This window comes from Streptomyces sp. NPDC051180, assembly GCF_040689545.1.
Classification (GTDB): Bacteria; Actinomycetota; Actinomycetes; order Streptomycetales; family Streptomycetaceae; genus Streptomyces.
The window spans coordinates 1-113,740 of the sequence record NZ_JBFBBC010000004.1; the positions used below are offsets into that span (position 1 = coordinate 1).

Annotated in this window: 97 protein-coding genes and 1 riboswitch (1 of these 98 cut by a window edge); of the genes, 30 read left to right on the forward strand and 67 right to left on the reverse strand. The window is 73.7% G+C overall.

Annotated features, from left to right (window positions below; translation table 11 throughout):
• The first annotated feature begins 572 nt into the window (after window positions 1–572).
• On the forward strand, window positions 573–1,022 hold the full coding sequence (locus AB0424_RS09075; protein WP_366303403.1) for a PTS glucose transporter subunit IIA: 450 nt from the start codon (window positions 573–575) through the stop codon (window positions 1,020–1,022).
• A gap of 80 nt (window positions 1,023–1,102) precedes the next feature.
• A complete protein-coding gene (gene ptsP, locus AB0424_RS09080) occupies window positions 1,103–2,773 on the forward strand; it encodes a phosphoenolpyruvate--protein phosphotransferase (RefSeq protein ID WP_366303405.1) in 1,671 nt (556 codons plus the stop codon).
• A gap of 78 nt (window positions 2,774–2,851) precedes the next feature.
• Here ptsP and AB0424_RS09085 read toward each other — a convergent pair whose 3' ends face one another.
• Together AB0424_RS09085 and AB0424_RS09090 are read right to left on the reverse strand one after the other, a co-directional pair.
• Window positions 2,852–3,745 carry a hypothetical protein gene (locus AB0424_RS09085; protein WP_366303407.1) on the reverse strand — a complete coding sequence of 298 codons (894 nt, stop codon included), beginning with the start codon at window positions 3,743–3,745 and terminating at the stop codon, window positions 2,852–2,854.
• A gap of 23 nt (window positions 3,746–3,768) precedes the next feature.
• Complete coding sequence (locus AB0424_RS09090; RefSeq protein WP_366303409.1) at window positions 3,769–5,046, reverse strand: MFS transporter; 1,278 nt, start codon at window positions 5,044–5,046, stop codon at window positions 3,769–3,771.
• 45 nt (window positions 5,047–5,091) lie between these two features.
• Here AB0424_RS09090 and AB0424_RS09095 point away from each other — a divergent pair, with 45 nt between their 5' ends.
• Window positions 5,092–6,411, forward strand: a complete 1,320-nt coding sequence (locus AB0424_RS09095; protein ID WP_366303410.1) for an aminotransferase class I/II-fold pyridoxal phosphate-dependent enzyme — start codon at window positions 5,092–5,094, stop codon at window positions 6,409–6,411.
• A gap of 84 nt (window positions 6,412–6,495) precedes the next feature.
• Here the strand turns inward: AB0424_RS09095 and AB0424_RS09100 are convergent, their stop codons facing one another.
• Complete coding sequence (locus tag AB0424_RS09100; RefSeq protein ID WP_366303411.1) at window positions 6,496–8,124, reverse strand: serine protease; 1,629 nt, start codon at window positions 8,122–8,124, stop codon at window positions 6,496–6,498.
• Window positions 8,125–8,245: 121 nt separating this feature from the next.
• Here AB0424_RS09100 and AB0424_RS09105 point away from each other — a divergent pair, with 121 nt between their 5' ends.
• Both AB0424_RS09105 and AB0424_RS09110 read left to right on the forward strand, forming a co-directional pair.
• Window positions 8,246–9,031: an RNA polymerase sigma factor gene (locus tag AB0424_RS09105; RefSeq protein ID WP_366303413.1), complete on the forward strand. Its 786-nt coding sequence runs from the start codon at window positions 8,246–8,248 to the stop codon at window positions 9,029–9,031.
• Window positions 9,028–10,122, forward strand: coding sequence for a CU044_5270 family protein (locus AB0424_RS09110; RefSeq protein WP_366303414.1), 1,095 nt, complete (start codon window positions 9,028–9,030; stop codon window positions 10,120–10,122). Before AB0424_RS09105 ends, AB0424_RS09110 begins: the two co-directional genes overlap by 4 nt.
• A 144-nt stretch (window positions 10,123–10,266) precedes the next feature.
• On the opposite strand, the gene AB0424_RS09115 is transcribed toward AB0424_RS09110, so the two are convergent.
• Window positions 10,267–12,237 carry an acetoacetate--CoA ligase gene (locus tag AB0424_RS09115; RefSeq protein WP_366303416.1) on the reverse strand — a complete coding sequence of 657 codons (1,971 nt, stop codon included), beginning with the start codon at window positions 12,235–12,237 and terminating at the stop codon, window positions 10,267–10,269.
• A 215-nt stretch (window positions 12,238–12,452) separates the two neighbouring features.
• Between AB0424_RS09115 and AB0424_RS09120 the strand changes: the two genes are divergently transcribed.
• A complete protein-coding gene (locus AB0424_RS09120; protein ID WP_366303417.1) occupies window positions 12,453–14,852 on the forward strand; it encodes a glycoside hydrolase family 31 protein in 2,400 nt (799 codons plus the stop codon).
• 68 nt (window positions 14,853–14,920) lie between these two features.
• Here AB0424_RS09120 and AB0424_RS09125 read toward each other — a convergent pair whose 3' ends face one another.
• Entirely contained in the window at window positions 14,921–15,481 is a 561-nt protein-coding gene (locus AB0424_RS09125) for an NUDIX domain-containing protein (RefSeq protein ID WP_366303419.1), read from the reverse strand.
• On the opposite strand from AB0424_RS09125, the gene AB0424_RS09130 reads away from it, so the two are divergent.
• The 3 genes from AB0424_RS09130 to AB0424_RS09140 all read left to right on the forward strand — a co-directional run bounded on the left by AB0424_RS09130 (window position 15,480) and on the right by AB0424_RS09140 (window position 18,093).
• On the forward strand, window positions 15,480–16,301 hold the full coding sequence (locus AB0424_RS09130) for a M15 family metallopeptidase (RefSeq protein ID WP_366303421.1): 822 nt from the start codon (window positions 15,480–15,482) through the stop codon (window positions 16,299–16,301). The two genes, AB0424_RS09125 and AB0424_RS09130, sit on opposite strands and share 2 nt — an antisense overlap.
• A gap of 80 nt (window positions 16,302–16,381) precedes the next feature.
• Window positions 16,382–16,909, forward strand: a complete 528-nt coding sequence (locus AB0424_RS09135; protein WP_366303422.1) for a zinc ribbon domain-containing protein — start codon at window positions 16,382–16,384, stop codon at window positions 16,907–16,909.
• A gap of 26 nt (window positions 16,910–16,935) precedes the next feature.
• The gene (locus AB0424_RS09140; protein WP_366304128.1) at window positions 16,936–18,093 is read left to right on the forward strand and encodes a lipid-transfer protein; all 1,158 of its coding nucleotides are present in this window, start codon (window positions 16,936–16,938) and stop codon (window positions 18,091–18,093) included.
• A gap of 63 nt (window positions 18,094–18,156) precedes the next feature.
• Here AB0424_RS09140 and AB0424_RS09145 read toward each other — a convergent pair whose 3' ends face one another.
• The 4 genes from AB0424_RS09145 to AB0424_RS09160 are packed head-to-tail and all read right to left on the reverse strand — an operon-like array spanning window position 18,157 to window position 22,465.
• Complete coding sequence (locus tag AB0424_RS09145; protein ID WP_366303423.1) at window positions 18,157–18,762, reverse strand: ATP/GTP-binding protein; 606 nt, start codon at window positions 18,760–18,762, stop codon at window positions 18,157–18,159.
• On the reverse strand, window positions 18,743–19,168 hold the full coding sequence (locus tag AB0424_RS09150; RefSeq protein WP_366303424.1) for a DUF742 domain-containing protein: 426 nt from the start codon (window positions 19,166–19,168) through the stop codon (window positions 18,743–18,745). Before AB0424_RS09150 ends, AB0424_RS09145 begins: the two co-directional genes overlap by 20 nt.
• Before the next feature lie 10 nt (window positions 19,169–19,178).
• Window positions 19,179–19,616, reverse strand: a complete 438-nt coding sequence (locus AB0424_RS09155; protein ID WP_366303426.1) for a roadblock/LC7 domain-containing protein — start codon at window positions 19,614–19,616, stop codon at window positions 19,179–19,181.
• Window positions 19,613–22,465 carry a nitrate- and nitrite sensing domain-containing protein gene (locus tag AB0424_RS09160; RefSeq protein WP_366303427.1) on the reverse strand — a complete coding sequence of 951 codons (2,853 nt, stop codon included), beginning with the start codon at window positions 22,463–22,465 and terminating at the stop codon, window positions 19,613–19,615. The genes AB0424_RS09155 and AB0424_RS09160 overlap by 4 nt, the downstream gene beginning before the upstream one ends.
• Window positions 22,466–22,902: 437 nt before the next feature.
• Between AB0424_RS09160 and AB0424_RS09165 the strand changes: the two genes are divergently transcribed.
• Window positions 22,903–23,271, forward strand: coding sequence for a hypothetical protein (locus AB0424_RS09165; RefSeq protein WP_366303429.1), 369 nt, complete (start codon window positions 22,903–22,905; stop codon window positions 23,269–23,271).
• Between the two features lie 96 nt (window positions 23,272–23,367).
• Here AB0424_RS09165 and AB0424_RS09170 read toward each other — a convergent pair whose 3' ends face one another.
• The 5 genes from AB0424_RS09170 to AB0424_RS09190 form a co-directional block, all read right to left on the reverse strand.
• Window positions 23,368–28,053, reverse strand: a complete 4,686-nt coding sequence (locus tag AB0424_RS09170) for a hypothetical protein (RefSeq protein ID WP_366303430.1) — start codon at window positions 28,051–28,053, stop codon at window positions 23,368–23,370.
• Between the two features lie 53 nt (window positions 28,054–28,106).
• Window positions 28,107–29,015 (reverse strand): hypothetical protein, encoded by a 909-nt coding sequence (locus AB0424_RS09175; RefSeq protein ID WP_366303431.1) that lies wholly within the window; start codon window positions 29,013–29,015, stop codon window positions 28,107–28,109.
• Window positions 29,012–29,800: a hypothetical protein gene (locus AB0424_RS09180; RefSeq protein ID WP_366303432.1), complete on the reverse strand. Its 789-nt coding sequence runs from the start codon at window positions 29,798–29,800 to the stop codon at window positions 29,012–29,014. The genes AB0424_RS09175 and AB0424_RS09180 overlap by 4 nt, the downstream gene beginning before the upstream one ends.
• Window positions 29,797–31,341 carry a hypothetical protein gene (locus tag AB0424_RS09185; protein WP_366303434.1) on the reverse strand — a complete coding sequence of 515 codons (1,545 nt, stop codon included), beginning with the start codon at window positions 31,339–31,341 and terminating at the stop codon, window positions 29,797–29,799. Before AB0424_RS09185 ends, AB0424_RS09180 begins: the two co-directional genes overlap by 4 nt.
• 100 nt (window positions 31,342–31,441) lie before the next feature.
• The gene (locus tag AB0424_RS09190) at window positions 31,442–32,161 is read right to left on the reverse strand and encodes a GntR family transcriptional regulator (RefSeq protein ID WP_366303436.1); all 720 of its coding nucleotides are present in this window, start codon (window positions 32,159–32,161) and stop codon (window positions 31,442–31,444) included.
• A gap of 136 nt (window positions 32,162–32,297) precedes the next feature.
• On the opposite strand from AB0424_RS09190, the gene AB0424_RS09195 reads away from it, so the two are divergent.
• From AB0424_RS09195 to AB0424_RS09205, 3 genes are read left to right on the forward strand one after another with little or no spacing between them, the layout of a single operon-like run.
• The gene (locus AB0424_RS09195; protein WP_366303438.1) at window positions 32,298–33,062 is read left to right on the forward strand and encodes a 5-oxoprolinase subunit PxpA; all 765 of its coding nucleotides are present in this window, start codon (window positions 32,298–32,300) and stop codon (window positions 33,060–33,062) included.
• Window positions 33,059–33,733, forward strand: a complete 675-nt coding sequence (locus tag AB0424_RS09200) for an allophanate hydrolase subunit 1 (RefSeq protein ID WP_366303440.1) — start codon at window positions 33,059–33,061, stop codon at window positions 33,731–33,733. The genes AB0424_RS09195 and AB0424_RS09200 overlap by 4 nt, the downstream gene beginning before the upstream one ends.
• Window positions 33,730–34,593 carry a biotin-dependent carboxyltransferase family protein gene (locus tag AB0424_RS09205; protein WP_366303441.1) on the forward strand — a complete coding sequence of 288 codons (864 nt, stop codon included), beginning with the start codon at window positions 33,730–33,732 and terminating at the stop codon, window positions 34,591–34,593. Before AB0424_RS09200 ends, AB0424_RS09205 begins: the two co-directional genes overlap by 4 nt.
• 97 nt (window positions 34,594–34,690) lie before the next feature.
• Here the strand turns inward: AB0424_RS09205 and AB0424_RS09210 are convergent, their stop codons facing one another.
• From AB0424_RS09210 to AB0424_RS09235, 6 genes are all read right to left on the reverse strand, one after another.
• Complete coding sequence (locus AB0424_RS09210) at window positions 34,691–38,302, reverse strand: hydantoinase B/oxoprolinase family protein (protein WP_366303442.1); 3,612 nt, start codon at window positions 38,300–38,302, stop codon at window positions 34,691–34,693.
• Window positions 38,299–39,153: an SGNH/GDSL hydrolase family protein gene (locus AB0424_RS09215; RefSeq protein WP_366304130.1), complete on the reverse strand. Its 855-nt coding sequence runs from the start codon at window positions 39,151–39,153 to the stop codon at window positions 38,299–38,301. Before AB0424_RS09215 ends, AB0424_RS09210 begins: the two co-directional genes overlap by 4 nt.
• A 251-nt stretch (window positions 39,154–39,404) precedes the next feature.
• Complete coding sequence (locus tag AB0424_RS09220) at window positions 39,405–40,652, reverse strand: glycosyltransferase (protein WP_366303444.1); 1,248 nt, start codon at window positions 40,650–40,652, stop codon at window positions 39,405–39,407.
• Entirely contained in the window at window positions 40,649–41,770 is a 1,122-nt protein-coding gene (locus tag AB0424_RS09225; protein WP_366303446.1) for a glycosyltransferase family 1 protein, read from the reverse strand. The genes AB0424_RS09220 and AB0424_RS09225 overlap by 4 nt, the downstream gene beginning before the upstream one ends.
• A gap of 395 nt (window positions 41,771–42,165) precedes the next feature.
• Window positions 42,166–43,581, reverse strand: coding sequence for a HEAT repeat domain-containing protein (locus tag AB0424_RS09230; protein ID WP_366303447.1), 1,416 nt, complete (start codon window positions 43,579–43,581; stop codon window positions 42,166–42,168).
• A gap of 255 nt (window positions 43,582–43,836) precedes the next feature.
• Complete coding sequence (locus AB0424_RS09235; protein ID WP_366303449.1) at window positions 43,837–44,229, reverse strand: ankyrin repeat domain-containing protein; 393 nt, start codon at window positions 44,227–44,229, stop codon at window positions 43,837–43,839.
• Between the two features lie 341 nt (window positions 44,230–44,570).
• Between AB0424_RS09235 and AB0424_RS09240 the strand changes: the two genes are divergently transcribed.
• Both AB0424_RS09240 and AB0424_RS09245 read left to right on the forward strand, forming a co-directional pair.
• A complete protein-coding gene (locus AB0424_RS09240) occupies window positions 44,571–44,765 on the forward strand; it encodes a hypothetical protein (RefSeq protein ID WP_015032212.1) in 195 nt (64 codons plus the stop codon).
• A gap of 36 nt (window positions 44,766–44,801) precedes the next feature.
• On the forward strand, window positions 44,802–46,451 hold the full coding sequence (locus AB0424_RS09245) for a hypothetical protein (protein ID WP_366303451.1): 1,650 nt from the start codon (window positions 44,802–44,804) through the stop codon (window positions 46,449–46,451).
• Between the two features lie 74 nt (window positions 46,452–46,525).
• Here the strand turns inward: AB0424_RS09245 and AB0424_RS09250 are convergent, their stop codons facing one another.
• Window positions 46,526–48,025, reverse strand: coding sequence for a PLP-dependent aminotransferase family protein (locus AB0424_RS09250; protein WP_366303453.1), 1,500 nt, complete (start codon window positions 48,023–48,025; stop codon window positions 46,526–46,528).
• A gap of 102 nt (window positions 48,026–48,127) precedes the next feature.
• Here AB0424_RS09250 and AB0424_RS09255 point away from each other — a divergent pair, with 102 nt between their 5' ends.
• From AB0424_RS09255 to AB0424_RS09270, 4 genes are all read left to right on the forward strand, one after another.
• Window positions 48,128–48,862, forward strand: a complete 735-nt coding sequence (locus AB0424_RS09255; RefSeq protein WP_366303455.1) for a hypothetical protein — start codon at window positions 48,128–48,130, stop codon at window positions 48,860–48,862.
• Entirely contained in the window at window positions 48,859–49,623 is a 765-nt protein-coding gene (locus AB0424_RS09260; protein ID WP_366303457.1) for a glycerophosphodiester phosphodiesterase, read from the forward strand. The genes AB0424_RS09255 and AB0424_RS09260 overlap by 4 nt, the downstream gene beginning before the upstream one ends.
• Before the next feature lie 56 nt (window positions 49,624–49,679).
• Window positions 49,680–51,050 carry an MFS transporter gene (locus AB0424_RS09265; RefSeq protein ID WP_366303459.1) on the forward strand — a complete coding sequence of 457 codons (1,371 nt, stop codon included), beginning with the start codon at window positions 49,680–49,682 and terminating at the stop codon, window positions 51,048–51,050.
• 255 nt (window positions 51,051–51,305) lie between these two features.
• Window positions 51,306–51,680, forward strand: a complete 375-nt coding sequence (locus tag AB0424_RS09270; RefSeq protein ID WP_015032218.1) for an RNA polymerase-binding protein RbpA — start codon at window positions 51,306–51,308, stop codon at window positions 51,678–51,680.
• 186 nt (window positions 51,681–51,866) lie between these two features.
• On the opposite strand, the gene fxsA is transcribed toward AB0424_RS09270, so the two are convergent.
• From fxsA to AB0424_RS09290, 4 genes are all read right to left on the reverse strand, one after another.
• Window positions 51,867–52,460, reverse strand: a complete 594-nt coding sequence (gene fxsA / locus AB0424_RS09275; RefSeq protein WP_366303461.1) for an FxsA family membrane protein — start codon at window positions 52,458–52,460, stop codon at window positions 51,867–51,869.
• 85 nt (window positions 52,461–52,545) lie between these two features.
• Complete coding sequence (locus tag AB0424_RS09280) at window positions 52,546–53,322, reverse strand: polyprenol monophosphomannose synthase (protein WP_366303463.1); 777 nt, start codon at window positions 53,320–53,322, stop codon at window positions 52,546–52,548.
• Window positions 53,323–53,756: 434 nt separating this feature from the next.
• The gene (locus tag AB0424_RS09285) at window positions 53,757–55,391 is read right to left on the reverse strand and encodes an amidohydrolase (protein WP_366303465.1); all 1,635 of its coding nucleotides are present in this window, start codon (window positions 55,389–55,391) and stop codon (window positions 53,757–53,759) included.
• Between the two features lie 68 nt (window positions 55,392–55,459).
• Entirely contained in the window at window positions 55,460–55,900 is a 441-nt protein-coding gene (locus AB0424_RS09290; RefSeq protein ID WP_017242178.1) for an Lrp/AsnC family transcriptional regulator, read from the reverse strand.
• Window positions 55,901–56,122: 222 nt separating this feature from the next.
• Between AB0424_RS09290 and AB0424_RS09295 the strand changes: the two genes are divergently transcribed.
• The gene (locus tag AB0424_RS09295) at window positions 56,123–56,491 is read left to right on the forward strand and encodes a hypothetical protein (protein WP_366303467.1); all 369 of its coding nucleotides are present in this window, start codon (window positions 56,123–56,125) and stop codon (window positions 56,489–56,491) included.
• 9 nt (window positions 56,492–56,500) lie between these two features.
• Here AB0424_RS09295 and AB0424_RS09300 read toward each other — a convergent pair whose 3' ends face one another.
• Window positions 56,501–57,592, reverse strand: a complete 1,092-nt coding sequence (locus AB0424_RS09300; protein ID WP_366303469.1) for a phosphotransferase family protein — start codon at window positions 57,590–57,592, stop codon at window positions 56,501–56,503.
• 10 nt (window positions 57,593–57,602) lie between these two features.
• On the reverse strand, window positions 57,603–58,739 hold the full coding sequence (locus tag AB0424_RS09305) for a hypothetical protein (RefSeq protein WP_366303471.1): 1,137 nt from the start codon (window positions 58,737–58,739) through the stop codon (window positions 57,603–57,605).
• Between the two features lie 455 nt (window positions 58,740–59,194).
• On the opposite strand from AB0424_RS09305, the gene AB0424_RS09310 reads away from it, so the two are divergent.
• Window positions 59,195–59,467 (forward strand): hypothetical protein, encoded by a 273-nt coding sequence (locus AB0424_RS09310; RefSeq protein WP_366303473.1) that lies wholly within the window; start codon window positions 59,195–59,197, stop codon window positions 59,465–59,467.
• Here AB0424_RS09310 and AB0424_RS09315 read toward each other — a convergent pair.
• From AB0424_RS09315 to AB0424_RS09325, 3 genes are all read right to left on the reverse strand, one after another.
• Window positions 59,430–60,602 carry an acyl-CoA dehydrogenase family protein gene (locus AB0424_RS09315; protein ID WP_366303475.1) on the reverse strand — a complete coding sequence of 391 codons (1,173 nt, stop codon included), beginning with the start codon at window positions 60,600–60,602 and terminating at the stop codon, window positions 59,430–59,432. The genes AB0424_RS09310 and AB0424_RS09315 overlap by 38 nt on opposite strands.
• Before the next feature lie 135 nt (window positions 60,603–60,737).
• A complete protein-coding gene (locus tag AB0424_RS09320) occupies window positions 60,738–60,884 on the reverse strand; it encodes an SCO1431 family membrane protein (protein ID WP_366303477.1) in 147 nt (48 codons plus the stop codon).
• 74 nt (window positions 60,885–60,958) lie between these two features.
• A complete protein-coding gene (locus tag AB0424_RS09325; RefSeq protein ID WP_366303479.1) occupies window positions 60,959–62,338 on the reverse strand; it encodes a peptidase C39 family protein in 1,380 nt (459 codons plus the stop codon).
• 182 nt (window positions 62,339–62,520) lie between these two features.
• On the opposite strand from AB0424_RS09325, the gene AB0424_RS09330 reads away from it, so the two are divergent.
• Window positions 62,521–63,150 carry a hypothetical protein gene (locus tag AB0424_RS09330; RefSeq protein ID WP_366303481.1) on the forward strand — a complete coding sequence of 210 codons (630 nt, stop codon included), beginning with the start codon at window positions 62,521–62,523 and terminating at the stop codon, window positions 63,148–63,150.
• A 329-nt stretch (window positions 63,151–63,479) separates the two neighbouring features.
• A complete protein-coding gene (locus AB0424_RS09335; protein WP_366304132.1) occupies window positions 63,480–65,393 on the forward strand; it encodes an AAA family ATPase in 1,914 nt (637 codons plus the stop codon).
• Window positions 65,394–65,466: 73 nt separating this feature from the next.
• On the opposite strand, the gene AB0424_RS09340 is transcribed toward AB0424_RS09335, so the two are convergent.
• The 10 genes from AB0424_RS09340 to ribD form a co-directional block, all read right to left on the reverse strand.
• Window positions 65,467–66,531 carry a hemolysin family protein gene (locus tag AB0424_RS09340; RefSeq protein ID WP_366303483.1) on the reverse strand — a complete coding sequence of 355 codons (1,065 nt, stop codon included), beginning with the start codon at window positions 66,529–66,531 and terminating at the stop codon, window positions 65,467–65,469.
• Window positions 66,528–67,919, reverse strand: a complete 1,392-nt coding sequence (locus tag AB0424_RS09345; protein ID WP_366303485.1) for a hemolysin family protein — start codon at window positions 67,917–67,919, stop codon at window positions 66,528–66,530. Before AB0424_RS09345 ends, AB0424_RS09340 begins: the two co-directional genes overlap by 4 nt.
• Before the next feature lie 241 nt (window positions 67,920–68,160).
• Entirely contained in the window at window positions 68,161–68,613 is a 453-nt protein-coding gene (locus AB0424_RS09350; RefSeq protein ID WP_366303487.1) for a PH domain-containing protein, read from the reverse strand.
• Between the two features lie 40 nt (window positions 68,614–68,653).
• Complete coding sequence (hisG, locus tag AB0424_RS09355; protein ID WP_017242191.1) at window positions 68,654–69,502, reverse strand: ATP phosphoribosyltransferase; 849 nt, start codon at window positions 69,500–69,502, stop codon at window positions 68,654–68,656.
• Between the two features lie 51 nt (window positions 69,503–69,553).
• On the reverse strand, window positions 69,554–69,826 hold the full coding sequence (locus AB0424_RS09360) for a phosphoribosyl-ATP diphosphatase (RefSeq protein WP_366303489.1): 273 nt from the start codon (window positions 69,824–69,826) through the stop codon (window positions 69,554–69,556).
• Between the two features lie 80 nt (window positions 69,827–69,906).
• On the reverse strand, window positions 69,907–70,392 hold the full coding sequence (gene ribH, locus AB0424_RS09365) for a 6,7-dimethyl-8-ribityllumazine synthase (RefSeq protein ID WP_366303491.1): 486 nt from the start codon (window positions 70,390–70,392) through the stop codon (window positions 69,907–69,909).
• A 29-nt stretch (window positions 70,393–70,421) separates the two neighbouring features.
• Window positions 70,422–71,699 (reverse strand): bifunctional 3,4-dihydroxy-2-butanone-4-phosphate synthase/GTP cyclohydrolase II, encoded by a 1,278-nt coding sequence (locus AB0424_RS09370; protein ID WP_366303494.1) that lies wholly within the window; start codon window positions 71,697–71,699, stop codon window positions 70,422–70,424.
• Entirely contained in the window at window positions 71,696–72,286 is a 591-nt protein-coding gene (locus AB0424_RS09375; RefSeq protein WP_366304134.1) for a nicotinamide mononucleotide transporter family protein, read from the reverse strand. The genes AB0424_RS09370 and AB0424_RS09375 overlap by 4 nt, the downstream gene beginning before the upstream one ends.
• Window positions 72,287–72,330: 44 nt before the next feature.
• Window positions 72,331–72,939 (reverse strand): riboflavin synthase, encoded by a 609-nt coding sequence (locus AB0424_RS09380; RefSeq protein WP_366303495.1) that lies wholly within the window; start codon window positions 72,937–72,939, stop codon window positions 72,331–72,333.
• 2 nt (window positions 72,940–72,941) lie between these two features.
• Complete coding sequence (gene ribD, locus AB0424_RS09385; RefSeq protein WP_366303497.1) at window positions 72,942–74,015, reverse strand: bifunctional diaminohydroxyphosphoribosylaminopyrimidine deaminase/5-amino-6-(5-phosphoribosylamino)uracil reductase RibD; 1,074 nt, start codon at window positions 74,013–74,015, stop codon at window positions 72,942–72,944.
• Between the two features lie 173 nt (window positions 74,016–74,188).
• A riboswitch (FMN riboswitch) is annotated at window positions 74,189–74,318 on the reverse strand.
• A gap of 242 nt (window positions 74,319–74,560) precedes the next feature.
• On the opposite strand from ribD, the gene AB0424_RS09390 reads away from it, so the two are divergent.
• Window positions 74,561–76,942 carry a chitinase C-terminal domain-containing protein gene (locus tag AB0424_RS09390; protein ID WP_366303499.1) on the forward strand — a complete coding sequence of 794 codons (2,382 nt, stop codon included), beginning with the start codon at window positions 74,561–74,563 and terminating at the stop codon, window positions 76,940–76,942.
• 171 nt (window positions 76,943–77,113) lie between these two features.
• On the opposite strand, the gene AB0424_RS09395 is transcribed toward AB0424_RS09390, so the two are convergent.
• A complete protein-coding gene (locus tag AB0424_RS09395; RefSeq protein WP_366303501.1) occupies window positions 77,114–78,241 on the reverse strand; it encodes an ROK family transcriptional regulator in 1,128 nt (375 codons plus the stop codon).
• Window positions 78,242–78,361: 120 nt separating this feature from the next.
• Here AB0424_RS09395 and AB0424_RS09400 point away from each other — a divergent pair, with 120 nt between their 5' ends.
• From AB0424_RS09400 to AB0424_RS09410, 3 genes are all read left to right on the forward strand, one after another.
• The gene (locus AB0424_RS09400; protein ID WP_366303503.1) at window positions 78,362–79,576 is read left to right on the forward strand and encodes an MFS transporter; all 1,215 of its coding nucleotides are present in this window, start codon (window positions 78,362–78,364) and stop codon (window positions 79,574–79,576) included.
• A 144-nt stretch (window positions 79,577–79,720) separates the two neighbouring features.
• Window positions 79,721–81,115, forward strand: coding sequence for a solute carrier family 23 protein (locus tag AB0424_RS09405; RefSeq protein WP_366303505.1), 1,395 nt, complete (start codon window positions 79,721–79,723; stop codon window positions 81,113–81,115).
• Between the two features lie 73 nt (window positions 81,116–81,188).
• A complete protein-coding gene (locus AB0424_RS09410) occupies window positions 81,189–81,905 on the forward strand; it encodes a DUF5995 family protein (RefSeq protein WP_366303506.1) in 717 nt (238 codons plus the stop codon).
• Between the two features lie 18 nt (window positions 81,906–81,923).
• On the opposite strand, the gene AB0424_RS09415 is transcribed toward AB0424_RS09410, so the two are convergent.
• Entirely contained in the window at window positions 81,924–83,621 is a 1,698-nt protein-coding gene (locus AB0424_RS09415) for an NAD(P)/FAD-dependent oxidoreductase (protein WP_366303508.1), read from the reverse strand.
• Between the two features lie 64 nt (window positions 83,622–83,685).
• Complete coding sequence (locus AB0424_RS09420) at window positions 83,686–84,492, reverse strand: carbon-nitrogen hydrolase family protein (protein WP_366303510.1); 807 nt, start codon at window positions 84,490–84,492, stop codon at window positions 83,686–83,688.
• A 291-nt stretch (window positions 84,493–84,783) separates the two neighbouring features.
• On the opposite strand from AB0424_RS09420, the gene AB0424_RS09425 reads away from it, so the two are divergent.
• Entirely contained in the window at window positions 84,784–85,368 is a 585-nt protein-coding gene (locus tag AB0424_RS09425) for a Repetin (RefSeq protein ID WP_366303511.1), read from the forward strand.
• A 75-nt stretch (window positions 85,369–85,443) separates the two neighbouring features.
• Here AB0424_RS09425 and AB0424_RS09430 read toward each other — a convergent pair whose 3' ends face one another.
• Window positions 85,444–85,899 carry an Lrp/AsnC family transcriptional regulator gene (locus AB0424_RS09430; protein WP_015032260.1) on the reverse strand — a complete coding sequence of 152 codons (456 nt, stop codon included), beginning with the start codon at window positions 85,897–85,899 and terminating at the stop codon, window positions 85,444–85,446.
• A gap of 10 nt (window positions 85,900–85,909) precedes the next feature.
• Complete coding sequence (locus AB0424_RS09435; RefSeq protein ID WP_366303514.1) at window positions 85,910–87,391, reverse strand: amino acid permease; 1,482 nt, start codon at window positions 87,389–87,391, stop codon at window positions 85,910–85,912.
• Window positions 87,392–87,745: 354 nt separating this feature from the next.
• Here AB0424_RS09435 and AB0424_RS09440 point away from each other — a divergent pair, with 354 nt between their 5' ends.
• Entirely contained in the window at window positions 87,746–88,762 is a 1,017-nt protein-coding gene (locus tag AB0424_RS09440) for a GDSL-type esterase/lipase family protein (protein WP_366304136.1), read from the forward strand.
• Here AB0424_RS09440 and AB0424_RS09445 read toward each other — a convergent pair.
• From AB0424_RS09445 to fmt, 8 genes are all read right to left on the reverse strand, one after another.
• Window positions 88,734–89,249 (reverse strand): GNAT family N-acetyltransferase, encoded by a 516-nt coding sequence (locus AB0424_RS09445; protein ID WP_366303516.1) that lies wholly within the window; start codon window positions 89,247–89,249, stop codon window positions 88,734–88,736. The genes AB0424_RS09440 and AB0424_RS09445 overlap by 29 nt on opposite strands.
• Window positions 89,250–89,352: 103 nt before the next feature.
• The gene (locus AB0424_RS09450; protein WP_366303518.1) at window positions 89,353–90,795 is read right to left on the reverse strand and encodes a GuaB1 family IMP dehydrogenase-related protein; all 1,443 of its coding nucleotides are present in this window, start codon (window positions 90,793–90,795) and stop codon (window positions 89,353–89,355) included.
• 65 nt (window positions 90,796–90,860) lie between these two features.
• Complete coding sequence (locus AB0424_RS09455) at window positions 90,861–91,262, reverse strand: barstar family protein (protein WP_366303520.1); 402 nt, start codon at window positions 91,260–91,262, stop codon at window positions 90,861–90,863.
• On the reverse strand, window positions 91,259–91,699 hold the full coding sequence (locus tag AB0424_RS09460) for a ribonuclease domain-containing protein (RefSeq protein WP_366303522.1): 441 nt from the start codon (window positions 91,697–91,699) through the stop codon (window positions 91,259–91,261). Before AB0424_RS09460 ends, AB0424_RS09455 begins: the two co-directional genes overlap by 4 nt.
• A 192-nt stretch (window positions 91,700–91,891) precedes the next feature.
• Window positions 91,892–92,941 carry a sugar-binding domain-containing protein gene (locus tag AB0424_RS09465; protein WP_366303524.1) on the reverse strand — a complete coding sequence of 350 codons (1,050 nt, stop codon included), beginning with the start codon at window positions 92,939–92,941 and terminating at the stop codon, window positions 91,892–91,894.
• A gap of 120 nt (window positions 92,942–93,061) precedes the next feature.
• Complete coding sequence (rpe, locus tag AB0424_RS09470; protein ID WP_366303526.1) at window positions 93,062–93,745, reverse strand: ribulose-phosphate 3-epimerase; 684 nt, start codon at window positions 93,743–93,745, stop codon at window positions 93,062–93,064.
• A gap of 118 nt (window positions 93,746–93,863) precedes the next feature.
• Window positions 93,864–95,276 (reverse strand): transcription antitermination factor NusB, encoded by a 1,413-nt coding sequence (locus AB0424_RS09475; RefSeq protein WP_366303528.1) that lies wholly within the window; start codon window positions 95,274–95,276, stop codon window positions 93,864–93,866.
• Window positions 95,277–95,385: 109 nt separating this feature from the next.
• Window positions 95,386–96,318, reverse strand: a complete 933-nt coding sequence (fmt, locus tag AB0424_RS09480) for a methionyl-tRNA formyltransferase (protein WP_366303530.1) — start codon at window positions 96,316–96,318, stop codon at window positions 95,386–95,388.
• Between the two features lie 226 nt (window positions 96,319–96,544).
• Here fmt and AB0424_RS09485 point away from each other — a divergent pair, with 226 nt between their 5' ends.
• Window positions 96,545–97,066: a hypothetical protein gene (locus AB0424_RS09485; protein ID WP_366303532.1), complete on the forward strand. Its 522-nt coding sequence runs from the start codon at window positions 96,545–96,547 to the stop codon at window positions 97,064–97,066.
• A 74-nt stretch (window positions 97,067–97,140) separates the two neighbouring features.
• Here AB0424_RS09485 and AB0424_RS09490 read toward each other — a convergent pair whose 3' ends face one another.
• The 14 genes from AB0424_RS09490 to pyrR all read right to left on the reverse strand — a co-directional run.
• A complete protein-coding gene (locus AB0424_RS09490) occupies window positions 97,141–99,270 on the reverse strand; it encodes a primosomal protein N' (protein ID WP_366303534.1) in 2,130 nt (709 codons plus the stop codon).
• A gap of 106 nt (window positions 99,271–99,376) precedes the next feature.
• A complete protein-coding gene (gene metK, locus AB0424_RS09495; RefSeq protein WP_366303536.1) occupies window positions 99,377–100,585 on the reverse strand; it encodes a methionine adenosyltransferase in 1,209 nt (402 codons plus the stop codon).
• Window positions 100,586–100,841: 256 nt separating this feature from the next.
• The gene (gene coaBC, locus AB0424_RS09500; RefSeq protein ID WP_366303538.1) at window positions 100,842–102,053 is read right to left on the reverse strand and encodes a bifunctional phosphopantothenoylcysteine decarboxylase/phosphopantothenate--cysteine ligase CoaBC; all 1,212 of its coding nucleotides are present in this window, start codon (window positions 102,051–102,053) and stop codon (window positions 100,842–100,844) included.
• 120 nt (window positions 102,054–102,173) lie between these two features.
• Window positions 102,174–102,446 carry a DNA-directed RNA polymerase subunit omega gene (gene rpoZ / locus AB0424_RS09505; RefSeq protein ID WP_017242218.1) on the reverse strand — a complete coding sequence of 91 codons (273 nt, stop codon included), beginning with the start codon at window positions 102,444–102,446 and terminating at the stop codon, window positions 102,174–102,176.
• Between the two features lie 62 nt (window positions 102,447–102,508).
• Window positions 102,509–103,096, reverse strand: coding sequence for a guanylate kinase (gene gmk, locus AB0424_RS09510; protein ID WP_366303541.1), 588 nt, complete (start codon window positions 103,094–103,096; stop codon window positions 102,509–102,511).
• 49 nt (window positions 103,097–103,145) lie between these two features.
• Window positions 103,146–103,469, reverse strand: coding sequence for an integration host factor (locus tag AB0424_RS09515; protein ID WP_030008746.1), 324 nt, complete (start codon window positions 103,467–103,469; stop codon window positions 103,146–103,148).
• A gap of 329 nt (window positions 103,470–103,798) precedes the next feature.
• Window positions 103,799–104,611, reverse strand: coding sequence for an orotidine-5'-phosphate decarboxylase (gene pyrF / locus AB0424_RS09520; protein ID WP_366304138.1), 813 nt, complete (start codon window positions 104,609–104,611; stop codon window positions 103,799–103,801).
• 71 nt (window positions 104,612–104,682) lie between these two features.
• The gene (locus AB0424_RS09525; RefSeq protein ID WP_366304140.1) at window positions 104,683–105,792 is read right to left on the reverse strand and encodes a quinone-dependent dihydroorotate dehydrogenase; all 1,110 of its coding nucleotides are present in this window, start codon (window positions 105,790–105,792) and stop codon (window positions 104,683–104,685) included.
• A gap of 76 nt (window positions 105,793–105,868) precedes the next feature.
• Window positions 105,869–109,177 carry a carbamoyl-phosphate synthase large subunit gene (carB, locus tag AB0424_RS09530; protein WP_366303543.1) on the reverse strand — a complete coding sequence of 1,103 codons (3,309 nt, stop codon included), beginning with the start codon at window positions 109,175–109,177 and terminating at the stop codon, window positions 105,869–105,871.
• Window positions 109,170–110,333 (reverse strand): glutamine-hydrolyzing carbamoyl-phosphate synthase small subunit, encoded by a 1,164-nt coding sequence (carA, locus tag AB0424_RS09535; RefSeq protein WP_366303545.1) that lies wholly within the window; start codon window positions 110,331–110,333, stop codon window positions 109,170–109,172. The genes carB and carA overlap by 8 nt, the downstream gene beginning before the upstream one ends.
• A complete protein-coding gene (locus tag AB0424_RS09540; RefSeq protein ID WP_366303547.1) occupies window positions 110,330–110,902 on the reverse strand; it encodes a hypothetical protein in 573 nt (190 codons plus the stop codon). Before AB0424_RS09540 ends, carA begins: the two co-directional genes overlap by 4 nt.
• Window positions 110,899–112,185, reverse strand: coding sequence for a dihydroorotase (locus tag AB0424_RS09545; protein ID WP_366303549.1), 1,287 nt, complete (start codon window positions 112,183–112,185; stop codon window positions 110,899–110,901). Before AB0424_RS09545 ends, AB0424_RS09540 begins: the two co-directional genes overlap by 4 nt.
• 2 nt (window positions 112,186–112,187) lie before the next feature.
• Window positions 112,188–113,177 (reverse strand): aspartate carbamoyltransferase catalytic subunit, encoded by a 990-nt coding sequence (locus AB0424_RS09550; protein WP_366303551.1) that lies wholly within the window; start codon window positions 113,175–113,177, stop codon window positions 112,188–112,190.
• Between the two features lie 84 nt (window positions 113,178–113,261).
• A protein-coding gene (gene pyrR / locus AB0424_RS09555) for a bifunctional pyr operon transcriptional regulator/uracil phosphoribosyltransferase PyrR (RefSeq protein ID WP_366303553.1) crosses the window boundary here: on the reverse strand, window positions 113,262–113,740 show its 3' portion. Its footprint extends 88 nt past the window's final position; the window shows 479 of its 567 coding nt (coding positions 89–567); its start codon lies off the right edge, out of view — the gene reads right to left on this strand; it ends in the stop codon at window positions 113,262–113,264.

Sequence of the window (113,740 nt, forward strand, 5' to 3'; positions counted from 1 at the left end):
CCGGCAGGACTTTCAAAGGAACCTCGCCATCCGAAGATGGACGGGGTATCAACTAATCTGGCGTTGATTTTTGGCACGCTGTTGAGTTCTCAAGGAACGGACGCTTCCTTCGTACTCACCCTCTCGGGCTTTCCTCCGGGCTTTCCCTTCGGTATTTTGTGTTTCCAGCTTAGCAGATCCGTTTTTGCGTTTCTGCCACCCGCTGGAGCGGGTTACCGGGGCAGGAATTCACTTTCGTGTTTCCGTTCCCGGCGGGGTCAAACATTACCAGGCTTTCTCGGTCCCCCTGACCACTCCTCCGCGAGCATGCAGAGGTGTAGACCACTGGGGTTAGGATCTGGCTTGATAGGTGCTGCCGACCCGCGACTCAAGGCCGCGTTGGGGTCAGGCAGGAGTACGACAGTACATCCCACCGTCAGTAGAGGCAAATCGTCGCTGGTGGTCCCTAGCTCCGCCCAACTGGTACGTCTCGTGCGGAACTGGGACTTCCTATGACATACGCTTCTGAACAGTACGCCGTCCAGGACAGGTAGTGACGGCGCCACACAATCTCCGCCCCTGGGAGGCTTCCCATGACAACCGTGACGTCGCCGCTTGTTGGACGCGCCATCGGTCTCGCCGCAGTTCCCGACCCGGTCTTCTCCGGTGCGATGGTCGGGCCCGGTACCGCCATCGACCCCGTACGTGAGCCCTCGGAGGCGGTGTCCCCCATCGACGGGGTCGTCGTCTCCATGCACCCGCACGCCTTCGTCGTCGTGGACGGCGAGGGACACGGTGTGCTCACGCACCTGGGCATCGACACCGTCCAGCTCAACGGGCAGGGCTTCGAGCTGCTCGTGAACAAGGGTGACACCGTGACGCGCGGACAGGCCGTCGTGCGCTGGAACCCCGCCGAGGTCGAGGCCGCCGGCAAGTCCCCCATCTGTCCCATCGTGGCCCTGGAGGCCACCGCGGACTCGCTCCACGACGTCGTCGAGGACGGCGACGTGAAGGCCGGCGACCGGCTCTTCGGCTGGAACTGAGCCGGACCGTCCTGGTGACGACCGCGAGTTCGACATTCAACGCGGCGGCCGGGGCCGTCGCTCAATCGGAGACGGGTGAGATGGAGACAACGCTGCGAGGCGTCGGCGTCAGCCACGGAGTGGCGATCGGCGAGGTCCGGCACATGGGCACGGCGGTCCTGGAACCGCCGGCCAAGCAGATTCCGGCCGAGGACGCGGAGCGCGAACAGGGGCGCGCCCGCCAGGCCGTGGAGGCTGTGGCCGCGGACCTCAACGCCCGGGGCAACCTCGCCGGTGGCGAGGCCCAGGCGGTGCTGGAGGCCCAGGCGATGATCGCCCAGGACCCGGAGCTCATCGCCGACGTGGACCGCCGGATCGCCGTCGGCAGCACGGCCGAGCGGGGTATCTACGACGCCTTCTCGCACTATCGCGAGCTGCTGGCCGGTGCCGGCGAGTACATGGCCGGGCGGGTCGCGGACCTCGACGACGTGCGGAACCGGATCGTGGCGCGGCTGCTCGGTGTGCCGATGCCGGGCGTTCCGGACAGCGACGAGCCGTACGTGCTGATCGCGCGGGACCTGGCGCCGGCCGACACGGCGCTGCTGGACCCGACGCTGGTGCTGGGCTTCGTGACCGAGGAGGGCGGGCCGACCAGCCACAGCGCCATCCTGGCGCGGGCGCTCGGTGTGCCGGCCATCGTGGCGCTGCCGGGTGCGGGTGAGCTGGCCGAGGGCACGCTCATCGCGGTCGACGGGTCCACGGGCGAGCTCTTCGTGGAGCCGAGCGAGGAGAAGAAGGCGGAGCTGACCGAGGCCGCCGCCGCGCGGAAGGCCGCGCTGGCCACCTCCAGCGGCCCGGGCGCGACGTCCGACGGGCACAAGGTGCCGCTGCTCGCCAACGTCGGCGGTCCCGCCGACGTGCCGGCGGCGGTGGAGGCCGGAGCCGAGGGTGTCGGCCTGTTCCGTACGGAGTTCCTCTTCCTGGACGACAGCAAGAAGGCGCCGTCCGAGGAGAAGCAGGTCGATGCCTACCGCAAGGTGCTGGAGGCGTTTCCCGAGGGCCGTGTGGTCGTGCGGGTGCTCGACGCCGGCGCGGACAAGCCGCTGGACTTCCTGACCCCGGTGGACGAGCCGAACCCGGCGCTCGGCGTGCGGGGTCTGCGGTCGCTGCTGGACCACCCGGAGGTGCTGCGGACGCAGCTGACCGCGCTGGCGAAGGCGGTCGAGGGTCTGCCGGTCTACCTCGAGGTCATGGCGCCGATGGTGGCCGACCGTACGGACGCGAAGGCGTTCGCCGACGCGTGCCGCGAGGCGGGGCTGCGGGCTAAGTTCGGTGCGATGGTCGAGATCCCCTCGGCCGCGCTGCGGGCGCGCTCGATCCTGCAGGAGGTCGAGTTCCTGTCGCTGGGCACCAACGACCTGGCGCAGTACACCTTCGCGGCCGACCGTCAGGTCGGTGCGGTGTCCCGGCTCCAGGACCCGTGGCAGCCTGCGCTGCTCGACCTGGTGGCGCTGTCCGCCGAGGCGGCCAAGGCCGAGGGCAAGAGCTGTGGTGTCTGTGGCGAGGCGGCCTCGGATCCGCTGCTCGCCTGTGTGCTGACGGGTCTGGGGGTCACCTCGCTCTCCATGGGTGCGGCGTCCATTCCCTATGTGCGGGCGACGCTGGCCAAGTACACGCTGGCCCAGTGCGAGCGGGCCGCGGCCGCGGCGCGTGCGGCGGACACGGCGCACGACGCGCGGATCGCCGCGCAGGCGGTGCTGTCCGGGGAGTGATCCCGCGGGTACGTCGTTGATCGAAGGGGCTTTCCGTCACGTGGGTGGCGGGAGGCCCCTTCGGCGTGCCGGGACCGGTCAGGGGTGGAGCGGATGGTCGTCGTCGGGGTCGGGGGCGAGGGTGAGTCCGGCGCGGTAGTCGACGCCGGGTTCCGGGGAGAGGGGTTCTCCGGTGCGGGCGTCGGTGCAGTAGGCGGCGAAGACCTCGGCCTCGGTGAGCGGGGTGAGGGTGCCGCCGACGAGGCGCCAGCCGTGGAGGCGGTCGCGCGCGCCGGGGAGGGTGGTGCGCAGGACGAGTCCGGCGGGGACGCCGAGGGCGATGCCCGCGGCGAGGACGGCGGTGAACTCGGTGGCGGCGGGGTCCTCGGGGCGGGTTCCGGCGTGGGCGTGGAGGACGGCGAGGAGCTGTTCGCCGGCCGCGGGGACGCTGCAGACGAGGTGGTGGGTGCCGGGTCCGGCGGCTTCGATGAGTCGTCGGAGCATGCGCTCGGCACGGTCGAAGGAGACGGGGCCGATGTCCTCGCCGCAGGTGGCGCAGGTGCCGGCGGTGGCGAGGACGGTGGTGGCGAACTCCCAGGTGGCGTGGCGGACGGCGGTGTCGACCAGTTCGGGGAGGAGGGTGGTGAGGGGTTGCCCGGTATAGGTGACACGGGCGCCGGTGGCGGCGAGGTGGGCGGTGAAGCGGCCGCGGCTGGCGGGGTCGTCGGGGTCGAGGGCCGTCTCGGTGCACCAGGCCGCGTACTCCTCGGGGTCGAAGAGGGTGACGGTGGTGTGGCCGCCCTGGCGGGCGAGGGTCTTGAGGAGGGCCTCGGCGTGCTGGAGGTAGAGGGTGTGGTCGTCGAAGGCGAAGGTGCGGTAGCGGCGCATGGTGCCGAAGTCGTGCTCGTCGGCGAGGAGGCCGAGGGTGGTGGGCATCTCGCGGCGCAGGGCGCGGCGGAGGCGTGTCGTGGTGGTGGTCGCGGTGCGGGTCATGTCTCCCCCTGGTGACGCGTCGATCAGTGCTCACTCACCGTAACCTTGGCCACTGACAGTGACGATTCGGTGAGGCGTCGGCGGACCAGTCGGTTCTGCGCGGCGCAGGTGGCGACGAGGGCGGCGCCGAGGACGGGCCAGGCGAGGGGGCCGGCGGAGACGAGGCCGGTCATGACGAGGGGGCCGGCGAAACGCTGGGTGGACTGGGCGAGGCCGTGCACTCCGAGGTAGGCGCCCTGGGCGTCGTCGGGCGCGAGGGCGACGGAGATCTCCCAGGAGGCGATGGTGTGGATCATCTCCGCGAAGGTCAGGGCGACGGCCGCGGTGACCAGCGCGGTGACGGCGAGGGTCCGGCCGCCGAGGGGGGAGACGGCGAGGCCGAGCGTGCCGAGGGCGAAGAGGGCGGCGAGGGGGACGAAGAGGCGGCGGGCGGCGTCGGTGGTGCCGCCGAAGCGGGAGAGGGGGACCTGGAAGGCCACGACGAGGGCGCTGTTGATGACCATCAGGAGGGGTGCGAGGCCGACGGGGGCGTCGGTGGCGTGGACGATCCAGAGCGGCAGGGCGACCTGGAGGACGGAGTCGTGGAGGAAGAAGACGGACTCCCCCGCCGTGAAGGCGAGGAACCCGCGGTCGCGCCAGGGGCTGGAGGGCCGGCCCGTGGGCGGCGCGTCGGTGGAGGCGGCGGCGACGCGGGACGCGGCGGGGGCGGGGGGTTCGGCGCAGCGGAGGGTGAGGGCGGCCATCACGAGGTAGGAGAGGGCGTCGCCGACGAGCAGGAGCTGGAAGGCGGTGGTGGAGCCGACGGCGAGGGCGGCCGCGGCGCCGAGGCCGCCGAGGGTCCAGCCGAGGTTGGAGGTGGTGCGGTTGATGGCCTGGTACCGGACGCGGTCGGGGCCTGCGACGCGGGCGGCGTACAGCTTGGTGAGGACGTTGGTCGCGCGGTCGGGGAGGGCGCCCGCGGCGGAGAAGAGGACGAGGAGCGCGTAGTCGTCGGTGGTGAGGAGGGCGAGGAGGGCGGCGGCGCGCAGCAGTTGGGTGCAGATGATGACGCGGACCAGGGGGAAGCGGTCGGCGAGCCGGCCGCCGAGGGGGGCTCCGGCGATGCCCGCCGCGCCGGAGAGGGCGATGAGGAGGCCGACCTGTCCGAGGCCGAGGCCGGTGACGTAGGTGAAGTAGAGGGCCATGGCCGTGGACCAGAGTCCGGTGCCGCACTTGTCGATGAAGCCGATGAGGAGCATGCGGCGGCCGTCGCGGCCTCCGGGGATGCGGTCCCTGAAGGGCGGGCGGGTGGTGCGGCTCATGGGTCCCCCTTGCGCATTCTTTTGTATTGATACATAATCTTTTACGTGGCAGCACAATATTCGATCGAGGGCATGACAGCCAAGGGGATTGCCGCGTCCGTCGAACGCGGCGTGACCGAAGGGGGGCTCGCGCCGGGGGACGCCCTGCCTCCCGTGCGCCGGCTCGCCGACACCCTGGGCGTGAGTCCGGGCACGGTGGCGACGGCGTACAAGGAGCTGCGGCAGCGGGGACTGATCGTCACCCGCGGCCGGGGCGGCACCGTCGTGGCCGAGACGCCGTCGGTGGCGTCCCGTCGGCCGCCGCGCGTTCCGGCCGGGCTCGTGGACCTGGCCGGCGGTCATCCGGACCCGGCGTTCCTGCCCGTACTGCGGCCGCCGTCGGCCGTCAGCCCGGTGTACGGGTCCCATCGAGCGGCCCCGCGCCTGCCGGTCCTGGAGGAGCTGACCAGGGAGTGGTTCTCCCGGGACGGTGTACCGGCGGACCACGTGACGTTCGCGCACGGGGCGCTCGACTGCATCGCGCGGCTCCTGTCGACGGAGCTGCGGCCCGGCGACGCGGTGGCCGTGGAGGATCCCGGCTTCCACCACCTGCTCGACCTGGTGCCGGCTCTCGGGCTGCGGATGGTCCCGGTGGCGGTGGACAGCGAGGGGCTGGTCCCGGACGCCCTGCGGACGGCGCTGCGGGCCGGGGCCCGCGCGGTGGTGTGCAGTCCGCGCGGCCAGTGCCCGACCGGAGCCTTCTTCACCCGGTCACGCCGGGACGAACTCGTGGCGGTGCTGAGGGAGTTTCCCGAGGTCCTCGTCGTCGAGGACGACCACAACGCGGAGGTGGGCGGGGCCGCGGCGCACACGCTCGCGGCGGCCGGGCTGGACCGGTGGGCCCAGGTGCGGACCGTGTCGAAGCACCTCGGGATCGACCTGCGGTGGGCCGGGGTCGCGTGCGACGCCGTCACGACGGCGCGGCACGACGGGCGGATGCTGATGACCTCGGGCTGGGTCAGCCATGTGCTCCAGGAGACCGTCGCCGGACTGTTCACCGACCCGGAGGTGGGTCGGCTGGTGGCGGCGGGCGAGGCGGCGTACGCGGAGCGGCGTACGGCGCTGATCGACGCGCTCGGCGCGCGCGGGATCCGTGCCGTCGGGGCGAGCGGGCTGAACGTGTGGGCGCCCGTGCGCGACGAGTCGGCGGTGGTGAACGGGCTGCGGACGCAGGGCTGGTGGGTCGCCGCGGGAGCCCGCTTCAGGATCGCGGCTCCCCCGGCGGTCCGGATCACGACGGCGACGCTGGCCCCGGAGGACGCGGTGCGGCTCGCGGCCGACTTCGCCGAGGTGCTGGGCGACACGCAGGCCACGTACGGGGGTTGACGCGCGGACGCTCCGGGGAAGGCGGTGGCCTTCCCCGGAGCGTCCGTATGTGTCGGCGCCATCCGTGGGTGTCGGGGCGTGGGCTCAGCGGGTCCGGTAGGCGTTCCGCTGGGTCTGGGTGAGGGTGTTGCCGTCCGCGTCGGTGAGTTCGGCGCGCAGGGAGACGGTGCGGCCGGGCGCCGGGGCGCGGAAGCCGACCGCGCCGTCGAGGACGGGGACGCGGGTCCAGGTCACGCCGTCGTCGGTGGACACCGAGACGGTGAGGGAGCGGACGCCTGTCCCTGCGGCGGCGCCCTGCACCGTGACCGGCACGCGGACCGGGGTGCCGGCGGGCGCGGTGCCGTCGAGGTCGAGGGCCGGGGTGAAGCGGACGGTGCTCAGCGGGAGCCCGGTGGGACCGGACGTACGGGCGGAGACGAAGGTCCACGAGGCGGTGACGCGTCCGCCGGCCGCCGGGCCGTCACCGTGGGTCGCCGTGGCCGTGAGCCGGTACGCGGCCCGGCCGGGCGGGGCGGTGAACCGGGCACGGCCCGGGTCGCCGTGGCGGGTGCCGATCAGGACCCCGTCGCGGTGGAGGGTGGTGGTGGCGCCGTGGAAGCGGGGCGCGCTCGGGGCGTGGCCCTCTCCGTCCGCCAGCAGCGGGACGTCGAGGGCGAGGGCGTCGCCGTCGCGGGTGCCCGCCGGACGGGCGCCGGGCGTGTTGTCGAGGGCGGGGCCGAAGACGGCGTTGCCGAAGGTGTGGGTGGTGGTGGCGCCGGCACGCACCGCGAATCCGCCGGCCGTGTAGCGGTTGGGCGGGGACTCGGGTGCGGCCGGTCCGGAGTATTCGGCGTCCCACCGGCCGCGCTCGGGGGTGACGAGGACGGTCGCGGTACCGGGCTGCCGCAGCGGCCGGACGAGGCCGATCGTGGGACCGGCGCTGGGCTGGACGGAGACGAAGCCGGTGGCGGGCGCTCCGTCGGGGGCGGCCGCGCGGATCCTGACGGTGGCCAGGTCCTCGGGGGCGGGGTGCCGGACGAGACCGGTCAGGGCGCGGTCGGAGGTGAAGGTGTAGCCGAGGGCGTAGTCGGTGCTCTCGCCGGACCAGTAGGTGTCGAACCACTCCCTGACGGAGCCGGGTTCGGCGGCGGGGCCGAGGTGGGCCACGCGCAGCGCCTCGCGCGCCGTGACGACGTTCGCGGACCGGGTCCGGCCCTCGTGGGTGACCTCCACGAACCCGAGGCCGTTCAGGGGGCGCGCGCCCGGGTCCGCGGGCCGGACGTCGACCGGGGCGGTCGTCCGGGCGTCGACGGTGACGGTCGTGTCGCCGTTCAGGTCCAGGCGGGGCTGGACGATCCAGTCGGTGCCGGCGGCCGGATCGGCGCCGGACAGCGTGGAGTCGAGCAGGTAGCGGCCCTGCGGAAGACGGACGGTGACCGTTCCGGTCGCGTCGTAGGGCGCGACCTCCTCGGCAGCGCCGGGGCCGGAGATCCCGGTGACGTGGGTGAGGTAGCCGCCGGTGGCGGCCCCCGTGCGGTCCACGTGCCGGATCGTCAGGGTGTACGTCTCGGGGGTGTGTTCCGCGGCGGTGGCCGGGGGGAGGGCCGGGAGGGTCGTGCCGGCGAGGACTGCGGCCAGGGCGAGGCTCCGCAGCACCGTGCGGCGGCCGGCGCGGCCCGCCGTGGCGGGGGTCTTGCCGGTGGTCGGTTCGTGGGGTGTCGAGGAAACGTTCATGTCCAGCACTGCCCATGACGGCCGCGGCGTTCCCGTGACCTGGGACACACCCGCCGCCGGTGTGCTCCAGGTCACGGGAACCCGGACGAACCGGCGACCAGTGCCAGATGTGGAATCACCTATGAGAGATCGTTTCCGTGCCGGGGACCCCTCGGCGCTCGGTGAGGCGTACGACGAGCACGCACGCGTGCTGTACCACTACGCCTACCGGGTGTGCGGCGACCGGACGGCGGCCGAGGACGTCGTCTCCGCCGCTTTCCTGGAGGCGTGGCGGTGTCGCGGGAGGGTGCACGCCGACGGCGGGAGTCTCCGTCCGTGGCTGCTCGGCATCGCGACCAACATCATGCGCAGCGCGGCCCGGGAGGCGCGGCGGCGTGACGCGGCGCTGGCCAGGCTCCCCGAGCGGGGTGTGCTGCCCGACTTCGCCGACGACGTCCTCGACCGGATACGGGACGGGGAGCAGCTGCGCGCCGCGCGGGCCGCCCTCGGACGGCTCCGGCGGCGCGAGCGCGAGGTCTTCACCCTCGTCGTCTGGGCGGGCCTCGACTACGCCGCCGCGGGCGAGGCGCTCGGCGTCCCCGTCGGGACCGTGCGGTCCCGGCTGTCCCGCGCCCGTGAGCGGCTCCGGAAGCTGGCGGACGCCGAACTGCGCGCCGCTCGGCGGCAGGAGCGGTCCGCGGCCGTCGCGCGGGCGGGCGGCCGGGCAGTGAGCAGGAGGCACCACGCCGGGCCGGGCGTCGCGCCCGTGCCCCTCCCCGGGCCGGGCGTCGCGCCCGTGCCCCTCCCCGGGCCGGGCGCTGTGCCCGTGCTTCTCCCCGGGCCGGGATCCGCGCCCGTTCCTTTCGTCGGCTCGGATGCCGGCGCCGTCCGCTCGACCGTCCGAGAGACCACGGAGAACCCGTCGTGAACGCCTTCGCCCCTCGCACACCGCAGGTCGGTGCCGACGACCCGCTGCGCACCGAACTCGCCGAGCTGCTGCCGCCGCCGCCCGTGCCCGAGCCGACCCCGGAGCGGAGCCGGCAGCTGAGGTACGACGTCCTGCGCAGCGCACTCGTCGCCGAGAACGGCGCGAAGGCCCGCACGGCCGGCGGCACGCGCGCGCCGCGCCGGAGGCCGCGTGCCGGGTGGATCGCCGCGCCCGCGGTCGCCTGCGCGGTCGTCGCGGGTGTCGTCGTCCTGGCTCCCGGGGAGCCGCCGGCCGGGACGCCCGGGCGGGTCTCGGTGGACCGTTCGGCGTCGCCCGACGCCGTGCGGGTGCTGTCCGGAGCGGCGCTGGCCGCGGCCTCCGCTCCCGTGCCGGACGTCGGGGCCGGCGGATTCGTGTACGTGCGGAGCCTCGTCGCGTTCGCGGGGCGCTCCGCCGACGGAGGGCCGGCCACCCTGCCTCCCGCGCACCGGCGCGAGGTGTGGCTCTCCGCCGACGGCAGCCGACCGGGTCTGCTGCGGGAGGCGGGGGCCGCCGACGCGCCCCTGGGCGCGGCCGAGCCCCCCGTGTACGAGCTGGACCGCCGCGGGGCGGAGCCGCGCAGGAGCGGCCCGCCGACGCGGGTTCCCTCCGTGACCGAGCCGACCCACGCGTACGTGGCGGCGCTTCCCACCGATCCGGACGCGCTGCTGCGCCTGGTCAGGGACGGCACGCGCGCGGGCGGGGGCGACGCCGACCAGCGGGCCTTCACGGCGATCGGGACCCTGCTCGCGGAGACCTGGGCCCCGCCGAAGGTGACTGCCGCGCTGTACCGGGCGGCGGCGCGGATCCCCGGGGTGACCGTCCTGCCGTCCGCGACCGACGCGGCAGGGCGCGAGGGCGTCGCCGTGGCCCGTACCTCCCACGGCGAGCAGACCCAGTGGATCTTCGACCGGACGACGTCGGCGTTCCTCGGTCAGCGCACGGTGCTCACGGAGACGACGTCGGCGGGCGCCGCCGGAACGGTCCTCGGGGTGTCCGCGGTACTCGCCAAGGCGGCCGCCCCGGCGGCCGGGGTGCTCCCGAAGGGCTGACCGGAACGGACGGGGCCCGCCGATCGCGTCGGATCGGCGGGCCCCGTCACCTTCTGCGTGGCTCCCGCGGGGTGTCCTGCGGACACACCGGCCGGTTCGTGCGGTGGGCCAGGGGGACACTCCCCTGGTTCCTGCGATTGGCCGCTAGTTCCTGCGGTTGGCCGCGAGGGACTCGTAGAAGTGGAGGAGACCGAGGTCGTCGACCGAGCCGGCGTTGACGGCCTTGGCCAGGGGGGTGCCCTGGAGGAGGCGCTTGACCGGGACCTCGATGCGCTTGCCCGTGAGGGTGTGCGGGACGCCGGGGACCTCGATGATCTCGTCGGGGACGTGGCGCGGGGAGAGCTCGCTGCGGATCGTGCGCTTGATGCGGTCGACCAGCTCGTCGTCGAGGGTGGCGCCGTCCACGAGGTGCACGAAGAGCGGCATCCAGTAGCCGCCGTCCGGCTCCTCCAGACCGATGACGAGGGACTCGCGGATCTCCGGAAGCCGTTCGACGGCCTCGTAGATATCGGCGCTCCCCATCCGGACGCCCTGCCGGTTGAGGGTGGAGTCGGAGCGGCCGTGGATGACGACGGAGCCGTGGTCCGTGATCGTGATCCAGTCCCCGTGGCGCCAGGCGCCCGGGAACATCTCGAAGTAGCTGTCGCGGTAGCGGCTGCCGTCGGGGTCGTTCCAGAAGTGGATCGGCATGGACGGCATGGGGTTGGTGACGACGAGTTCGCCGACCTCGCCGATGAGGGGCTTGCCGGAGGGGTCCCAGGACTGCAGGTCGGTGCCGAGGCCCGCGGCCTGGAGCTCGCCGATGTGGACCGGCAGGGTGGGGACGGCGCCCGCGAAGCAGGAGCAGACGTCGGTGCCGCCGCTGACGGAGGCGATCCAGAGGTTCTCGCGGACCTCGTCGTGGAGCCAGCGGAAGCCGTCGGGGGGCAGCGGCGAACCGGTGGTGGCGACGCACTGCACGGCCGAGAGGTCGAAGTCGCGGCCCGGGTGGACGTCCGCCTTGGCGCAGGCCATGACGTACGCGGCGGAGGTGCCGTACAGGGTGGCCCGGGTGCGCTCGGCGACGCGCCACTGGGCGGCGGTGTCGGGGTAGCCGGGGCTGCCGTCGTACAGGACGACGGTCGTTCCGGTGAGGAGGCCGGAGACGAGGAAGTTCCACATCATCCAGCCGGTGGAGGTGTACCAGAAGAACACGTCCTCGGGGCCGAGGTCGCAGTGCAGGCCCAGCTGCTTGACGTGCTCGACGAGGATGCCGCCCTGGGACTGGACGATCGCCTTCGGCAGACCGGTCGTGCCGGAGGAGTACAGGACCCACAGCGGGTGCGCGAACGGCACCTGCTCGTAGACCGGCTCGGCGTCGCCGGCGACGAGGTCGTCCCAGGCCAGGGTCCCTTCGGGTGCCGGGGTGCCGAGGAGCGGGATGTGGACGACGGCGCGGAGGGTGGGGAGCTCGGCCCGCAGTTCGGCGACGGTGTCCCGGCGGTCGTGCTCCTTGCCGCCGTAGCGGTAGCCGTCGACGGTGAAGAGGATGACCGGTTCGACCTGCTGGAAGCGGTCGAGGACGCTGCGGGCGCCGAAGTCCGGGGCGCAGGAGGTCCACACGCCGCCGACGGCGGCGGTGGCGAGGAGGGCGACGACGGACTGCGGCACGTTGGGCAGGTAGCCGCTGACGCGGTCGCCGGGGCGGACGCCGAGGGCGCGCAGTTCGGCGGCGAGGGAGCCGACCTGGCGGCGGAGCTCCGCCCAGGTGGTCGGCACGGGGTCGTGTGTCTCGTCCACATGGAGGAGCGCGGTGTCGTGGGGGCGCTCGTCGGCGGCGCGCAGGGCGTGCTCGGCGTAGTTGAGGGTGGCTCCGGGGAACCAGTCGGCGCCGGGCATCGCGCGGTTCCCGAGGACCCGCTCGTACGGGGTGGTGAAGCGGATGTCGAACCACTCGACGATCGCCTGCCAGAAGGCTTCGAGCTCCTCGACCGACCATCGGTGGAGCGCCGGGTAGCCGCCGTCCGCGGGCGCGCCGTGGTGTTCGGCGGCCCATGCCTGGAAGCGGGTGACGGCGGCGGAGGCGATGCGTTCGTCGTCCGGCTGCCAGAGCGGTTCGGTCTGCGCTGATGTCATTGGGGCGGCTCCCTGGCTGTACGCGGGGTCGGCGTGTGTCCCGCGCACGTGCTGGGATGTGCGCGTAACGCGGCTGACAGGACGATGCCATGTGATCGTCTTTCGCACCAGGGCTGCCTGCCCATGGTCGGGCAGTTGAATATGTGCCCCCACCATGGGTGAACGGAAGTTGAACGAAGCCGGTATCGCCCCAGGTGGGTGGCAGGGTGATCGTCATGGACGGTCGTGGACTGGTGCGTTCGATCAAGGTGTTCGGTTCGGTGCAGGGGTGGCGGACGGTACGGGCGGGGTGGCGGCGGCGGCGCACGGACGCGTGGGGGCTTCCGGCGCGCGGAACGGAGCGGGCCCGGGTGCCGGGGCTCGCCCTGGAGGCGGAGCCGGGGCCCGGCGGGGGGACCGTCCGGTTCGCCCGGTCCTCGTTGCGGATCTGCGTCTCGGCGGGCGGCACCGTGTTCTGGGGCTGGGACGGGGCCGGGCCGCTGCCCTCGTACGCCGTCGCGGGCGAGCCGCCCGAGGCGGACCCGCGGGCCTCCCTCGAGCCCGACACGGACGGCGGGTGGCGGATCGTGTCGGAGCGGGTGACGGTCGCGGTCTCGCGGCACGGGGCGGTGGAGGTCCGTACGCCCGGCGGGGTGATGCTGCGGCGGGACCTGCCGCCGCGCTGGTGGGAGACGGAGGCGGACTCCGCGGAGCGTGAGGGCGGCGCGGGAGGGGCGGCCGGCGCCGGTGCGGGGGCGCGCTGGGTGCAGCGCAGCGAGGTGCCGGCGGACGCGCGGTTCTTCGGGCTCGGCGGCCGGGCCGCGGGGCCCCGGCTGCGGGACGGCGCGTACCGGCTGTGGAACACCGATCCCCAGGGGCACTTCGCTCCGGGGGACGATCCGCTCTACCTGACCATGCCGGTGCAGTTCGTCGTCTCGGACGCCGGGACGCACCTGGTGTTCCACGACAACTCGTGGGAGGGCCTGGTCACCCTGGCCGAGGGCGAGGAGGGCGCCGGGTCGGGGCACGACCGGCCGGGGACGAGCGAGGTGCGGATGGGCGGCGGTCCGCTGCGCTGCTGGGTGGTGGTCGGCACCCCCGCGCGCGTGCTGCACGGGTGGGCGGCGCTGACCGGGGCGCCCGCGCTGCCGCCGTCCTGGGCGCTCGGTCCGCAGCACGCCCGCTGGGGCTTCGGGAGCGCGCGCGAGGTGCGGCGGGTGGTGGCCGGGTACCGGGAGCGGGGGCTGCCGCTGTCCGCCGTGCACCTCGACATCGACCACTACGACGGGCACCGGGTGTTCACGGTGGACCGGGAGCGGTTCCCCGACCTGCCGGGGCTGGCTGCGGAGCTGTCGGAGCAGGGCGTGCGGCTGGTGTCGATCGTGGACCCGGCGGTGAAGGTCGAGCCGGGTGACCCGCTGTACGACGAGGGGCGGGCGGCCGGGGCGTTCGTCCGGGACGCGCGCGGCCGGGAGGTCCACGGGGAGGTGTGGCCGGGGACGTGCGCGTATCCGGACTTCACCGATCCCGCGGTACGGGAGTGGTGGGGCGGGCTGTACGAGGAGCGGCTCCGGCAGGGGTTCTCCGGGGTGTGGCACGACATGAACGAGCCGGTGGCTTTCGCTCCCTTCGGCGAACCGACGCTGCCCCGTTCGGCGCGGCACGCGCTGGACGGGCGGGGCGGTGACCACCGGGAGGCGCACAACGTGTACGGGCTGACGATGGCACGCGCCGGGTACGAGGGGCTGCGCCGGCTGCGGCCTGAGGAGCGGCCGTTCCTCTTCACCCGCTCGGGCTGGGCGGGCATGCAGCGGTACGGGGGCACCTGGTCCGGTGACGTGTCGACGGGGTGGCCGGGGCTGCGGGCCTCGCTCGCCCTGGTGCTGGGGCTCGGGCTGTGCGGGGTCCCGTACTCGGGTCCCGACGTGGGCGGGTTCGACGGCAGCCCGTCGCCGGAGCTGTTCCTGCGGTGGTACCAGCTGGGGGCGTGGCTTCCGCTGTTCCGCACGCACGCGGCGATCGACGCGGGGCGGCGCGAGCCGTGGGAGTTCGGTCCCGAGGTCCTGGAGCACGCGCGCGGGGTGCTGGCCGAACGCGAGCGGCTGCGGCCGTACTTCGAGACGCTGGCCAGGCTCGCCCGGATGACGGGCGCGCCGTACGTCCGGCCGGTGTGGTGGGGGACGCCGGAGGACCGGTTGCTGCGGGACTGCGAGGACGCGTTCCTGCTCGGCGACGCGCTGCTGGTGGCTCCGGTGCTGACGCGGGGCGCCGACCGGCGGGCGGTGCGGTTGCCGCGCGGGCGGTGGTACGACACGGCGACGGGGCAGGCGTACGAGGGCCCCGGCCAGGTGCTGCTGGACGCGCCGCTCTCGCGGGTGCCGGTCCTCGCGCGTGCGGGGTCGGTGCTGGCGGTGCGCGGTGACGACGGGGAGCTCGCCCTCGAGGTGTGGGCGCCCGCCGCGGGGCGGACCGGCGGCGGCCTCGTCGTACGGGACACGGGGGACGGCTGGGAGCCTGCCGAGATCGAGCGGTACCAGTCGCGTCTGCTCGGGGGGCGGGTGGTGGTGGAGCGGGTCACGGACGACGGGGTGACGGAGGCGGGACTTCCGGTGCGGGTCCGGGGTGTCGCCGGCTGAGGTGTGCGGGATGCGCGCTCCGGGGGCGTCCGCGGCGTGCGGCCCGGGACGGGCCGCACGCCGCCGGCTCAGCCGTACTGCCCCTCGAACCACTTCCGTACCGCCTCCGTGTGGAGGGGGAAGGCGAGTGCGGCGGGTGCGCGGAGGATGTGGTGTCCGCTGGTCTCGTCCGTGGGGGCCGAGGGCGGGAGGGTGTCGGCGGGACGGGTGGGCAGCAGGCCGAAGAGGAGGAGGTGGCCGCCCGGGGAGCTGAGGGCGTCGGCGAGGCGGACGTCGGCGGCGGCCGCCTGGATGCCGGTCTCCTCGCGGAGTTCGCGGGCGACGGCGGCGCGCCAGTCCTCGGTGTGGTCGATGAAGCCGCCGGGCAGGGCGATGCCGCCCCGCTGCGGTTCGATGGTGCGGGTGATGACGACGAGGCCGGTGCCCTCGGCGTCGGTGACGGGGAGGAGGGCGACGGCGACGGGCAGCGGGTTGCGGTAGGCGGTGTCGCCGCAGGCGGGGCAGGTGCGGGGCCAGCCGGCGTCGGGCGGCTGGGCCGCGCCGCAGGAGGAGCAGTGGGAGTCCTTCACGGGCCGACCGTATGCGATGTCCCTTTCCCGGCGCTGCCGGAACTGGTAGACGGGGCGCATGAGTCGACTCGCTTCCGCTGTCCGCGCCCTCGCCGTCATCGCCTCCGCCGGTCTGTTCGCCGTCTCCGGCGCGGTCGTCGCGCCCGCTCCCCCGGCGTCGGCGGCGCCGGAGCCGAAGGCACCGGCGGGGTTCGTGGCACTGAGCGAGGTGGACTGGTCCATCGTCCAGGAGATGCGCTACACGACGGAGCACAACTTCGTGGGCGAGCCGGTCGACGGCTACCGGCAGCCGTTGTGCATCCTGACCCGTCCGGCGGCCGAGGCGCTGCACCGCGCCCAGGTGCGGCTGCTGGCCCGGGGGTACACGCTGAAGGTCTACGACTGCTACCGGCCGCAGCGTGCCGTCGACCACTTCGTGCGCTGGGCCGAGGACCTGGCGGACGCGCGCATGAAGGGCGAGTTCTATCCGCTGGTCGACAAGTCGCGGCTGTTCGCGGACGGTTACATCGCCGAGAAGTCCGGGCACAGCCGGGGCTCGACGGTGGACCTGACGATCGTGCGGCTGCCGGCGGTGCCCACGCGCGCGTACGTGCCGGGTGAGCGGCTGGTGGAGTGCTACGGGCCGCAGGAGGAGCGGTTTCCGGACAACTCGGTCGACATGGGGACCGGGTACGACTGCTTCGACACGCGCTCGCACACCGACGACCCTCGGATCCAGGGGGTCCAGCGGGCGAACCGGCAGCTGCTCAAGGGGGTGCTGACCGGCGAGGGGTTCGTGAACCTGCCCGAGGAGTGGTGGCACTTCACCTTCAAGCCGGAGCCGTTCCCGTCGACCTACTTCGACTTCCCGGTCGCGCGGCGGTCCGTGGCCGGCCGCTGAGTCTTCCCCGTCGGAGACGCCCGTGGCACACTTCTGACGCTTCGTCAGATCAGTGGTGGCCGGTGGTACGGGAGGTCTCGATGGCACGGACGCGCAGACCGGTGGTGGACGGCTGGTTCACCGACGACACCGTGCCGGAGGCGGAGTTCCGCCTGCTCGGCACCTGCTGCACGGCCTGCGCGTCGGTCTTCTTCCCGCGCGAGGACGGCTGGTGCCGCAACCCCGGCTGCCCCGGGGGCGGCGAGCTGACCGAGGTCCCGCTCTCCCCGCGCGGCCGGGTCTGGTCGTACACCGACGGCCGGTACCGCCCGCCCGCCCCCTACGTCTCCGACCCCGAGGCGCCCTGGGAGCCGTACACCCTGGTGGCCGTCGAGCTGGCGGCCGAGGCGATGGTGGTGCTCGGCCAGGCGGCGCCCGGCGTCTCCCCGGCCGACCTGGCCGTCGGCACCGAGGTCGAGGTGGTGCCCGGTGTCCTGAACGAGGACGGGCAGCACGTCTGGACCACCTGGAACTGGCGGCCGGTCCGGGACGGGAGACAGGAGCGGCCCCCGGGCACCGAGCGGTCCTCGGAGCTCAGGCACCGGGCCGAAGGGGAGGAGCGGTCGTGAACGACATCGCCGTACTCGGTGCCGGAATGCACCCGTGGGGCAAGTGGGGGCGCAGCTTCGTCTCCTACGGCACGGCCGCCGCCCGCGCCGCGCTCGCCGACGCCGGACTGGACTGGCGCGACGTGGGCTCCGTCGTGGGCGCGGACACGATGCGGTGCGGCTATCCCGGGTACGTGGCCGGGGCGACCTTCGCCCAGGCACTCGGGTGGCAGGGGGCGCGGGTCGCCAGCGTGTACGCCGCGTGCGCCTCGGGCGCACAGGCCATCGGGACCGCACGGGCCCAGATCCTGGCGGGCCTGGCGGACGTGGTCCTGGTCGTGGGCGCGGACTCGACACCCAAGGGGTTCTTCGCCCCGGCCGGCGGCGACCGCCCCGATGACCCGGACTGGCTGCGCTTCCGCGTCCTGGGGGCGACCAACCCCGCGTACTTCGGGCTCTACGCGCGCCGCCGGATGGCCCTGTACGGCGACACCGCCGAGGACTTCGCCCAGGTGAAGGTGAAGAACGCGGCGGCGGGCGCGCTCAACCCGCTCGCCCGCTACCGGAAACCGGTCACCGCCGAGGAGGTCGCGGCCTCCGCCGTCGTCGCCGATCCGCTGCGGCTCCTGGACATCTGCGCCACCTCGGACGGCGGCGCCGCGCTCGTGCTGTCCAGCATGGACTTCGCCCGGCGGCACGGGCATGCCGACCCGGTGCGGGTGCGGGCGGTCTCCACGGTCTCCCCCACCTACCCCAAGGCGGTGCTCGACCTCCCCGACATCGCGACCGACTCGGCCGCCGCCGTCTCCCCCTCGGCGCACTCCTTCCGCGCCTCGATCGCCCGCGCCGCCTACGAGGAGGCGGGGATCGGCCCGGAGGACCTGTCCCTCGCCGAGGTCTACGACCTGTCCACCGCCCTGGAGCTGGAGTGGTACGAGGACATCGGGCTCTGCGCGGCGGGCGAGGGCGCCAAGCTGCTCCGGGAGGGCGCGACCGCGCTCGGCGGACGGCTGCCCGTGAACACCAGCGGGGGTCTCGCCTCGTTCGGGGAGGCCGTGCCGGCGCAGGCCATCGCCCAGGTCTGCGAACTGACCTGGCAGCTGCGGGGCACGGCCGGCGACCGTCAGGTGCCCGGGGCGCGGGTCGGCATCACCGCCAACCAGGGCCTGTTCGGACACGGGTCGGCCGTGGTGGCGGTGCGCTGACGGCCCCCGGGCGCCCGGCCCGCCGTGCGCGGGGCCGCGAGACGCCCCGGGGACGGCGTCCGGTCAGGTCGAGACGGCCGCGTGGCTGCGGTCGGCCAGCACGAGGGCGTGCTCGACGACCGCCACCAGGACGTTCTTGACCGACTCTCGGTCGCGGGCGTCGCACATCAGGAGTTCGACCTCGGGGTCGAGGTCGAGCGCCCCGCGCACGCTCTCGGCGGGGAACCGCCGCGCGCCCTCGAAGCAGTTGACCGCCACCGTGAACGGGATACCGCGCCGCTCGAAGTAGTCGATGGCCGCGAAGCTGTCCTCCAGGCGCCGGGTGTCCGCGAGGACGACCGCGCCCAGGGCCCCCTGCGCCAGCTCGTCCCACAGGAACCAGAAGCGGTCCTGGCCCGGCGTACCGAAGAGGTACAGGACGAGGTCCTCGCGCAGCGTGATCCGGCCGAAGTCCATGGCGACCGTGGTGGTCGTCTTGGCCTCGACGCCGTGCAGGTCGTCCACCGGACGCCCCGCCTCGCTGAGGATCTCCTCGGTCCGCAGGGGCCGGATCTCGCTGACGGCGCCGACGAGCGTCGTCTTGCCGACCCCGAACCCGCCCGCGACGAGGATCTTCAGGGTCACCGGCTCGACGAACGGCTTCTTGCGGCTAGAGCGCCCGAAGGCCATTGATCACCTCGCGAAGAATGCTCACGTCCGGCAGCTCGGCCGGCGGAACGGGGCGGGTCACATGGACGAGTTCGTCCTCGACGAGATCGCCGACCAGGACCCGGACCACCCCGACGGGGAGGTCGAGGCCGGCGGCGAGCTCGGCGATCGACTGGGGCTGCTCGGAGCAGCGTTCGACGATCTCCACGTGTTCCGGGGAGAGCGTCTGGTCCCGGCCGGGGTCGTCCGCGGCGGGTTCGGGGACGACCACGGCGATCAGGTCGAGGCGGTGACGGGTGGCGGCGCTCGTCCGGCCGCGGGTCATCGCGTACGGACGGACGACGGGCCCCGCCTCGTCGTCGAACCAGTGGTGGGGGGCGGGCGTCCGGCTCTGCTCCGGCAGGCCGGCCTCGGGTGCGTCACTCATGCCGTCCCACTCACCCTCCCGAGGGCAGTCCGGTCCGGGGGGCCGTGGTGAGGTGGGCCCCGACCCGCTTCACCATCAGCGTCATCTCGTAGGCGACCTGGCCGACGTCGGAGTCGGCGTCCGCCAGCACGGCCAGGCAGCTGCCGTCACCGGCGGCCGTGACGAAGAGGAAGGCGTCCTCCAGCTCGACGACCGTCTGGCGGACCTTGCCCGCCTCGAAGTGGCGGCCGACGCCCTTGGCGAGGCTGTGGAAGCCCGAGGCGACGGCGGCGAGGTGCTCGCCGTCCTCCCGGGTCAGCTCCTGGGAGGCGCCGGTGGGGAGACCGTCGCTGGAGAGCACCAGGGCCTTCCGGATCGACCCGACGCGCTGGACCAGCTCGTCGAGGAGCCAGTTCAGCTCGCCGTTTCCGGAAGCGGTGCTGGGTGCTGCGGCGTTCGGTGCGGTCATCGACCGTCCCCCTCGGGTGTCGTTCCTTGTGCTGTCGGGTCGTCCTGGTCGGCGCCGTGGCGTCGGCCGCGCTGCCAGCCCCGCTGCATGGCGGCCATGCGCGCGCGTACCTCCTCGGCGTCGCGCTCGAAGGAATCGGGCTTGTCGTCCGCGGCGGCCGGACGCGCCGCCGCCCCGCGGGCGGCCTGACGCTCGCCCTCGCGCAGCTGGGGCGCGAGGCTGGCCTGGCGCACGCGGCGGGGCAGACCGCCGAACGGGTCGGCGTCCTCGGGCGGCACGGGGCCTCCCGGGGGTACGGGGACGAGGGTCGGACCGGTGCTCCGGGGCGGGCCGGCCGGGTCGTCGTGTCCGACGCCCCGGGCGTGCTGCCCCGTGCCGTGGGTGTGGCCGCCGGAGGCGCCGGCGCCCTCGGAGGCCCGTCCCGGGGCGGGGAACGCGCGGCCCGGCAGCGGGTGGGCGCGCTCGGGCAGCGGGCGGGCCCGTTCCGTGTCGTCGCCGTGGCGGGCGCGGTCCGGCTCGTCGACGCGGCGGCCGTGGTCCACGACCAGGGTCGGGGTGCGTCGGCGCGGCAGCGGGACGGGGGCTCCGGAGTCGGCGGGCGTCTCCTGCTCGCCGCGGGCGGTCGTCTGGTCGGGGGTCTGCTGGTGCTGCTCGTTCGCCGGCGCGAGTCCGCCGCGGCGCCGGTCCCTGGGGCGGAAGAGGCCGCCGCGCTCGCTCTCGGTGTCCAGCAGGTCCGCGGAGCGGTCGAGGAGGACATCGAAGTCGTCGCTGCCGAGCGGGGCCTCCAGCTCGACGGGGCCGTCCAGCGGTCCGGGGGCCTCGGCCACGTCGGGAACGCGGGCGAGGGCCGGGCGGCGGGTGGGCAGCGTGCCGGTGTCGGCGGCGCCGTCCTCGGGCCGGTCGGTGCGCTCCAGCGACTTGCGGTCGAGGCGGAATCCGGCGCCCTGGGTCTCGGGGGCGTCCGTGAGCAGCGCGGCCGGGATGAAGACGACGGCGGTGGTGCCCCCGTACGGCGAGGTCTGCAGGGAGACGCGGACGTTCTGGCGCTGGGCGAGCCGGCTGACCACGAAGAGGCCGAGGCGGTCGGTGTCGGAGAGCTCGAACTCGGGGGTCTCCGCGAGCCGCAGGTTGGCGTCGAGGAGGGCGTCGGGGTTCATGCCGAGGCCGCGGTCGTGGATCTCCAGGGTGAAGCCGTTCGCGACCCGCTCGCCGAGCACCTGCACGGCGGTGTGCGGGGGCGAGAACACCGTGGCGTTCTCCAGGAGTTCGGCGATGAGGTGGGTGAGGTCGGCGACGGCGGGGCCGCCCACGCCCAGGCGCGGCAGGCGGCGCACCTCGATCCGCTCGTAGTCCTCGACCTCGGCGACGGCCGCGCGGACGACGTCCATGAGCTGGACGGGCTTGCGCCACTGCCGGGAGGGGGCGGCGCCGGAGAGGATGACGAGGCCCTCGGCGTGCCGGCGCATGCGGGTGGTGAGGTGGTCGAGCCGGAAGAGGTCGGCCAGTTCGTCGGTGTCCTCGGTGCGCCGCTCCATCGTGTCGAGGAGGGTGAGCTGTCGGTGCAGCAGGACCTGGTTGCGGCGGGCGAGGTTGACGAAGACCTCGGAGACGCCGCGGCGCATGTCGGCCTGCTTGACGGCGGCCTCGACCGCGGCGCGCTGGAGGGTGTTGAGGGCCTGGCCGACCTGGCCGACCTCGTCCTCGCCGTACCGCAGGTGGGGCACCTCGGTTCCGACGTCGACCTGTTCGCCGGCGGCGAGGCGCCGCATCACGCTGGGCAGGCGCACGCCGGAGACCTCCTGGGCCTCCTTCTGGAGGCGCCGCAGGTCGCGGACGAGTTCGCGGCCGATGCGGACGGAGATGACGATGGAGGCGAGCAGGGCGAGGAAGCCGAGGACGCCGGCGACGCCGACCTTGAGGAGGACGCTGTACGCGGCGGGCTGGACGCGGTCCTGGTAGCGGTCGCCCGCGGCGGTGTTCTCGCGGGCGAGGTCGTCGAGGACGGGGCTCGCCTGGTCCTGCCAGTGCGCGGCGGTGACGGCGCGCGGGCTGTCGGTGGGGCCCTGCTCGATGATGGCGGCCTCGGCGGTGCGCAGCGGCTGCGTGTCGGGGCTGCGCCAGAACTTCTCGAAGTGCTCGCGCTCGGCGGAGGGCAGGAGTTCGAGGTTGACCTCGTAGAACTGCTCGCGGTTGGCGACGAGGTCGGATATCGCGCGGATCTCCTGCGCGGTGACGCGGTCGGCGACGAGTGCGGAGAGGACGAGGGCGTCCTCGCGCGAGAGCAGTTCGCGGGCGCGGGTCACGCCGACGAGGGCGCGGCCCTGCTTGTCCATCTCGACGTTCTCGAGGGCGTGCAGGGTGATGAGGAAGCTGTAGCAGGGGTCGACGAGCCGGTTGTAGAACTCGAGGGCCTGCATGCGGCCGATGTTGCGCTTCTCGACGGAGCGGCGCAGCGAGGCGAGGCCGTCGAGGGCTTCGAGGAGGGAGTTGAGCCGCTGGGCCGTGACGGGCCGCATCTCCTCCCGTACGCCGGGGTCGGCGGCGTTGGCCCGGATGCGGGCGATCTGCCGGTCGGTGGCGCGGCGGGTGTCGGTCAGCGCGGGGAGCGCCTCGGAACCGCGGGGGTCGGCGAGGTAGATGAGCGACTGCCGGCGTTCGAGCTGGATGACCCGGGCGGTGTCCTCCAGGGGGTAGCCGACCTTGTCGACGATGTAGCCGACGTCGAGCAGTTGGTCGGCCTCGCGCCCGGTGAGGACGGTGGCGAAACCCCACAGTCCGGTGAGGGAGACGAGCGGTACGAGGAGCAACGCCACGATCTTCCGGCGGATGGACTTCCCGCGAAAGCGCATGGCCTCCCCCTGCTCGGCCCCCGCGCGCCACGGAGGTCCTTCACGTTCGTGACGTCCGGCGTCAACACGCGGCGTCAACCTTCGGATTCAAACAAACGGCGGCGCGAGCCTACTACTGCATCACAGCCATCTCGAAGGCACGTCCGTGCGATTTTCAGCCTGTCGAGTGAGCGTCGATCATGACTTGTCCTGGTATTCGGCGAGTTGGGTTCGGTCACTGTGGCGTAGGACACCTGATGGGGTGCCATTTCTCCTGCCTGCGCAGATGGCTGGAAGTGTTCGTTCCGTTCGCGTTCGACTCGCGTTGCACCCGGGGCGGGCGAAACCTTTTCCCTCTCTCGTGCGTCAATGAGTACGGGGAGGGTTCTGTCCGCGTAAAGGCGCTCACAACGGGCAGACGACCCAGAGGTCTTTCAGCGGTGGGGAGTGACGGAACAATGGAACACGAGGCGCGGTCGGCGCGTCAGCTGTGGGTCGAGGACGCGAAGGGCCGCCAGCGCATGCCCGATCCGGTGCGGAACGCCGCCGTACGGGCGGTGATGATCACCTCGGTGACGCTCGTCCAGGCGGTGGTGGCCTTCCTGTGCACGGTCTCCGGCGCGTGGCTGGCGTTTCCGATGACCATCGGAGCGGTCGCCTCCACGGTCGTCGCCACCTGGAGTGTCCTCGACGTGTGGATCACCCGTCAGGTGTGGCGACAGCGCAACGGAGTGGTCTCCGAGCCCAGCAGCACGGCGCGTTCGCTGCGCCGTGAGCGGCACGAGGACAACCGGTCGGATGCGACGACGATGCCCGAGGCCGCCTGAGGCTTCGGCGCAGGACGGCGAGCGGCCCGGTCCCCCTGAGGGGGACCGGGCCGCTCTGTCTTCGGCGTCCGGTCCCCCGGGGGCCCGGACCGTCCGTCAGGCCGACGTCGCGGGTGCCGGGTCGTCGGACTGGTGGCGGCGGAACATCCGCGTGGCGGTGATCTCGCCGTGGGTCGTCTCCCCCTCGGCGGCGGCCTGCGGAAGGCCCGGACGCAGGTGCTCCTCCACGCTGATGTACTTCAGGCCGGCCCTCAGGTCGGCGTCGTTGCGCAGCCGGATCACCAGCGGGAACTCGGCCAGCGCCGTCGTGTCGAACAGACCCGTCGTGTAGAGGAGCTGGACGCCGAGCGCGTCGGACACGGCCCGCTGGAGTTCGAGCAGGTACGTGGCGTTGGCGCGGCCGATCGGGTTGTCGAGGAACAGCGTGCCCGCGTGGCGGTGCTTGTCGCGGCCCCGGTCGTTGGAGCGGAGCGCGGCCATCGTGCAGTACAGGGCGATGGCCGCGGTGAGCAGCTGACCGCCGGAGAAGACGTCGCCCATCTGCCCGACGGGCACCCGCTCGGCACGCAGCACGGCGTCCGGCTTGAGGATCTCGACGGAGACGCCCTTGGGCTCCAGGGCTGCCTGGACGCCCCTGAGCAGCAGGGACATGCCGTCGCGGCGCAGGTCGGAGTTCTTCCTGACGGCGGCGCGGGTGGCCTCGTCGACCACCTCGCCGAGCCGTTCCGCGAGGGTGGCCTGGTCGGGCTCCTCGAAGCGGATCCGGAGGAACTCCTGGCCGGACCACTCGCCGAGGCCCTCGGGGAGCCGGGAGAGCCGCTGGGCGGAGCGGAGGGTCGCGAGTGAGGACTCCACGAGGCCGCGCAGCCGGTCCACGATCGAGTCGCGGTTGCGCTCCAGCTGCTCCAGCTCGTCGGTGAGGACCCGCAGCCGGGGCGCGAACGCCTCGGCCCACTTGGCGGCGTGCTCGGGCAGCGCGGACGCCGGGAGTTCGCGGATCTGCTGGCGGGCCGGGGTGCGGACCTGCTCGTAGCGGGTGGAGTTGGCGTGCCGGACGAGGATGTCGCTCGCCTCGCGCACGGAGGCGTCGGCGGCGGACAGCTCGGCCGTGCAGCCGCGCAGCGAGCGCCGCGCCTCGGCCGCCACCGTACGGGCCTCCTCCAGGGTGCCGCGGTACGCCTCGGGCTCTTCCCGCTCCTCCTCCGCGTGGTCCCGCAGGAGGTCCCGCAGGAGGGCGGCCGTCTCGTCGAAGCCGCCCGCGGCGTCCTCGGCGGCCCGGTGGTCGCGCAGCAGACCGGAGTGGGCGGCGCGGGCCGACTCCAGGGCGTCGGTGCGGGAGGCCAGTTCGGTGGTGGCGGTACGGAGCAGGGCCTGCGCCCGCTCGGCGTCGGCCGGGACGAGGTCCTCGGGCAGCTCGGTGTGGGCCTCGCCGTCCTCGGGGGCCAGGCGCTCGGCCTCACCGCGGAGCCGGCCGAGCTTCTCGCTCGCCTCCGAGGCGCGGGTCTCCAGCATCTGGACCAGCGACTCGGCGCGCGCGGCCGCGGCCTGGCGGGACGGGCCGTCGGCGCCGTCCGTGGACTCGATGAGCTGCTCGGCGCGGGTGCGGACCTTGTTGGTGAGGCGGTCGAGCTCGGCGACGGCCGCGGACTCGTCGCTCTCGGCGCGGGCCTGCTCGGCGCGCAGGTCGGCGCCGACGCCGACCTTCTCGTACAGCTGGGACGCGGCCCGGTACGCCTCGCGCAGGGTGGGGAGGGCCGTGCGGGGCGCCGCCGGGTCCTCCTCGGGCAGGGTGTCGAAGGCGCCGGCGATCTCGGCCCGCTCGGCGCGCAGGGCGCGGGCGGTCCGGTGGGCGTCGTCGGCGGTGCGCTGGGTCGCGCGGCGGTCCTCGTCGGCGGCGCGGGCGCGCTCCAGGCAGGTCTGGGCGCGGGCCTCGGACTCGGTGGCGTCGTCGGCGAGTTCACGGAGCTTGGCCTGCCAGGCGGACCGCTCGCGCAGACGGAAGGCCAGGCCGGCGAGGGCGTCGGCGGCCCGGCGGGCGCGCTGGGCGGCCTCCTGGCGCTCGTCCCTGACCTGGGTCGCCTCGGCGGCGGTCTCGTCGGCCTCGGCACGGACCGTGCGGGCCTCGTCGAGCGTCGCGGCGGCGGCCTCGGCGGTCTCGCGGGCGGTGGTGGCCACGGCGGCGAGCTCGGCGAGCATCCCGGGCGGGCAGTCGGCGCGCCAGGCGCCGATGCGCGCGGCGAGGGACCGGTCGCCGGCGAGCCGGGCCGCCAGGGTCCGGATCTCCTCGTCACGGGCGGCGGCGCGGGCGCGCAGGGCGTGCCGTTCCTCGTCGGCCGCGTGCTCGTCGTGCATGGCCGGGTTCGGCGGGACGAGGAAGACGCCGGTGTCCTCGGCCGACTCCTGAGCCGGTACGGGGGCCAGCAGCGCGGCGGCGGTGCCGACGGCCACGGCGGAGCGGGGCAGCAGGGCGGCGGAGCCGAGGACCTCGCGGGCGCGGCCGTAGGAGACGGGGTCGGTGATGACGACGCCGTCGACCAGCTCGGGGCGGGCGGCCAGCACGCGGGCGTGGTCGGCGGGGTCCACGGCCTGCGCGAGGTAGCGCCAGCCGGGGAGTGCGGGGATGCCGTGCTCGCCGAGGTACTCGACGGTGGCGAGGACGTCGGGGCCGGGCGGCAGCAGGCCGCCGTCGCCGAGGGCGCCGAGGATCCGGGAGTCGTCGGCGGCGGCGGTGCGGAGGTCGAACAGCTGCCGCTCGGCGGAGCCCACGGCCTGGTCGAGCATGGTGCGCAGCTCGTCGGCGTACCGGTCGAACTCGGTGACGGTGAGCGGGCCCTGCGGGGAGCCCTGCGGTGCGGGGGCCTCGTCCCGGTCGGCCGGTGCGGCGGCCCGCTGGCCCGGGAGCGGCGATCCGCCCGTCGGCAGGCCGGGGAGGTCCCCGGCCGGAAGGCTCAGCAGCTCGGCGAGGCGCTCCTCGGAGGCGAGGGACTCGGCGGCGCGGCGCTCGGCGTCGTAGGCGTTCCCCGCGGCCTCGGCCGCGTCGGCGGCGCGGGCGGCGGCGAGTTCGGCGCGGGATTCGGCGCCGGCGGCCTCACGCGCGCGCTCGGTCGCCGCGCGGGCGGCCTCGCGGGCCGTGTCCCATGCGGCGACCGTGGTCTTCTCCGCGTCGCTGGCGGCGAGGGCGGCGCGGGCCGGGTCGGCGTCGGGTGCCGTGTCGTCGAGCCAGCCGGCCCGTACGGCCTCGGCGGTCTCCTGCTCGACCTCGGCGAGGCGCTGGCGCAGGTGGCCGGCCTCGCTGCGGGCCCGCTGGGCCTCGGTGGCGGCGGCGGTGGCGTCGCGGTGGGCGGTCTCGCCGACCTCCTGGAGGGCGGTGGAGCGTTCCTCCTCCTCCGCGGCCCGGCGCTCGCCCTCCTCGGCGGCGGACGCGAGGGCCCGGACGAGGTCGGCGGCGGCCTTGGCGCGGGCGGCGAGGGCCGGGGCGGCGTCCCGCTCGGCCTCGCGGATGGCGGCGGCCACGCGCGCGGAGCGGTCGCCGGCGGCGCGGTGGCGGAGCACCGCCTCAGCGGCCTGCCAGGCGGAGTGCAGGGTGCGGGCGTCGGTGAGTTCGCGGCGCTGGGCGGCGGCGCCCTTCTCGGCGGCGGTCAGGGCCAGCGAGGCGTGCCGGTAGGCGAGCTCGGCGGCGATGAGGGAGCTGCGGCCGCGGACGGATCCGGCCTCGTCGACGGCGTGGGCGGCGGAGGTGACCTGCTGGGCCAGCTCGGCCGCGCGGCCCCGCTCCTCGGCGGCGCGGCCGGAGAGCCGGCGGGCGAGGGTACGGGTGCGGCGCTCGGCGCCGGCGTGGACCTCGCGCGCGTGGGCGCGGGTGCCGGCGGCCTCGACGATCCGGCCGAGCAGGTCCACGGAGCCCGCGGTGAAGTCGCGCTCGGCGGTCAGCTCGGCACGGCGGCCCAGCTTGTTGCCGAAGCCCCCGACGAGGTCCGCGAGACCGTCGGTGTCGCGGGTGTCGGTGACGGCGCGCAGCAGCAGGTCGGTGAAGTCCGAGTCCTTCTTGACCGCGAAGAGGCCGGCGGCCTCGCCCTCGTCGGCGTTCATCTCGCGCTGGTAGCGGAAGAGTTCGGGGTCGAGGCCGAGCTCGCCGAGGTGCTCGTTCCAGCGGTCGTGGATCTCCTCCCAGACCACTTCCAGGTGCGGGTACGCCTTCCCGGCCTCGGTCAGCGCGTCGCGGAAGCCCTTCATGGTGCGCCGGCGGCCGCTCGCGCCGGAGGCGCCCTCGACGGGCGGTCGCACCGAGGTCGCCTCGGCGACGGGGAGGTTGTCCAGGCTGAGTCCGGGGCCGGGACGGAAGGAGTACCAGGCTTCGGCGAACTTCCGGGGGTCGTTGGAGACCTGGCGGCCGCGCCACTCGCTGGCCTTGCCAACGACGACGAGCTCGCCCGTGAGGGTGTGCTGCCACTCCAGGGCGACGTGGCCGCAGTCGTCGGCGAGGAGGAACTTGCGCAGCACGCCGGAGCTGGCGCCGCCCAGGGTGTTGCGGTGGCCCGGGAGCATGACCGAGAAGATCAGCTTCAGGAGGACGGACTTGCCGCCGCCGTTCTCCAGGAACAGCACGCCCGCGGGGGCCGGGCGGCGCGGCGGGCCGACCGGTTCCTCCTCGAAGAACTCCGCCTGGGTGGGGGCGGGGTGGGGCACGGGCGCGCCGACCCCGCGCAGGTCCAGGACGGTGTCGGCGTAGCGCGCACCGGCAGGGCCGATCGAGTAGAGGCGGACCCGGGACAGCTCGTACATGGCGAGGGACTCTCGTGCTGGGGAAGGTCGGTTACGCGGCGGGGCGGGCGGTGCTAGGAGTGGAACGGGAGGCCCGCGTCGGCGGCGAGCTCCAGGTCGTCGCCCACGGGCGGCGGGACGAGCGTCGCGGAGCCGTCGCTGACGGGGACGACGCCGAGTTCCAGGAGCTCGGCCATGGCGGCGGAGCCTGCCATGTCGCGGACTTGGAGCTGGTAGCGGGCGGTGGTCCGGTAGGAGCCGCCGCCCTCGTCGCCGGTGCGCTGGAGGAAGCCGGAGTCGGTGAGGAACGCGGCGGCCTTGCCGACGATGCCCGTGGTGGAACCGGCGAGCCTGCGGGCGTCCTTGGTGGCGCCGGTGGCGCTGCGGCGGGCGTAGATGCGCCAGGCGGCCTCCAGGCCGGGCGCGTCGGACGCCGGGTCGGTGTTCTCGCCCTGCTCCTCGGCGCGCTGCTCCAGGCGCAGGCACGCCTGGCGGACGAACGCGTCGACGCCGTTGACGGTGAGGCGGCCGATGTACGCGTCGTCGGCGAGGTCCTCGGGGCGGGGGAAGGCCATCGCGGCCACGGCGAGGTGGGCCAGGCCGTGCAGGAAGCGGTCGGCGGAGTCCGTGGAGGCGCGGCGGGCGTAGTCGCCCATCCGGACGGCGAACACGGAGTCCTCGCCGGCGGTGACGGCCATCCCCGCGCGCGGGGAGACCTCCAGGACGATCAGGCCGAGGCCGGTGGCGACGGCGTCGGCGAGCCGGGCGAAGGCGGGGTCCTCGCGGTAGCGGCGGAGCAGCTCCGTGTACTCGGCGTCACGGGCCGGCAGCAGCTTCGGCTGGAGTCCGAAGGAGACGAGCCGGGCCGCGTCCGCGGCGTCCGCGGGAGTGACGGCGGTCGCGGCGGGCGTGGAGGGTGCCGGGGGCTGCGGGGGCTCCTGCTCGCTCCACGCGTCGGCGTACTCGGCGTGGGTTTCGCTCACGGCTGGGGCTCCTCGGTGACGCTCTCGGTGGGGACGGCGCCGGTGCCGGGTCGGGGCACGGGCAGCGGGACGGGGGTGACGGCCGCGGGCGGCGCGGGGCGGTCGGCGGGCGCCGACGGCTCGTCCGTCAGCCGCACGGCCCGCACGGACGGCAGGTCCCGGTGCCGTGCGGGGGTGCCGCGCGACGGCATCGCCACGGTCCCGAACCGCGGCCGCGTCGCGGCGGCCGCACCGGGCTCCTCCTCCGCGCCGGACTCCCGCCGCGGTCCGCCCTCGGCCTCGCCGCGGCCGGTGGCCGGTGGCTCGACCAGCACGGGGCGCAGCCGCGGTCCCGCCGGCGCCGGGGCGTCGTCCCGCACGGCCTCGCGGGACGGCCGGGGCACGGCCACGACGGGCTGCTCGATCGCCTGCTCGGGAGCGGGGCCCACGGGGGCGGGCCGCTCGGGAGCGGGGCCCGTGGGGGCGGACCGCTCGGGAGCGGGCTTCGGAGGCGTGGCGGGCGCGGGCACGGCGGCGAGCCCGGGCGGGAGTTCCGGCGCCGTGGCGGGCGCGGAGACGGCTTCGGGCACGGTCGCGGGGACGACCACCACGACGGCCGCGGGCGCGGTCGTCGGCTGCGGTTCGTCCTCGGGTACGGCGGCGGGCGGGGGTACGACCACGGCCTCGGGTACGACCGCCGCCTCGGGCGCGTCGGCGGGTGCGGCGAGGTCGGCCGGCTCCGTGCGGGCCGGGGGGACGGCCGCCGGACCGGTGGTGGAGGCGGGGGCCTGCGGGGCGAGGGTCACGAGACCTCCGTGCGGTCGGCGGCCATGCCCACGGCGTCGAGCAGGGCCGTACCGACGATGAGGTCGGCGCCGCCGAACTCGGGGTCGTCGAGGGGGGTGCCGTCGTCGACGGCGAAGAGGAGCCGCTGCTCGCCCTGCCGGTAGGCGGTGCCGACCGGGGGGCTCGCCGCGTGCACGGCGAGGAGGGCGACGAGGTAGGGCAGGTCCGGGTCGAGGCGGCGGGCGTCGGCGAGCAGGCCGGACAGCCTGCGCGGGGCGTCGTGCTCCAGGTCGAGCAGACGCTGGGCGCTCGCGAGCTGCTCCTCGCTGAAGCGGGAGTCGTCGGGGGTGGCGATGAGGTCGGGCTCGGGCATCTCCGCGCCGAGGTGCTCGCGCTCCACCGGCGGGGTCAGCAGGAGGTCGACGAGATCGCCGAGGCGGACGGAGGCGGGGGTCCGCAGACCCGTGCCGCGGGCGAAGAAGGCGTCGGTGACCCGGGTGGCCTGCTCGACGGGGAGCGGCAGGACGGGCGCGACGAGCTGGCCGTACAGGTCCAGGCCGGTGTACATCGCGGGGGCGGCGAACGCCTGCCTGTCCTGCTCGGCGCGGAAGAGGGGCCCGGCTTCCAGGAGGCGCGACTGGAGCTGGGTGTGGCGCCGGATGCAGTCCTTCACTATGTCGACGAGCTCGGCGGCGCGCCGCTTGTGCTCCGCGGTCTTGGCGTCGGTGGCGGCCTCGGCCTCGTCGCGGGCCTTGCGGATGTTGGTGAGGATCGCGTTCTCGTGGCGGTAGCGGTCGGCGACGTGGTCGAGCGCCTCGGCGATCATGTCGGGGACCGTGTTGAGCCAGTCCACCGCGCGGACGTTGCGCCGGGTGGCCTCCAGGGTCTTGCGGAGGAGCTCGGCGTACTGCACGGTCCGGTAGCGCGCCTGCTCGGCCGCGAGCTGGGCGTCGGCCAGGCGGCCCCGGTTGATCAGGACCTCCAGCTTCACCTCGGCGGCGATCTGGGCGCTGGTGACGTCGGTGTCGAGGGCGCCGACGAGCACGTTCACCGCTTCGTCGGTGGTGCGGAGGTACACCCCGCCGCCGTAGCCCGGGACCTCTTCGATGAGCTTGAAGTCGTAGTCCCTGCGGACGTAGACCCCGTCGGTACCGAAGGTGCCGTAGACCGCGCGGAAGCCGCGGTCGACGCTGCCGACGTTGATGAGGTTCTCCAGGACCCAGCGGGCCACGCGCTCGTGCTCGGCGGCGGGGCGCGCGGGGGCCTGGGCGGCGACGCGGGGCAGCAGCCGGGCGACGATCTGCTCGTGGTCGGCGCCGGTGTCGAAGTCCATGTTGAGCGTGATGAGGTCGATCGCCGCGAGGGCGACCTCGGCCATCGCGTACACCGTGTACTCGCCGGCCAGGTTGGCCTTGCGCGCGTCGAGGTCGTGCAGCGGGGCGGTGCACGCGAGCGCGCGGAGGCGCCGCGCGAGCCCTTCGTCGGCGGCCGGGCCCTGCGCGGGCCGCGGCCCCGCGCTGAGCTGGGGCGGAGCGAGGTCCGTCGAGGCAGGCGAAGTCACGGTGGACAGATTAGGTCCTCGAACTGACAACGGTCGAAACGGCGCAGATGCGACCGGGGCCCCGGAGGGGTGCCGACGGGCCCTCCGGAGGGCCCGCCGGTCAGGCCGCGGGGCCCGCCGGGGCGTCGACGGCGCGGGCGTACGCGTCCGTGACGCGGGTGCGTGAGTCGTCGAGGTAGCGGGCGAGGAGGCGTTCGGCCGTGCCCCGCTCGCCGGCCCGCAGGGCGTCGAGGATCTCCCGGTTCCGCACGAGGTAGGGCTCGTGCAGGGCGCGCGGGTCGTCGACGACGTGGAAGGCGAGGCGGAGCTCGGCCAGGACGCCGCGCATGAGTTCGTCGGTGCGGGGGCTGCCCGCGAGGGCGACGAGCTCGCGGTGGAAGTGGATGTTGGCCGTGGAGACGGCGTTCCAGTCGGCCCCGCGGGCCGCGGACTCGCCGTCGGCGACGGCGACGGCGAGTCCGTCGACGGGGAAGGGCGGCTGCCCGAGGCCCCGGACGACGGCGCACTCGACGAGCCTGCGGGTGCGGTAGATGTCGTCCACGTCGCCGACGGCGAGGACCCGGACGAAGACGCCCCGGTTGAGCTCGTGGACGAGCAGGCGTTCGTGGGTGAGGAGCCGGAACGCCTCGCGGAGTGTGTTGCGGGACACACCGAGGGCGCCGCCGATGCCGTCCTCCGAGAGCCGCGTGCCGGGCGGGAAGTAACCCTCCGCGATCCGGGTCCGCAGGATGTCGGCGACCCGCTCCGCCGTGCTCGTGCGCCCGAGCAGCGCCCGGTCGTCCGCCAGACCCCCGGCTTCGACGGCGTCCCTCACGTCCACGGCGCCCCTTCCCTTCCTCGCGTCCGCGGCCGAGTCAACCCCAGAAACGGGGAGGCGACAACATGCCTCTTGTCGGATCGTTCAACGATCCTCTACTTTGACCGCGACCGGACCTCCTCGGGAAAGGGACACGGACATGGCCTCGGCCTCGATCGACCTCAACGCGGACCTCGGCGAGGGCTTCGGCCGCTGGACGCTGACCGACGACGAACAGTTGCTGTCCGTCGTGACGAGCGCGAACGTGGCCTGCGGCTTCCACGCCGGGGACGCGGCCACCATGCGGCGGGTGTGCGAGCTCGCGGCCGCGCGCGGGGTCCGGATCGGGGCCCAGGTGTCCTACCGGGACCTCGCCGGCTTCGGTCGGCGCTCGATGGACGTCCCGGCGGCGGAGCTCTCGGCCGAGGTGGCGTACCAGATCGGCGCCCTGGAGGTGTTCGCCCGGGCGGCGGGCTCGCGCGTCGCGTACGTGAAGCCGCACGGGGCCCTGTACAACCGGGTGGTCCACGACGGGGAGCAGGCCGCGGCGGTCGTCGAGGGCGTCCTGCTCGCCGACCGGACCCTGCCGGTCCTCGGCCTTCCCGGGTCACGGCTGCACGACGCCGCGGCCGAGGCCGGGCTGCCGGTGGTGCCGGAGGCGTTCGGCGACCGGGCCTACCGGGCGGACGGCTCCCTGCTGCCACGGGGGCAGGAGGGAGCCGTCGTCACCGACCCGTCCGAGGTCGTGGAACGGTCGGTCGCCATGGCCCGGTTCGGGGTCGTCACCGCGCACTGCGGCAGCTCGGTGGCCGTCCGGGCCCGGTCGCTGTGCCTGCACGGGGACACCCCGGGCGCGGTCGGCCTCGCCCGGCGGGTCCGGGAGCACCTGGAGGGCTCCGGCGTGCGGGTGGAGGCGTTCGCGTGAGCCCCGCGGGCCCCCGGGTGCTCCGGGTCGGCGCACGGGCGCTCCTGGTCGAGCTGGGCGGCGGCGAGGAGACGGAGGCGTTCCACGCCGAGCTGCTGCGCCGTCGGGCGGCCGGCGTCCTGCCCGACGTGGGCGAGGTCGTGCCGGCCGCCAGGACCGTACTGCTCGACGGGGTGGCCGACCCGGACCGGCTCGCCGCCGAGCTGCCGGGCTGGGAGGTGGGACCGCTGCACGCGCGCGTGGGCGGGACGGTGGAGGTGCCGGTCCGCTACGACGGCCCCGATCTGGCGGAGGTCGCCGCGCTGTGGGGGGTGTCCGTCGAGGCGGCGGTGCGGATCCACACGGCGACCGAGTTCCGCGTCGCGTTCTGCGGGTTCGCTCCGGGCTTCGGCTATCTCACCGGGCTCGACGAGCGGTACGGCGTGCGGCGGCGGGCCACTCCTCGGACCGCCGTCCCGGCCGGCTCGGTCGCCCTCGCGGGGCCGTACACGGGCGTCTACCCCCGCTCCTCCCCCGGTGGCTGGCAGCTGATCGGCACCACGGACGTGGTGCTCTGGGACACCGCCCGCGTACCGGCGGCGCTCCTCTCCCCCGGCACGCGGGTCCGGTTCACGGCCGTGGACGACGCGGCCCGGTCCGCGGCGGACGCGGCGGCGGAGGGCGGGCGATGACCGACCGCGCCGTCGCCGTGGTCCGCGCGGGCGCTCTGACCACGGTGCAGGACCTGGGGCGGGCGGGATACGCGCACCTCGGCGTGCCCCGTTCGGGCGCGCTCGACCCGGCCGCCGTGCGGCTCGTCAACCGGCTCGTCGGCAACGCCGGGACCGCGGCGGTCCTGGAGACCACCGTCACCGGGTGCGCGCTGCGGCCCCGTTGCGCGGTGACGGTCGCGGTGGGCGGTGCGCCGTGCCCGGTCCGCGTGGACGGGCGCCCGGCCGCCTGGGGTACCGCGGTCCGGGTGGCGGCCGGGGCCGTCCTGGAGATCGGCGCGGCCGTGCGCGGGCTGCGCTCCTACGTGGCACTGGGCGGCGGCATCGAGGTCGCCCCCGTGCTCGGCAGCCGCTCCACGGACCTGCTGTCCGGCCTCGGACCGGAGCCGCTGGCCGACGGGACGGTGCTGCCCCTGGGAGCGGACACGGCCGTACGGGGGCCGGTCGACGCACCTCCGTGGCCGGGCCCGCCGGACACGCTCGTCCTGCGGCTGCGGCTCGGTCCCCGCGACGACTGGTTCACGCCCGCCGCGCTCCGCACCCTCGCCACGCGCGCGTACCGGGTCTCCGGCGCCTCCAACCGGATCGGGCTGAGGCTCGAAGGACCGCCCCTGGAGCGGGCGGAGCCGGGCGAACTGGCCAGCGAGGGCATGGTCCTCGGCGCGGTCCAGGTGCCGCCGGACGGGCTCCCGGTGGTGTTTCTCGCCGACCATCCGACGACCGGCGGCTACCCGGTGGTCGGGGTGGTCGCGGAGGCCGATCTGGGCGCGGCGGCGCAGGCGGTGCCGGGGGCGGCGGTGAGGTTCGTGCCGACGCGGTGAGGGCCGGCGGTCGGGGACGGCGCCCTCGTGCGGCGGGGAGGGGACGTAGGGGCGCCGGCCCCTTGAACGGCCCTTCACGGGGCCTGCGCCGGGGCCTTCACGCGGGCTCCGGCCCGTCCGGCGCGGGACGGCCGTAGCCTCCGCCACCCGGAGTGCGCAGGACCAGGACGTCGTCGGGGCCGACCTCGGTGGTGGCGGCTCCGCCCAGGTGCTCGACCGTGCCGTCGGCGCGTTCCACGAGGTTCTCGCCCAGGGCGCCGGGCTCGCCGCCGGCCATGCCGTACGGCGGGATCCTGCGGTGGCCCGTGAGCAGGGCGACCGTCATCGGCTCCAGGAAGCGGAGGCGCCGCTCGACGCCGTGGCCGCCGTGCCACCTGCCGCGCCCGCCGCCGTCCTCCCGTACCGCGAAGGAGTCGACCCGGACGGGGTGGCGCCACTCCAGGATCTCGGGGTCGGTGAGCCGGGAGTTGGTCATGTGGGTCTGGACGGCGTCGGCGCCGTCGAAGCCGTCGCCCGCGCCGGAGCCGCTGGCGACGGTCTCGTAGTACTGCACGCGCGCGTTGCCGAAGGTGACGTTGTTCATGGTGCCGGAGCCCTCCGCCTGGACGCCGAGGGCCGCGTACAGCGCGCCGGTGACCGCCTGGGACGTCTCGACGTTCCCGGCGACGGTGGCGGCCGGGTGGGAGGGGGCGAGCATCGAACCGGGCGGGACGAGGATCTCCAGGGGCTCCAGGCAGCCGCTGTTGAGCGGGATGTCCTCGTCCACGAGGGTGCGGAAGACGTACAGGACGGCGGCCGTGACGACGGCCGTGGGGGCGTTGGCGTTGCCGGGCAGCTGGGCGGAGGTGCCGGAGAAGTCGAGGACGGCGGAGCGGCGTTCGCGGTCGACCCGGACGGCGACCTGGATGAACGCGCCGCCGTCGGTCTCGTAGCGGTACGTGCCGTCGGCGAGGCGGGCGACGAGGCGGCGGACGGACTCCTCGGCGTTGGCGCGGACGTGCCGCATGTAGGCCCGGACGACGTCGAGGCCGAACTCGTCGACGGTCCGGTGCAGTTCCTCGACGCCCTTCTCGTTGGCGGCGATCTGGGCGCGGAGGTCGGCGAGGTTGGTGTCGGGATCGCGGGAGGGGTGGCGGGCGCCGGTGAGCAGGTCCCTGGTCTCGGCCTCGCGCAGCCGGCCGTCCCGGACGAGCAGCCACCCGTCGAAGAGGACGCCTTCCTCCTCGACGGTCGTGCTGAAGGCCGGCATGGAGCCGGGGGTGATGCCGCCGATCTCCGCATGGTGGCCCCGGGAGGCGACGAGGAAGCGGAGTTCGTCGCCGGTGTCGTCGAAGACCGGTGTCACGACGGTGACGTCGGGGAGGTGGGTGCCGCCGTGGTACGGGTCGTTGACCGCGTACACATCACCGGGGCGCAGGTCGTCCCCGCGCCTGCGGAGGAGTTCCTTGATGGACTCGCCCATGGAGCCGAGGTGGACGGGGATGTGGGGGGCGTTGGCGATGAGGTTGCCCTCGGCGTCGAAGAGCGCGCAGGAGAAGTCGAGGCGCTCCTTGATGTTGACCGACTGGGCGGTGTTCTCCAGGCGGACGCCCATCTGCTCGGCGATGGCCATGAAGAGGTTGTTGAAGACCTCCAGGAGGACGGGGTCGACGTCCGTTCCGGCGGCCACGCGCGTGGGGCGCGGGGTGACCCGGCGCAGCAGCAGGTGGCCGTCGTCGGTGGCGGTGGCGCGCCAGCCGGTGTCGACGACCGTCGTGGCGTCGGCCTCCGCGAGAAGTGCGGGGCCGTCGACGCCGTCGCCGGGCCGGAGCTCCTCGCGGCGGTGGAGCGGGGCGTCGTGGGGTGTGCCTCCGCTGTGCATCCGCACGGTGGCGCGGGGGGTGAGGGGCCCGGTCCGGGCGGTCGTGCCGAGGACGACCGGGCCGTGCGGGCCGGCGGTGCCGACGGCCTCCACGGAGACGGCCTCCACGACGAGGGGCCGGTCCAGGATGAAGGCGTACCGCGCCCGGTGGGTCGCCGTGAACGCGGCTCTCATCGCGTCGGAGTCCGCGAGGTCGACCTGGAGGCTCGCGTCCGTCCCGGCGTACCGCAGGAGCACGCGCGCGTGCGTGGTGATCGCCTCGTCGGGCACTCCGTCGGTCCGCAGCTCCTGCCGGGTCCGGTCGGCGAGTTCGGCGCAGAGCCCGGCCACGCGCGCGGGGGTGCCCGCCCCGTCGAGGGGCGCCTCGACCGACTGTTCCCGCATGGCGGTGGCGTCGGCGAGCCCGATGCCGTAGGCGGAGAGCACCCCGGCGAGCGGGGGGACCAGGACGGTGTCGATGCCCAGGGCGTCGGCGACGGCGCAGGCGTGCTGGCCGCCGGCGCCGCCGAAGCTGGTGAGGGCGTAGCGGGTCACGTCGTGGCCGCGCTGGACGGAGATCTTCTTGACGGCGTTGGCCATGTTCAGGACGGCGATCTCCAGGAAACCGGCGGCGACCTCCTCGGGGGTGCGCCCGTCGCCGACGTCCTCGGCGAGGGCCGTGAACCGCCGTCGTACGACGTCGGCGTCCAGGGGCCGGTCCCCGGTGTCGCCGAACACGGCCGGGAAGTGGGCGGGCTGGACCCGGCCGAGCATGACGTTGGCGTCGGTGACGGTGAGAGGGCCGCCGCGGCGGTAGCAGGCGGGCCCGGGATCGGCGCCGGCCGAGTCGGGGCCGACCCGGTAGCGGCGGCCGTCGTAGTGGAGGACGGAGCCACCGCCGGCCGCGACGGTGTGGATGCTCATCATGGGGGCCCGCATGCGCACCCCCGCGACCTGGGTGCCGAGTTCGCGCTCGAAGGCGCCGGCGTAGTGCGAGACGTCGGTGGAGGTGCCGCCCATGTCGAACCCGATGACCCGGTCGTACCCCGCGGCGGCGGACGTACGGACCATGCCGACCACGCCGGCCGCCGGTCCGGACAGGACGGCGTCCTTGCCGCGGAAGTGGGCCGCTTCGCGCAGGCCGCCGTTGGACTGCATGAACATGAGCCGGATCCCGGCGAGTTCGCGGGCGACGCCGTCGACGTACCGGCGCAGCACCGGCGAGAGATAGGCGTCGACGACGGTGGTGTCCCCGCGCGGGATCAGTTTGATGAGCGGGCTGACCTCGTGCGAGCAGCTGACCTGGGTGAAGCCGGAGGCGCGGGCGGCGGCCGCGACGCGGGTCTCGTGGTCGGGGTGGCGGTAGCCGTGCAGGAGGACGACGGCGGCGGAGCGGAAGCCGTCGCGGTGCGCGGCGGCGAGGGCCTCGGCGACGGCCGGCTCGTCCAGCGGGCGGACGAGCCGGCCGTGGGCGTCGACCCGTTCGGGAACCTCGATCACGCGCGCGTACACCGGCTCGGGGAGCACGATGCGGCGGTCGAACAGCCGGGGCCTGTTCTGGTAGGCGATGCGCAGGGCGTCGCGGAAGCCCTCGGTGACGAGGAGGACCGTCGGTTCGCCGCGCCGCTCCAGGAGGGCGTTGGTGGCGACGGTGGTGCCCATCTTCACGACCGCGATCCGGTCGGCGGGGACGGGCTCGCCGGGCTCCAGGCCGAGGAGGAGGCGGATCCCGGCGACGGCGGCGTCCTCGGGCCGCGCCGGATCGTGGGAGAGCAGCTTGCGGGTGACGAGCCGGCCGTCGGGCCGCCGCCCGACGATGTCCGTGAAGGTGCCGCCCCGGTCGATCCAGAACTCCCAGCGCCCGTTCATCTCCCCATTGTGGCCGCGAGCGCGGCCGTGAGGGCGGCGTCCGCGCGCGCGTCGAGCGGTCCGGTGCCGGTCCCGTCGGCCCAGTGGCGCAGCTCGGCGCCCGCGAGCAGCAGGAGCTGCGGCAGCAGGTCGCGGCTGCGCCGCAGCACCCAGCCGGTGCCGGCGGTGGCGAGCCGGAACAGCACGTCGGCGCGGGTCGGCGGCGGTTCGACCGGGTCCCGCGCGGGAGGCGCGCCGTGGGCGAGGCCCCGGTCGGCCAGGAGCCGGTGGAACCCCCCGGCGACGGCCCGGTGACCGCGCTCGCCGGGGTGGAGCCGGTCGGCGCTCCACAGGGCCCGGTCCTCGGTCCACGCGGGACCGGCGAGGTGCAGGTGGACCGCCCCGTAGCGGTCGGAGAGGGCGTGCACGACGGCGTTCACGGAGCGCTGGCGGCGAGCCAGCGGGCGGGCCAGCGGCGGGGGCAGGCCGAGCATCCGGCCCGGGTCCGGGAGGCAGGCCGTCAGGAGTACGGCCCCGCAGGCGTCGAGGTCGGCGCAGACCCGGTCGAGCCGACGGGCCAGCAGGGCGATGTCGAAGGTGTGGCGCAGGGTGTCGTTGACTCCGACGACGACGGAGGCGAGGTGCGGCCGGAAGGCGAGGGCCCGGGGAGCCTGCGCACCCTCCACGTCGGAGCTGAGGGCGCCGCTGACGGCGAGGTTCAGGAACTCCGTCTCCCGTCCGCCGGCCGTGAGCCCGTCGGCCAGCAGCGCCGCCCAACCCCGCCACGCGCCGCCCACCCGGTCGCCGACGCCCTCGCTCAGCGAGTCGCCCAGGACGGCGAACCTGAGGGGCTCACCGGGACCGGGGGCCAGACCGGGACCGGGGCCGGGGCCGGGGCCGGGGCCGGGGCCGGGGCCGGGGCGTCGACCGGGAGCGGCGGACGCGGCGGACACCGGCCCCAAGCACCCGGCCGAGCCCGCTCCGGTCGGCACCGCCTGTGCCTCCCGCGCGGCAGGCACCGTCAGGCCCCCGACGCCCGCACCCGGCCCGATGCCCACTTCTGTCCCGACGCCCGCGCCCGACACGACGCCCGCGCCCGGCCCTTTGCCCGCGCGCAGCCCCGTCATCGGCGGGGCTCCGCGGAGCGGAGTGGGGCCGGCGCCCCGGCGGCGCCGTGGGCGTGGAGGAAGGCCGCGACGGAGCGGTCCCAGGAGAAGTGCTCGGCACGCGCGCGTGCCGAGCGGCGACGGACGGACTCGGGCTGCGCGAGGAGCCCCCGGACGGCGGCGGCGAAGGCGGCCGGGGTGTCGGCGGCCGAGGCCCCGGCGGTGCCGACGACCTCGGGCAGGGCGGAGGAGGCGCTGACCACGACCGGGGTCCCGCAGGCGAGGGCTTCGAGGGCGGAGAGGCCGAACGTCTCGGCGGGCCCGGGGGCCAGGCACACGTCGGCGGCCGCCTGGAGGTCCGCGAGGGCCTCGCGGTCGGCGACGTGGCCGAGGAACCGCACCGGGAGGCGCCGCTCGCGCGCCCGCCGCTCCAGGGCACCGCGCAGGGGCCCGTCGCCCGCCACGACGAGCGCCGCCGCGACCCCCGCGGCCCGCAGCTCCTCCAGGGCGTCCAGGGCCGTGCCGGGCCGCTTCTCGACGGAGAGGCGCGAGCAGAGCAGGAGGAGCACGCGCTCCCCTTCCGCGTACCGGGCGCGGAGCACGGTGCTGCGGCGGCCGGGGCGGCAGAGTTCCAGGTCCACGCCGAGCGGGGCGCGGACGACGTTGCGGGCGCCGATCCGCACGAACTCCCGTTCCGCCCACTCCGTGGTGCAGACGATCCTCGCGAAGGCCCAGGCCGTGCGGCGGTTGAGGCGGTCCGCCGCGCGGGCGGCGAGCGCGGGCGGCACGCCCCAGGTGCGGAGCACCCCGTCCGCCGTCTCGTGGGAGACCATCACCGCCGGTACGCGGGCGCGTCGCGCCCATTCGCCCGTCCATCGCAGGGTCGTGCGGTCCGAGACCTCGATCCGGTCGGGGGCGAGCTCGTCGAGGAGCCGGCTCACCCGGCGCCGGTCGGCGAGCACCCGGTAGCCGCCGGTGCCGGGCAGGACGGGTCCGGGGAGCGTGACGACCCGGCCCTGCGCGGTGTTCCGGTCGCTCGCGACGTCTCCGGGGACGACGAGGACCGGCTCGTGGCCGGCCGCCAGATACCCGCGGCCGAGTCGGTCGAGTGCGGTGCGCAGCCCCCCGGAGGTGGGCGTGACGAAGTTGGCGAGGCGCACGATCCGCAGCCCCTCCTGGGCCCGCCCGGCGCCCGCGGCGGCACCCGTCCCGTCCGCCGCCGGCGCCGTCGTCCGCACACCGTGTTCCGTGCCGGCGCCGCTCATGCCGCCACCGCCGTCCGCTCGCGCAGGACCTCCCGGTAGTGACCGATCAGCTCGTCGCCGAGAACCTCCCAGGTGCGGCCCTCGACGGCGGTCCGGCCGCTGAGGGCGAAGGCGGCGCGGGTCCCGGGTGCGCAGGCGAGGCCGGCGACGGCGTCGGTGAGGGCGTCCGGGTCGCCCGGCGGCACGAGCAGTCCGGTCCGTCCGTGGTCGACCAGGTCCAGGGGGCCTCCTGCGGCCGGCGCGATCACCGGTACCCCGCTCGCCATGGCCTCCTGGACGGTCTGGCAGAACGTCTCGTACGGGCCGGTGTGGGCGAAGACGTCCAGCGAGGCGAAGATCCGGGCGAGGTCGTCGCCGGTGCGGCGGCCGAGGAAGCGGGCACCGGGGAGGGCGGAGCGCAGCGCCGGGGCGCTCGGCCCGTCGCCGACCACCACGACCCGCACGCCGGGGAGTGCGCACGCTCCGGCGAGCAGGTCCACGCGCTTCTCGGGGGCGAGGCGGCCGACGTAGCCGACGAGCAGTTCGCCGCCGGGGGCCAGTTCGCGGCGGAGGGCGGCGTCGCGCAGCCCGGGGCGGAAGCGGTCGGTGTCCACCCCGCGCCCCCAGAGCCTGATGCGTCCGATGCCGTGGTCCGCCAGGTCGCGCACGGCGGCGGAGGAGGGGGCGAGCGTGCGGTCGGCGGCGCCGTGCACGGCGCGGAGGCGGCGCCAGGCGGTGCCCTCACCCGTCCCCACGTACGTGCGCGCGTAGCCGGCGAGGTCGGTCTGGTAGACGGCCACGGCGGGGATGCCGAGCCGGGCGGCGGCCGTCATCCCGCGCACGCCGAGGACGAACGGCCCGGCGAGGTGGACGATGTCGGCACGGTGCGCCGCGATGGCGGCGGCGACCCTGCGGCTGGGCAGGGCGACCCGGACCTGCGGGTAGCCGGGCAGGGGCAGTGAGGGCACCCGTACGACGGCGCAGGGGGCGTCGGCGTCCGCGGCCGGATCGGCGACGGCGGGGGCGATGACGAGCGGGGAGTGTCCCCGCCGGACGAGGTGGCGCGCGGTCTGCAGGGCGCAGTGCGCCACTCCGTTGACGTCGGGAGGGAAGGATTCGGTGACGATGACGACACGCATACGGGTGTTGTCGTCGCGCTCGGCGTGTACCCGCCGACGTCGATCTGGACGGCGGGGGAACGGCCCGTGAGCGTTTCGCCGCGCGGGCACCGGCGGACGCGTCACGCCCTTCCGGACACCCTCGGGCCCCGAACATCGGACGACGGATCGACGGGTTCCGGGCGAACGGAGAGCCCACGGGACCGCAGCGGTCGCCGGGCTCCGGGAGGCCCGGGCGCCGGGCGCGCACGAGCCGGAGCGGCGTCCCGGCGACGGGCGCGCGGGACGTCGGGCGCCCGGACACCCGGGGCGGGGCCACGGTCGGCGGGGTCTCCGCCGCAGGCCGCGCCGCGCCGGGGTCCGGGCTGCGGGACGGGTGGGTCCCAGACCTGGGGAGGGGTCAGGTCTGGAGCGGGTCAGACCTGGAGGTCGGGCCCTATCCGGTTGCGTACCGCGGTCTGCACCTCGGCCTCCTCGGCCGGGTCCGCGGCGAGGCGGCGGAGGCGCTCGGCGACGCGCACGTCACCGGTCTCGGCGTGCTGGGCCGCGACCTCGCGCGTGGTCTCCTCGCAGTCCCAGAGGCACTCGACGGCGAAGCCGGTCGCGAAGGTGGGGTCGGTGGCCGCGAGTGCCCGGGCCGTGCGGCCGCGCAGCTGGGAGGAGGCCGTCTCCCGGTAGACGTGGCGCAGCACGGGGGCCGCGCAGGCGATTCCGAGGCGTCCGGCCCCGTCGACGAGGACGGCGAGCTCGGGGGCGTCGGGGCCGGCGGTGCGGATGGTCTCGCGCAGGGCGCCGAGGACGAGGGGGGCGTCCTGGGCGGTGCCGCGGCAGGCGAGGGTCTCGGCGGCGGCGACGCCCAGGGCGTCGGTGCGCCGGACCCAGGCGCGGGCGCGGGCGACCGCGTCCTCGCCGCACATCCGCCGGTAGGCGGCGACGGCGGTGTCGGCGACCGCGGCGGAGTCGCCGTCGACGGCGGCCTCGACGAGGTCGAGCACGGCGGGGTCCCTCGTCGCGGCGAGGTGGTGCAGGGCGGCGCCCCGCGCCCCGTCGGCGCCACTGCGGGCGGCGGCGAGGATCTCGGGCCGGTCCTCGGGGCCGGCTACGGCGGCGAGGCAGCGGGCGGCGGGGCCGGAGAGCTCGGCACCGCGCTCGTGGCCTTCCTGGGCCCAGTCCAGGACGGCCCGGACGCTCCAGCCGGGTCGGGGCCCGGCGGGACTCATCTGGCGCTGCCAGCGGTCGAAGGAGCCCTGTTCGCGGGCGGCCCTGACCCGGGCGGCGACGGCCTCGCGCCGGTCCTCGGCCCAGAGTCGCCAGGGGCGGGGCTCGAAGGCGTCCCGCACGGTGGCGGCCAGCTCGGCGTCGCCCTCCGGGTCGGCCGGGAAGCGGGCCAGGACGGGCAGGGCGAGCGCGCGCAGTCCAGCGTCGTCGTCGCGGAGCGCCAGCTCGTCCAGGGCCCAGGCCCAGTTCGTGCCGGTCGCGGCGTAGCGGCGGAGCAGCAGCAGGGCGTCCTGGCGTCCGTAGGAGGCGAGGTGCCCGAGGACGGCGAGCGCGAGCCCGGTCCTGGAATCGTCGGTGTCGAGGTGGTCCTCGGCGCCGAAGAGGTGCGCCTCGATCTCCTCGAGACCTCCGTGGAGGTCGAGGTAGAGCCGGGCGTAGTAGAGGGAGCGGTTCTCGACCTGCCAGTCGTGGCGGGGGTCGTCGAGAACGCAGTGGTTGAGGGCCGCGACGGCCTCGGCACGTGGCGCGGCGAGCGCGTGCAGGGTGCCGTCGCCGCGGCCCCGCTGCAGCAGGCCGAGCAGGGTGCCGCTCGGCGCTATGACTGGATCGAACATGGGAGGACGCCTCACATCAAGCTGTCGACACGACCGGGGGATACCGGGATGACCCGGGTCAGGCTGTACATCTGTGTACGCCTAGGCCGTGCGGCAACATGTCGGGCCGCTCGTCGTCCTGCGCTTGCCAGTGATCATCTTCCTCTGCCTCTCGTCGGTGGCCCGATTTGCCGGGCCCGACGTCATGATGACCCACCCATTTCGCAGCCGCGACCACATTTACGATGCCGCTCTCACCTGGGGTTCAGCGCCCGTTCACCGGGATCCGAAGAGCTCCAGGAGATCTGCCTTGCCGAACATGCGGGCCGTGTCGGCGGCGGACGGAGTCCCCGCCTCCGGATTTGCGCCGCCGTCGAGCAGCGCGCGGACGACGGCGTCCTCGCCCTTGAAGACGGCACCGGCCAGCGGGGTCTGGCCGCGGTCGTTCGCGCGGTCGGCGTCGGCGCCGCGCTCCAGGAGGGCGGAGACCGCGGCGGCGTGGCCGTGGTAGGCGGCGAGCATGACGAGGGAGTCGCCCTTGTCGTTCGTGAGGTTCGCGGGCACGCCCGCGTCCACGTAGGCGGCGAGGGCGTCGGCGTCACCGGTGCGGGCGAGGTCGAAGACCTTGGTCGCCAGCTCGATGACCTCGGGGTCCGGAGTCTCGCTCATCGGTGGGTGCCGCCTCTCGTGCCGTGCCGTCGCCCGCCGCCGAGGCGGGAGCGCCGGAGATCGCCGTCGCACGGCAAGCGCCGCCGTACGAGTGAATCGACAGGGTACTGCCCGTCCGCCGACATGACCTCGCCCGCCCACGGCAAAGATCACCGCAGTCCACGCCCGGGGGCCCGCCTCTAGCGCACCGCACGCATTTCGCCACCCGGCAGGGCGCCCGACGTCCGCCGGTGAAGTGAAAACACCAGTTTTTCACCCATATGCACCTTTAGTCACATAGATACTTGCCGTGAACCTGGAAGGACTCATGGTGACTGTCCCCTCAACCAGGAGAACACCCAATGATCCTGTCCATCTCAGGCGTGGTCCTGCTCGGCATCATCTGCTTCCTGTTCTTCAAGAAGGACGGGATGAAGGCATCGCACGCCCTCGTCAGCGCGCTGTTCGGCTTCTACCTCGCAGGCACCGCCATCGCCCCGAGCATCACGGCGGGCGGGCAGAGCCTCGCCGGCCTCCTGGGCGGGATCAAGTTCTGACGCCCTTCCGTCCCTTCCACCCTTCAGGAGTACTTCGTGGCCCGGCGACCACTCCCCCGCATTCTGAGCAGCGGCAGCGCACAGATCGCTCGTAGTCGAGAGATCGCGCGCACGGCCGCCGACAGCGCCACCGACGTGCTCCATCCACTGATCACGGTCACCCGTGGTCTGCGGAAGCTGGCCGCGACAGCGCGCGCCAAGTGGGCCGCGACCCCCAAGGAACGGCGTGGTCCCACGCTGCTCCTGGTCGCGGCCTGCGTCCTGGTCGTCGCCCTGATGCCGTACGGGCCGCTCCTCGCCCTCGTCACGCTCATGGGCGCGGCGGCGTGGAAGGGGCGCGAACGGCCGGTCGTCAAGACCGGCCCCGACGACGCCGAGATCGCCCGTCTCAAGGGCCTGTACGAGGCCCTGGTGCCGTACTTCTCCGTCCCCGAGGACCCCTCCCCGCTCTTCTCCCACGGCGGCGACTGGAGCGGCGCCTTCGGGGAGTTCTCCTTCGACGACGACGGGCGGCTCACCCGCCTGCGGATCGCCTACCCCCCTTACTTCACCGACGGCGAGCCGGCCGCACGCGCCCGCATCGAGCAGCTGCTGCACGCCAAGTCGGGACGCGGCCGCGAGTACCGCTTCGACTGGGACGAGGAGGGCAACCGGCTCGTCATGAGTGTGCTGCCCGCCCTGCCCACCACCATCGCCGCCCAGCGGTTCGTCACCGTGCCGGGCGAGACGGTCCTCGGCTTCACCGACGCCGACGCCGTGCAGCGGACCGTGCCCGTGGTCGCCGCGGACGGCACCGAGGACGCGCCCGCCGTGGTCTGGCGCACGGGCCCCCGGTCCACCGAGCCGCACCTGCTGGTCGTGGGCCAGCCCGGCAGCGGCACCACCTCCCTGCTCCGCTCGATCGCCCTCCAGGCCCTGCCCCACGGGGACGTGCTGATCGTCGAGGGCGCGGGCACCGGCGAGTACGCCTGCCTGACCGGCCGCGACGGAGTCCTCGCCGTCGAGTGCGGTCTCGCCGGCTCCCTGGCCAGCCTGGAGTGGGCGGCGCACGAGACGGAGCGGCGGCTCATCGCCGCGAACCGGGCCCGGCAGGCCGGCCACCCCGCGCCGGAGGACACCCGGCGTCCGCTGTGGATCCTGCTGGACCGGCCCAGCGTCCTCGGTCACCTGGCCGCCGCCGACGGCCGCCCCGACCCCCAGGAGCTGCTCCAGGTGCCCCTGCGGCACGGGCGCGCGGCGCACGTCACCGTCGTGGTGGCCGAGCAGTCGGACAGCACCGACTCCCTCGGCGAGGCCGTACGGACCCACACCAGGGCCCGGATCGTCCTGGGTCCCACGGGCCCCGAGCAGATCGCCGCCGTCCTGGGCGCCGCGCCGCACACCACGCCCACGCCCGACGTCCCGCCCGGCCGGGGCTACGCGCGCCTCGGCTCGGGTCCGGTGCTGCGGATCCAGGTGCCGGCGACGCCCGACCCGTACGACGACGGGACCAGCGAGGCCCAGCGCAAGGCGGTCCTCGACCTCCTCCCCGAGCGCAGCACGGCCGCCGTCACCCAGACGCTCCCGGCCGGAGCGCCCGAGCCGGCTCCGGCGCCCCGCACCGAGGCCGAGCCCGCCACCGCGCCGCTCGTCCGGCACGACCCCGGCCCGGCGCCCCTGCACGCGCCCGTCCCCGCGGAGGGCTGAGCACCCCGCTCGCGGACGCACGAGAGGCCGGTGAGGACCCCAGGGTCCTCACCGGCCTCTTCCGTGATCGTCGGTCACGCCACGAAGGACCGCGGCGACTCGGCGCCGCCGCCCGCGCCCGACTCGACCAGCCGGGCCGCGGCGGCCAGCCGGGCGGCGGCCTCGTCGGCGACCGGGCCGCCGACGGTGAAGGGCAGCCGGATGAACCCCTCGAAGGCGCCGTCGACACCGAAGCGGGGCCCGGACGGCACGCGCACGCCGACCCGCTCCCCCACCTCGGCGAGCCGGGAGCCGGAGAGCCCGCCGGTGCGGACCCAGAGGGTCAGACCTCCGCGCGGCACGGCGAACCGCCACTCGGGGAGCTCCCTGCGGATCGCGGCGACGAGCGCGTCGCGGTTCTCCCTGGCCTGCTCGCGGCGGAGGGTCACGGCCTGCTCCCAGCCGCCGGTCCGCATGAGCCAGTTCACGCCCAGCTGCTCCAGCACGGGGGTGCCGAGGTCGGCGTACGCGCGCGCGGCGACCAGCGAGCGGATGACGTCGGGCGCGGCCCTGACCCACCCGATCCGCATGCCCGCCCAGAACGCCTTGCTGGCGGAGCCGACGGTGAGGACCGTCGAACCGGCCGGGTCGAAGGCGCAGACCGGCCGGGGCATCTCCAGGTCGTCGTCCAGGTGGAGCTCGGTCATCGTCTCGTCCACGACGAGGACGGTGCCGGCCGAGCGGGCCGCCTCCACCAGCTGTCGCCGCTGGTCCTCGTCGGCCAGGGCGCCGGTCGGGTTGTGGAAGTCGGCGACGACGTACGCGAGGCGGGGGGCGGCGTCGCGCAGGACCTGGCGCCAGCGGCCCAGGTCCCAGCTGCCGAGGCCCTCGGACATGGCGACGGGCACGAGCCGGGCGCCGGCCTCGCGCATCAGCTGGAGGATGTTGGCGTACGAGGGCGACTCGACGGCGATCCGCTCGCCGCGGCCCGCGAAGAGGTGGCAGATGGCGTCGATGGCCCCCATGGCGCCGGTCGTCACCATGATCTGCTCGGGCATGGTCGGGATGCCGCGGGCCGTGTAGCGGTCGGCGAGCATCTGCCGCAGCGTGGGCAGCCCGGCCGGGTAGTCCCCGTGCGTGTGGGCGTACGGCGGAAGCTCCTCCAGAGCGCCCTGGACGCCCCGGGTCAGCCAGGGCTCGGGCGCGGGCAGGGCCGCGCAGCCGAGGTCGATCATCGAGCCGAGGGCCTCCGGGGGCAGCGGTTCGAGGCCGCGTGCGGGCAGCGGGTTGCCCGCCGGGACGGCGGTCCAGCTGCCGGCGCCGCGGCGGGACTCCAGGAAGCCCTCGGTGCGGAGCGCCTCGTACGCGGCGGCCACGGTCGTACGGCTGACGGTGAGGGCGACGGCGAGTTCCCGCTCGGCGGGCAGCCGGGCGGCGACCGGGACGCGGCCCTCCAGGACGAGCAGGCGGATACCGTCGGCCAGGGCGCGGTAGGCGGGCGGCTTGCGGGCGCCGGGACCGGCGGGCCGCGGCTGCTGCGCCTGGAGCTGCCGGGCGAGCTGGGCCGGCCCCACGGCCGAAGTCCACTGAGCCATCGAAATCAGTCCACCTTCACCGAATTGGCCATGGTTGGCACCCTTGCCCCCGCCACAGAGTGTCATGAGTCAGTCCACTACCACCACCCAGGGGGCAGTCCCTTGTCCATCGCCTCCGGCCTCCGCGGCCGGCACCTCACCCGCCGGCTCGCCCAGCTGTACGTCGGGCTGACGCTGTACGGGGTGAGCTCCGCACTGCTCGTGCGCAGCGGCCTCGGCCTGGAGCCCTGGGGCGTCCTCCACCAGGGCCTCGCCGAGAAGTCCGGGCTGACCATCGGGGTGGTGTCGATCGTCGTCGGCGCGGTGGTGCTGCTGCTGTGGATCCCGATCCGCCAGCGGCCGGGGCTGGGCACGGTCTCCAACGTCTTCGTGATCGGCCTGGCCATGGACGGCACCCTGGCGCTGGTCGGGGACGTCCACGGGACGGCCGGGCGGATCGCGCTGCTCGTGCTGGGCATCCTGCTGAACGGCGTGGCGACCGGTCTGTACATCGCGGCCCGCTTCGGCCCGGGCCCGCGCGACGGCCTGATGACCGGTCTCCACCGGCTGACCGGCCGCTCGATCCGGCTGGTGCGGACGGCGATCGAGGTCGCCGTGGTCGCGACCGGCTTCCTGCTCGGCGGCTCGGTCGGCGTCGGCACGGTGCTGTACGCGCTGGCGATCGGGCCGCTCGCCCAGTTCTTCCTGCGCTGGTTCGCCGTCCCCGAGGAGGGGCCCGACGGCTCCGGAACCTCCCGGGGAGCGGGCTCCGCTCCCTCTCAGGACGCCCCGGAGCCGGACGCCGGCCCCGCCGCGGTCGCCCCGGGGACACCGGGACAGGCCATACTGCGGCGGTGACTCGCGTACGCCACCCCTATCTCGACCACCCCTCCCCCCTCGCGTTCGCCCATCGCGGCGGAACGGCGAACGGGCTGGAGAACACCGCGGCCGCCTTCCGCCTGGCCGCCGCGGCGGGCTACCGGTACTTCGAGACCGATGTGCACACGACGGCCGACGGCGCCCTCGTGGCCTTCCACGACTCGACCCTCGACCGGGTCACGGACGGCTCCGGCCGCATCCGCGACCTGCCGTGGGACGCGGTGCGCGAGGCCCGGGTGGCGGGCACGGAGCCGCTGCCGCTCTTCGCCGACCTCCTGGAGGAGTTCCCGGAGGCCCGCTGGAACATCGACCTCAAGGTCGAGTCGGCCCTCGTGCCGCTGGTGGAGCTGATCCGCCGGACCGATGCCTGGGACCGGGTCTGCGTGGGGTCCTTCACCGAGGCCCGGGTGGCCCGGGCGCAGCGCCTGGCAGGCCCCCGGCTGGCCACCTCCTACGGCGTGCGCGGGGTGATCGGGCTGCGGCTTCGCTCCCTCGGCATCCCGGCGGCGCTGCGCGCCGGCGCCGTCGCGGCCCAGGTGCCGGAGCGGCAGGGCGGCGTCCCGGTGGTCGACCGGCGCTTCGTCCGGGAGGCGCACGCGCGCGGGCTCCAGGTCCACGTGTGGACCGTGAACGATCCGGAGCGCATGAACTCTCTCCTCGACCTGGGAGTCGATGGCATCATGACCGATCGACTGGAGACGCTGCGTTCGGTGATGACCGAGCGGGGTGCGTGGGTCTGAGCCCGCGGTCCCCGTGACACGGGGACGGCTCACGGGACGAACGAGGGGGCGCGGCCGTGACCGCATCGACCACCGAGCCGGAGGAGTACGCCGCCGGCCCCGCCGAGCGGCGGCGCGAGCAGCGGGGCTGGTATTTCTACGACTTCGCCTGCTCGGTGTACTCGACGAGCGTGCTCACCGTGTTCCTCGGCCCGTACCTGACCTCGGTCGCGCGCGCCGCCGCCGACGCCGAGGGCTTCGTGCACCCGCTCGGGATACCGGTGCGGGCGGGCTCGCTCTTCGCGTACGCCGTGTCGGCGTCGATCGTGGTCGCGGTCCTGGTGATGCCCCTGGTGGGCGCGGTCGCCGACCGGACGGGCCGCAAGAAGCCGCTCCTCGCGGCGGCGGCGTACCTGGGGGCGGCCGCCACGGCGGGGATGTTCTTCCTGGCGGGCGACCGCTATCTGCTGGGCGCGTTCCTGCTGATCGTGGCGAACGCCTCGCTGTCCGTCTCGATGGTGCTCTACAACGCCTACCTGCCGCAGATCGCGGAGCCGGACGAGCGGGACACGGTCTCCTCGCGCGGCTGGGCCTTCGGATACACCTCCGGCGCGCTGGTCCTGGTCCTGAACCTGGTCCTCTACCAGGGCCACGACTCCTTCGGCCTGACGGAGGGCGAGGCGGTCCGGATCTGCCTGGCCTCGGCGGGCGTCTGGTGGGGCGCCTTCGCGATCGTGCCGCTGCGCCGCCTGCGCGACCGGCAGCTGGGCGCGGAGGGCCGGGGCGGGGCCGCCGAGGGCGGGGTGGGCAGCGGCTGGCGCCAGCTGAGGGCGACCCTCAAGGACATGCGCCGCCATCCGCTGACGCTTTCGTTCCTGCTGGCGTACCTGATCTACAACGACGGCGTCCAGACGGTGATCTCCCAGGCGTCCCTGTTCGGCTCCGAGGAGCTGGGGCTCGACCAGACGACGCTCATCACGGCGGTCCTGCTGGTCCAGGTTCTCGCGGTGGCGGGTGCGCTCGGCATGGGGCGACTCGCCCGGACGTACGGCGCCAAGCGGACGATTCTCGCGTCGCTCGCGGTGTGGACGCTGATCCTGGTGGCCGGGTACTTCCTGCCCGCCGACGCGCCCGTGTTCTTCTTCTTCCTCGCGGCCGCGATCGGCCTGGTGCTGGGCGGGAGCCAGGCCCTGTCCCGCTCGCTGTTCTCGCATCTGGTGCCGCGGGGCAAGGAGGCGGAGTACTTCTCGGCGTACGAGATGAGCGACCGGGGGCTCAGCTGGCTCGGCCCGCTGGTGTTCGGTCTCGCGTATCAGCTGACCGGAAGCTACCGGGATGCCATCATCTCCCTGGTGATCTTCTTCGTGGTCGGCTTCGCCCTGCTCGCCCGGGTCCCGGTGCGGCGGGCGGTGGAGGCCGCGGGAAACCCGATTCCGGACCGCATTTAGACGTGGGATCGAAAGGGCGGTAGTGTACGCGTTTGGCCTGCCAGGCGGACCGTTACTGCGTGCTGCTTTAGTGAAGACACTCGGTCACATCTGCCGTCAGATGTGACAAAACGGGCACTGGTGGGTACAACAAGGGGCGGCACGACGGGCGACGCATGACCCGGCACGGGAATCTTTACCGCCGACCGGACGTTGACCGGATAACGACGACAGCGACACCTGTCCTGTGGGCGACAAGCCCGGGAGGCACGATTCATGAGTGAGCGAGCTCTTCGCGGCACGCGCCTCGTGGTGACGAGCTACGAGACCGACCGCGGCATCGATCTGGCCCCGCGCCAGGCGGTGGAGTACGCATGCGAGAAGGGACATCGCTTTGAGATGCCCTTCTCGGTCGAGGCGGAGATTCCGCCGGAGTGGGAATGCAAGGTCTGCGGAATCCAGGCTCTCCTGGTGGACGGGGACGGACCTGAGGAGAAGAAGGGCAAGCCTGCGCGTACGCACTGGGACATGCTCATGGAGCGCCGTACGCGCGAGGAGCTGGAGGAGGTCCTCGCCGAGAGGCTGGCCGTCCTGCGCTCCGGCGCGATGAACATCGCCGTGCATCCGCGCGACAGCCGCAAGTCGGCCTAGCGGGGCGAACGGCAGGACAACGCCGCGGGGCCCGGTACACGATCCGTGTACCGGGCCCCGCGGCGTTTCGCGTGCCCGCGCCTCACCGGCGGCGCACCGCCTGCCGGTGCCCCTCCCGGGGGAAACACGTCCGCCCCCGGGAGGGCTCCCGGGGGCGGATCGGAATCGGAGTTCAGGGCGCCGCGTTCAGGGGAGCAGGGGCGGACGGGGCTCGTCGGCCCGTCGGGGGCCCTGGGACGCGTCCTCGCGGATGACCTCGCCCTGCACGACCTTTCCGTCGGGCCGGTGGATACGCGCCTGCTGGAAGGCGTCCTGGAGGCTGCCGGCCGGGGCGGCGCTCATCCGGCGCTCGACCGCCTTCTCGGCGGCCCGGCCGAGGAGGGAGCGGACCTGCGGGATCAGCAGGAGCAGACCGGCCGCGTCCGAGATCAGTCCGGGGATCATCAGCAGCAGGCCGCCCAGCATCAGGAAGCCGTTGCGGTCCTCCGCGGCGGCCCGCTCGGGCGCCGGCGGCACCGCGCCCGTCTGCGCGGCGGCCTGGGCCTGCTGGAAGGTCGAGCCGAGGTTGCGGAAGGCCCGCCGGCCCGCCCTCTTCACGACGGCGGCACCGAGCACGGCGCCGCCGACGAGCAGGAGGAGGACGGTCAGTCCGCCCGCCGCGTTCGCCACCACCGTGAGGAGCCAGATCTCCAGGACCAGCCAGGCGGCGACGCCGAGCGGCAGAAGAGTACGCGCGCGTGAGCGCTTCGGGGCGAGGGGAGGCGGTGCGCCGGTCGTCATGGTCCCCAGTGTGCCTGGCGCCCCGCCGGAACGTCGTAAAGGAAGGATCAGTCCGCGCGCGACGGGGCCGGAGGCCGGGGAGGAGTCAGGAGGGCTTGCGGCCGAGGAGCTTGCCGACCTTCTCCGCGCGGGCGGTCAGGCCCCAGCCGGTGACCCGCCAGAGCGCCTCGACGACGATGTTCCGGCTCATCTTGGAGTCGCCGATCTCGCGCTCGACGAAGGTGATCGGGACCTCGACGACGTGGAAGCCGGCGGCGACCGCGCGCCGGGCGAGGTCGACCTGGAAGCAGTAGCCGGCCGAGGCCACGTCGTCCAGGCCGAGGCCCTCCAGGGTCTCCTTGCGGAAGGCCCGGTAGCCGCCGGTGACGTCGCGGATCGGCACGTCGAGCATGACGCGCGAGTAGAGGCTGCCGCCGCGCGAGATGAACTCGCGGGACTTCGGCCAGTTCACGATCCGGCCGCCCGGCACCCAGCGGGAGCCGAGGACGAGGTCGGCGCCCTTGAGGGCGGTGAGCAGCCGCGGCAGCTCCTCGGGCTGGTGGGAGCCGTCGGCGTCCATCTCGACGAGGACGCCGTAGCCCTGCTCGATGCCCCACCGGAAGCCGGCCAGGTAGGCGGCGCCGAGCCCCTCCTTGCCCTTGCGGTGCAGGACGTGCACGTGATCGTCCTCGGACGCGATCTCGTCCGCGAACTTGCCCGTGCCGTCAGGGCTGTTGTCGTCGGCGACGAGAATGTGCGCCTCGGGTACGGCTTCCCGCACCCGCGCGACGATCGGCTTGATGTTCTCCGCCTCGTTGTAGGTCGGAATGATCACCAATGCCTTGCCGAGCGGGCCGTAACGCCTCTGGCCACCGTCGTTCACTACTGCCCCTTCGGATACAAACGCAGGACCCCACCATAGCGAGGTCCCGGGAGTGCTCCGCCGCGGCGGGTGGTGAGGGGCGGCCGACGTGCGGTGCGGGGCCGGTCGTCCTTCGGTCCGACCTGGGATCCGCTGGCTGCGGGTCGACCGAGAGCCGTTGTCTACTGAACGTCCGGGCCCCACCCGGGTCGCACCTTCCGCCGGGGAAACCTTCCCTCGCGGCCGAGGCGCGGGAGGCGCTCGGCGTCTGCGGGGCGGTTGCGACCGGTCGGACGTCCTGTGGTGGACGCGGAGAACCTACCCGCCGGTGACCGGCGACTGTCAACACCCGCTTGACCTGCCCGTACTCCGCAAAGGCGCAGGCCGGAGGGGAAGATCCGCAGGTCGGGGACAAGCGTACGGAGCAGGTGTCGAGGGCCTGAAATGTCCCTACATCACTCGTTCGGCCGTACGAAGACCGCCTGCCCGTGCACCACCGTCCGCAGGCAGACCGGCAGCTCGGCGCCGGGCGACAGGTCGGGCAGACCGGGCGTACCGGACCTGGGGTCGGTGGACCAGCGGGCGACCCGGTCGTCGGGCGCCTGGACGAGGAGTTCGCCGGTGCGCCACACCGCGTAGTCGGCGGGGGCGCCGGGCACGAGCGTGCCCGCGTCGTCCCGGCCGACCGCGCGCCAGCCGCCCCGGGTGTGGGCGGTGAAGGCGGCCCGGACGGAGATCCGGTGCTCGGCCGTGCGGTGGAACGCGGCGGCCCTGACCGTGCCCCAGGGGTCGAGCGGCGTGACCGGACTGTCGGAGCCGAAGGCCAGCGGCACACCGGCCCGCAGCAGGGCCGCGTACGGGTTCAGGGAGCGGGCCCGTTCGACCCCGAGGCGGTCGGCGTACATGCCCTCGTCGCCGCCCCACAGCGCGTCGAAGGCCGGCTGGACGGAGGCCGTCAGACCCAGCTCGGCGAAGGCCGCGACCGTCTCCGGCGTGAGCATCTCGACGTGCTCGACGCGGTGCCGGGCCGCCCTGATCCGCGCCAGGCCGAGCTTCTCGGCGGCTGCCCGGACGCCCTCCACGACCGCGGTCACGGCGGCGTCCCCGATGGCGTGGAAGCCGGCCTGGAGCCCCGCCTCGGTGCAGGCCACGACGTGCAGGGCGACGGTGGTCGCGTCCAGGTGCGCGGCGCCGGTGTGCGCGGCGTCCGCGTGGTCGGCGTACGGCTCGTGGAGGCAGGCGGTGTGGGAGCCGAGCGAGCCGTCGGCGAACAGGTCGCCGGCCGCGCCCAGGGCGCCGAGGGCGCGCGCCCGGTCGACGTCGAGATCGGCCCAGTAGCCGACGACCCGGGGGCCGGCCTCGTCGCGGGCCAGGTCGAGAAGGCCGGTGAAGTCGTCCTCGGAGGAGATCTGCGGGCCGCCGCACTCGTGGAGGGTGCCGATGCCGAGGGAGGCGGCGCGGCTCCGGGCGGCGCGCTGCGCCTCGGTGCGCTGGAGCGGGGAGACGGCACCGAAGGCGGCGGCACGCACGGCGTGGTGCGCGTCACCGGTGAGCGGCCGCTGCCCGTCGTGGAAGCCGTCCAGGTCACGGATGCCGGGGACGAGGTCGAGGAGGGCGGTGGTGACGACGGCCGAATGGACGTCAATGCGGGTCAGGTAGAGCGGCCGGCCGCCGGTGAGGCCGTCGAGTTCGGCCCGGGTGAGCGGGCGCCGCTCGGGCCAGCGCGAGGCGTCCCAGCCGTGGCCGATGAGGATGCGGTCGTCCGGGCGGGCGGCGGCGTGGGCCCGGATCAGCTCCGCCGCGTCGTCGAGCGAGGCGGCGGCGGACAGGTCGAGGCCGGTGAGGGCGAACCCGGTGGCCGTGGTGTGCACGTGCGCGTCGACGAAGGCCGGGGTGACGAGCGCGCCCTCCAGGTCGACCACCTCGTCCACGCCGGTGGCGAAGGCGTCGGCGGCGCCCTCCGAGCCCACCCAGGCGACGTGCCCGCGCTCCACCACCATGGCGGTGGCGAAGGGGTCGGCGGGGCTGTGGACTTCTCCACCGCGCAGCAGCACGGTGCGGTGTTCGACGGCAGACGCGGTGTCACTCATGCGACCAGGCTAGGACCTGCCGGGACCCGGTTTGTCCGGCAGGTCCCCTCCGGGCGGTCGGGCGCGCCTCAGATGCGCGGCGGCCTGGCCTCGTACGGGGTGGACAGGACGACGGTCGTCCGGCTGGAGACGCCGGCCTGGGAGCGGATGCGGCTGAGCAGGTGCTCCAGCTCCAGCGGGGTGGCGACCCGGACCTTGAGGATGTAGTTCTCGTCGCCCGCGACGCTGTGGCACGCCTCGATCTCGGGGATGTCCGCGAGCCGGTCCGGGGTGTCGTCGGGGGCGCTGGGGTCGAAGGGTTTGACCGAGATGAAGGCGGTGAGGGGAAGTCCCACGGCCTCCGGGTCGACAACGGCGGCATAGCCGCGGATGACACCCCGCTGCTCCAGGCGGCGGACGCGCTGATGCACCGCCGACGTGGACAGGCCGGTGGCCTTGCCCAGGTCGGTGTAGCTCATGCGCCCGTCCTTGACGAGCAACTCGACGATCTGACGATCCAGCTCCTCCATGCGGTGACCCTATGGCCCCGGCAGAGGCGGGGCACAGCCGGGGTCGGCCCGTATGCGGTGCTATGGGCGGTCACGGGGCACCTGCGACGGGCATGTGACGAACGCCACAGGTTTGCGGGCTGCCTCGGCCGGCGCCTCACGGTTATGCGGAGTTCCGCATGGGAAGTGCTTGCTGTGGTCGAGGCCGCACAGATCCGGCCGCCACCCGAGGGGGAGATCTCCATGCAGGAGCCTGTTGATTCGGTCGACACGTCCGACGAGCTCGACGCGTACGACACCTTTGAGATGTTCCGGGTCGTCTGCCCGGAGTGCGTGCAGCCGATCGCGCTGCTCGCGGACGAGGACGCGCTGCCGGAGCACGCGCTCTGCCCGACGCCGTGGAACCCCTTCGTCCTGACGGTGTGCCCCGGCACGGGTCTCCCGGCGTCCGCGGCGAGCCCCGCCGACGACAGCCTGGAGGTGCAGGAGCAGGACACCGCCCTGCTCCTGACGCTCCCCCAGGGTCTCGACTGGCGGACGCAGCCCTTCTCGCACGTCGGCGGTCCGGGCTCGCGTCCGATCCGGGTGCCGCAGATGCGGCGCGCGGCCTGAGCCCGTCGTCTACCAGTAGCTTCCGCGCACCATCGCCGCGAGCGTGGCGTGGTGCAGGATCAGCCGGTCCGGGTCCCCGTCGACCTCGACCTCACCGAAGTGGGCCTGGCGGTACGCGATCCTGAGCATCACGATGGCGTGCCGCAGCGCCGCGTAGAGGGTGTGGAACTCCATGTCCCTCGGGGCGTGCCCGGTCAGTTCGGCGTAGCGCCGTTCGACGGCGTCGCGCCGCAGGAAGCCGGGCAGGCCGGGCTGGCCGAAGCCGACCGTGAGGTCCTGGAAGAAGCGGTGCAGGTAGACCGTCCAGCCGAGGTCGACCTCGCGCGGGACGCAGCCCGCCATCTCCCAGTCGAGGACGGCGGCGGGCGTGAACCCGTCGTAGACGATGTTCCCGATGCGGGCGTCGCCCCAGCCGAGGACGGCCTCGCCCTCGTCGGCGGGCCAGTGCTCCTCCAGCCACGCGAAGGCCGACTCGATGAGCGGTGACGGCGCGACCCCGTCCACCACCCAGGTGTAGTAGGCGCGTTGGGCGTCGACGTGCCGGCGCAGCGGGGTGCCGGCCCCGTCGGGCAGCAGGAACTCGGCCTCCTTCGCGGGGAACTGGTCGTGCAGCCGGGCCAGGACGGCGACGGATTCCGCCTCCAGATGCGCGCGTTCGGCGTCGGTGGCGGCGTGCAGCCAGTTCCCCTCGTAGGTGTAGGGCATGACGTCCGGCGGCACCCGGCCCTCGGCGCGGGCCATCACGAAGAAGGGGGCGCCGAGCGGTTCGGGGTCCTCTTCCAGCCAGAGCACGCGGGGCACGGGGACGTCGGTGTGCTCGCCGACCAGCCGCATGACCCGGTGCTGACGGGCCATGTCGTAGACGGGGAAGACGGTGTACGCGGCGGGGTCGGCGGCCAGCCTCAGGGCGCACCCGCGCACCGGCGCGTCCGGGTGGTCGAGGTCGAAGAGGAGCGTCTCGCTCGACATGCCGTTGGAGCCGGGCACGCCGAGCCCCGAGATCCGGGCGCCGGGCAGGTGCCGGTCCAGCCAGACGGTGAGCCGGCGGCCGAGCTCCTCGGGGTCGCGGGTGGTGGTGCGGGGGCGGGGTGTCGAGGTCAAGGCCGTCTCCTCAGCGGGCTGTTGACGTGTGGTCGGCGAAGCCGCTGGGGTCGTGGCGGCCGAAGGAGCCGTGCTCGAAGATGCCGTAGCCGGTGTGGCCGTCGAGCGTGAAGCGGGCCGCGTGGTCGGTGACTCCGTAGGCGGCCATGGGGTGGGCCGCCGGATCGGAGAGGTCGTAGACCCGGCGGTCGGTCCAGCCTCGGCCCTGCCAGCTGCCGTGCTGCCAGTCGTCGGCGGGCGGGTAGCCGGCGCCGACGGCCAGCGGGGAGGAGGCGAGGATCTCCACGCCGATCTCCAGGGGCTTTCCGGCCGGGTCGGTGAGGTGGACGGCGGCCCGTTCGGGGTGGCGCGTGCCCGGCCGGTAGGTGATGTCGGTGCGCGGCCAGCCGAGCTGGGTGTCGCGCCGGCCGTTCCGTACGAGCAGGGCCTCGTTGAGGGTGCGGTAGCCGTCGGCGTCCTCCTGGGCGATGACCATGAGGAAGCGGTCCCGGAAGCGCATCGGGATCCACAGCCAGTGGAAGCCCTGGGGGCGGAACTCGGCGGCGCGGCCCGGTTCCTCGCCGGGCAGGGGCCGCACTCCCCAGCTGCGGTCGCGGGTGCCGGTCCACTCCCCCGCGGTGACCGTGAACTCCTCGCCGCCGGCCCTGATCGTGCCCGCGCAGTGTCCGGCCTGCACGAAGCGGCGGCCTTCGAGGGTGAGCCGGCCGCCGTGGCGCTGGGTGTGGTGGGGTTCCCAGACGGCGGGGAAGTCACCGGTCCAGGTGAGGTCGAAGGAGAGCCCCTCGGGGTCGTCGGGGTCGGCCGCGCAGTGCAGGGAGAGGCGCGCGAGGGGTTCGTCGACGGTGATGGTCAGCGGGCCGACGGACAGGTTCGTACGGTCGTCGCCGAGGGCGTCGGAGGCACGGACGGCGTGCAGCCGGTCGCCGGTGCGCAGGGTGGCGTACGCGTCGATGACACCGGTGTTCGGATAGACGCCGAGGCCGGCGATGAGCAGGGCGCGGCCCTGGTGGTCGAAGACGTGGAAGATGCACCGGTCGTAGGCGTTGCGGTCGCCGCTGACGTGGTGCTTCATCGACAGCGGGGCCTGGTGCACGGGGTATTCGTCGAGGGCGACGGGCCGGTCGTCGGCGTGCCGGCGCTCGGACATGGCTGACCTCCTGGTCGGCGGACGCGCTTCCGCGAGAAGATCTGACGGTACGTCAGCTCAAGGACGGGGGGCCAGAGCCGTGCACCGGGTACCGGGCGAACTCCCTCTCGAATCCACGCGGGGGTGACCCCCGGCCTCCGGGACGCGTTGGTTCGGGCATGACCACGCTGCACACGACGCCCAGCGGTTACGGTCGGCACCGGCAGACCGAACCGCGCCCTGAAGAATCGGTTCCTCTTACGCCGGCGAGCCCGGTGCCGGCCCCGGCCGCACCCCAGCCTCCCCCGCCCTCCCCGGCTCGGCCCCAGGCACAGGCCCCGCCCTCCCCGGCCCGGGCATCCGCCCCCGCACTCACACTCGCTCCGGCTCCCGGTCCCGGTCCCGCCGCACAGCCTGCCTTCGCGCCGGTCCCCGCGTCCGCCGCGCCCCCCACCCGTGCGTCGGCCCCTGCCCGCGTGCCGACCCCCACCGTCGTGTCGGACCAGGCCCCGGCACCGGTGGCGCCCGTCCCCGTGCCGGTCCAGGTGCCCGTCCCGGTACAGGCCCGGCCGCCGGCCCCGACGCACCCGCCCATCTACCAGGACGTGCTCTCGCTCTGGGCCAGCCACGGCCGCACCCTGCCGGGCCACCGCGACCAGGAGTGGGCGCGGCTCGCGGCCGGCCCGGTGTGGGCGGACCGCACCGTGCGCGTCAGCGGGACTCTGGTCCGACCAGGTGGCGGGCGATGACCACGCGCTGGATCTGATTGGTCCCCTCGACGATCTGCAGCATCTTCGCCTCGCGCAGATACCGCTCCGCGGGGAAGTCCGCCGTGTAGCCGTAGCCGCCGAGCACCTGCACCGCGTCCGTCGTGACCTGCATGGCGGCGTCCGTGCAGAAGAGCTTGGCCATCGCCGCCTGCCGGCCGAAGGGGCGGCCCTCGTCCCGGCACCGCGCGGCCTCCAGGTACAGCGCCCGGCCCGCCTCGACGCGGGTCGCCATGTCGGCGAGCAGGAAGCGCAGCCCCTGGAAGTCGGCGATCGGGCGGCCGAACTGGCGGCGCTCCCGCGCGTACCCGACGGCCTCGTCCAGGGCGGCCTGCCCGAGCCCCACCGCGCAGGCGGCGATGCCGAGCCGCCCCGAGTCCAGTGCGTCGAGCGCGATCGCGAACCCCTGCCCCTCCCGCCCGAGGCGCCGCGCGTCGGGGACCCGCACCCCGTCGAAGTGGAGCTGCGCGGTGGGCGAGCCCTTCATGCCCATCTTCCGCTCGGGCGGCGCGGCTCCGAGCCCCGGGGCGTCGCCCGGCACCAGGAAGGCCGTGATGCCGCGCGCCCCCGGCCCGCCGGTGCGGGCCATCACCGTGCAGAAATCGGCGATCCCGCCGTGGGTGATCCACGCCTTGGTGCCGTCGATCACCCAGTCGTCGCCGTCGCGGACGGCCCGGGTGCGCAGCGCGGCCGCGTCCGATCCGGCGGAGGGTTCGGAGAGGCAGTACGCGCCGAGGAGGCCGCCGCCCAGCATCGCGGGCAGGTGCGCGGCCCGCTGCTCGTCGGTGCCGTACCCGGCGAGCGCGTGGCAGGAGAGCGAGTGGACGCTGACGCCCAGGCCGACGGTGAGCCGGGCGGCCGCGAGCTCCTCCAGGACCTGGAGGTACACCTCGTAGGGCTGACCGCCGCCGCCGAGGCCGGGGGCGTACGGCAGGCCGAGGAGTCCCGACCGGGAGAGCAGGGCGAACAGCTCGCGGGGAAAGCGGCCGGCCGCCTCCTCCTCCGCGGCCCGCGGGGCGATCTCACGGCGGGCGATGTCACGGACGAGGGCGAGCAGCTCCCGGGCCTCGTCGGTGGGCAGCCTGCGTTCCACGCCGTCCGGTGCGTTGTCGGACATGGTCGGACGCTCCTCCCTGCCGGGCGCGAGCGGTACGCGCGCGGGGTGCCGGAATCGCGGGGAGTATGCCCGTTCCGCGCGGTGGCGTCACACCGCCGCCGGCGGACCACACGGTTGCCGGTCACCCCGTCCGCCTCACATGAGGCCGGCCCTGGTCACGAGCACCGCGAGGAGGACGACCAGCGTCCAGCCGAGGACGTGCTCCAGGATCTTCGGGCCGTCCTCACGGGGACCGCCGGTCCCGGCGCGGGTGAGGAGGCGTGCATGGGTGGTGGAGGTCATGGCGACCACCTTGCGCCACCGGGGCGGCCCGGGGGTAGAGACGTCCGTCACGTCGCCCGGGGCCGCCCCGCGCCTCAGACGACGCCGAGGTCCGCCAAGGCCCTGCGCTGCACGGGCGAGGGCCGGTCGGGCCAGTAGAGGTAGCAGACCCCTCCTGTGCCGGACACCACTTTCCCGCTCGCGTTGTACCGCTTCGTGCGGAGCCAGATGTTCCCCCACTCGTGGCGGAGGTAGACGCGGCGGACGGCGTCGTTGGTGGGGGAGGCGGGGTCGTTGGCGATGACGTCGCCGTCGGGGGTGAAGCCGATGACGGTCATCAGGTGGCCGGAGGTGCCGTAGCCGGCGCCGGTGAGTTCCTCCTTGCGGAAGGACTGGGACGTGATGACGGGGATGCCGGCCCGGACGAGGGTCTCGAGTTCGGCGAGGGAGTGGAGGCGGGTCACGACGGCGTTCATGCCGGGGTAGCCGGCGGCGTAGGCGGCGTTGAAGGGCCAGTTGCCGCAGCCCTGGTACTGGTGGTCGTAGGTGAAGCGGGCGGCGTGGCAGACCTGGGGGTCGGCGAAGGAGGGGTTCACCCAGGCCAGGTCCTCGGCCGAGGGCCGGCGGCCCCAGTACTCGACGATCATCTGCGAGGAGGTCGGGCTGCACCATGCCTCGCCGCCGTTGTCGTACTCGGGGTACTGGCCGACGTGGGTGTTCTGGGAGTAGCGGGGGACGGCCAGCTCGCGGGCGGGGCCGGGCGGGGAGTCGGGGACGGTGAAGCGGTCCGGGATGTCGGAGGCCATGGCGCCGATCCGCCACACGACGGGGGTGAGGCCGCTGCCCGGGGCGCGGTAGAGCGTGAGGCGCAGGCGGTAGGAGAGGAGCCGGAGGCCGCTCGCCGCGTCGTCGATCGCGAAGGTGTCGGTCCACACCGTGCTCTTGCCGTCGGTCTGGTCGTCGACCGAGGTGCGCCGGATGTCGTCGTCGCCGGACGCCCAGCGGCCCAGGACGTACCAGGGGGTCGCCGTCCCGTCGGTGTAGGTGCCGGACAGCTCGACCTGGAGCCAGGTGCCGGGCGGGGTGTGGGCGTTCCAGGAGGCGATGGCCTCGGTGGCGGGCACGGTCGGCGTGTGCACCGGGGAGGTCCAGGTCGCGTACTCCCAGGGGGAGGTGCGGCCGGTGTGCGGGTCCGTGTGGTCGATCCGGCCGAGCGGGGTGGCGAGGACGAGACCGGGGCGGAGGCCGGGGACCGCCCTGGTGCCGGCCACGGCGCCGCACCGCCAGTCGGTGAAGGTGGACCAGAAGCGGTTGTCGACGAGACCGGCGGGCGGGGCGTGTCCGCGGCGGCCGGCATCGGCCGCCGGGGCGGCCGCGTCGGCCGCGGCGGCCGGGGCGGTGGTCGCCGCGGCCGTTCCCGCGGCGGCCGCGAGCGCCGCCGCGAGGACGGTTCTGCGCGGGGTGGAACTGGTCATGGGCGGTGACCCCCAGTCGAGAACGGTGGGTGTACGGGCACGCTGCGCGGGCCCCACTATCGCGGGCCGCACGGGCGTCCGCCAGCACTTCGGAACGCGTCGCCGTACCAATATTGGTCTCGACCACTGGCGGCGGTACCTCCCTGACCTGCGGCGGTCCCCCGCTCCCCTACGCTGGGGCCATGAACGACCTCGACCGCGCCGCGGACGCCCTGCTCCGACTGCCGCCCTCCTGCGGGCCGGTCCGCCTGGTCGCGGTCGACGGACACGCGGGCTCGGGCAAGTCGACGCTCGCGGCCCGCCTCTCCACCGCGCTCGGCGGCGCTCCGGTGCTCCACATCGACGACCTCGCCACCCACGAGGAGCTGTTCGCGTGGACCGGCCGGCTGCGGGAGCAGGTCCTGGAGCCCCTCTCCCGCGGGGAGGCGGCCCGCTACCGGCCGTACGACTGGCGCCTGCGGCGGTTCGGTGAGCGCCGTGAGCTGCCGCCGGCCCCGGTCGTCCTCGTGGAGGGCGTCGGCGCGGGCCGCCGGGTGGTGCGGCCGTTCCTCGCGTGGCTGCTGTGGATGGAGCGGGAGGCCGAGGCGTCGTGGGCGCGCGGCCGCCACCGGGACGGTCCGGAGCAGGCTTCCTTCTGGGACGGATGGACCGTGGCGGAGACTCGCCACTTCACCGAGGACCCTTCGCGGCCGTTCGCCGACACTCTGGTACGGGAGTGTCCGGAGGGGTACGACTGGCTTCCCGGGCCTGCCGTGACAGCGGGCAAGGACCATGTCATCACCCAAGGTGACGGCTCACCGTCCGTGAAATGAGCGGCCGGAAGTCCACTTCCGCAAGTGCCTCAACTCCGCTTGACCCCAGGGGCGTACAGGTCTTACGTTCTGAATGTGCGGCTTTTCGGAGCCGCCGCGGACACGAAGCCCCCGGTTGTTCCCCCGTGATCGGGGGCTTCGTTCTGCCCCAGGAGCCCCACGAGGGCCCCTCCAGAGGCCCCCGACGGCCCTCCGCGACCCCTGACGATCACCCAGGGTCACCGCTTCCGGATCATGTGCTTCTCCTTAAGCACACACCCCCTGCGCAGGTACGATGCCCCCAGGTGCGGTCAAATCCCGTCCATGCGATGACGGTTGTGGGGGACCCGATGGACATCGGCACGCAGGGCTCACAGGCCCCGGCCGAGCTCGCCTGGCTGCGCGGAGTCGACGCCTACACGATGGGCGCCTATCCGCAGGCGGAGGACGAGTTCCGGACGGCGGTACGGATCGACCCCGGGATGGCGGACGCCTGGCTCGGGCTGCACGCGCTCCGCGTCGACACCACGACCGCGCTGCTGCGCATGTACCGCAACCGCGAGCGCTTCGGCGAGCAGCGGTCCCGGTACCGGCGCACCCTGAACTCCTGGTACTGGCTGGGCTGGTGGGTGCAGCCGGTGCTGGAGAGCCCGCGCGACCTGCTCCTCGCGCACGCCTCCCACTGGCTCGACGGCCGGCACGTCCCGGAACTCGACCGGGCCCTCGCGGGGCTGCCGCCGGTCGACACCGACCACCAGGTCCGCTTCCTGCACGCCTGCCGCGCCTATCTGGTCAAGGACTGGGACCAGCTCGTCCGGCACACCGAGACCCTCGTCGACGACCCGCTGCTCGGCATCGAGGCGGGGCTCTTCGGCGGGATGGCCCGGGTGCGCCTGGAGATGTACAGCCAGGCCGAACCCCTGCTCTCCGCCTCGCTGATGCGCTGCCGCAGCGAGCAGCCGCAGCGCAAGGAGCTGCGTTACTGGCTCGCCCGCGCCCATGAGGGGACCGGGCGCAGCGCCGCCGCCCTCCCCCTCTACCGGGCGGTGCACCGCATCGACCCGGCGTTCATGGACACGGCGGCCCGGCTCGCGGCGATCGCCGAGTACGACGGCTTCGAGGGATACGACGGCCTGGACGACGCGGCCGGGCTCGCGGCGGTCGCCCTGGGCACGCTCGGCGGGGTCGGGCCGGGCCAGGACGCCTCCGACACCGTGCCGGGCACCGAGCCCGACCCCGGTGGCCTCCTCGGCGACGGCCTGCTGCTGGCCCCCGAGCCTCTGCCCCCGGTCGCGCCGGTCGCGCCGCCGGAGACCGCACGGCACAAGGCGGCGGTACCCGGCCAGCGTTTCCCCGCCGGGCCCACCGATCCGGTCCTGCTCGCGGAAGCGCTCGCCGAGCTGGAGGGCATGGTCGGCCTCGAACCGGTGAAACGCCAGGTCAAGGCCCTTTCGGCGCAGCTGGAGATGGCGCGGCTGCGGGCCGGACAGGGGCTTCCGGTCCAGCCGCCCAAGCGGCACTTCGTCTTCTCCGGCCCCTCCGGCACCGGGAAGACCACCGTCGCCCGCATCCTCGGCCGGGTCTTCTACGCCCTCGGGCTGCTGGGCGGCGACCACCTCGTGGAGGCCCAGCGGGCCGACCTGGTCGGCGAGTTCCTCGGGCAGACGGCGGTCAAGGCCAACGAGCTGATCGACTCCGCCGTCGGCGGGGTGCTCTTCGTGGACGAGGCGTACGCGCTCTCCAACACCGGCTACAGCAAGGGCGACGCCTACGGGGACGAGGCCCTCCAGGTGCTCCTGAAACGGGCCGAGGACAACCGCGACCACCTGGTGGTGATCCTGGCCGGCTACCCCGAGGGCATGGACCGGCTGCTCAACACCAACCCGGGGCTCTCCTCCCGGTTCACCACCCGCGTCGACTTCCCCTCCTACCGGCCCCTGGAACTGACCGCCATCGGCGAGGTGCTCGCGGCGGCCGACGGCGACCGCTGGGACGACGAGGCCCTGGACGAGCTGCGCTCGATCAGCGGTCACGTGGTCGACCAGGGCTGGATCGACGAGCTGGGCAACGGCCGCTTCCTGCGCACCCTGTACGAGAAGTCCTGCGCCTACCGCGACCTGCGGCTCTCCGGGTACTCCGGCACGCTGTCCCGCGAGGACCTCGCCACCCTCCGGCTGCCCGACCTCATGCAGGCGTACGGCGAGGTCCTGTCGGGCCGCGGCCCCGCCGACCGCGGCCCTCAGCAGGAGCCTCCGGGCTACTAGCCGGTCCCCGAAGTCCCGCCTGCCCGGCGGGCAGACGGGACCGGATCACGGGGACCCGGGGGCGTCTTGTCGATCAGGCCGGGGCCGGGGCGGCATCCGGCACGGGGGCCGGCTGCACGCGGTGGGCGGGGTCGCGGACCTCGCCCACCAGCATCTCCAGGACGTCCTCCAGGGCGACCAGGCCGAGGACCCGGCCGGAGCCGTCCGCGACCTGGGCCAGATGGGTCGCGGCGCGGCGCATCACGGTGAGGGCGTCGTCGAGCGGCAGCTCGGCGCGGAGCGTCGCCATCGGCCGCCACAGCCGCTGCGGCACCGCCCGTTCCCGCTCCTCCAGGTCGAGGACGTCCTTCACGTGCACGAAGCCCATGAAGGTGTGGCGGGTCCCGGCGCGGACGGGGAAGCGGGAGTACCCGGTCCGTACGGTCAGCTCCTCGATCTCGCGCGGGGTCACGGTCGGCGGGACCGTCACCAGGGACGCGGGGGCGATGAGGACGTCCGTCACCGGACGGCTGCCCAGCTCCAGGGCGTCCTCCAGGCGCTCCTGCTCGCCCGGGTCGAGGAGTCCGGCCTGTCCGGCGTCCTCGACGAGCCGGCCGAGCTGGGCGCTGGTGAAGACCGCCTCCACCTCGTCCTTCGGCTCGACCTTGAACGCCCGCAGGACCAGTCGTGCGCAGGCGCCGAGCGCGGCCGTCACCGGCCGGCAGAGCCGGGCGAAGCCGACCAGGCCGGGGGCGAGCCAGAGCGCGGTCCGCTCGGGCGCCGCCATCGCGAGGTTCTTCGGCACCATCTCGCCGATGACGAGGTGGAGGACGACGACCGCGGCGAGGGCGATGACGTAGCCGAGCGGGTGGATGAGCGCCCCGGGCACCCCGACCGTCTGGAAGACGGGTTCGAGGAGGTGGGCGACGGTCGGCTCGGCCACGGCGCCGAGCGTCAGCGAGCAGACCGTGATGCCGAACTGGGCGGCCGCCATCATCTGCGGCAGGTTCTCCAGGCCGTGCAGGACCTGCTTGGCCCGGGCACCGCCGAGCGGCTCGATCTGGCTGCGGCGGACGGAGACGAGGGCGAACTCGGCTCCGACGAAGAAACCGTTGGCGAGCACGAGGACTCCGGCGAAGAGGAGTTGCAGGGTGTTCACCGGGCGCCCTCCGCGACCAGCGGGCCGGCGGCGGACGCCGCGGCGACCGGGACGGGGCCGGGAGCGGACTCGGGGTCCGGACCGGTCCGGACGATCCGGACGCGCTCGGCCCGGTAGCGGTCGACCTGGCGCACCGAGAGCCGCCAGCCGGGCAGCTCGGCCCGGTCCCCCGCGGCGGGGATCCGCCCGAGGAGGTCGGCGACGAGCCCGGCGACCGTCTCGTACGGCCCGTCGGGGACGTCGAGACCTATCCGGCGCAGGGTGTGGACCCGGCAGGAGCCGTCGGCCTCCCAGGCGGCGCGGCCGTCCTCGGCGGGGGCGGCGGCCAGTTCGGGGCGCCCGTCGGCGACGGTGTCGTGCTCGTCGCGGACCTCGCCGACGAGCTCTTCGACGATGTCCTCCAGGGTGACGACCCCGGCGGTGCCGCCGTACTCGTCGACGACCACGGCGATCGGCTGCTCGCGGCGCAGCCGCTCCAGGAGGGTCTGCACGGGAAGCGTCCCGGGGACCAGGAGCGGCGGGACCGCGATCCGGCCGACGGGGGTGCGCAGCCGGGCGTGCGGGGCGACCGCGAGGGCGTCCTTGAGGTGGACCATGCCGACGACCTCGTCGATGCGGTCGCGGTAGACCGGGAAGCGCGAGAGGCCGGTGGCCCGGGTGAGGTTGAGGACGTCGGCCGCGGTGGCGTCCCACTGCAGGGCGCTCACCTTCACGCGCGGGGTCATGACCTGCTCGGCGGTGAGGCCGCCGAGGGACAGGGTCCGTACGAAGAGGTCGGCGGTGTCCTGTTCGAGGGTGCCGGCCAGCGCCGAGTGCCGGGCGAGCGAGACGAGCTCGCCGGGGGTGCGGACGGAGTCCAGCTCGTCGGTGGGCTCGACGCCCAGGAGCCGTACGAGCCGGTTCGCGACCCGGTTCAGCAGCGAGATGACCGGCCGGAACAGCGCGGAGAAGCGGCGCTGCGGAGTGGCGACGAAGCGGGCCACCTGGAGCGGCCGGGAGACCGCCCAGTTCTTCGGGACGAGCTCGCCGACCACCATCTGGACGGCGGAGGCGAGCAGCATCCCGATCACCACGGCGACCCCGGAGACGGCCCCTTCGGGCATCCCGGTGGCGGTCAGCGGGCCGTGGAGCAGCCCGGCGAGCGCGGGCTCGGCGAGCATGCCGACGACGAGCGAGGTGATGGTGATGCCGAGCTGGGTGCCGGAGAGCTGGAAGGACAGCTCGCGGAGCGCGGTGACGACGGTGCGGGCGCGCCGGTCGCCGGCGGCCGCGGCCCGTTCGGCCTCGGCCCGCTCGACGGTCACGAGACCGAACTCGGCGGCCACGAAGAAGCCGTTGGCGAGGATCAGGAGGAATGCCGCGAAGAGCAGCAGAAGGGAGATGATCATGCCGCCGCCTCCTGGGAGGGGGCGGCGCAGGTACTACCGGACGATCCGTCCATTGCTGGAGGGAGTCACTCCTCGGGTCGAAGGGTGGTCTCGCGGGCCGCGGTCGCGGCCCTGCACACGCGAGACGGTGGCGCCGCTCGGCACCACCGTCTCCAGAGTAGTCACGTGAACGCCCCGAGGGGCAGGGGGTCGGCCCCGGATGGGGGACGGATCGGGGGTTCCCCCGGTCTCCCCCGGGGTCTCAGCGGGTCTCCGCGCCCGTCCCTCGGCTGTCCGCGAGGGCACGCAGGGCACGGGCGTCCCGGATGGCCGACTCCTTGGCGATGCCGGGCTGGATGCCGAGGGCGGGCAGGCTGGTGCCGTCGCTGAGGTCGAGGAAGACCCAGGGGTCGCCGGGACGGAGGTTGACCTTGAGGATCTCCGCCCAGGCGAGGCGCCGGGTCCGGGTGATGTTGACGACCGTGACGCCCTCGTCGTCGGCGACGACCTTGGGCCGGCTCAGCAGGACGAGGACCCCGGAGAGCAGCGCGGCGGTGAAGACGAAGCTGACGCGCTCCCCCGGTCCCAGCCGCTCCAGCATCAGCGCGACACCGGTGACGACCACGAACATCGCCGCGCTCATGGTCAGCAGGACCGCCCGGGTGCGCCCCGGCCGGAAGGTGACCGGGAGGGCGGGCGGCGTGGGCTGGGACATCGGGGGTTCCTCGGTACCTGGTGGGACGTGGGCCGGGCCGTCAGAGGCGGCAGGCGTGGATGGCGGTGGTGAGGATGGCGCGCGCGCCGATCTCGTACAGGTCGTCCATGATCCGCTGCGCCTCCTTGGCCGGGACCATCGCGCGGACGGCGACCCAGCCCTCGTTGTGCAGCGGGGAGACGGTCGGCGACTCCAGGCCCGGGGTGAGGGCGACGGCCTGCTCCAGGTGCTCGGCGCGGCAGTCGTAGTCCATCATCACGTACGAGCGCGCGACGAGGACGCCCTGGAGGCGGCGCAGGAACTGCTGGACCTGCGGGTGGTCGTCCGAGGCGCCGTGGCGGCGGACGACGACGGCCTCGGAGGTGAGGATCGGCTCGCCGATGACCTCCAGGCCGGCGTTGCGCAGGCTGGTGCCGGTCTCCACGACGTCCGCGATGACCTGGGCGACGCCCAGCTGGATCGCGGTCTCGACGGCGCCGTCGAGGTGGACGACGGAGGCGTCGATCCCCTGGTCGGCGAGGTGCTTGGCGACGATGCCCTCGTAGGAGGTGGCGATCGTCATGCCGCCGAAGTCCTCGGGGCCGTTCGCGGTGCCCGGGCGGGTGGCGTACCGGAAGGTGGAGCGGCCGAAGTTCAGCGGGAGGATCTCCTCGGCGCTGGCGCCGGAGTCCAGGAGCAGGTCGCGGCCGGTGATGCCGATGTCCAGCTTGCCGGACGCGACGTAGATCGCGATGTCCTTCGGCCGCAGGTAGAAGAACTCGACCTCGTTGTCGGGGTCGATGACCACCAGCTCCTTGGACTCCTTGCGCTGGCGGTAGCCGGCCTCATGGAGCATTGCCGACGCAGGTCCGGAGAGGGAACCCTTGTTGGGAACGGCGATGCGCAGCATGGGGTGAGCTTCCTTTGCCTGGGAGTTTTCGGGACGGTGGGACGGGTGTGCTCAGAGGTGGGCGTAGACGTCGTCGAGCGAGATCCCGCGGGCGACCATCATCACCTGGACGTGGTACAGCAGCTGCGAGATCTCCTCGGCGGCCGCGTCCTTGCCCTCGTACTCGGCGGCCATCCAGACCTCGGCGGCCTCCTCGACGACCTTCTTGCCGATGGCATGGACGCCCTTGTCCACCAGTTCCGCGGTGCGGGAGGTGGCCGGGTCGCCGGTCTCGGCCTTGAGCTTGAGCTCGGCGAAGAGCTCTTCGAAGGTTTTGTTCGCCATGATGGTCCTAAGAGTACGGGGTGCGAGAAGGCGGACGCGCGGCGCCTCCGACGAGGAGTGACGGCCGGGCGACGGGGTGTTCAGCGCCAGGGTTCGCTCACCGTGCGCAGCGTGGTCGCGGTGGCGACGGCGGCGGTGACGGCCTCGTGGCCCTTGTCCTCGGTGGAGCCTTCGAGGCCGGCCCGGTCGAGGGCCTGCTCCTCGGTGTCGACGGTCAGGACACCGAATCCGACGGGTACGCCGGTGTCGATCGAGACCTGGGTGAGGCCGTGGGTGACGCCCTGGCACACGTACTCGAAGTGCGGCGTTCCGCCGCGGATCACGACGCCGAGCGCCACGATGGCATCGTAGCCGCGCTCGGCGAGCACCTTCGCCACGACGGGGAGCTCGAAGCTGCCGGGGACGCGCAGCAGCGTCGGCTCGTCGATGCCCAGCTCGCTCAGGGCGCGCAGGGCGCCGTCGACGAGTCCGTCCATGATCTTCTCGTGCCACTGCGCCGCGATGACCGCGACCCGGAGGTCGCCGCAGTTCTTCACGCTGAGGACGGGTGCGCCCTTGCCGCTCATGATTCTCCTAGCCGGTCGTACGTACGTGATTACTGGTTGCCGCAGGTGGAGGCCGGGGAGCCGTCCAGCCAGGGCAGGTCGTGCCCCATCCGGTCCCGCTTGGTGCGCAGGTAGCCGAGGTTGTGCTCGCCGGCCGTGACCGGCATGGGCTCGCGGCCCTCGACGATCAGGCCGTGCCGGGTGAGGGCGTCGATCTTGTCGGGGTTGTTGGTCATCAGCCGCAGGCTGCGGACGCCGAGGTCGACGAGGATCTGCGCGCCGGCCCCGTAGTCGCGGGCGTCGGCGGGCAGTCCGAGCTCCAGGTTGGCGTCGAGGGTGTCGCGGCCGCGCTCCTGGAGCTCGTACGCGCGCAGCTTGGAGAGCAGTCCGATGCCGCGGCCCTCGTGGCCCCGGAGGTAGACGACGACGCCGCGGCCCGCCTCGGTGATCCGGTCCATGGAGGCGTGCAGCTGGGGGCCGCAGTCGCAGCGCTGCGACTGGAAGATGTCGCCGGTCAGGCACTCGGAGTGGACCCGGACCAGGACGTCCGCGCCGTCGCCGATCTCGCCGTGGACGAGGGCGACGTGCTCGACGCCGTCGACGGTGGAGCGGTAGCCGTACGCGGTGAAGTCGCCGTGCGCGGTGGGGAGCCGGACCTCGGCCTCGCGGCGGACGGTCGGCTCGGCGGAGCGGCGGTAGGCGATCAGGTCCTCGATGGAGATGATCGTCAGGCCGTGCTTGCGGGCGAAGGGGACCAGCTCGGGGAGGCGGAGCATGACGCCGTCCTCGCCGGCGATCTCGACGATCGCGCCGGCCGGGCGCAGGCCCGCGAGGCGGGCGAGGTCGACCGCGGCCTCGGTGTGGCCGTTGCGGGCGAGGACGCCGCCGGGCTTGGCCCGGAGCGGGAAGATGTGGCCGGGGCGGACGAAGTCGGAGGGCTCGTGGCCGCCGCTCGCCAGCATCCGCAGGGTGGTGGCGCGGTCGGCGGCGGAGATGCCGGTGGTGACGCCGTGCGCCGGGCCCGCGTCGACGGAGACCGTGAAGGCCGTCCGCATCGACTCGGTGTTGTGCTCGACCATCTGCGGGAGCTGGAGGCGCTCCAGCTCGTCCTCCTCCATGGGGGCGCAGATCAGGCCGCGGCACTCGCTCATCATGAAGGCGATGATCTCGGGGGTGGCCTTCTCGGCGGCGATGACGAGGTCGCCCTCGTTCTCGCGGTCCTCGTCGTCGACGACGACGACGGGGCGGCCCGCGGCGATGTCGCGGATGGCCTGCTCGACCGGGTCGAGGGCGAGGTCGCCGGCGTCCCAGGGGTGAAGCGCGCTCATGCGTGTGCTCCTTCCAGAGCGACGGACGTGCGGGTACGGAGCCACCAGTCGCGCATGCCCCAGATGACGAGGGCGAAGTAGACGACGTAGACGAGGCCGGAGAAGGCCAGGCCGCTGTTGAAGGCGAGGGGGACGCCGACGAGGTCGACGAGGAGCCAGGCGAACCAGAACTCGACGAGGCCGCGGGCCTGGGCGACCATCGCGACGAGGGTGCCGACGAAGATGTACGCGTCCGCCCACGGGCTCCAGGAGAGCGACGGGTAGAGCGTGAAGAGCCCGCCGACCGCCAGGGTGCCGACGGCCGCGCCGGCGGCGAGGAGGCCGCGCTCCTTCCAGGTGGCGAAGCGGACGGCGATGGAGCCGTCCTGGGCCTGCTGCCGGCCGCGGTTCCACTGCCACCAGCCCCAGGCGGCGACGCCGATGACCAGGAGCTGCTTGCCGACGCCGCCGCTGAGGTGGGCGGAGGCGTAGGCGCCGACGAGGATGACGCCGGAGAGCAGCTGGGCGGGCCAGGTGAGGATGGAGCGGCGCCAGCCGAGCGCCAGGGCTATGAGCCCGATCGTGTTGCCGATCATGTCGGACCACATGATGTGCTGGTCGAGGACGGTGAACGCCTCGGAGTTGAGCCAGTTCACTTCTCGTTCTCCTTGGCGTCGGCGCCGAGCAGCCGCTCGACGTACTTGGCGATGACGTCCACTTCGAGGTTGACCGGGTCGCCGGCCTGCTTGATGCCGAGCGTGGTCAGGTCGAGCGTGGTGGGGATGAGGCTGATGGTGAACCAGTCGTCGGCGACCTCGACGACGGTGAGGCTGACGCCGTCGACCGTGATGGAGCCCTTCTCGACGACGTACCGGGAGAGGTGGGCCGGCAGGCCGACCTTGACGAGCTCCCAGTGCTCGGAGGGGGTCCGGTCGAGGACGGTGCCGGTACCGTCCACGTGGCCCTGGACGATGTGACCGCCGAGGCGTCCGCCGACGGCCATGGGGCGCTCCAGGTTGACCCGGGAGCCGGTTTCGAGGGCGCCGAGGCTGGACCGCTTGAGGGTCTCGGCCATGACGTCGGCGGTGAACTCGCCGTCGCCGAACTCGACGACCGTGAGACAGACACCGTTGACGGCGATGGAGTCGCCGTGCTGGGCGCCTTCCGTGACCAGGGGGCCGCGCAGCCGGAAGCGGGAGGCGTCCTCCAGCTGCTCGACGGCGACGACCTCTCCCAGTTCTTCGACGATTCCGGTGAACACGGTCAGGCTCCCTTGAAGGTGGCGGTGATGCGGAGGTCGGTGCCGATGCGGACGGTCTCGGTGATGTCGAGCCGCAACGCCTCGGTGATGGTGCTGATTCCCGCGGCGGCCAGGGCCTGGGGGCCGGCGCCGAGCAGGACGGGGGCGAGGTAGCCGACCACCTGGTCGACGGCGCCCGCGGCGACGAAGGCGCCCGCGAGGGTAGGGCCGCCTTCGAGGAGGACGGAGCGGACGCCGCGCGCGTGCAGGGCGTCCAGGAGGGCGGGGACGGAGAGGCCGCGCTCGGCCCTGGGGAGGCGTACGACCTCGGTGAGCGGGGTCTCGGCGTCCTCGGCGATCGCGATGAGGGTGGGGGCGGCCTCGTCCAGGACACGGGCGCCGGGCTTGACGGCGGTCGCCTCGGTGTCGACGACGACCCGCAGCGGCTGCACCGCCTCGTCGATGCCGCGGACGGCCAGGTGGGGGTCGTCGGCGCGGGCGGTGCCGGAGCCGACGACGACGGCGTCGGCCTCGGCGCGCAGCCGGTGGACGTCGGCGCGGGACTCGGCGGAGGTGATCCAGCGGGAGGTGCCGTCGGCGGCGGCGATCCGGCCGTCGAGGGTGGCGGCGTACTTCCAGCGGACGAAGGGGCGACCGTGGCGCACGGAGGTGAGCCAGGCGATGTTGACGGCCTCGGCCTCGGCCTCCAGGAGGCCCTGGGCGACTTCGACGCCCGCGGCGCGCAGGGTGTCGGCGCCACCGGTGGCCTGCGGGTTCGGGTCGCCGACGGCGTACACGACCCGGCTGATCCCGGCCTCGGTCAGGGCCTGGGCGCAGGGGCCGGTGCGGCCGGTGTGGTTGCAGGGTTCGAGGGTGACGTAGGCGGTGCCGCCGCGGGCGAGGACGCCGGCCTCGCGCAGGGCGTGGACCTCGGCGTGCGGGCCGCCGGCGCGGCGGTGCCAGCCTTCGCCGACCGGGTGGCCGGAGGCGTCGGTGATGACGCAGCCGACGACGGGGTTGGGGCTGGTCGCGCCGAGTCCGCGTGCGGCGAGCTCGACGGCGCGTCGCATGGCGGTGATGTCGGCCTGCTGGGCCACCGGGTCCTCCTGCCTCTTCGGGCACGGACTCCGGGGCCTGTCGATGACGACAGAGAGCGGGAAGGACGCCCGGCGCAGGGTGCGCCGGGGCCGCTGTTCGCGGGTACGCCGATCGGATGCGACACGGCGACCAGCGGACATACGGCCGGCACACCCCTGGAAGGGGTCACCCGCCGCGCACTGCCTCCCATCCGGACTTTCACCGTCGGTCCAGGAATCTCACCTGGTCAACCGGCCGCTGGCTGCGGACGGGTCGCGGACTATACCGCCGGTTCGGAATTACACCGACCCCGGAGTGCGCTGCTGCTGATACAGGGCCAGTGTGCCACGGACGCCGTGGGGCGATGCGACCGAGTCCCTGTGGCCTGGCTCACAGGCTCCCATGAACGTCTTCTTTGGTCCAGACCTATTGACGCACTGGTCTAGTCCTCTTAATCTCCGTGTCACCTCCTAGGAACGGCCCGGTGGGGTGCGCACCCCACGGGCCCAACACGACCCACCCCCTTGTTCGTTGTGTTTTTCCACCTCCCCAGGAGGAACCCATCGTGTTGTCCCCCACGACCAAGAGAGCCTCGCTGCTCGCTTCCGGCGCAGCCGTCGCCGGGATGCTGCTCAGCTCCCTGGCCGGTGGCGTCTCGTACGCCGCCGACAACGAGTCCTGTCGTCCCGACGGGCTCTACAAGACCCCCGGTGTCGACGTGCCGTACTGCTCGGTCTACGACACCGAGGGCCGCGAGAAGATGGGCGCCGACCACCAGCGCCGCGTCATCGGCTACTTCACCGGCTGGCGGGACGGCAAGAACGGCCAGCCCGCGTACCTGGCCAAGGACATCCCGTGGGACAAGATCACCCACATCAACTACGCCTTCGGCCACATCGGCGGGGACAACAAGCTCTCCGTGGGCACGGACGGTCCGAACAACGCGGCCACCGGGATGACCTGGCCCGGTGTCGCCGGCGCGGAGATGGACCCCGCGTTCGCCTACAAGGGCCACTTCAACCTGCTCAACAAGTTCAAGAAGCAGCACCCGAACGTGAAGACGCTGATCTCGGTCGGCGGCTGGGCCGAGACGGGCGGCTACTTCGCGGACAACGGCGACCGGGTCAACTCCGGCGGCTTCTACTCGATGGCCACCAACGCCGACGGTTCGGTCAACCAGGCCGGGATCGACACCTTCGCCACCTCGTCCGTCGACTTCATCCGCAAGTACGGCTTCAACGGCGTCGACATCGACTACGAGTACCCGACGACCATGAAGGACGCCGGCAACCCGCTCGACTGGCAGCTCGCCAACGCGCGCCGCGCCGGACTCGTGCAGGGCTACGCGGCCCTCATGAAGACCCTGCGCGAGAAGCTCGACGCGGCCGGCGCCGCCGACGGCAAGCACTACCTGCTGACCGTCGCCGCCCCCTCCTCCGGCTACCTGCTCCGCGGCATGGAGACCTTCCAGATGCAGAAGTATCTGGACTACGTCAACATCATGTCGTACGACCTGCACGGCGCCTGGAACGAGTACGTCGGCCCCAACGCCTCGCTCTTCGACGACGGCAAGGACGGCGAGCTCGCCGCCGCCAACGTGTACGGCTCGGCGCAGTACGGCAGCATCGGCTACCTCAACACCGACTGGGCGTACCACTACTTCCGCGGCTCGATGCCGGCCGGCCGCATCAACATCGGCCTGCCGTACTACACCCGCGGCCACAAGAACGTGCAGGGCGGCACCGACGGCCTGTGGGGCAAGGCGTCCGCGACCACCTGCCCGGCCGGCGCCGGTCTGACCAAGTGCGGTGACGGCGCCACCGGCATCGACAACCTGTGGCACGACAAGGACACCAACGGTGTCGAGTCGCCCGCCGGCTCCAACCCGATGTGGCACGCCAAGAACCTCGAGAAGGGGATCGTCGGCGACTACGTCACCCAGTACGGCTTCCCGGCCAACACCACCCTGACCGGCACCTACGCCCGCAAGTACGACTCGACCCTGGTCGCGCCGTGGCTGTGGAACGCGCAGAAGAAGGTCTTCCTCTCCACCGAGGACGAGCAGTCGGTGGCCGCCAAGGCCGACTACGTGGTCAACAAGGGCATCGGCGGCACCATGGTGTGGGAGATGGCCGGCGACTACGGCTGGAACGCCGCCAAGGGCCAGTACGAGATGGGCTCCACGCTCACCTCGCTGATGTACGACAAGTTCAAGGCCGCCGCCCCGTACGGCGCCAAGAAGTCCAACACGGCCCTGCCGACCCAGGCCGTGAAGATCGACACCCAGTTCACCGAGTTCAAGCTGGGCGACTCGAACTACCCGATCACGCCGAAGATCAAGATCACCAACAACACCGCGGCGACGCTGCCCGGCGGCACGGAGTTCCAGTTCGACTACGGCACCTCGGCGCCGGCGAACGCCTCCGACCAGTCCGGCTTCGGCACCAAGGTCATCAGCAGCGACCACACGGGCAGCAACGTCGGCGGCCTGAAGGGCGACTTCCACCGGGTCTCCCTGAAGCTCCCGGCCTGGCAGACGCTGGCCCCCGGCGCGACGATCGACCTGGCGTTCAACTACTACCTGCCGGTGTCCACCCCCTCCAACTGGACGGTGAACATCAACGGCACGACGTACGCCCTCGCCGGCGACCTGGCGCGCGGCACGACGGTCGTGGAGCCCGGCTCCACCACTCCGCCGACCACCCCGCCCACCACGCCGCCGACCACCCCGCCGACGACTCCCCCGACCACGCCTCCGACGACCCCGCCGACGACGCCGCCCACCACGGGCTGCACCACCGTGGCGTACGTGGCCGGCACGGTCTACAACGCGGGCAACGAGGTCTCCCACAAGGGCCACAAGTGGAAGGCCAAGTGGTGGACCCAGAACGAGGAGCCGGGCACGACCGGCGACTGGGGCGTCTGGCAGGACCTCGGCGCCTGCTGATCCCCACCTCCTGAGAACCCCCCGGCGGCGGACACACACGGCCCTTGCCCGCCGCCGGGCTCCCTCCGCGCCGCGCCCCCCTGTCCGGGGCGCGGCGCGGCTGCGTTCCCTGGCAAGGGCCATTCACGAACCGGGAGCTCCGGGGTCGGTACCCGTCCGAGGGCGGGACCGCTACGGGAAGAGCTCCTCCTGGGCCGCGTCCCGGGCGCCGAGGAGGGCGCCCCGCAGGACCGCCGCGTCACCGAAGACGGTCGGCCGGACCTCGGTGCGGAGCGGGGAGAGGGCCGCGAGCGCGCTCTCGACCCGGGCGGCGAGGGCGGCACCGCCCTGATGGCCGGTCTCGCCGGCGAGGACGACGCAGCCGGGGTCGAGGACGGAGACGACGGCGGCCGCGCCGACCGCGAGGCGGTGGGCCAGGGCGTCGAGGAAGGGGCCGTGGCCGGAGGTGAGCGCCCCGGCGGGGTCGAGGCCGTGGGCGGTGGCGAGCGAGGCGACGGCCGCGGCGCAGGCCAGCTCGTGGAAGCCGCCGTCGCAGCCGGTGGCGGAGGGCAGGCCCGTGGTGCCGGGCACGGGCAGGAAGCCGATCTCGCCGGCGCCCCCGGACGCGCCGCGGCGCAGCCGGCCGCCGAGGACGACGGCGGCGCCGACGCCCTGGCCGAGCCAGAGCAGGACGAAGTCCTCGCGGTCGCGGGCTGCGCCGTCGCGCAGTTCGGCGACGGCGGCGAGGTTGGTCTCGTTCTCGACGAGGACGTGGGCCGGGAGGCGTTCCTGGAGGACGGTGACCAGCCGGCGGTGCCAGGCGGGCAGTCCCGAGGAGTCGCGCAGCTCGCCCGTGGCGGGGTCGATGAGCCCGGGGGCGCCGACGGCGACGCTGTGCAGACGGTCGGCACCGGCCTCGCGGACGGTCCGTTCCAGGAGGGCGACCGCCTCCTCGACGGCCCGGCCGGTCCCGCCGTCGTCCTCGCCGACGGGCGCGGTGGCCTCGGCGAGCGTGCTGCCGAGGAGGTCGGCGACGGTGACGGAGACCGAGCGGGTGCGGACGTCGAGGGCGGCGAGGTGGGCGCGGTCGGCGACGATCCCGTACAGCTTGGCGTTGGGACCTCGGCGCTCGGCTCCGGACTCGCCGACGACGTGCACGAGGCCGGAGCCCTGGAGCCGTTCGACGAGATCGGCGACGGTCGGCCGGGAGAGCCCGGTGAGCGTCTTGAGCTGAGTGGCCGTCAACGGACCCTCGTCCTGGAGCAGTCGCAGGGCGGACCGGTCGTTGATGGCCCGTGCGGTGCTCGGGGATGCGGCCATGCGGCGATCCTCTCAGACTCGTTCCGGGGTGTGTCCCGGTGCGGACCTTCCCCGCGGACTATTTATCAGGCAGGGTTCCTGATAGTTTACCGGCACATCGACGACACCGGGGAGGGACCCATGGCGGCGCAGACCGTCACCAGCACCGAACGCCTGCGGCGGGCGCGCCACGCCATCGCCGCCGTCTTCTGCGTCCACGGCGCGGTCACCGGCAGCTTCGCGACCCGGATCCCCTGGATCCAGGAGCACGCGAGCGTCAGCGCCGGCCAGCTCGGGCTCGCGCTCGCCTTCCCGGCGCTCGGCGCCTCCCTCGCGATGCCGCTCGCCGGGGCGGTCTCCCACCGCTTCGGCGCCCGCACCGCGCTGCGCGGCCTGCTCTCGCTCTGGACGCTCGCGCTGATCCTGCCGTCGCTCGCCCCGAACATCTGGGGGCTGTGCGGGGCGCTCCTGGTGTACGGAGCCACCGCGGGCATGTCCGACGTGGCGATGAACGCCCTCGGCGTCGAGACGGAGACCCTGCTCGACAAGTCCATCATGTCGAGCCTGCACGGCATGTGGAGCGTGGGCGCCCTGCTCGGCTCCGCGGCGGGCACCGTCGCCGCCCACGTCGGCGGCGACGCCCGGATCCACCACCTGATCGCCGCGCTGGTCCTCACCGCCCTCGGCCTGGTCTTCTGCCAGGGCGTCCTGGACGTGCGCAGCACCCCGGACGAGGAGCCGCCGCCGCGCTTCTCCCTGCCGCCGAAGTCCGCGCTGATCATCGGCGCCATCGGCTTCTGCGGTGTCTTCGCCGAGGGGGCGAGCCTGGACTGGTCGGCCGTCTACCTGCGGGACGAACTGGGCAGTTCGGCCGGGCTGGCGGCCGCCTCCACCACCGCCTTCGCCCTGACGATGGCCGTGGCCCGACTGGTCGGCGACCGGGTCGTGGACCGCTTCGGCGCCGTCCGCACGGTGCGGGTCGGCGGCGCGGTCGCCACCCTCGGCGGACTCCTGGTGGTCCTCGCCCCGCACGCCGCCCTCGCCATGGCCGGATTCGGCCTCATCGGCCTCGGGATCGCGGTCGTCGTGCCGCTCGCCTTCGCCGCGGCCGGGCGCAGCGGGCCGAACCCCAGCCAGGCCATCGCCGGCGTCGCCACCATCACGTACACCTCGGGCCTCATCGCACCGTCGGCGATCGGCGGCATCGCCGACGCGACCTCCCTGATGTTCTCCTTCTGCCTGGTCACCCTGCTCGCCTTCGGGCTCGTGCTGGGCGCGGGCGTGCTCAGGACCGGCGGCCGCGAGGCGGCCTCGGCGACGCCCGCCCCCGCGAAGGCCCCCGGCCCGGTCGGGTAGGCCGCCGACCGTGGCCCGGCCCGGTGGCGTACGACCGCCGCCGGGCCGCGGTCGAACGTTCCCGGCCTGCGGTGGCGCATACCATGTGGCTGATCTTCTGCGGCCACGACACGGCCGCTCGAACCGGAGAACGGGAGCGACCTCATGAACCTCGGCGTGCGCTGGACCCTGCACGGCGACGGGAGAACACCCGCTCCGGGAGCGGTCGTCCGCCCGGACGAGCGGCTCTCCTGGCCCCGTACGGTCGGGCTCGGCGCCCAGCACGTCGTGGCGATGTTCGGGGCGTCGTTCGTCGCCCCGGTCCTGATGGGGCTCGACCCGAACCTGGCGATCATGATGTCCGGTGTCGCCACCGCGATCTTCCTGCTCGCGACCCGCGGCACCGTCCCGTCCTACCTGGGCTGCTCGCTCTCGTTCGTCGGCGTCGCCGCCGCGATCCGGGCGTCCGGCGGCACGAGCGCCACCGTCACCGGCGCCGTGTTCGTCGTCGGCGGGGTGCTCTTCCTGGCCGGTCTGGCCGTCCGGAAGTTCGGCGCGCGGATCATCCACGCGGCCATGCCGCCGATCGTGACCGGCGCCGTCGTCATGCTGATCGGCTTCAACCTGGCGCCTGTCACCGCCTCCACGTACTGGCCGCAGGACCAGTGGACGGCCCTCCTGGTGATGCTGTTCACCGGACTCGCCGTGGTGTGTCTGCGCGGGTTCTGGTCCCGGATCGCGATCTTCCTGGGCCTGATCTTCGGCTACGCGATCTCCTGGGTCTTCGACCTCGTCTTCGGGAAGATCCACTCGGTGTCGCCGGGCGGCCAGGTCACCGACCACTGGCGGCTGGACCTCTCCGGTGTCTCCCAGGCCGACTGGATCGGGCTCCCCACCTTCCACGGCCCGAGCTTCGAGTGGTCGGCCATCCTGGTCGCGCTGCCCGTCGTGATCGCGCTGATCGCGGAGAACGCCGGACACGTCAAGGCGGTCGGCGAGATGACCGGCGACCCGCTCGACGACAAGCTCGGCACGGCGATCGCCGCCGACGGCGCCGCCTCGATGCTGTCGACGGCGGTCGGCGGCCCGCCGAACACCACGTACTCGGAGAACATCGGCGTCATGGCCGCCACCCGGGTGTACTCGACCGCCGCCTACTGGGCCGCGGCCGGCTTCGCGCTCCTCTTCGGCCTCTGCCCCAAGTTCGGCGCCGTCGTCGCCGCCATCCCCGGCGGTGTCCTCGGCGGCATCACCGTGATCCTCTACGGCATGATCGGCCTGCTCGGCGCCCAGATCTGGATCAACGCCAAGGTCGACCTGCGCAATCCGCTCAACCTGGTCCCGGCCGCCGCCGGCATCATCATCGGCGTCGGCGGCGTGAAGCTGACCTTCACCGACAGCTTCGAGCTCGGCGGCATCGCGCTCGGCACGATCGTCGTCATCACCGGCTACCACGTGCTGCGGGCCTTCGCCCCGCCCCACCTGAAGGCGCAGGAGCCGCTCCTGGACTCCGGCACCAGTTCGTACGAGACGAGCACGGACGGCACGTCGAAGAACTGAGGGATTCGCCCGTTCTGGGTAAGCCGGGCCGGAGAGGTTCCCCCGACGGCCCGGCGGCTGGGAGCCTGCCCGTATGGCGCAGACCCAGCAGATCGGGCAGGAGATCGACCCCCTCGGGCCGTTCGTGGCGGTCGACCCCGTGGTGGACCGGATGCGGTCGCTCCGCTCGGCCTGGCATCCGGCCGACGGGGTGGCCGTCTTCAACCGGGTCTACCTGACCGTCACCGAGGAGATCGGGCACGCCATCGCGGCCGGCACCTTCGCCGACCGGCGGGCCGCCGCGACGCTGGACGTGCGGTTCGCGGAGCGGTACCTGGCGGCGGTCGACGCGGCCGCCACCGGCTGCCCGGCCCCCGCCTGCTGGCGGCCCCTCTTCCACTACCGGCGCCATCCCGGCGTACGGCCGCTGCAGTTCGCGCTGGCCGGGATCAACGCCCACATCGGGCACGACCTGGCCCTCGCCGTGGTCGACGCCTGCCGGATCCTGGAGTGCGCGCCCGCCGACCTGGAGGACGAGTTCGACCGGGTCGGCGACATCCTGGTGCTCCTGGAGGAGCGGATCAGGGAGGAACTGATGCCGGGCCCGGACCTCCTGGAGGTCGCGGACCCGCTGACGCATCTGCTCGGCTGCTGGAGCCTGGACCGGGCCCGGGACGGGGCCTGGCTCGCCGCGCGTTCCCTGTGGCAGCTGCGCGGGCTGCCCGACCTGGCGGCGGAGTTCACGGAGCGCCTCGACCGGTCGGTGGGCCTGGTGGGGCGGATGCTGCTGACCCCGCTCACCAGGCCCTGAGCCGCTCCGTACGGCCGGTCAGTCCTCCGGCAGCTCGACCGGGGCGATCTCGTCGTACACGTCGCCCGGACCGGGGTTCGTGCCGTCGGTGGCACCGCCGAAGTGGTGCATCACGCCCCAGACCGCGTTGAGCGCCGTCTGCACCGCGCCCTCGGCCCAGCCGGCCGTCCAGGAGATGTCGTCGCCGGCGAGGAAGATGCCCCGCTTGTCCTCGGGCAGCCGGTCCTGCATGAAGTGCGTGAACAGACGCCGCTGGTAGCGGTAGTGGCCGGGGAGGTTGGCCTTGAACGCGCCCATGAAGTAGGGCTCGTTCTCCCAGGAGACCGTCACCGGGTTGCCGATGACGTGCTTCCGGATGTCGACCTTCGGGTAGATCTCGCCGAGCGACTTCAGCATGACTTCCATCCGCTCGTTCGCGGAGAGCGGCAGCCACTTCAGGCTGTCGTCGCACCACGTGTACGAGAGGCAGATGACGGCCGGCTTGTCCGGGCCCTCGTCCAGGAGGTAGGTGCCGCGGGTCATCCGGTCGGTGAGCGTCATCGACATGACGTCCCGGCCGGTCTCCTCGTCCTTGTCCAGCCAGAACGGCCGGTCGACGGGGACGAAGAGCTTGGACGACTCCATGTAGTGGGTCCGCTCGATCGCCGTCCAGTGGTCGATCGGGAAGAGCGAGTCGTCGCAGGCGATCTTGGAGAGCAGCATCCAGGACTGTGCGGTGAAGATCGCCGCCTGGTACGTGCGGATGTCGCCGGAGGCGTCGGTGACGGTGATCCGGTTGCCGGCGGTCCGGTTCAGCCGGGTGACGGCCGGCTTCGGGGCGCCGCCGTGCAGGGAGGAGAGCGAGGTGCCCTGCGCCCAGTGGACGATCTTCCCCGGCTCGCGCTCCCACAGGCGGAGCGGCAGCTGCTGCGAGCCGCCCACGATGCCGCGGTGGTGGTCGTCGGCCTCGGTGTAGACGACGCGGAGGATCTCCAGGATGGAGTTGGGGAAGTCGGTGTCCCAGCCGCCGGTGCCGAAGCCGACCTGGCCGAAGATCTCGCGGTGGCGGAAGGACTTGAAGGACTCCGACTCGCAGAGGAAGCCGTAGAAGGTCTGGTTGTCGAGCTTCTCGACGAGCTTCGACCAGATCTCGCGGATGCGCGGGACGTCCCGCTCGCGCATGGCCTGGTTCATGTCGGAGAAGTCGGCGCCCTCGTCCAGACAGGCGTTCCAGGCGTTCATCACGTCGCGGTAGACCTGCGGCAGGTCGTCGACGGTGGTCGCGTAGTGCGACTCGCCCTTGAGGTCGACGACGGTCGACGGCGTCGACTCGGCCAGCGGGTTCGGGAAGGGCTTGGTCTCCAGGCCGACCAGGTCGATGTAGTGCTGGAGCGCGGTCGAGGACGGCGGGAAGCGCATGGCGCCCATCTCGGCCGTCAGGCCCTCGGTGCCGGTGCCCTCGAAGCCCACGGTCCGCAGCCGGCCGCCGATCTCGTCGGCCTCGTAGACGACGGGCTTGAGGCCCATCTTCATCAGCTCGTACGCGGCGATGATCCCGGACAGACCGCCGCCGATGACGGCGACCTCGGTGCCGTGCTCGGTGGCGGGTATCTGCCCGAGGCCGGCCGGGTGGGCCAGGAAGTCGTCGTAGGCGTACGGGAAGTCCGGACCGAACATGGTGATCGGCGGCTGGCCGTCGCTGTGCGGGACGGCGGTCGTGGGCACCGTGGACGTCATGGGGTACGGACTCCTTGCACGGAAAAAGGTGAGGCGGGGAGGGAGGACGGGGCGGGCGGCCGGCTCAGCCGAGGGAGCCGTAGAGCCCGGGGCGGCGGTCGGCGAGGTAGGGGTTGCCCGCGCGGGAGGCCGCCAGGAAGTCGGGATCGACGTCGCCGATGACGAGGTCCTCGCCGCGGCTCGCCCGGGCCCGGGCGGTGCCGTCGGGGGCGGCGAGGGTGGAGAGGCCGACGAACTCGAAGGCGCCCTCCGGGCCGGTCCGGTTGGCGTACGCGACGTACATCTGGTTCTCGAAGGCGCGGACGGGCACGACGGACTCGGCGACGACCTCGGCGGGGTGCATGAGCGCGGTCGGCACGAGGAGGAGGTCCGTGCCGGCCAGCGCGTGCGCCCGCACGTTCTCGGGGAACTCGACGTCGTAGCAGATCATGAGGCCGACGGTCAGGCCGCCGAGCTCCACCTGGACGACGGCGTCGTCGCCGGGGGTGAACCACTCGCGCTCGAAGCCGCCGTAGAGGTGGGTCTTGCGGTAGTTCGCGAGCGTGGTGCCGTCGGCGCCGACGAGCAGGGCGGCGTTGTAGAGGACCCCGTGCCGCTCGGTGTCCCGCTCCGGGTAGCCGTAGCCGATGACCAGGCCGTGCCGGACGGCGAGGGCCGCGACGGCTCGGGAGGAGGGGCCGTCGGACGGCTCGGCCAGGCGGGCCAGGTCGGCGCCGATGGCGTATCCGGTGAGGAAGAGCTCGGGGGCGAGCAGCACGGTCGCGCCGGCGGCGGCGGCCCGGGCGGCGGCCTCGTCGAGGACCTTGAGGTTGGCGGCCACGTCACCGAGCTCACCGGAGCTCTGGAGCAGGGCGGTGCGCAGCGCGGGCATGGGCGATCCTCGGGGGGTCGGAGTACAAGGGGAAGACGTCAAAAACGGTACGGTTTCGGGCTCCGTCCGGACAAGGCGGGAGCGTTGCGGACCGACCGTCGAACCGTTGCGCGATCGACGACCAGGGCGGCGATTCGTTGCGCGGGGCTCCACCCGGGGGCGTAGGGCTCCCCCGCCGCGCGGCGGAGGCGAGGACCGTCCCGCGGCCCGACGACCCGGCGGGGCCCGCGCGGAAGAGTGGTGGTCGTCCGGCGGACACCCCGGACGACCTGCCGAAAGGACTCGGAAGCCATGAACCGTCGTACGAAGACCCTCGCCGTCGCCGCCGCCGTCCTGCTGACCCTGGGGGCGGGAGGCATCGCGGCCGCCTCGGCCGACGACGCGCCCGCGCCGGCCGTCGTATCGGGGGCCGTCGTGTCGGGGGCGGCCGCGCCGGAGGCCGCCGCGCTGACGGGCACCGCGAAGCTGTACCGGCCGGCCGGGGACGACATCACGTTCGCGTTCGACGCGCATCTGGCGGCGAAGGACCGGCAGGATCCGATGAAGGCCACCGGTACGTTCCGCTTCAGCCACTACAAGGGCGGCCGGGGCGGCTACGCCGAGGTGGAGGTCGACTGCCTCACCACCGGCGGCAAGGTCGCCGTCGTGTCGGGCACCGTCGTCGAGACCGACGTGAAGGAGTTCAGGAAGGCGCGCGTCGGCGTCACGGTCCACGACGACCCCGCCGGTGACCGGCTCGGCTACACGTGGATGACCGCCGACCCGCAGAAGGACAAGGTGCCGCCGTGCCTCGGCGGCGCGCCGTTCGAGAAGGTCCGGGCGGGGACGGGCGACTTCCGGGTCGTGCCCTGGGAGTTCGTCTACCCCACCGAGTAGACCGCCCCACGGGGGTGGGCGGGGCGCGGGGCGGTGCGGGAACCACGGCCCGCACCGCCCGGCGGCCGCGTGTCCCTACGCCGGCGAGCCCGAGGAGAAGCGCCGCAGCAGCGGCGAGAGCACCAGGACGGACTTGGTGCGCTCCACGAAGGGCTCGCCCGCGATGCGCTCCAGGACGCGTTCGAAGTGGCGCATGTCCGAGGCGAAGACCTGGACGACGGCGTCCGCGTCACCGGTGACGGTCGACGCGGACACCACCTCGGGGTACCGCTCCAGACCTCGCCGGATGTCGTCCGGCGAGGTGTTGTGGCGGCAGTAGATCTCGACGAACCCCTCGGTCTCCCAGCCGAGCGCCGCCGGGTCCACCCGTACGGTGAAGCCGGTGATGGCGCCCTCGGCCCGGAGCCGGTCCACGCGCCGCTTCACGGCGGGCGCGGAGAGACCGACGAGCGAGCCGATGTCGGCGTAGCTGCGGCGGGCGTCCTCCGCGAGGGCGTGGACGATGCGTTCGTCGAGGTCGTTGAGTCGCACTACGGGTGGATCACTTCTCTGCTGATGCTGCTGACGCTGCGGTGGCCAGTCGGGAGCGGCGCATGCCGTACAGGAAGTAGAACACGAGCCCGGCGGCCATCCAGCAACCGAAGACCACCCAGGTGACGGCGTCGAGGCTGAACATGTTGTAGGCGCAGAAGCCGAAGCCGACGACCGGGAGGACCGGTCCGAACATGACCTTGAAGGTGCGCGGCATGTCCGGGCGGGTGTAGCGGAGCACGACGACCGCGATGTTGACCAGGGCGAAGGCGAACAGGGTGCCGATGCTGGTGGCGTCGACAAGCTTGCCCAGCGGGATGACCGAGGCGAGGACGCCGCAGAAGAGCGAGACGATCACCGTGTTGACGCGCGGGGTGCCGGTCTTGGCGCTGACCTTGCCGAACGCCCTGGGCACCAGGCCGTCGCGGGACATCGCGAAGAGGACGCGGGTCTGGCCGTAGAGCACGGTGAGGACGACGCTGGCGATGGAGATGACGGCGCCCGCGGCGAGCAGGGTGCCCCAGAAGGACTGTCCGGTGACGTCCTTCATGATCGCCGCCAGGGTGGCCTCGGAGCCGTCGAACTGCTTCCAGTCCCAGGCGCCGACCGCGACGGCGGCGACGAGGACGTAGAGGACGGTGACGATGATCAGCGAGAGCATGATCGCCCGTGGCAGGTCCCGCTTGGGGTTCTTGGCCTCCTCGCCGGCCGTGGAGGCGGCGTCGAAGCCGATGTACGAGAAGAAGAGGGTGGCGCTGGCCGCCCCGATGCCGGTGACGCCGAGCGGCATGAAGTCGGCGTAGTTGCCGGACTTGAAGCCCATGAAGCCGATCGCGCAGAAGAGCGCGAGCGCGGCGATCTTGACCGCGACCATGATCGTGTTGACGACGGCCGACTCGCGGGCGCCGCCGAGCAGGAAGACCATCGCCAGCAGCACGACGATCAGGCCGGGCAGGTTGATGATGCCGCCCTCGCCGGGCGCCGACGACAGCGCGTCGGGGATGGTGACGCCGATCGTGCCGTCGAGCAGCTCGTTGAGGTACTCGCCCCAGCCGACGGCCACGGCCGCGACGGAGACGCCGTACTCCAGGACCAGACACCAGCCGCAGACCCAGGCGACGAGTTCACCCATCGTTGCATACGCGTACGAGTACGAGGAGCCCGCGACCGGTATGGAACCGGCCAGCTCGGCGTACGACAGAGCGGAGAAGAGCGCGGTGAGGCCGGCGATGACGAAGGCGACGGTGACCGCGGGGCCGGCCTTCGGGACGGCGTCGCCGAGGACGACGAAGATGCCGGTGCCGAGCGTCGCACCGATGCTGATCATGGTCAGCTGCCACATGGAGAGCGAGCGGCGGAGACTGCCGCCCTCGCCCTGTCCACCCTCTGCGACCAGCATCTCCACCGGCTTGCGCCGGATGAGTGCGCCGAGCGCGGAGGTCTTGGGGGTGGCCGTGTCGACGACCGGTGGGGCTGCGCCGTGATCCAGCACTGCGGAGGCTCCTTATCGCTGCCTGTGGGTACGGAGACGACCGCGGCGGTACGGGGGCATGACTGAGCAAGCCCACGGGGGACGGGAACCGCCGAGCAGGCGGTCGACGCCACTCCTGGTACGGGGCACGAGCCTAAGGGTCCGGGGTTCGCACTCGTAATGCAGGGTTGTTGCGCAGTGCCGGATGATCATTGCGCGCTCGGGGCAGAGGCGGGGAAACATTGCGCGCCCCCGCATGAATCGACACATCGGGGTGAGAACCGGTCCGTGCACGCCTATGGACACCTGGTGCCCGATGACCGACCCTGCGAGGTCCCGACCACCCGCCCCGACGACCCACGATCGGAGGTCCCGGTGCGCTGGCTCGACCCGGCACCGTTCCTGCGCGGTACGGCCTGGCTGGACGGGCCGCGGCCCGTGCGCGCCGACCCGGACGACCTCGACCGGCTGCCCTGGGACGTCGCCGCACGCGCCGCGCTGCCGATCGGCGTACGGATCGAGTTCACGGCCGCGCCCGGCACGCGCGCGGTGGAGCTGCGCTACCGGGCCTCCGTACCGGGCCCGGACGACCCGCTGGGCTCCCTGCGCCACTGCTTCGCCCTCTGGCGGGGCACCCGGCTCGTCGGCGAGAGCTGGGTCGACCCGGCCGCCGAGGCCACCGTCACGCTGCCGCTGCCGGCGGAGGGCGGTGTCTTCGCCGTCCACCTCCCGGAGGGCCAGGCCCCGGTCCCGGTCGCCCTGCGGGCCGTCGGCGGCGCCCTCTCCCCCGCGCCGGCCCGGCCCCGCTGGCTCGTCCACGGCGACTCCATCACCGAGGGCTGGTGGTCGACCCGCCCGGCGCACTCCTGGCCCGCCACGGCGGGTCGGCGGCTGGGCCTCGACCCGGTGAACCTGGGGTACGCGGGCGGGGCGCGCGGCGAGCTGCCGCTGGCCGAGCACCTGGCCCGGCTGCCGGGGGAACTGATCACGCTGGCCTTCGGCACCAACTGCTGGTCCCGGGCACCGGCGACGGCCGACTGGCTCTACGCGACCGTCCGGGCCTTCGTCGGCCTGGTCCGCAGGGGCCATCCGGACACCCCGCTGCTGATCGTCTCGCCCGTCCTGCGGCCGGAGGCCGAGCACACCCGCAACGCCCTGGGAGCCACCCTCACGGAGCTGCGCAGGGCCATGGAGCGCGCGGGCCGGGATCTGGCTGCCGAGGGCGACGACAGGCTGCGCGTCCTCTCCGGGCGGCCGCTCCTGGGCCCGGAGCACCTCGCGGACGGGCTGCACCCCGACGACGCGGGACACGCCCGGATCGCGGCGGCCGTGACGGAGGCTCTGGGACCGTGGGCGCGGGCGGTCAGTCCGCCGCCCGGCCCAGCGTCCTGACGAGGAAGGTGGCGACATCGGCGTGGTGCCGGGTGCGCCCCGCCGCGTCCGTGGAGGAGTAGCGGTCGGTGTACTCCGTCACCGGTTCGTAGCCGAGCCGCGCGTACAGCGCCGCGGCCCTGGTGTTGTCGTGGGCCACGCCGAGGCCGAGGGCCATCCGGCCGCGCGCCCGGGCCAGCTCCTCGGCGGCGCGGACCAGGGCCGTGCCGATGCCCCGTCCCCGCAGCTCCGCCGCCACGTCCAGGCCGTTGAACTCGGGGCAGTCGCCCAGCAGGGCCCGCACCTCCGGCGCCGCGCAGCCGTCCCAGCGGACCTGTCCGTTGCCGACCGGGATTCCGCCCCGCCAGGCGACCAGATAGGTGCCGTGCCCGGCCTCCTGGCGCGCGAAGCGGTCGGCGTGGCGGGTGGGGGCCCCGGGCGTGGGCAGGTGACGGTCGAGCGGGGCGATGTCCTCGGCGCGGCACGGCCGGATCTCCACGTGGTCCATGCGGCGACGGTACGGGAACGCCGTGGGCCCCCGGGAGCGGATTCCCGGGGGCCCACGGCGTTCGGAGGGGGCGACTGGGCCGCCTCCTCCGGAATGAGGCGACCTAGCTCCAGCTGGCGTGCAGCGGCTTGCCCTCGGCGTATCCGGCGGCGGACTGGACGCCGACCACGGCCTTCTCCTCGAACTCCGCGAGGGAGCCGGCACCCGCGTAGGTGCAGGAGGAGCGGACGCCCGCGATGATCGAGTCGATCAGGTCCTCGACGCCCGGGCGGGCCGGGTCGAGGAACATGCGCGAGGTGGAGATGCCCTCCTCGAACAGCGCCTTGCGGGCGCGGTCGTAGGCGGACTCGTCGCTGGTGCGGTTCTTGACGGCGCGGCCGGAGGCCATGCCGAAGGACTCCTTGTAGAACCGCCCGTTGGCGTCCTGCTGGAGGTCGCCCGGGGACTCGTACGTCCCGGCGAACCAGGAGCCGATCATGACGTTGGACGCGCCGGCGGCGAGCGCCATGGCGACGTCGCGCGGGTGGCGGACTCCGCCGTCGGCCCAGACGTGCTTGCCGTACTTCCTGGCCTCGGCGGCGCATTCGAGGACGGCCGAGAACTGCGGGCGGCCGACCCCGGTCATCATCCGGGTGGTGCACATGGCGCCGGGGCCGACGCCGACCTTGATGATGTCCGCGCCCGCCTCGATGAGGTCCTTGACGCCCTCGGCGGCGACGATGTTGCCCGCGACGATCGGGACCTGCGGGTCGAGCGCCCGCACGGTGCGGATCGCGCTGATCATCGACTCCTGGTGGCCGTGCGCGGTGTCGATGACGAGCGTGTCGACGCCCGCGTCGAGGAGCTGCTTGGCCTTGCCCGCCACGTCGCCGTTGATGCCGACGGCGGCCGCGATGCGCAGCTTGCCCTGGGCGTCCACGGCGGGGCTGTACAGGGTCGCGCGCAGCGCGCCCCTGCGGGTGAGGATGCCGACGAGCTTGCCGTCCGCGTCCACGGCCGGCGCGTAGCGGCGGTTGGCGGCGTCCAGCGTGTTGAACGCCTCGCGCGGGTCGATGTCGGCGTCCAGGAGCAGCAGGTCCTTGGACATGACCTCGGAGAGCTGGGTGAAGCGGTCGACGCCGGAGAGGTCGGCGTCGGTGACGACGCCCACCGGGCGGCGGTTCTCGTCGACGACGACACCGGCGTCGTGGGCCCGCTTGGGCAGCAGCGAGAGCGCGTCGGCGACGGTCTGGTGGGGCTCCAGGACGATCGGGGTGTCCAGGACGTGGTGGCGGCTCTTGACCCAGGTGATGACGTCGGTGACGACCTCGATGGGAATGTCCTGGGGGATGACGACGAGGCCGCCGCGGCGGGCCACCGTCTCGGCCATCCGGCGGCCGGCGATCGCGGTCATGTTCGCCACGACCAGCGGGATGGTGGTCCCGGTCCCGTCCGGCGAGGAGAGGTCCACCGCCTGGCGGGAACCGACGGCCGAGCGGCTCGGCACCATGAAGACATCGTCGTACGTCAGGTCGTAGGGCGGCTTGACGTCATTGAGGAAACGCACGTGCTGACATCCCAGTCGTTCGGATCGGCCCCTAGGCATTTCAGCCAGGGGAAAAAGCACGTAGTTCATTGTCCCACGTCAGGAGCGTGGGGCGATGCGGGCGGATCGTCCGAGCCTTGCGGGGGCGTGCCTGTCGGTTCCTCCAAACCGCCGAGCGAGAGGAGGACGGCGAGGCCCCGGAGACTGGCGCGGGCCGCCGCGGAGAACACCTCCTCGACGGTCGCCCATTCGTCCGGACTGGCCTCCTCGTAAGCCTGCCAGCCGGTCACCACGATCGCCATGGGTTGGCGCATATCGGCGAGGCAGTCGGCGAGGGCGTCCCAGTTGCGGCCGAACCAGACGGGCAGCGGGAGCGCGCGGACGCAGCGGTCCATGAAGCCGGTCTTGTCGGTGACCCCGTGCAGGTCGAGGACGACGGGGCGGGAGAGGTCGGGGGCCCCGTGGCCCGTGGGGCGGGTCGCGTTCACGGTGCGACCACCTCCCGGAAGCTCTGGTAGTGGTCGTCGGTGTAGTACGTCTCCCCGCTCCGCCCCGTCACGAGGCGCCGGGCCCCGCGATCGCGTTCGCCGGGCGTGCGGACCGTGTACTCGTGGTAGTGCCCGCGCGGCCGCCGCGGCAGGATGCCCTCGAAGTTGCCGAAGACGGCCCCGTCCCTGGCGTACGGGAAGGGCCCGCCGGAGGCGATCAGGGCCAGCGTCCGCCGTGCCTCGGCAGGCAGGTCGGCGGCGCGCACCACGGGGAGGGTGGAGGCCCTGGACGGTGTGGCCGTCGCGCGGGCCGGCAGGGACGACACGGTCGTGCCGCCGCGCGGGGTGGGGGCGTCCTGGCCGCCCGAACAGCCGGTGAGGAGGAGGGAGACGCCGGCGAGCAGCGCGAGCGCGGCCCGCGCGCACCTGAGGATCATGGCCCCGATGCTGCCACCGAGGCGTCCGTCCCGCCGGGCGGGCACGCCGGGTCGGCGGGGGCCCGGTCGGCGGCGCGCGGGGGCGGCGCGCGAGGTCGGCGGACCGCGACCGGGTGGGCTCGGTCGGAGAGGCGGGGGCGGGGGCGGGTGCGGTCGGGGCGCACCGGGCGGTCGGCCCGGTGCGCGGCGCCGTCAGCTGCCGTCGGGGTCCGTGCGGTCGAGCGCGGGGTGGGTGCCGGGGCTGGACTCGGTGAGGAGGTAGTCGGCCGCGGCGCGGTCCGTCACCAGGCTGGTGACGAGCCCGGAACGGAGCACCGCCCCGATGGCCGCCGCCTTGCGCTGGCCGCCCGCGATCGCCACGACCTCGGGGATGCGGCGCAGCCGGTCGGCCTCGACGGTGATGCAGCGCTCGCCCAGGTCGCGGCCGACCCGGCGCCCCTCGGCGTCGAAGAGGTGGGCGGACATCTCGGCGGCGACGCCCAGCGAGGCGTAGTGGGCCCGCTCGGCGTCGGAGAGCATGTCGTGGACGGTCGAGATGCCCGGCTCCCAGGAGCCGATGGAGACGCAGGCGACGGTGACCTTGTCGAAGTACTCGAAGGCCCGCGCGATGCCGGTCTGGCTGCGCAGCGCCGCCGCGGTGGCGGGGTCGGGCAGCAGCATGGGCGCGTAGATCGGGTGGGCCTCGCCGCCGGAGACCTGGGCGGCGCGCCGTACGGCCTCGACCGAGCCGCGCTCGGCGGTGCCGGCGTCGTACACGCCGGTGAGCTGGACGACGGTGCAGGGCGGCAGCCGGTCGAGGGCCGCCGCCATGTGGATGGTGGAGCGGCCCCAGGCCAGGCCCAGGACGTCGCCTTCGGTGACCAGCTCGCCGAGGAGGTCGGCCGCGACCTCGCCGAGGTTCTCCGGGTCCGGCGACTCGTCGTCGCCCTCCGCCGGGGACTCCACGACGACGGCGTGGCGGAGTCCGTAGCGGGCGCGGAGCGCGTCGGAGCGCTCGGCGTCCAGCTCGGCCGGCACGCGGATCTCGATCCGAACGAGGTCGCGCTCCAGGGCGGTCTCCAGGACCCGGGCCACCTTGAAGCGGCTGACGCCGAACTCCTCGGCGATCTGGATCTTGGACTTGCCCTCGAGGTAGAAGCGGCGGGCCATGGCCGCCGCCTGCACCAGCTCCGCGGGGCCCATCCGCAGGGCTGACCGTCCCGCCGACATTCCCGCCACCGCGATCTCCTCACTGCTGTTCACGTACCGCTGTTCACGTACGGCTGTCGTTCACACTCTGGCTCGCCGTTCATCCTGTCAGATCCGGCGGGCCTTGATCAGTCCTGTCGGCGGCCCGACGGGCCGCGTTCATCCGCCGGAGGCTCAGTGGCCACACGCCCACGCGGCGGTGGCCGTCGCGGCCTCCGCGCGGGCCCGCAGCGAGGCGACGGCCGCGGCCGGGTCCGCGGCGCCGTACACCGCGGACCCCGCGACGAAGACGTCGGCGCCGGCCTCGGCGCACTGCTCGATGGTGGACTCGGCGACCCCGCCGTCGACCTGGAGCCAGAGCTCCAGACCGTGCTTGGAGATCAGCTCCCGGGTCCGGCGGATCTTGGGCAGCATGATGTCGAGGAACGCCTGGCCGCCGAAGCCGGGCTCCACGGTCATGATCAGCAGCATGTCGAGCTCGGGGAGCAGGTCCTCGTAGGGCTCGATCGGCGTGGCCGGGCGCAGCGCCATGGACGCGCGGGCGCCCTTGGCGCGGATCTCCCGCGCCAGCCGGACCGGCGCGGCGGCCGCCTCGACGTGGAAGGTCACCGAGCCGGCGCCGGCCTCCACGTACTGCGGGGCCCAGCGGTCCGGGTTCTCGATCATCAGGTGACAGTCCAGCGGCGTGTCCGTCGCACGGGCCAGCGACTCGACGATCGGCACGCCCAGCGTCAGGTTGGGCACGAAGTGGTTGTCCATCACGTCGACGTGCAGCCAGTCGGCACCGTCGACGGCCTTCGCCTCATCGGCGAGCCGGGCGAAGTCCGCGGACAGGATGCTGGGATTGATCTGCGCCATGTGCCAAGCCTCCCACGTTCTTGGGTACTTCTTTGCCGCTGAGCGGTTTCGGTGCCGGTCCAGACCAATTTCGGTACGAACCGACGAGCCTGGACCGGGACGGACCGGGAGATTGCGGTCAGTGCGTGCGGCGCAGCAGCGCCAGGTACATCGCGTCGGTGCCGTGCAGATGCGGCCACAGCTGGACGTCCGGGCCGTCGCCGAGCGCCGGGACGCCGGGCATCAGCGGCCGGGCGTCGATCAGCTCCGCGCCGCCGACCTTCTTCAGGACGTCGTCGACGACCACCCGGGTCTCGGCCAGATGCGGCGAGCAGGTGGCGTACCCGACGACGCCGCCGACGCGCACGGCCCGCAGCGCCTCGGTGAGCAGCGCGCGCTGGAGCGGCGCGAAGCCGTCCAGGTCCTCGGGGCGACGCCGCCAGCGGGCCTCGGGACGGCGGCGCAGGGCGCCCAGGCCCGAGCAGGGCACGTCCATCAGGACGCGGTCGAAGGAGCCGGGCAGCCACGGCGGCCGGGTCCCGTCGGCGGCGATCACCTGGTACGGGCCGGGGTTGCCGGCGAGGGCGCGCTCGACGAGCCGGGCGCGGTGCGGCTGCTTCTCGGAGGCGAGCAGGGCGGCCCCCCGCTCGGAGGCGAGGGCGGCGAGGAGGGCCGCCTTGCCGCCGGGCCCCGCGCAGCCGTCGAGCCAGCGCGCGTCGGAGCCTTCCACGGGCGCGTTCGCCAGGGCGATCGCGACGAGCTGGCTTCCCTCGTCCTGGACGCCCGCCCGGCCGTCCTTCACGGCCTCGATGGCGCCGGGCTCGCCGCCCTCGACCATCCGGAGGGCGTACGGGGACCAGCGGCCCGGCAGGGTCTCGGTGGCGGCCTCGAGCTCCTCGGTGGTGGCGCGGCCGGGCCGGGCGACGAGGGTGACCTCGGGCCGCTCGTTGTCGGCCTCCAGGAGGTCCTCGATCCCGGCGCGACCGCCGCCGAGGGAGTCCCAGAGCGCCGAGACGACCCAGCGGGGGTGCGAGTGCACGACGGCGAGGTGGTCCTCGGGGTCCGCGTCGTAGGCGGGGGCGACCTGCGCCACCCAGGCATCGAGGTCCTGCTGCGAGATCTTCCGCAGCACGGCGTTCACGAACTTGGCCCGGCCGTCGCCGAGCACCACGCGGGCCAGCTCGACGCTGGCGGAGACCGCGGCGTGGGTGGGGATGCGGGTCCCGAGCAGCTGGTGCGCGCCGAGGGCCAGCACGTCGAGGACGGGCGGGTCGACCTCGCGCAGCGGCCGGTCGATGCAGGCCGAGATGATCGCGTCGTACGTGCCCTGGCGGCGCAGCGTTCCGTAGACGAGCTCGGTCGCCAGGGCCGCGTCACGGCCGTCGAAGTCGCCCTTCTCCCGGGCCTTCCTCAGCAGCGGGGGCAGCACCAGGTTGGCGTAGGCGTCCCGCTCGTCCACCGCCCTCAGCGCCTCGAAGGCGAGCATCCGGACGGGGTCCTTCTGGGGCCGCCGGTAGGGCTTGTGGGGACGGCGACGTGCCTGCTCGCTCAAAGGTGCTCCGCGTGACGAAATGACGAGGTCGAACGTGCCGGCCCCGAAGCGGCCGGCAGCACCAAGCCTACGTCCGCCGCGCCCCCGCCCGCGCCCGAGGGCGGGGCCCCTACACCCCGAGGCGCTCGCCGGCGGCGATCCGGACGCCGCGGGCCCAGTCGGCGGCCTTCATCGGCTTCTTGCCCTGCGGCTGGACCCAGAGCAGTTCGACGGCGTACGAGCCGGTGCCGGCGTACACGTTGTTCTTGCCCACCGCGAGCTCGCCGGGGGCCAGGTCGGTGCGGTCGGGCAGCGGGGTGACCTGGATCAGCTTCAGGCGCTCGCCGCGGAAGACGGTCCACGCGCCGGGGGCCGGGGTGCAGCCGCGGACCACCCGGTCCACGCGCAGCGCGGGGGTCGTGAAGTCGACGTGGGCGTCCTCGACCTGGATCTTGGGGGCGAGCGTGACGCCCTCGACGGGCTGCGGGACGGCGTGCAGGGTGCCGTCCTCGATGCCGTCCATGGTCGCGGAGAGCAGCCCGGCGCCCGCGAAGGCGAGCCGGGTCAGCAGGTCCCCGCTGGTGTCGGTGGGGCGGATGTCCTCGGTGACCACGCCGTACACGGGACCCGAGTCGAGCCCCTCCTCGATCTGGAAGGTGGACGCGCCGGTCACCTGGTCGCCGGCCATCAGGGAGTGCTGCACGGGGGCCGCGCCCCGCCACGCGGGCAGCAGCGAGAAGTGCAGGTTGACCCAGCCCCGGGCGGGCACGTCGAGGGCGATCTTGGGCAGCAGCGCGCCGTAGGCGACGACCGGGCAGCAGTCCGGCGCGATCTCCCGCAGCCGGGCGAGGAAGTCCTCGTCCCGCGGCCTGGCGGGCTTGAGGACCTCGATCCCGGCCTCCTCCGCCCGCTGCGCCACCGGGCTGGCGACCAGCCGCCGGCCGCGTCCCGCCGGGGCGTCCGGCCGGGTGATCACGGCGGCCACCTCGTGCCGGCCCGAGGCGATCAGGGCGTCCAGTGCGGGTACGGCGACCTCGGGGGTGCCTGCGAAGACGAGCTTCATGGGTGGCGACTGCCTGTCTGTCCGGGGGCGTTGCGAGCGACGCACCAGTCTAGGCGTCGGGGCGTCAGGGGGCGTACGGAAGGAAGAGCGCCCTGTGCATATGCGTGTACGCCCCCGCAGCGTGACCCAACTCCCGGTGGCGCGTTGGTCAAGAGAGATTGACCGAATCGGGTCGCCGCCCCCTGCGGCCCGCCCCCTTACACACGCCGGTTCGAGAGGCTTTCACATGGCCGACCACGCAACCCACGACGCCCAAGCCCGGGCGAGTCTGCACCTGTTGGTGCGGGACATCGAGCGGGTCCGGCGGCAGGTGGACGCACTGCGCACGCTCACGGCCCAGCTGGGCAATGTCTACCGCCCTCGCCGCTCCGGCCCGTCGACGGGCTTCGTCGTCTACGGGCGCGCGCCCGCCCCCACCGTACGGCTCGCCCAGGAGCTGCGGGACAGCGTCGAGACCCTGGTGACCGCGGCGGTCGACTTCGACCGCTCGCTCGGCTTCTCGTGGGACGCGGTCGGTTCCGCGCTCGGGGTCACCAAGCAGGCCGTCCACCGCCGCTACGGCGCCCGCCGCGCCCCCCAGCCGCAGGACGGGGCCGTGGAGCAGGACCACACCGTGGAGCAGGCCGCGACCCGCACGCTCCCCTCGGTCCCCGCCGCCCGCTCGATGCCCCCGCAGCCCACCTCGGGCAGCGCCACCCTCCGCGAGGACCCGCGCCCGCCGGCCTTCCCCGGCCCGCGCAACGGCTGACCCGCCCGCTCCGACGGCCGCCCTCCCCGCCGGGGACGGGCGGCCGTCGTGCGTCCGCCCGCCCCCGGCGGAGCTCAGCCGATGTCCGGCGGGTCGACGCGGATGCGGACCGGCTCCCCGCCGCCGCGCGCCATCCGGGCGGCCCGGGCCTGCTTGAGGGCCGTCGCCAGGGCGGCGCCGCTGCCCGGCGGGACCCGGACCAGGGCCCGGTCCCACTGCTCGCCCGGCGGCGGGTCGCCGGGTCTGCGGGGGCCGCCGGGACGGACCACGGGCAGCGGTACCGGTCCGAGCACCTCGGCGTCCGCGGGCAGTCCGGCGGCGGCCAGGAACCCTTCGACGGCGTCCGGCGGACCGGTCACCGCCGCCATCCGGGAGACCGGGGGGAAGCCCAGCTCGGCCCGCTCCGCCAGCTCCCGCTGGGCGTGCCCGACCGGGTCCCAGCGGACCAGCGCCTGGACGGGCCGGAGCGTCGGCTCCGCGACCACCACGACCGTGCCGCCCTCGGCCTGTCCCCTCACCAGCGACGCCGCGTCGATCCAGCGGCGCAGCGCCTCCTCGCCGGCGCGCAGGTCGGGCCGGCCGAGCATGGCCCAGCCGTCGAGGAGCAGCGCGGCCGCATAGCCGCCGTCGGCGACGGGTTCGGCTCCGGGCGTGGAGACGACGAGTGCGGGGCGGCCGGGCACGCTGTCCAGGACGTGGTCGCGGCCGGAGGTCCGTACGGGAACGGCGGGGAACGCGCGGCCCAGTTCCTCGGCCGTCCGGCGCGCGCCCACGACCTGGGCCCGCAGCCGGTTCCCGCCGCATGCCTCGCAGTGCCAGCCGGGGGCTCCGCGCCCGCACCAGCCGCACCGCAGCTCCTGCTGCTCGGGGGCCTCCAGGGGCCCGGCGCAGTGGCGGCAGCGGGCGGGGGTCCTGCACCGCTCGCAGGCCAGCCTGGGCACGTACCCCCTGCGGGGCACCTGGACGAGCACCGGGCCCGTCCTGAGCCCCTCCCGCACGGTCTGCCAGGCCAGGGAGGGCAGCCGGGCCGCGCGCGCGGCCTCGTCGCGGGCGAGCTCGCCGTCGCCGACGGTCCGGATGAGCGGAGCGGCCCGGCGGACCTGTTCGCGCCCGGCGGTCAGGGCCTTGGCCCAGCCGGACTCGACGAGCTGGGCGGCCTCGACGGTGCAGCTCGTGGAGCCGAGGAGGAAGGCGCACCGGTCCTGGCCGGCGCGCAGGATCAGCACCTCGCGCGTGTGGGGCTGAGGGGCGTGCGGTTCGCTGTGGCTGCCGTCCCCGTCGTCCCACAGGACGACGAGCCCGAGGTCCCGCACGGGGGCGAACATCGCCGCGCGGGTGCCGACGACGGCCCGCACCGCTCCGCGCCGGACGGCGAGCCACTGCGCGTACCGCTTCTCCGGCCCGGCCTCGGCGGTCAGCAGGGCGTGTCGCCCCTCCCCCAGGACGGTGGTGAGCGCCGCGTCGACGCGGCCGGCGGCCCGGCCGTCCGGGACGACGACGAGTGCGCCCCGGCCCGAGGCGAGGGTGGCGGCGACGGCCCGGGCGATCTCCTCGGCCCAGTGCGGTCCGGGGAGCGCGTTCCAGACGGCCCGGGGCGCCCCGCCGCGGGCCAGGGAGTCCAGGAACGCCGGGCCCCGGTCGTACCGCGTCCAGCTGCCCGGCTCCGGCGGGGCGGGCGGCGGCAGCGGCTGCGGCGAGGGGCGGCCCTCGGCGCGGGCGCTTCGCGGTGGCACGGCGAGCTGGAGCACGTCCGCGAGGCTGCCCGCGTACCGGTCGGCGACGGCCCTGGCGAGGCCCAGCAGCTCGGGTCCGAGGACCGGTTCGGGCGAGACGACGTCGGCGAGGGCGGCCAGCGGCCCGGAGTAGTCCGAGGTGGCCCGCCGCTCCACGAGGAAGCCGTCGATGAGCCGGCCGCCCTCCCGCCGACCGTTCTTCACCTGGTGCGCCCCGGCGCCGAAGCGCACCCTGACCCGGACCCCGGGGCGGGCGACCTCGTCCAGCTCCTCGGGCACCGCGTAGTCGAAGAACTGGTCGAGGTGGAGCGCCCCCTTGTTCACCACGACCCGGGCGACCGGCAGCTCCTTGGCCAGCGCGGCGCCCCGCCAGGTCCGCGGCTTGGCGCGCGGCACCTTCGCGGTCCGTACGGTCTCCCGAATGAGCGCGAGCTGCTCGGGTTCGTCGGACTTCTCGTTCTCGCTGCTCACAGCCCCATACCTACCAGACGCCACCGACAGCCGGACACGGCCGAGGCCCGGCACCCCTCCAGGGGGTGCCGGGCCTCGGCCGTGTACTGCGGACTTCGGGGACGGCCTAGAGGCCGGCGGCCTTGCGCAGGGCCTCCACGCGGTCCGTGCGCTCCCAGGTGAAGTCCGGCAGCTCGCGGCCGAAGTGGCCGTAGGCGGCGGTCTGGGAGTAGATCGGGCGCAGCAGGTCGAGGTCGCGGATGATCGCGGCCGGGCGGAGGTCGAAGACCTCGGCGATGGCGTTCTCGATCTTCTCGGTCTCGATGCTGTTGGTGCCGAAGGTCTCGACGAAGAGACCGACGGGCTCGGCCTTGCCGATCGCGTAGGCGACCTGGACCTCGCAGCGCGAGGCGAGGCCCGCGGCGACGACGTTCTTGGCGACCCAGCGCATGGCGTAGGCGGCGGAGCGGTCGACCTTCGACGGGTCCTTGCCGGAGAAGGCACCGCCGCCGTGGCGGGCCATGCCGCCGTAGGTGTCGATGATGATCTTGCGGCCGGTGAGGCCGGCGTCACCCATCGGGCCGCCGATCTCGAAGCGGCCGGTCGGGTTCACCAGGAGGCGGTAGCCGTCGGTGTCGAGCTTGATGCCGTCCTCGACGAGCTGCTTGAGCACGTGCTCGACGACGAACTCGCGGATGTCGGGCGCGAGCAGCGACTCGAGGTCGATGTCGGAGGCGTGCTGCGAGGAGACGACGACCGTGTCGAGGCGGACGGCCTTGTCGCCGTCGTACTCGATGGTGACCTGGGTCTTGCCGTCGGGGCGCAGGTACGGGATGGTGCCGTTCTTGCGGACCTCGGTGAGGCGGCGGGAGAGCCGGTGCGCGATGTGGATCGGCAGCGGCATCAGCTCGGGGGTCTCGTCCGACGCGTAGCCGAACATCAGGCCCTGGTCGCCGGCACCCTGCTTGTCGAGCTCGTCCTCGTCACCCTCGACGCGCTTCTCGTACGCGGTGTCGACACCCTGGGCGATGTCCGGGGACTGCGATCCGATGGACACCGAGACGCCGCAGGAGGCGCCGTCGAAGCCCTTCTTGGAGGAGTCGTAACCGATCTCCAGGATCTTGTTCCGGACGAGGGTCGGGATGTCCGCCCACGCCTTGGTGGTCACCTCGCCGGCGACGTGCACGAGGCCGGTCGTGATCAGCGTCTCGACGGCGACGCGCGAGGTGGGGTCCTCCCGCAGCAGTGCGTCGAGGATGGTGTCGCTGATCTGGTCAGCGATCTTGTCGGGGTGACCCTCGGTGACGGACTCCGAGGTGAACAGACGACGGGACACAACGCTCCCTGGGGTTGCAGCGGCTGCTGGCTACTCGTGACGCGGACCGGCAGGGGGCTGCGCCCCGCGACGTTCCACGAACAGTCTATCGGTCGTGGTCGGGCTGTGGACCAGGTGTCTCGCCTGGCGAATGCCGCCGTACGGGTGGAATCGCGTGACGACAGGGGCGGAACCACCCGTTCGGTGGGACGTACATCACTCGGACGTCGGCGATTCCCGCCCGCATGTGTCAACTTCCCACCCTGACGGTCACCCGTCAGTGAGCGGAACGCAACCGGGGAAGGACCAGGTCCCAGACCGTCTCGGCGAGGGCTTCCTTCGGTCCGTACGGCACGGGCGTCTCGGCGCCGTCCGCGGCGAGGACGACGGCCTCGTTCTCCTCGGAGCCGAAGGTCTTGCGCTCCCCCACCTCGTTGACGACGAGCAGGTCGCAGCCCTTGCGGCGGAGCTTCTGACGGCCGTTGGCGAGGACGTCGTCGGTCTCGGCTGCGAAGCCGACGACGACCTGCCCCGGCAGGGCCCGGTCGGCGGACAGCTCGGCGAGGATGTCGGGGTTGCGGACCAGCTCGACGGTGGGGGCGCCCCCGTCGTCCTTCTTCTTGATCTTCCCGGCGGCGTAGACGGCCGGGCGGAAGTCGGCCACGGCGGCGGCCATGACCACGGCGTCGGCGTCCGCGGCGGCCTTGAGCACGGCCTCGCGGAGCTGGACGGCGGTGCCGACGTGGACCACGTCGACGCCCGCGGGGTCGGGGATGCCGGTGTTGGCCTCGACGAGGGTCACCCGGGCGCCGCGGGCGGCCGCGGCCTTCGCGAGGGCGTAGCCCTGCTTTCCGGAGGAGCGGTTGCCCAGGTAGCGGACCGGGTCGAGCGGCTCGCGGGTGCCGCCCGCGCTGACCACGACGTGGCGGCCGGCGAGGTCGGGTGCGGTGACGCCGCGCGCGATGATCCGCCGGCAGACCTCGAAGATCTCCCCGGGGTCCGGCAGCCGGCCCTTGCCGGTGTCGACGCCGGTGAGGCGGCCGACGGCGGGCTCGATGACGACGGCGCCGCGGCGGCGGAGGGTCGCGACGTTCTCCTGCGTCGCCGGGTGCTCCCACATCTCGGTGTGCATGGCGGGGGCGAAGACGACCGGACAGCGCGCGGTGAGCAGCGTGTTGGTGAGCAGGTCGTCGGCGAGGCCGTGCGCGGCCTTGGCGAGCATGTCGGCGGTCGCGGGGGCGACGACGACCAGGTCGGCGGCCTGGCCGATCCGCACGTGCGGCACCTCGTGGACGGACTCCCACACCTCGGTGGAGACGGGGTTGCCGGAGAGGGCGGACCAGGTGGCCGCCCCGACGAAGTGGAGGGCGGAGTCGGTGGGCACGACCCGGACGTCGTGGCCCGACTCGGTGAGCCGGCGCAGCAGCTCGCACGCCTTGTAGGCGGCGATGCCGCCGCTGACCCCCAGAACGACCTTCGGCTTGGCCACGACTTCCACGACTCCCCGCACTCGGACGCGCACTCGGATGCGTACGACTCCATGAGACACCACAGGCCCGGCGGATGTTCCGCCGGGCCTGTGGTGACAAGCGTTACAAGCTGTACGTGCTTACTGAGCCGGGCCCTCGATGGCCTCGGACGTCAGCAGACCCGCGTTGATCTCCCGCAGGGCGATCGAGAGCGGCTTCTCGTGGACGTGGGTGTCGACGAGCGGACCCACGTACTCCAGCAGGCCCTCGCCGAGCTGGGAGTAGTACGCGTTGATCTGACGCGCGCGCTTGGCCGCGTAGATCACGAGGCTGTACTTCGAGTCCGTGGCCTCGAGCAGCTCGTCGATCGGCGGGTTGATGATGCCCTCGGGCGCAGTCATGGAAGAGGACACGCTCTACCTTCCGAAGATGGAGAAAAAATCAGGAATGCTGTGAGGTGCGGGGTCCCACGGCCTCAGCCGCTGTTGTCCAGGTCCCCAGATGACAGCAGCATCAACGTTAGCAGCTCGCGTGCGACGTCCTCGACGGAGGTGTTGACGAGCGTGGTGTCGAACTCCGACTCCGCGGCCAGCTCGACCTTCGCGGCGTCCAGCCGGCGCGCGATGACCTCGGGGGACTCGGTGCCGCGGCCGGTGAGGCGGCGGACCAGCTCCTCCCAGCTGGGCGGGGCCAGGAAGACCAGCTGGGACTCCTCCATGGAGTCCTTGACCTGGCGGGCGCCCTGGAGGTCGATCTCCAGGAGGACGGGCTCGCCGGAGTCGAGGCGTTCGAGGACCGCGGCACGCGGGGTGCCGTAGCGGTTGCCCGCGAACTCGGCCCACTCCAGGAGCTCACCGTTGGCGATCAGCTTGTCGAACTCGTCGTCCGTCACGAAGAAGTAGTGGACGCCGTGCTTCTCGCCGGGGCGGGGCTTGCGTGTCGTCGCCGACACCGAGAGCCAGACCTCGGGGTGGACCTTGCGCATATGAGCGACGACCGTGCTCTTGCCGACCCCTGAGGGGCCGGAGAGCACGGTCAGCCGCGGACGTACCTCTGCTGCCATGCAGCGATTATTCCAGCTTTACCGGTGTGCCCGGGACGCGCGTCCCGGATCAGGCGCCGGTGCTGCCGAACTCTCGCTCCAGGGAGGCGATCTGGTTGGAGCCGAGACCGCGGACGCGGCGGCTCTCGGAGATGCCGAGGCGCTCCATGATCTGCTTGGCGCGGACCTTGCCCACGCCCGGCAGGGACTCGAGCAGGGCGGAGACCTTCATCTTGCCGATGACGTCGTTCTCCTGGCCGGTCTTGATGACCTCCTGGAGGGAGGCGCCGGAGTGCTTGAGTCGATTCTTGACCTCGGCCCGCTCCCGGCGAGCCGCGGCGGCCTTCTCGAGCGCGGCTGCGCGCTGTTCAGGGGTAAGGGGCGGAAGAGCCACGCCTACGTCACCTCGGATGTCGATCTGTCGGATACGGACCGGTGAGGAACCCAGCGCCCCACACCAGTGGAGCAACGTCCAGCGGAGTGCTCGCTGAACGCCTGCTCTGCCCCGGAGACTAGCGGCCGAGGCCGCTCCCGTCAGCGAGAACAGCGGAAAAGTCCTGGTCAGCATCGACCGACCAGGACTTTTCCGGCAAAACGACCCGGTTTTGAGCCAAGTTTTCGTCAAGGAGTGAGACGACCCGGCGAGACGGCGCGTCCCGACGGGCCGCGCCGCTCCCACCTGCGGCTTGTCCGGGGACCCCGATCGGATCGCCCGGAGGCCGGTCACGCGCCGACGGCCGCCCGGACCTCGTCCGCGTACCGGACGGCCGAGTCCCGCAGAGCGGCCGCGTCGGGACCGTGACGCAGGACACCCCGGCTGACGTTCGGGACCACGTTGCCGACCGCCGCGCCGAAGACGGCGGGAAGGTCCGCCGGGGTCGCGCCCTGGGCGCCGATGCCGGGGGCGAGGAGCGGGCCGTTGATCTCCAGGTCGAAGGCGGACAGGTCGCCCAGGGTGGCGCCGACGACCGCGCCGAAGGAGCCCATCGGGGTCTCCCCCGCGTTCTCCGCCGCCAGGTGGGCCAGCATGGTCGCGCCGATGGTGCGGCCGTCCTCCCGGACCGCCCGCTGGACCTCGGCGCCCTCCGGGTTGGAGGTGAGGGCCAGCACGAAGAGGCCGGCGCCGGACTCGCGGGCCAGGTCGACGGCCGGCTTCAGCGAGCCGTAGCCGAGGTACGGCGAGACCGTCAGCGCGTCCGAGAAGAGCGGGGAGTCCTTGCGCAGGAAGGTCTCGGCGTAGGCGGCCATGGTGGAGCCGATGTCGCCGCGCTTGGCGTCCATGACGACCAGGCCGCCCGCCGCGCGCAGGTCGGCGACGGCGCGCTCCAGGACGGCGACGCCGCGCGAGCCGAAGCGCTCGAAGAAGGCCGACTGCGGCTTGAAGACCGCCACGGTGTCGGCGAGCGCCTCGACGACGGTGAAGGTGAAGCGCTCCAGGCCGGCGATGTCGTCGGCCAGGCCCCAGGAGTCGAGCAGGGCGGCGTGCGGGTCGATGCCGACGCAGAGCGGGCCGCGCTCGTCCATGGCGGAGCGCAGACGGGTGCCGAAGGTGAGGGGCCGCCCGGAGGGCGTCGTCGAGGGGCGGTGGTCGGGCGACGGGAGGGCGGTCACTGGGCGGCCTTTCGGTTGGCGGCGCCGACGGCTTCGGCGAGGGTGGCGTACGGGGAGGCCGCGAGGCGCGCGGCCAGGCCCTTGTGGATCGCCCGGGCGTAGAACGGGCCCTCGTAGACGAAGGCGCTGTAGCCCTGGATCAGGGTGGCGCCGGCGAGGATGCGCTGCCAGGCGTCCTCGGCGTTCTCGATGCCGCCGACGCCTACCAGGACCAGCCGGTCGCCCACGCGCGCGTGGAGGCGCCGGAGGACGGCGAGGGAGCGCTCCTTGACGGGCGCGCCGGACAGGCCGCCGGTCTCCTGGACCAGCGCGGGGTCGGACTTCAGGCCGAGGCCCTCGCGCGCGATGGTGGTGTTGGTGGCGATGATGCCGTCGAGGCCGAGCTCCAGGGCCAGGTCGGCGACCGCGTCGACGTCCTCGTCGGCCAGGTCGGGGGCGATCTTCACCAGGAGCGGGACCCGGCGGCCGGTGACCGCGCGGTCGGCGGCCTCGCGTACGGCCGTGAGCAGCGGGCGCAGGGACTCGGTGGCCTGGAGGTTGCGCAGCCCCGGGGTGTTCGGCGAGGAGACGTTCACGACCAGGTAGTCGGCGTGGGCGGCCAGGCGCTCGGTGGACTTCACGTAGTCGGCGGCGGCCTCGGCCTCCGGGACGACCTTGGTCTTGCCGATGTTGACGCCGACGACGGTGCGGAAGACCGGCGTACGGGCGGCCAGGCGCGCGGCGACGGCGGCGGAGCCCTCGTTGTTGAAGCCCATGCGGTTGATCAGGGCGCGGTCCGGGACGAGCCGGAAGAGGCGCTTCTTGGGGTTGCCGGGCTGGGCCTCGCCGGTGACCGTGCCGATCTCGATGTGGTCGAAGCCGAGCATCGACATGCCGTCGATGGCGACGGCGTTCTTGTCGAAGCCGGCGGCGAGCCCGAAGGGGCCGTGCATCCGCAGGCCGAGGGCCTCGGTGCGCAGCTCCTCGTGGCGGGGCGCGAGGACGGCGGCGACGAAGGTCCGCAGCACCGGGACGCGGGCCGCGAGCCGGATCCAGCGGAAGGCCAGGTAGTGGGCCTCCTCGGGGTCCATGCGCTTGAAGACGACGTTGAAGAAGAACTTGTACATGTGCTCCGGTCCGGGTCTGCTCATGACGAGGGGGACACCGCAGATCCTGCCGGTGTCCCCCTCCTCTGACGGGCTGCTAGTCGCGTGCCGCGATCAGGTGCTCCGCGTGCTCCTGGAGCGAGCGGACGCCGACGTCGCCGCGGTTGAGCGCGTCGATGCCCTGGACGGCGGCGGCGAGCGCCTGGACCGTGGTGAGGCACGGGACGCTGCGGGCCACCGCGGCCGTACGGATCTCGTAGCCGTCGAGGCGGCCGCCGGTGCCGTACGGGGTGTTGACGATCAGGTCGACCTGGCCGTCGTGGATCAGCTGGACGATCGTCTTCTCGCCGTTCGGGCCCTCGCCCTCGCTGAGCTTGCGCACGACCGTCGCGTTGATGCCGTTGCGCTTGAGGACCTCGGCGGTGCCGGAGGTGGCGAGCAGCTCGAAGCCGTGGGCGACGAGCTCGCGGGCCGGGAAGATCATCGAGCGCTTGTCGCGGTTGGCGACGGAGATGAACGCGCGGCCCTTGGTGGGCAGCGGGCCGTAGGCGCCGGCCTGCGACTTGGCGTACGCCGTGCCGAAGACCGCGTCGATGCCCATGACCTCGCCGGTGGAGCGCATCTCCGGGCCGAGGACGGTGTCGACGCCGCGGCCGTGGATGTCGCGGAAGCGGCTCCAGGGCATCACGGCCTCCTTGACGGAGATCGGCGCGTCGATCGGCAGGGTGCCGCCGTCGCCGGTCTTCGGCAGCAGGCCCTCGGCCCGCAGCTCGGCGACGGTGGCGCCCAGCGAGATGCGGGCGGCGGCCTTCGCGAGCGGCACGGCGGTCGCCTTCGAGGTGAAGGGGACGGTCCGGGAGGCGCGCGGGTTGGCCTCCAGGACGTAGAGGATGTCACCGGCCATGGCGAACTGGATGTTGATCAGGCCGCGGACGCCGACGCCCTTGGCGATGGCCTCGGTGGAGGCGCGCAGCCGCTTGATGTCGAAGCCGCCGAGGGTGATCGGGGGCAGGGCGCAGGCCGAGTCGCCGGAGTGGATGCCGGCCTCCTCGATGTGCTCCATGACGCCGCCCAGGTAGAGCTCCTGGCCGTCGTAGAGCGCGTCGACGTCGATCTCGATGGCGTCGTCGAGGAAGCGGTCGACCAGGACCGGCCGGGTGGGGCTGATCTCGGTGGACTCGGCGATGTACGACTCGAGGCGGGCCTCGTCGTACACGATCTCCATGCCGCGGCCGCCCAGCACGTACGAGGGGCGGACCAGGACCGGGTAGCCGATCTCGTCGGCGATGGCCTTGGCGCCGGCGAAGGTGGTCGCGGTGCCGTGCTTGGGGGCCGGGAGGCCGGCCTCGGCGAGGACCCGGCCGAAGGCGCCGCGGTCCTCGGCGGCGTGGATCGCCTCCGGGGAGGTGCCGACGACCGGCACGCCGTTGTCCTTGAGCGCCTGGGAGAGGCCCAGCGGGGTCTGGCCGCCGAGCTGGACGACCACACCGGCGACGGGGCCGGCCAGCGTCTCGGCGTGGACGATCTCCAGCACGTCCTCGAGCGTCAGCGGCTCGAAGTACAGGCGGTCGGAGGTGTCGTAGTCCGTCGAGACGGTCTCCGGGTTGCAGTTGACCATCACGGTCTCGTAGCCGGCGTCGCTCAGGGCGAAGGAGGCGTGGACGCAGGAGTAGTCGAACTCGATGCCCTGGCCGATGCGGTTCGGGCCGGAGCCCAGGATGATCACGGCGGGCTTGGTGCGCGGCGCGACCTCGCTCTCCTCGTCGTACGAGGAGTAGAAGTACGGGGTCTTGGCGGCGAACTCGGCGGCGCAGGTGTCGACCGTCTTGTAGACCGGGCGGACGCCGAGGGCGTGCCGGACCTCGCGGACGACGTCCTCGCGCAGGCCGCGGATCTCGGCGATCTGGGCGTCGGAGAAGCCGTGGCGCTTGGCCTCGCCGAGGAGCTCGGGCTCCAGCTTCTCCGCGGCGGCCAGCTCGTCGGCGATCTCCTTGATCAGGAAGAGCTGGTCGACGAACCACGGGTCGATCTTCGTGGCGTCGAAGACCTCCTGCGGGGTGGCACCGGCGCGGATGGCCTGCATCACGGAGTTGATGCGGCCGTCGGTCGGGCGGACCGCCTCGCGCAGCAGCTCGGCCTTGTCGCCGGGCTCGCCGACGAAGGTGAACTGCGAGCCCTTCTTCTCCAGCGAGCGCAGGGCCTTCTGGAGGGCCTCGGTGAAGTTGCGGCCGATGGCCATGGCCTCGCCCACCGACTTCATGGTGGTGGTGAGGGTGGAGTCGGCCTGCGGGAACTTCTCGAAGGCGAAGCGCGGGGCCTTGACGACGACGTAGTCGAGCGTGGGCTCGAAGGACGCCGGGGTCTTCTCCGTGATGTCGTTCGGGATCTCGTCCAGCGTGTAGCCGACGGCGAGCCGGGCGGCGATCTTGGCGATCGGGAAGCCGGTGGCCTTGGAGGCGAGCGCGGAGGAGCGGGAGACGCGCGGGTTCATCTCGATGACGATGATCCGGCCGTCGACCGGGTCGATCGCGAACTGGATGTTGCAGCCGCCGGTGTCGACGCCGACCTCGCGGATGATCGCGATGCCGATGTCGCGCAGCCGCTGGTACTCGCGGTCGGTGAGCGTCATCGCCGGGGCGACGGTGATCGAGTCGCCGGTGTGGACGCCCATCGGGTCGAAGTTCTCGATGGAGCAGACGACCACGACGTTGTCGGCCTTGTCGCGCATCAGCTCCAGCTCGTACTCCTTCCAGCCGAGGATGGACTCCTCCAGGAGCACCTCGGTGGTCGGGGAGAGCGTGAGGCCCTGTCCGGCGATGCGGCGCAGCTCGTCCTCGTCGTGGGCGAAGCCGGAGCCGGCGCCGCCCATGGTGAAGGAGGGGCGCACGACGACGGGGTAGCCGCCGAGCGTCTCGACGCCCTGGATGACGTCGTCCATGGTGTGGCAGATGACCGAGCGGGCGGACTCGCCGTAGCCGATCTTGGCCTTGACGGCCTCGACGACGCCCTTGAAGAGGTCGCGGTCCTCGCCCTTGTTGATGGCCTCGACGTTGGCGCCGATGAGCTCGACGCCGTACTTCTCCAGGACGCCCTGCTCGTGCATGGAGATCGCGGTGTTGAGCGCGGTCTGGCCGCCGAGGGTGGGCAGGAGGGCGTCGGGGCGCTCCTTGGCGATGATCTTCTCGACGAACTCGGGGGTGATCGGCTCGACGTACGTGGCGTCGGCGATCTCCGGGTCGGTCATGATCGTGGCCGGGTTGGAGTTGACCAGGATCACCCGCAGGCCCTCGGCCTTGAGGATGCGGCACGCCTGGGTGCCGGAGTAGTCGAACTCGGCGGCCTGGCCGATGACGATCGGGCCGGAGCCGATGACCAGGACGGACTGGATATCGGTGCGCTTAGGCACGCTCGGCCTCCATCAGGGATACGAAGCGGTCGAAGAGGTACGCGGCGTCGTGCGGGCCCGCGGCCGCCTCGGGGTGGTACTGGACGGAGAAGGCCGGCTGGTCGAGCAGCTGGAGGCCCTCGACGACGTCGTCGTTCAGGCAGACGTGGGAGACCTCGGCACGCCCGAAGGGGGTGTCGGAGACCTTGTCGAGGGGCGCGTCGACGGCGAAGCCGTGGTTGTGCGCGGTGACCTCGACCTTGCCGGTGGTGCGGTCCTGCACCGGCTGGTTGATGCCGCGGTGGCCGTACTTCAGCTTGTAGGTGCCGAAGCCGAGGGCACGGCCGAGGATCTGGTTGCCGAAGCAGATGCCGAAGAGCGGCGTCCTGCGCTCCAGGACGGCGCGCATGACGGAGACGGGGCCGTCCGCGGTGGCCGGGTCGCCCGGGCCGTTGGAGAAGAAGACACCGTCGGGGTTCACCGCGTAGATGTCCTCGGCGGTGGCGGTGGCGGGCAGCACGTGCACCTCGATGCCGCGCTCGGCCATCCGGTGCGGGGTCATGCCCTTGATGCCGAGGTCGACGGCGGCGACGGTGAACTTCTTGGTGCCGATCGCCGGGACGACGTACGTCTCCTTGGTGGCGACCTCGGCGGAGAGGTTCGCGCCCTTCATCTGCGGCTGCTCCTGCACCTTGGCGAGCAGCGCCTCGTCGCGGACGCCGGTCCAGGCGTCGCCGGAGAAGATGCCGACGCGCATGGCGCCGCGCTCGCGCAGGTGGCGGGTGAGGGCGCGGGTGTCGATGCCGGAGATGCCGACGACGCCCTGGCGCACCAGTTCCTCGTCCAGCGAGCGCCGGGCGCGCCAGTTGGAGGAGACGCGTGCGGGGTCGCGGACGACGTAGCCGGAGACCCAGATGCGGCCGGACTCGGGGTCCTCGTCGTTGACGCCGGTGTTGCCGACGTGCGGCGCGGTCATGACCACGACCTGCCGGTGGTAGGAGGGGTCGGTGAGGGTCTCCTGGTAGCCGGTCATGCCGGTGGAGAACACGGCCTCGCCGAAGGTCTCCCCCACGGCCCCGTAGGCGCGGCCGCGGAAGATGCGGCCGTCCTCCAGGACGAGTACGGCGGGAGCAGCCTTCTGCCTCTGAGAGGCGACTCCCTTGATGGAGGTCGTCATCGTGCGATGCCTTCCGTCGTGGTGGTCATGGAGTTGATGGCTTCGACCCAGGCGGTGTGTTCGGCCGCCCGGTCGGAGCGGAAGCCGGAGTCGAGCAGCTTGTCGCCGTGGGTCCAGGTGACGATCAGCAGGCCGCCCTCGGCGAGGACCTTGCCGGCGATGCCCTTGTCGAGGCGCGCCTCGCGCAGGGCGTCGGCCGGGATGAGGAAGTCGTTCGCCCCGGGGCGTACGACCGAGATCCCGGCGTCGGTGAGGGTGAGCTCGGCCCGGCTGCGGGTGCCGAGGCCGTGGGCGACGATCCGGTCGAGCCACTGCCCGGCGGTCGTCGACCCGTGGTAGCGCCCGCTGAGGGCCAGTGTCGCGGCACCCGGCTCCCGCGGCACCGCGGGCAGTTCGGGCAGGTCCGACTGGAGGGCGCCGCGCCACTTCCATCCCTGGCGCATGAGCCAGTAGACGAAGGCGACGAAGAGCAGCAGTCCGGCGACCCAGCCGATCCTGCCGGCCCAGTCGGTCACCTCCGCCGACTTCTGATCGGCTGCCTGTGCGGCGATTGTGATGAGTGGTGTCACGCCAGCTTCCCGTCCACGACCGTTGCCCGGCCCCGCAGGAAGGTGTGGGTGACGCGTCCCGGCAGCTCACGACCCTCGTACGGGGTGTTGCGGCTGCGGGAGGCGAAGTCCGCGGGGTCCACGACACCACGGTAAGCCGGATCGACCAGCGTCAGGTTCGCGGGCTCACCGACCGAGACGGGGCGTCCGTGGCCGGTGGCCCGTCCGATGCGGGCGGGGGCGAAGGACATGCGGTCGGCGACGCCGGCCCAGTCGAGGAGGCCGGTCTCGACCATCGTCTGCTGGACGACGGAGAGCGCGGTCTCCAGGCCGACCATGCCCATGGCGGCCGCGGCCCACTCGCAGTCCTTGTCCTCGTGCGGGTGCGGGGCGTGGTCGGTGGCGACGATGTCGATCGTGCCGTCGGCCAGCGCCTCGCGCAGCGCGAGGACGTCCTTCTCGGTGCGCAGCGGCGGGTTGACCTTGTAGACCGGGTTGTAGGAGCGGACCAGCTCGTCCGTGAGGAGGAGGTGGTGCGGGGTGACCTCGGCGGTGACGTCGATGCCGCGGGACTTGGCCCAGCGGACGATCTCGACGGAACCGGCGGTGGAGAGGTGGCAGATGTGGACGCGGGAGCCGACGTGCTCGGCGAGGAGGACGTCGCGGGCGATGATCGACTCCTCGGCGACCGCCGGCCAGCCGCCGAGACCGAGCTCGGCGGAGACGATGCCCTCGTTCATCTGGGCGCCCTCGGTGAGGCGGGGCTCCTGGGCGTGCTGGGCGACGACGCCGCCGAACGCCTTCACGTACTCCAGGGCGCGGCGCATGATCACGGCGTCGTCGACGCACTTGCCGTCGTCGGAGAAGACGGTGACGCCGGCGGCGGAGTCGTGCATGGCGCCGAGCTCGGCGAGCTTCCGGCCCTCCAGGCCGACGGTGACGGCGCCGATGGGCTGCACGTCGCAGTAGCCGGACTCCTTGCCGAGGCGGTAGACCTGCTCGACGACGCCGGCGGTGTCGGCGACGGGGTGGGTGTTGGCCATGGCGAAGACGGCGGTGTAGCCGCCGGACGCGGCGGCGCGGGTGCCGGTGAGGACGGTCTCGGAGTCCTCGCGGCCGGGCTCGCGCAGGTGGGTGTGGAGGTCGACGAGGCCGGGCAGCAGGATCATGCCCTCGGCCTCGATGACGGTGGCGCCCTCGGCGGAGAGCCCGGTGCCGAGCTCGGAGACGGTCTCGCCCTCGACGAGGACGTCCAGCACCTCGCCGCCGAGCACCTTCGCACCACGGATCAGGATCTTGCTCATGGTTACTTGCTCTCCTCGGTGCGGGGGGTGCTGGGGGCGGGGGCGGCGGAGTCGTTGCCGCCGAGCAGCAGGTAGAGGACGGCCATCCGGATCGAGACGCCGTTGGCGACCTGCTCGATCACCGTGCAGCGGTCGGAGTCGGCGACCTCGGCGGTGATCTCCATGCCGCGGACCATCGGGCCGGGGTGCATGACGATGGCGTGCTCGGGCATCTTCGCCATCCGGTGGCCGTCGAGCCCGTAGCGGCGGGAGTACTCGCGCTCGGTGGGGAAGAAGGCGGCGTTCATCCGCTCTCGCTGCACACGGAGCATCATCACCGCGTCGGACTTCGGCAGCACCCGGTCGAGGTCGTAGGAGATCTCGCAGGGCCAGGTCTCGACGCCGACGGGGACGAGGGTGGGCGGGGCCACCAGGGTGACCTCGGCGCCGAGGGTGTGCAGCAGGTCGACGTTGGAGCGGGCGACGCGGCTGTGCAGGACGTCGCCGACGATCGTGATGCGCCGGCCGGCCAGGTCCTTGCCGAGGCCCTCGTCGCGGCCGACGAGGCGGCGGCGCATGGTGAAGGCGTCCAGGAGGGCCTGGGTGGGGTGCTGGTGGGTGCCGTCGCCGGCGTTGACGACGGGGGCGTCGATCCAGCCGGAGGTGGCGAGGCGGTACGGGGCGCCGGAGGCGCCGTGCCGGATGACGACCGCGTCGACGCCCATGGCCTCCAGGGTCTGCGCGGTGTCCTTGAGGGACTCGCCCTTGGAGACGCTGGAGCCCTTCGCCGCGAAGTTGATCACGTCGGCGGAGAGGCGCTTCTCGGCGGCCTCGAAGGAGATCCGGGTCCGGGTGGAGTCCTCGAAGAAGAGGTTGCAGATGGTCCGGCCGCGCAGCGTGGGCAGCTTCCTGATGGGCCGGTCGGCCACCCGGGCCATCTCCTCGGCGGTGTCGAGGATCTGGACGGCGTCGTCGCGGGTGAGGTCGGCGGCCGAGATGAGGTGACGCATCATCGGGTTTTCTCTCCGTGGTGGGGAGGTGTGAGGGCATGCGGGGGCGCAGGGGGGTGCCCCGGCCCCGCGGGGAAGCCGGTCCGGCTAGGAGGAGGGCCGGGTGCCGAGCAGCACGGTGTCTCGACCGTCCTCCTCGGCGAGCTGGACCTTGACCGTCTCCCGCAGCGACGTGGGGAGGTTCTTTCCGACGTAGTCGGCGCGGATCGGAAGTTCGCGGTGGCCGCGGTCGACGAGGACCGCGAGCTGGACGGCGCGCGGGCGGCCGATGTCGCCGAGGGCGTCGAGGGCGGCGCGAATGGTGCGGCCGGAGAAGAGGACGTCGTCGACGAGGACGACGAGGCGGCCGTCGATGCCGTCACCGGGGATCTCGGTGCGGCCGATGGCGCGGGCCGGCTTCAGCCGCAGGTCGTCCCGGTACATGGTGATGTCGAGGGAACCGACCGGGATCTTGGCGCCGGTGATCGATTCGAGCTTCTCGGCGAGCCGGCGGGCGAGGAAGACACCGCGGGTGGGGATGCCGAGGAGGACCACGTCGTCGGCGCCCTTGGCGCGCTCGACGATCT

Bases quoted from the DNA above. Each gene is read 5' to 3' on its own strand.
- AB0424_RS09075 (WP_366303403.1), top strand. From the start codon at position 573: ATGACAACCGTGACGTCGCCGCTTGTTGGACGCGCCATCGGTCTCGCC.
- ptsP (WP_366303405.1), top strand. From the start codon at position 1,103: ATGGAGACAACGCTGCGAGGCGTCGGCGTCAGCCACGGAGTGGCGATC.
- AB0424_RS09085 (WP_366303407.1), bottom strand. From the start codon at position 3,745: ATGACCCGCACCGCGACCACCACCACGACACGCCTCCGCCGCGCCCTG.
- AB0424_RS09090 (WP_366303409.1), bottom strand. From the start codon at position 5,046: ATGAGCCGCACCACCCGCCCGCCCTTCAGGGACCGCATCCCCGGAGGC.
- AB0424_RS09100 (WP_366303411.1), bottom strand. From the start codon at position 8,124: ATGAACGTTTCCTCGACACCCCACGAACCGACCACCGGCAAGACCCCC.
- AB0424_RS09105 (WP_366303413.1), top strand. From the start codon at position 8,246: ATGAGAGATCGTTTCCGTGCCGGGGACCCCTCGGCGCTCGGTGAGGCG.
- AB0424_RS09115 (WP_366303416.1), bottom strand. From the start codon at position 12,237: ATGACATCAGCGCAGACCGAACCGCTCTGGCAGCCGGACGACGAACGC.
- AB0424_RS09120 (WP_366303417.1), top strand. From the start codon at position 12,453: ATGGACGGTCGTGGACTGGTGCGTTCGATCAAGGTGTTCGGTTCGGTG.
- AB0424_RS09130 (WP_366303421.1), top strand. From the start codon at position 15,480: ATGAGTCGACTCGCTTCCGCTGTCCGCGCCCTCGCCGTCATCGCCTCC.
- AB0424_RS09125 (WP_366303419.1), bottom strand. From the start codon at position 15,481: ATGCGCCCCGTCTACCAGTTCCGGCAGCGCCGGGAAAGGGACATCGCA.
- AB0424_RS09135 (WP_366303422.1), top strand. From the start codon at position 16,382: ATGGCACGGACGCGCAGACCGGTGGTGGACGGCTGGTTCACCGACGAC.
- AB0424_RS09140 (WP_366304128.1), top strand. From the start codon at position 16,936: ATGCACCCGTGGGGCAAGTGGGGGCGCAGCTTCGTCTCCTACGGCACG.
- AB0424_RS09145 (WP_366303423.1), bottom strand. From the start codon at position 18,762: ATGGCCTTCGGGCGCTCTAGCCGCAAGAAGCCGTTCGTCGAGCCGGTG.
- AB0424_RS09150 (WP_366303424.1), bottom strand. From the start codon at position 19,168: ATGAGTGACGCACCCGAGGCCGGCCTGCCGGAGCAGAGCCGGACGCCC.
- AB0424_RS09155 (WP_366303426.1), bottom strand. From the start codon at position 19,616: ATGACCGCACCGAACGCCGCAGCACCCAGCACCGCTTCCGGAAACGGC.
- AB0424_RS09160 (WP_366303427.1), bottom strand. From the start codon at position 22,465: ATGCGCTTTCGCGGGAAGTCCATCCGCCGGAAGATCGTGGCGTTGCTC.
- AB0424_RS09165 (WP_366303429.1), top strand. From the start codon at position 22,903: ATGGAACACGAGGCGCGGTCGGCGCGTCAGCTGTGGGTCGAGGACGCG.
- AB0424_RS09170 (WP_366303430.1), bottom strand. From the start codon at position 28,053: ATGTACGAGCTGTCCCGGGTCCGCCTCTACTCGATCGGCCCTGCCGGT.
- AB0424_RS09195 (WP_366303438.1), top strand. From the start codon at position 32,298: ATGGCCTCGGCCTCGATCGACCTCAACGCGGACCTCGGCGAGGGCTTC.
- AB0424_RS09205 (WP_366303441.1), top strand. From the start codon at position 33,730: ATGACCGACCGCGCCGTCGCCGTGGTCCGCGCGGGCGCTCTGACCACG.
- AB0424_RS09210 (WP_366303442.1), bottom strand. From the start codon at position 38,302: ATGAACGGGCGCTGGGAGTTCTGGATCGACCGGGGCGGCACCTTCACG.
- AB0424_RS09220 (WP_366303444.1), bottom strand. From the start codon at position 40,652: ATGAGCGGCGCCGGCACGGAACACGGTGTGCGGACGACGGCGCCGGCG.
- AB0424_RS09225 (WP_366303446.1), bottom strand. From the start codon at position 41,770: ATGCGTGTCGTCATCGTCACCGAATCCTTCCCTCCCGACGTCAACGGA.
- AB0424_RS09230 (WP_366303447.1), bottom strand. From the start codon at position 43,581: ATGTTCGATCCAGTCATAGCGCCGAGCGGCACCCTGCTCGGCCTGCTG.
- AB0424_RS09235 (WP_366303449.1), bottom strand. From the start codon at position 44,229: ATGAGCGAGACTCCGGACCCCGAGGTCATCGAGCTGGCGACCAAGGTC.
- AB0424_RS09240 (WP_015032212.1), top strand. From the start codon at position 44,571: ATGATCCTGTCCATCTCAGGCGTGGTCCTGCTCGGCATCATCTGCTTC.
- AB0424_RS09250 (WP_366303453.1), bottom strand. From the start codon at position 48,025: ATGGCTCAGTGGACTTCGGCCGTGGGGCCGGCCCAGCTCGCCCGGCAG.
- AB0424_RS09270 (WP_015032218.1), top strand. From the start codon at position 51,306: ATGAGTGAGCGAGCTCTTCGCGGCACGCGCCTCGTGGTGACGAGCTAC.
- fxsA (WP_366303461.1), bottom strand. From the start codon at position 52,460: ATGACGACCGGCGCACCGCCTCCCCTCGCCCCGAAGCGCTCACGCGCG.
- AB0424_RS09285 (WP_366303465.1), bottom strand. From the start codon at position 55,391: ATGAGTGACACCGCGTCTGCCGTCGAACACCGCACCGTGCTGCTGCGC.
- AB0424_RS09290 (WP_017242178.1), bottom strand. From the start codon at position 55,900: ATGGAGGAGCTGGATCGTCAGATCGTCGAGTTGCTCGTCAAGGACGGG.
- AB0424_RS09295 (WP_366303467.1), top strand. From the start codon at position 56,123: ATGCAGGAGCCTGTTGATTCGGTCGACACGTCCGACGAGCTCGACGCG.
- AB0424_RS09305 (WP_366303471.1), bottom strand. From the start codon at position 58,739: ATGTCCGAGCGCCGGCACGCCGACGACCGGCCCGTCGCCCTCGACGAA.
- AB0424_RS09315 (WP_366303475.1), bottom strand. From the start codon at position 60,602: ATGTCCGACAACGCACCGGACGGCGTGGAACGCAGGCTGCCCACCGAC.
- AB0424_RS09320 (WP_366303477.1), bottom strand. From the start codon at position 60,884: ATGACCTCCACCACCCATGCACGCCTCCTCACCCGCGCCGGGACCGGC.
- AB0424_RS09325 (WP_366303479.1), bottom strand. From the start codon at position 62,338: ATGACCAGTTCCACCCCGCGCAGAACCGTCCTCGCGGCGGCGCTCGCG.
- AB0424_RS09330 (WP_366303481.1), top strand. From the start codon at position 62,521: ATGAACGACCTCGACCGCGCCGCGGACGCCCTGCTCCGACTGCCGCCC.
- AB0424_RS09335 (WP_366304132.1), top strand. From the start codon at position 63,480: ATGGACATCGGCACGCAGGGCTCACAGGCCCCGGCCGAGCTCGCCTGG.
- AB0424_RS09345 (WP_366303485.1), bottom strand. From the start codon at position 67,919: ATGATCATCTCCCTTCTGCTGCTCTTCGCGGCATTCCTCCTGATCCTC.
- AB0424_RS09350 (WP_366303487.1), bottom strand. From the start codon at position 68,613: ATGTCCCAGCCCACGCCGCCCGCCCTCCCGGTCACCTTCCGGCCGGGG.
- hisG (WP_017242191.1), bottom strand. From the start codon at position 69,502: ATGCTGCGCATCGCCGTTCCCAACAAGGGTTCCCTCTCCGGACCTGCG.
- AB0424_RS09360 (WP_366303489.1), bottom strand. From the start codon at position 69,826: ATGGCGAACAAAACCTTCGAAGAGCTCTTCGCCGAGCTCAAGCTCAAG.
- ribH (WP_366303491.1), bottom strand. From the start codon at position 70,392: ATGAGCGGCAAGGGCGCACCCGTCCTCAGCGTGAAGAACTGCGGCGAC.
- AB0424_RS09370 (WP_366303494.1), bottom strand. From the start codon at position 71,699: ATGAGCGCGCTTCACCCCTGGGACGCCGGCGACCTCGCCCTCGACCCG.
- AB0424_RS09375 (WP_366304134.1), bottom strand. From the start codon at position 72,286: ATGTGGTCCGACATGATCGGCAACACGATCGGGCTCATAGCCCTGGCG.
- AB0424_RS09395 (WP_366303501.1), bottom strand. From the start codon at position 78,241: ATGGCCGCATCCCCGAGCACCGCACGGGCCATCAACGACCGGTCCGCC.
- AB0424_RS09400 (WP_366303503.1), top strand. From the start codon at position 78,362: ATGGCGGCGCAGACCGTCACCAGCACCGAACGCCTGCGGCGGGCGCGC.
- AB0424_RS09405 (WP_366303505.1), top strand. From the start codon at position 79,721: ATGAACCTCGGCGTGCGCTGGACCCTGCACGGCGACGGGAGAACACCC.
- AB0424_RS09410 (WP_366303506.1), top strand. From the start codon at position 81,189: ATGGCGCAGACCCAGCAGATCGGGCAGGAGATCGACCCCCTCGGGCCG.
- AB0424_RS09415 (WP_366303508.1), bottom strand. From the start codon at position 83,621: ATGACGTCCACGGTGCCCACGACCGCCGTCCCGCACAGCGACGGCCAG.
- AB0424_RS09420 (WP_366303510.1), bottom strand. From the start codon at position 84,492: ATGCCCGCGCTGCGCACCGCCCTGCTCCAGAGCTCCGGTGAGCTCGGT.
- AB0424_RS09425 (WP_366303511.1), top strand. From the start codon at position 84,784: ATGAACCGTCGTACGAAGACCCTCGCCGTCGCCGCCGCCGTCCTGCTG.
- AB0424_RS09445 (WP_366303516.1), bottom strand. From the start codon at position 89,249: ATGGACCACGTGGAGATCCGGCCGTGCCGCGCCGAGGACATCGCCCCG.
- AB0424_RS09460 (WP_366303522.1), bottom strand. From the start codon at position 91,699: ATGATCCTCAGGTGCGCGCGGGCCGCGCTCGCGCTGCTCGCCGGCGTC.
- rpe (WP_366303526.1), bottom strand. From the start codon at position 93,745: ATGGCGCAGATCAATCCCAGCATCCTGTCCGCGGACTTCGCCCGGCTC.
- fmt (WP_366303530.1), bottom strand. From the start codon at position 96,318: ATGAAGCTCGTCTTCGCAGGCACCCCCGAGGTCGCCGTACCCGCACTG.
- AB0424_RS09485 (WP_366303532.1), top strand. From the start codon at position 96,545: ATGGCCGACCACGCAACCCACGACGCCCAAGCCCGGGCGAGTCTGCAC.
- gmk (WP_366303541.1), bottom strand. From the start codon at position 103,096: ATGGCAGCAGAGGTACGTCCGCGGCTGACCGTGCTCTCCGGCCCCTCA.
- AB0424_RS09525 (WP_366304140.1), bottom strand. From the start codon at position 105,792: ATGTACAAGTTCTTCTTCAACGTCGTCTTCAAGCGCATGGACCCCGAG.
- carA (WP_366303545.1), bottom strand. From the start codon at position 110,333: ATGACGACCTCCATCAAGGGAGTCGCCTCTCAGAGGCAGAAGGCTGCT.
- AB0424_RS09545 (WP_366303549.1), bottom strand. From the start codon at position 112,185: ATGAGCAAGATCCTGATCCGTGGTGCGAAGGTGCTCGGCGGCGAGGTG.
- AB0424_RS09550 (WP_366303551.1), bottom strand. From the start codon at position 113,177: ATGATGCGTCACCTCATCTCGGCCGCCGACCTCACCCGCGACGACGCC.